Origin of the sequence: Bacillus sp. CH140a_4T, assembly GCF_008923725.1 — a bacterium.
Taxonomy (GTDB): domain Bacteria; phylum Bacillota; class Bacilli; order Bacillales; family Bacillaceae_G; genus Bacillus_A.
Genome location: NZ_WBPF01000005.1, coordinates 336058 through 446410, shown reverse-complemented (window position 1 = coordinate 446410; position 110353 = coordinate 336058). Strand labels below are relative to the sequence as shown.

113 protein-coding genes, 3 pseudogenes, 1 riboswitch and 1 other annotated feature are annotated in these 110353 nt (G+C 34.8%); of the genes and pseudogenes, 81 read left to right on the top strand and 35 right to left on the bottom strand.

From position 1 onward, the window contains the following. Window positions 1-260 precede the first annotated feature (260 nt). From F8162_RS03340 to F8162_RS03325, 4 genes are all read left to right on the top strand, one after another. Complete coding sequence (locus F8162_RS03340; protein ID WP_151634920.1) at window positions 261-1589, top strand: YjiH family protein; 1329 nt, start codon at window positions 261-263, stop codon at window positions 1587-1589. 465 nt (window positions 1590-2054) lie between these two features. Continuing rightward, a complete protein-coding gene (locus F8162_RS03335) occupies window positions 2055-2642 on the top strand; it encodes a GNAT family N-acetyltransferase (protein ID WP_151634922.1) in 588 nt (195 codons plus the stop codon). A gap of 330 nt (window positions 2643-2972) precedes the next feature. After that, window positions 2973-3605 carry a YdcF family protein gene (locus F8162_RS03330; RefSeq protein ID WP_000662231.1) on the top strand — a complete coding sequence of 211 codons (633 nt, stop codon included), beginning with the start codon at window positions 2973-2975 and terminating at the stop codon, window positions 3603-3605. 153 nt (window positions 3606-3758) lie between these two features. Continuing rightward, entirely contained in the window at window positions 3759-4907 is a 1149-nt protein-coding gene (locus tag F8162_RS03325) for an acyl-CoA dehydrogenase family protein (protein ID WP_151634924.1), read from the top strand. Between the two features lie 198 nt (window positions 4908-5105). Here the strand turns inward: F8162_RS03325 and F8162_RS03320 are convergent, their stop codons facing one another. Then, window positions 5106-5576 (bottom strand): DinB family protein, encoded by a 471-nt coding sequence (locus F8162_RS03320; RefSeq protein WP_151634926.1) that lies wholly within the window; start codon window positions 5574-5576, stop codon window positions 5106-5108. 69 nt (window positions 5577-5645) lie between these two features. Here F8162_RS03320 and F8162_RS03315 point away from each other — a divergent pair, with 69 nt between their 5' ends. Together F8162_RS03315 and F8162_RS03310 are read left to right on the top strand one after the other, a co-directional pair. Continuing rightward, window positions 5646-6350 carry an ArsR/SmtB family transcription factor gene (locus tag F8162_RS03315; protein WP_151634928.1) on the top strand — a complete coding sequence of 235 codons (705 nt, stop codon included), beginning with the start codon at window positions 5646-5648 and terminating at the stop codon, window positions 6348-6350. A 242-nt stretch (window positions 6351-6592) separates the two neighbouring features. Beyond that, window positions 6593-7732, top strand: a complete 1140-nt coding sequence (locus F8162_RS03310; protein ID WP_151634930.1) for a stage II sporulation protein P — start codon at window positions 6593-6595, stop codon at window positions 7730-7732. 59 nt (window positions 7733-7791) lie between these two features. Here the strand turns inward: F8162_RS03310 and F8162_RS03305 are convergent, their stop codons facing one another. Next, entirely contained in the window at window positions 7792-8268 is a 477-nt protein-coding gene (locus F8162_RS03305) for a hypothetical protein (protein WP_151634933.1), read from the bottom strand. A 174-nt stretch (window positions 8269-8442) separates the two neighbouring features. Between F8162_RS03305 and F8162_RS03300 the strand changes: the two genes are divergently transcribed. The 3 genes from F8162_RS03300 to F8162_RS03290 all read left to right on the top strand — a co-directional run bounded on the left by F8162_RS03300 (window position 8443) and on the right by F8162_RS03290 (window position 10578). Beyond that, on the top strand, window positions 8443-9120 hold the full coding sequence (locus F8162_RS03300; protein ID WP_151634935.1) for a copper homeostasis protein CutC: 678 nt from the start codon (window positions 8443-8445) through the stop codon (window positions 9118-9120). A gap of 23 nt (window positions 9121-9143) precedes the next feature. Further along, window positions 9144-9695, top strand: a complete 552-nt coding sequence (lepB, locus tag F8162_RS03295; protein ID WP_000662492.1) for a signal peptidase I — start codon at window positions 9144-9146, stop codon at window positions 9693-9695. Window positions 9696-9852: 157 nt separating this feature from the next. Then, window positions 9853-10578, top strand: coding sequence for an alpha/beta fold hydrolase (locus F8162_RS03290; protein WP_151634937.1), 726 nt, complete (start codon window positions 9853-9855; stop codon window positions 10576-10578). Window positions 10579-10798: 220 nt separating this feature from the next. Here F8162_RS03290 and F8162_RS03285 read toward each other — a convergent pair whose 3' ends face one another. Then, on the bottom strand, window positions 10799-11212 hold the full coding sequence (locus F8162_RS03285; RefSeq protein ID WP_151634939.1) for a hypothetical protein: 414 nt from the start codon (window positions 11210-11212) through the stop codon (window positions 10799-10801). Between the two features lie 251 nt (window positions 11213-11463). Between F8162_RS03285 and F8162_RS03280 the strand changes: the two genes are divergently transcribed. From F8162_RS03280 to F8162_RS03230, 12 genes are all read left to right on the top strand, one after another. Further along, window positions 11464-12216 (top strand): IclR family transcriptional regulator, encoded by a 753-nt coding sequence (locus F8162_RS03280; protein ID WP_151634941.1) that lies wholly within the window; start codon window positions 11464-11466, stop codon window positions 12214-12216. Between the two features lie 14 nt (window positions 12217-12230). Next, window positions 12231-12944 (top strand): 5-oxoprolinase subunit PxpB, encoded by a 714-nt coding sequence (gene pxpB / locus F8162_RS03275; RefSeq protein ID WP_151634943.1) that lies wholly within the window; start codon window positions 12231-12233, stop codon window positions 12942-12944. After that, a complete protein-coding gene (locus F8162_RS03270; RefSeq protein WP_151634945.1) occupies window positions 12935-13924 on the top strand; it encodes a biotin-dependent carboxyltransferase family protein in 990 nt (329 codons plus the stop codon). Before pxpB ends, F8162_RS03270 begins: the two co-directional genes overlap by 10 nt. An 18-nt stretch (window positions 13925-13942) precedes the next feature. After that, the gene (gene pxpA / locus F8162_RS03265) at window positions 13943-14704 is read left to right on the top strand and encodes a 5-oxoprolinase subunit PxpA (RefSeq protein ID WP_151634947.1); all 762 of its coding nucleotides are present in this window, start codon (window positions 13943-13945) and stop codon (window positions 14702-14704) included. Between the two features lie 20 nt (window positions 14705-14724). After that, complete coding sequence (locus F8162_RS03260) at window positions 14725-15420, top strand: DUF969 domain-containing protein (protein WP_151634949.1); 696 nt, start codon at window positions 14725-14727, stop codon at window positions 15418-15420. A 1-nt stretch (window position 15421) separates the two neighbouring features. Further along, complete coding sequence (locus F8162_RS03255; RefSeq protein ID WP_151634951.1) at window positions 15422-16384, top strand: DUF979 domain-containing protein; 963 nt, start codon at window positions 15422-15424, stop codon at window positions 16382-16384. 16 nt (window positions 16385-16400) lie between these two features. Next, window positions 16401-17048, top strand: coding sequence for a pyroglutamyl-peptidase I (gene pcp / locus F8162_RS03250; RefSeq protein WP_151634953.1), 648 nt, complete (start codon window positions 16401-16403; stop codon window positions 17046-17048). 75 nt (window positions 17049-17123) lie between these two features. After that, complete coding sequence (locus F8162_RS03245) at window positions 17124-17852, top strand: NAD-dependent protein deacylase (RefSeq protein WP_151634955.1); 729 nt, start codon at window positions 17124-17126, stop codon at window positions 17850-17852. Between the two features lie 241 nt (window positions 17853-18093). Further along, window positions 18094-20247 carry a peptidoglycan D,D-transpeptidase FtsI family protein gene (locus tag F8162_RS03240; protein ID WP_151634957.1) on the top strand — a complete coding sequence of 718 codons (2154 nt, stop codon included), beginning with the start codon at window positions 18094-18096 and terminating at the stop codon, window positions 20245-20247. 82 nt (window positions 20248-20329) lie between these two features. Beyond that, complete coding sequence (lepB, locus tag F8162_RS03235) at window positions 20330-20851, top strand: signal peptidase I (RefSeq protein ID WP_151634959.1); 522 nt, start codon at window positions 20330-20332, stop codon at window positions 20849-20851. 73 nt (window positions 20852-20924) lie between these two features. Continuing rightward, entirely contained in the window at window positions 20925-21068 is a 144-nt protein-coding gene (locus F8162_RS28640) for a hypothetical protein (protein ID WP_192797598.1), read from the top strand. A gap of 17 nt (window positions 21069-21085) precedes the next feature. After that, window positions 21086-21271 carry a hypothetical protein gene (locus tag F8162_RS03230; RefSeq protein ID WP_151634961.1) on the top strand — a complete coding sequence of 62 codons (186 nt, stop codon included), beginning with the start codon at window positions 21086-21088 and terminating at the stop codon, window positions 21269-21271. 89 nt (window positions 21272-21360) lie between these two features. Here F8162_RS03230 and F8162_RS03225 read toward each other — a convergent pair whose 3' ends face one another. Continuing rightward, window positions 21361-22122: a class I SAM-dependent methyltransferase gene (locus F8162_RS03225; protein ID WP_151634963.1), complete on the bottom strand. Its 762-nt coding sequence runs from the start codon at window positions 22120-22122 to the stop codon at window positions 21361-21363. 197 nt (window positions 22123-22319) lie between these two features. Here F8162_RS03225 and F8162_RS03220 point away from each other — a divergent pair, with 197 nt between their 5' ends. After that, window positions 22320-22811 (top strand): DUF2716 domain-containing protein, encoded by a 492-nt coding sequence (locus F8162_RS03220; protein ID WP_151634965.1) that lies wholly within the window; start codon window positions 22320-22322, stop codon window positions 22809-22811. A gap of 64 nt (window positions 22812-22875) precedes the next feature. Here F8162_RS03220 and F8162_RS03215 read toward each other — a convergent pair whose 3' ends face one another. The 3 genes from F8162_RS03215 to F8162_RS03205 all read right to left on the bottom strand — a co-directional run bounded on the left by F8162_RS03215 (window position 22876) and on the right by F8162_RS03205 (window position 25564). Continuing rightward, on the bottom strand, window positions 22876-23646 hold the full coding sequence (locus F8162_RS03215; protein ID WP_151634967.1) for a DNA alkylation repair protein: 771 nt from the start codon (window positions 23644-23646) through the stop codon (window positions 22876-22878). A gap of 32 nt (window positions 23647-23678) precedes the next feature. Next, window positions 23679-23984: an iron-sulfur cluster biosynthesis family protein gene (locus F8162_RS03210; protein WP_151634969.1), complete on the bottom strand. Its 306-nt coding sequence runs from the start codon at window positions 23982-23984 to the stop codon at window positions 23679-23681. 113 nt (window positions 23985-24097) lie between these two features. Further along, the gene (locus F8162_RS03205; RefSeq protein WP_151634971.1) at window positions 24098-25564 is read right to left on the bottom strand and encodes an amino acid permease; all 1467 of its coding nucleotides are present in this window, start codon (window positions 25562-25564) and stop codon (window positions 24098-24100) included. A gap of 111 nt (window positions 25565-25675) precedes the next feature. After that, window positions 25676-25868: riboswitch (Lysine riboswitch) on the bottom strand. Between the two features lie 325 nt (window positions 25869-26193). Between F8162_RS03205 and F8162_RS03200 the strand changes: the two genes are divergently transcribed. Continuing rightward, on the top strand, window positions 26194-26643 hold the full coding sequence (locus F8162_RS03200; RefSeq protein WP_151634973.1) for a GNAT family N-acetyltransferase: 450 nt from the start codon (window positions 26194-26196) through the stop codon (window positions 26641-26643). A gap of 39 nt (window positions 26644-26682) precedes the next feature. Here the strand turns inward: F8162_RS03200 and F8162_RS03195 are convergent, their stop codons facing one another. Continuing rightward, window positions 26683-27693 carry a sulfite exporter TauE/SafE family protein gene (locus F8162_RS03195; protein WP_151634975.1) on the bottom strand — a complete coding sequence of 337 codons (1011 nt, stop codon included), beginning with the start codon at window positions 27691-27693 and terminating at the stop codon, window positions 26683-26685. Window positions 27694-27791: 98 nt separating this feature from the next. On the opposite strand from F8162_RS03195, the gene F8162_RS03190 reads away from it, so the two are divergent. The 6 genes from F8162_RS03190 to F8162_RS03165 all read left to right on the top strand — a co-directional run bounded on the left by F8162_RS03190 (window position 27792) and on the right by F8162_RS03165 (window position 32764). Next, window positions 27792-28589 carry a VOC family protein gene (locus F8162_RS03190; protein ID WP_151634977.1) on the top strand — a complete coding sequence of 266 codons (798 nt, stop codon included), beginning with the start codon at window positions 27792-27794 and terminating at the stop codon, window positions 28587-28589. Between the two features lie 14 nt (window positions 28590-28603). Next, window positions 28604-29542 carry an aminoglycoside phosphotransferase family protein gene (locus F8162_RS03185; protein ID WP_151634979.1) on the top strand — a complete coding sequence of 313 codons (939 nt, stop codon included), beginning with the start codon at window positions 28604-28606 and terminating at the stop codon, window positions 29540-29542. 13 nt (window positions 29543-29555) lie between these two features. Next, window positions 29556-30299: a metallophosphoesterase family protein gene (locus tag F8162_RS03180; RefSeq protein WP_151634981.1), complete on the top strand. Its 744-nt coding sequence runs from the start codon at window positions 29556-29558 to the stop codon at window positions 30297-30299. A gap of 111 nt (window positions 30300-30410) precedes the next feature. Next, window positions 30411-31079 (top strand): AAA family ATPase, encoded by a 669-nt coding sequence (locus tag F8162_RS03175; RefSeq protein WP_151634983.1) that lies wholly within the window; start codon window positions 30411-30413, stop codon window positions 31077-31079. 42 nt (window positions 31080-31121) lie between these two features. Then, window positions 31122-31664 (top strand): GrpB family protein, encoded by a 543-nt coding sequence (locus F8162_RS03170; RefSeq protein ID WP_151634985.1) that lies wholly within the window; start codon window positions 31122-31124, stop codon window positions 31662-31664. A 275-nt stretch (window positions 31665-31939) separates the two neighbouring features. Continuing rightward, a complete protein-coding gene (locus tag F8162_RS03165; protein ID WP_098721187.1) occupies window positions 31940-32764 on the top strand; it encodes a DUF2785 domain-containing protein in 825 nt (274 codons plus the stop codon). A 119-nt stretch (window positions 32765-32883) separates the two neighbouring features. On the opposite strand, the gene F8162_RS03160 is transcribed toward F8162_RS03165, so the two are convergent. Beyond that, window positions 32884-33756, bottom strand: a complete 873-nt coding sequence (locus F8162_RS03160; protein WP_151634987.1) for a hypothetical protein — start codon at window positions 33754-33756, stop codon at window positions 32884-32886. A gap of 243 nt (window positions 33757-33999) precedes the next feature. On the opposite strand from F8162_RS03160, the gene F8162_RS03155 reads away from it, so the two are divergent. Beyond that, window positions 34000-34314 (top strand): DUF3892 domain-containing protein, encoded by a 315-nt coding sequence (locus tag F8162_RS03155; RefSeq protein ID WP_151634989.1) that lies wholly within the window; start codon window positions 34000-34002, stop codon window positions 34312-34314. 85 nt (window positions 34315-34399) lie between these two features. Here F8162_RS03155 and F8162_RS03150 read toward each other — a convergent pair whose 3' ends face one another. Together F8162_RS03150 and F8162_RS03145 are read right to left on the bottom strand one after the other, a co-directional pair. Beyond that, window positions 34400-34840: a YaiI/YqxD family protein gene (locus F8162_RS03150; RefSeq protein WP_151634991.1), complete on the bottom strand. Its 441-nt coding sequence runs from the start codon at window positions 34838-34840 to the stop codon at window positions 34400-34402. An 81-nt stretch (window positions 34841-34921) separates the two neighbouring features. Further along, a complete protein-coding gene (locus F8162_RS03145) occupies window positions 34922-36364 on the bottom strand; it encodes a PLP-dependent aminotransferase family protein (protein WP_088068858.1) in 1443 nt (480 codons plus the stop codon). A 125-nt stretch (window positions 36365-36489) separates the two neighbouring features. Between F8162_RS03145 and F8162_RS03140 the strand changes: the two genes are divergently transcribed. Beyond that, on the top strand, window positions 36490-37401 hold the full coding sequence (locus tag F8162_RS03140; RefSeq protein ID WP_151634993.1) for a DMT family transporter: 912 nt from the start codon (window positions 36490-36492) through the stop codon (window positions 37399-37401). A 33-nt stretch (window positions 37402-37434) separates the two neighbouring features. Here the strand turns inward: F8162_RS03140 and F8162_RS03135 are convergent. Beyond that, a pseudogene (locus F8162_RS03135) lies at window positions 37435-37888 on the bottom strand (NUDIX hydrolase). A gap of 96 nt (window positions 37889-37984) precedes the next feature. On the opposite strand from F8162_RS03135, the gene F8162_RS03130 reads away from it, so the two are divergent. From F8162_RS03130 to F8162_RS03110, 5 genes are all read left to right on the top strand, one after another. Next, complete coding sequence (locus tag F8162_RS03130) at window positions 37985-38386, top strand: DUF3980 domain-containing protein (protein ID WP_151634995.1); 402 nt, start codon at window positions 37985-37987, stop codon at window positions 38384-38386. A gap of 17 nt (window positions 38387-38403) precedes the next feature. Next, window positions 38404-38874 (top strand): GNAT family N-acetyltransferase, encoded by a 471-nt coding sequence (locus tag F8162_RS03125; RefSeq protein WP_151634997.1) that lies wholly within the window; start codon window positions 38404-38406, stop codon window positions 38872-38874. 58 nt (window positions 38875-38932) lie between these two features. Then, window positions 38933-39442, top strand: a complete 510-nt coding sequence (locus tag F8162_RS03120) for a nucleoside deaminase (protein WP_151634999.1) — start codon at window positions 38933-38935, stop codon at window positions 39440-39442. Between the two features lie 106 nt (window positions 39443-39548). Next, window positions 39549-40439 carry an AraC family transcriptional regulator gene (locus F8162_RS03115; protein ID WP_151635001.1) on the top strand — a complete coding sequence of 297 codons (891 nt, stop codon included), beginning with the start codon at window positions 39549-39551 and terminating at the stop codon, window positions 40437-40439. Window positions 40440-40462: 23 nt separating this feature from the next. After that, the gene (locus F8162_RS03110; RefSeq protein WP_151635003.1) at window positions 40463-41404 is read left to right on the top strand and encodes a serine hydrolase domain-containing protein; all 942 of its coding nucleotides are present in this window, start codon (window positions 40463-40465) and stop codon (window positions 41402-41404) included. A 149-nt stretch (window positions 41405-41553) separates the two neighbouring features. On the opposite strand, the gene F8162_RS03105 is transcribed toward F8162_RS03110, so the two are convergent. Then, the gene (locus F8162_RS03105) at window positions 41554-42192 is read right to left on the bottom strand and encodes a CPBP family intramembrane glutamic endopeptidase (protein WP_413226542.1); all 639 of its coding nucleotides are present in this window, start codon (window positions 42190-42192) and stop codon (window positions 41554-41556) included. 291 nt (window positions 42193-42483) lie between these two features. On the opposite strand from F8162_RS03105, the gene F8162_RS03100 reads away from it, so the two are divergent. After that, entirely contained in the window at window positions 42484-43503 is a 1020-nt protein-coding gene (locus tag F8162_RS03100) for an SDR family oxidoreductase (RefSeq protein ID WP_151635007.1), read from the top strand. Window positions 43504-43645: 142 nt separating this feature from the next. Here F8162_RS03100 and F8162_RS03095 read toward each other — a convergent pair whose 3' ends face one another. After that, on the bottom strand, window positions 43646-45034 hold the full coding sequence (locus F8162_RS03095) for an erythromycin esterase family protein (RefSeq protein WP_151635009.1): 1389 nt from the start codon (window positions 45032-45034) through the stop codon (window positions 43646-43648). Window positions 45035-45419: 385 nt separating this feature from the next. Here F8162_RS03095 and F8162_RS03090 point away from each other — a divergent pair, with 385 nt between their 5' ends. Next, window positions 45420-45887, top strand: coding sequence for an NUDIX hydrolase (locus F8162_RS03090; RefSeq protein WP_151635011.1), 468 nt, complete (start codon window positions 45420-45422; stop codon window positions 45885-45887). Between the two features lie 20 nt (window positions 45888-45907). Further along, on the top strand, window positions 45908-46552 hold the full coding sequence (locus F8162_RS03085) for an alpha/beta hydrolase (RefSeq protein ID WP_151635013.1): 645 nt from the start codon (window positions 45908-45910) through the stop codon (window positions 46550-46552). Between the two features lie 48 nt (window positions 46553-46600). Here the strand turns inward: F8162_RS03085 and F8162_RS03080 are convergent, their stop codons facing one another. Next, on the bottom strand, window positions 46601-48544 hold the full coding sequence (locus F8162_RS03080; RefSeq protein WP_151635015.1) for an elongation factor G: 1944 nt from the start codon (window positions 48542-48544) through the stop codon (window positions 46601-46603). A 264-nt stretch (window positions 48545-48808) separates the two neighbouring features. On the opposite strand from F8162_RS03080, the gene F8162_RS03070 reads away from it, so the two are divergent. The 6 genes from F8162_RS03070 to F8162_RS03045 all read left to right on the top strand — a co-directional run bounded on the left by F8162_RS03070 (window position 48809) and on the right by F8162_RS03045 (window position 54279). Continuing rightward, the gene (locus F8162_RS03070) at window positions 48809-49237 is read left to right on the top strand and encodes a MarR family winged helix-turn-helix transcriptional regulator (RefSeq protein WP_100910167.1); all 429 of its coding nucleotides are present in this window, start codon (window positions 48809-48811) and stop codon (window positions 49235-49237) included. Between the two features lie 17 nt (window positions 49238-49254). Further along, on the top strand, window positions 49255-49893 hold the full coding sequence (locus F8162_RS03065; RefSeq protein ID WP_087955849.1) for a nitroreductase family protein: 639 nt from the start codon (window positions 49255-49257) through the stop codon (window positions 49891-49893). A 44-nt stretch (window positions 49894-49937) separates the two neighbouring features. Next, window positions 49938-50231: a putative quinol monooxygenase gene (locus F8162_RS03060; protein WP_151635019.1), complete on the top strand. Its 294-nt coding sequence runs from the start codon at window positions 49938-49940 to the stop codon at window positions 50229-50231. Window positions 50232-50426: 195 nt separating this feature from the next. After that, window positions 50427-51593 (top strand): serine hydrolase domain-containing protein, encoded by a 1167-nt coding sequence (locus tag F8162_RS03055; protein ID WP_151635021.1) that lies wholly within the window; start codon window positions 50427-50429, stop codon window positions 51591-51593. Window positions 51594-51884: 291 nt separating this feature from the next. Further along, complete coding sequence (locus tag F8162_RS03050; RefSeq protein WP_151635023.1) at window positions 51885-53639, top strand: adenine deaminase C-terminal domain-containing protein; 1755 nt, start codon at window positions 51885-51887, stop codon at window positions 53637-53639. A 112-nt stretch (window positions 53640-53751) separates the two neighbouring features. Beyond that, window positions 53752-54279 carry a hypothetical protein gene (locus F8162_RS03045; protein WP_151635025.1) on the top strand — a complete coding sequence of 176 codons (528 nt, stop codon included), beginning with the start codon at window positions 53752-53754 and terminating at the stop codon, window positions 54277-54279. Between the two features lie 124 nt (window positions 54280-54403). Here the strand turns inward: F8162_RS03045 and F8162_RS03040 are convergent. Beyond that, window positions 54404-55784: pseudogene (locus F8162_RS03040) on the bottom strand (catalase). A 260-nt stretch (window positions 55785-56044) separates the two neighbouring features. Here F8162_RS03040 and F8162_RS03035 point away from each other — a divergent pair. After that, window positions 56045-57259, top strand: a complete 1215-nt coding sequence (locus tag F8162_RS03035; RefSeq protein ID WP_151635027.1) for an aspartate aminotransferase family protein — start codon at window positions 56045-56047, stop codon at window positions 57257-57259. A 290-nt stretch (window positions 57260-57549) separates the two neighbouring features. Further along, entirely contained in the window at window positions 57550-59007 is a 1458-nt protein-coding gene (locus F8162_RS03030) for an MFS transporter (protein WP_078183357.1), read from the top strand. A gap of 56 nt (window positions 59008-59063) precedes the next feature. Here F8162_RS03030 and F8162_RS03025 read toward each other — a convergent pair whose 3' ends face one another. From F8162_RS03025 to F8162_RS03015, 3 genes are read right to left on the bottom strand one after another with little or no spacing between them, the layout of a single operon-like run. Then, a complete protein-coding gene (locus F8162_RS03025) occupies window positions 59064-60173 on the bottom strand; it encodes a DUF4018 domain-containing protein (RefSeq protein ID WP_151635029.1) in 1110 nt (369 codons plus the stop codon). After that, window positions 60148-61311, bottom strand: coding sequence for a DUF58 domain-containing protein (locus F8162_RS03020; RefSeq protein ID WP_151635031.1), 1164 nt, complete (start codon window positions 61309-61311; stop codon window positions 60148-60150). The genes F8162_RS03025 and F8162_RS03020 overlap by 26 nt, the downstream gene beginning before the upstream one ends. After that, window positions 61308-62237 (bottom strand): AAA family ATPase, encoded by a 930-nt coding sequence (locus F8162_RS03015; RefSeq protein ID WP_151635033.1) that lies wholly within the window; start codon window positions 62235-62237, stop codon window positions 61308-61310. Before F8162_RS03015 ends, F8162_RS03020 begins: the two co-directional genes overlap by 4 nt. 205 nt (window positions 62238-62442) lie before the next feature. Between F8162_RS03015 and F8162_RS03010 the strand changes: the two genes are divergently transcribed. Next, window positions 62443-62760: a PadR family transcriptional regulator gene (locus tag F8162_RS03010; protein ID WP_000991838.1), complete on the top strand. Its 318-nt coding sequence runs from the start codon at window positions 62443-62445 to the stop codon at window positions 62758-62760. 7 nt (window positions 62761-62767) lie between these two features. After that, window positions 62768-63304, top strand: a complete 537-nt coding sequence (locus F8162_RS03005) for a DUF2812 domain-containing protein (protein WP_151635035.1) — start codon at window positions 62768-62770, stop codon at window positions 63302-63304. Between the two features lie 324 nt (window positions 63305-63628). Here the strand turns inward: F8162_RS03005 and F8162_RS03000 are convergent, their stop codons facing one another. After that, window positions 63629-63877 carry a hypothetical protein gene (locus F8162_RS03000; protein ID WP_048547666.1) on the bottom strand — a complete coding sequence of 83 codons (249 nt, stop codon included), beginning with the start codon at window positions 63875-63877 and terminating at the stop codon, window positions 63629-63631. Between the two features lie 283 nt (window positions 63878-64160). On the opposite strand from F8162_RS03000, the gene F8162_RS02995 reads away from it, so the two are divergent. The 9 genes from F8162_RS02995 (at window position 64161) to F8162_RS02955 (ending at window position 70076) form a co-directional block, all read left to right on the top strand. Beyond that, the gene (locus F8162_RS02995) at window positions 64161-64544 is read left to right on the top strand and encodes a VOC family protein (RefSeq protein ID WP_151635037.1); all 384 of its coding nucleotides are present in this window, start codon (window positions 64161-64163) and stop codon (window positions 64542-64544) included. 14 nt (window positions 64545-64558) lie between these two features. After that, window positions 64559-65104: a GNAT family N-acetyltransferase gene (locus F8162_RS02990; RefSeq protein ID WP_151635039.1), complete on the top strand. Its 546-nt coding sequence runs from the start codon at window positions 64559-64561 to the stop codon at window positions 65102-65104. After that, the gene (locus tag F8162_RS02985) at window positions 65101-65682 is read left to right on the top strand and encodes a kinase (protein ID WP_151635041.1); all 582 of its coding nucleotides are present in this window, start codon (window positions 65101-65103) and stop codon (window positions 65680-65682) included. Before F8162_RS02990 ends, F8162_RS02985 begins: the two co-directional genes overlap by 4 nt. Window positions 65683-65705: 23 nt before the next feature. Next, the gene (locus tag F8162_RS02980; RefSeq protein WP_151635043.1) at window positions 65706-66284 is read left to right on the top strand and encodes an HAD-IA family hydrolase; all 579 of its coding nucleotides are present in this window, start codon (window positions 65706-65708) and stop codon (window positions 66282-66284) included. A 177-nt stretch (window positions 66285-66461) separates the two neighbouring features. Next, window positions 66462-67196, top strand: a complete 735-nt coding sequence (locus tag F8162_RS02975; RefSeq protein WP_151635045.1) for a LytR/AlgR family response regulator transcription factor — start codon at window positions 66462-66464, stop codon at window positions 67194-67196. After that, on the top strand, window positions 67196-68512 hold the full coding sequence (locus F8162_RS02970; RefSeq protein ID WP_151635047.1) for a GHKL domain-containing protein: 1317 nt from the start codon (window positions 67196-67198) through the stop codon (window positions 68510-68512). Before F8162_RS02975 ends, F8162_RS02970 begins: the two co-directional genes overlap by 1 nt. A gap of 79 nt (window positions 68513-68591) precedes the next feature. Next, complete coding sequence (locus F8162_RS02965; protein ID WP_151635049.1) at window positions 68592-69269, top strand: YhfC family intramembrane metalloprotease; 678 nt, start codon at window positions 68592-68594, stop codon at window positions 69267-69269. 2 nt (window positions 69270-69271) lie between these two features. Beyond that, complete coding sequence (locus F8162_RS02960) at window positions 69272-69658, top strand: DUF3887 domain-containing protein (protein ID WP_151635051.1); 387 nt, start codon at window positions 69272-69274, stop codon at window positions 69656-69658. Between the two features lie 106 nt (window positions 69659-69764). Further along, window positions 69765-70076: a hypothetical protein gene (locus F8162_RS02955; RefSeq protein WP_151635404.1), complete on the top strand. Its 312-nt coding sequence runs from the start codon at window positions 69765-69767 to the stop codon at window positions 70074-70076. 39 nt (window positions 70077-70115) lie between these two features. Here F8162_RS02955 and F8162_RS02950 read toward each other — a convergent pair whose 3' ends face one another. Both F8162_RS02950 and F8162_RS02945 read right to left on the bottom strand, forming a co-directional pair. Further along, complete coding sequence (locus tag F8162_RS02950; protein ID WP_087981020.1) at window positions 70116-70331, bottom strand: helix-turn-helix domain-containing protein; 216 nt, start codon at window positions 70329-70331, stop codon at window positions 70116-70118. Window positions 70332-70341: 10 nt separating this feature from the next. Continuing rightward, window positions 70342-70824 (bottom strand): DUF2975 domain-containing protein, encoded by a 483-nt coding sequence (locus tag F8162_RS02945; RefSeq protein ID WP_151635053.1) that lies wholly within the window; start codon window positions 70822-70824, stop codon window positions 70342-70344. Between the two features lie 266 nt (window positions 70825-71090). On the opposite strand from F8162_RS02945, the gene F8162_RS02940 reads away from it, so the two are divergent. The 3 genes from F8162_RS02940 (at window position 71091) to F8162_RS02930 (ending at window position 76772) form a co-directional block, all read left to right on the top strand. Next, window positions 71091-72752, top strand: coding sequence for an alkaline phosphatase (locus F8162_RS02940; RefSeq protein ID WP_151635055.1), 1662 nt, complete (start codon window positions 71091-71093; stop codon window positions 72750-72752). A 299-nt stretch (window positions 72753-73051) separates the two neighbouring features. Next, window positions 73052-75436: an immune inhibitor A domain-containing protein gene (locus tag F8162_RS02935; RefSeq protein ID WP_151635057.1), complete on the top strand. Its 2385-nt coding sequence runs from the start codon at window positions 73052-73054 to the stop codon at window positions 75434-75436. 304 nt (window positions 75437-75740) lie between these two features. Next, window positions 75741-76772, top strand: coding sequence for a fatty acid desaturase (locus F8162_RS02930; protein WP_151635059.1), 1032 nt, complete (start codon window positions 75741-75743; stop codon window positions 76770-76772). 385 nt (window positions 76773-77157) lie between these two features. Here the strand turns inward: F8162_RS02930 and F8162_RS02925 are convergent, their stop codons facing one another. Together F8162_RS02925 and F8162_RS02920 are read right to left on the bottom strand one after the other, a co-directional pair. After that, complete coding sequence (locus F8162_RS02925) at window positions 77158-77505, bottom strand: VOC family protein (protein WP_151635061.1); 348 nt, start codon at window positions 77503-77505, stop codon at window positions 77158-77160. 301 nt (window positions 77506-77806) lie between these two features. Next, the gene (locus F8162_RS02920) at window positions 77807-79231 is read right to left on the bottom strand and encodes an amino acid permease (protein WP_151635063.1); all 1425 of its coding nucleotides are present in this window, start codon (window positions 79229-79231) and stop codon (window positions 77807-77809) included. Between the two features lie 267 nt (window positions 79232-79498). Between F8162_RS02920 and F8162_RS02910 the strand changes: the two genes are divergently transcribed. Both F8162_RS02910 and F8162_RS02905 read left to right on the top strand, forming a co-directional pair. After that, the gene (locus tag F8162_RS02910; RefSeq protein ID WP_151635065.1) at window positions 79499-80248 is read left to right on the top strand and encodes an IclR family transcriptional regulator; all 750 of its coding nucleotides are present in this window, start codon (window positions 79499-79501) and stop codon (window positions 80246-80248) included. A 51-nt stretch (window positions 80249-80299) separates the two neighbouring features. After that, on the top strand, window positions 80300-81964 hold the full coding sequence (locus F8162_RS02905) for a M20/M25/M40 family metallo-hydrolase (protein WP_151635067.1): 1665 nt from the start codon (window positions 80300-80302) through the stop codon (window positions 81962-81964). A 165-nt stretch (window positions 81965-82129) separates the two neighbouring features. On the opposite strand, the gene proC is transcribed toward F8162_RS02905, so the two are convergent. Continuing rightward, complete coding sequence (gene proC / locus F8162_RS02900) at window positions 82130-82948, bottom strand: pyrroline-5-carboxylate reductase (protein ID WP_151635069.1); 819 nt, start codon at window positions 82946-82948, stop codon at window positions 82130-82132. A 339-nt stretch (window positions 82949-83287) separates the two neighbouring features. Then, window positions 83288-83498: a binding site (T-box leader), on the top strand. 145 nt (window positions 83499-83643) lie between these two features. On the opposite strand from proC, the gene proB reads away from it, so the two are divergent. Then, window positions 83644-84747: a glutamate 5-kinase gene (proB, locus tag F8162_RS02895; protein ID WP_151635071.1), complete on the top strand. Its 1104-nt coding sequence runs from the start codon at window positions 83644-83646 to the stop codon at window positions 84745-84747. 30 nt (window positions 84748-84777) lie between these two features. Next, window positions 84778-86025: a glutamate-5-semialdehyde dehydrogenase gene (locus tag F8162_RS02890; RefSeq protein WP_151869319.1), complete on the top strand. Its 1248-nt coding sequence runs from the start codon at window positions 84778-84780 to the stop codon at window positions 86023-86025. Between the two features lie 49 nt (window positions 86026-86074). Here F8162_RS02890 and F8162_RS02885 read toward each other — a convergent pair whose 3' ends face one another. Further along, entirely contained in the window at window positions 86075-87268 is a 1194-nt protein-coding gene (locus F8162_RS02885; protein WP_151635074.1) for a NupC/NupG family nucleoside CNT transporter, read from the bottom strand. A gap of 164 nt (window positions 87269-87432) precedes the next feature. Here F8162_RS02885 and F8162_RS02880 point away from each other — a divergent pair, with 164 nt between their 5' ends. The 5 genes from F8162_RS02880 to F8162_RS02860 all read left to right on the top strand — a co-directional run bounded on the left by F8162_RS02880 (window position 87433) and on the right by F8162_RS02860 (window position 91635). Next, window positions 87433-88476: an ArsR/SmtB family transcription factor gene (locus tag F8162_RS02880; protein ID WP_151635077.1), complete on the top strand. Its 1044-nt coding sequence runs from the start codon at window positions 87433-87435 to the stop codon at window positions 88474-88476. A gap of 57 nt (window positions 88477-88533) precedes the next feature. Next, window positions 88534-89748: an MFS transporter gene (locus F8162_RS02875; RefSeq protein WP_151635079.1), complete on the top strand. Its 1215-nt coding sequence runs from the start codon at window positions 88534-88536 to the stop codon at window positions 89746-89748. Window positions 89749-89845: 97 nt separating this feature from the next. After that, window positions 89846-90172 (top strand): heme-degrading monooxygenase HmoA, encoded by a 327-nt coding sequence (gene hmoA / locus F8162_RS02870; protein WP_000469503.1) that lies wholly within the window; start codon window positions 89846-89848, stop codon window positions 90170-90172. 107 nt (window positions 90173-90279) lie between these two features. Next, window positions 90280-90867, top strand: coding sequence for a hypothetical protein (locus F8162_RS02865; protein ID WP_151524759.1), 588 nt, complete (start codon window positions 90280-90282; stop codon window positions 90865-90867). A gap of 75 nt (window positions 90868-90942) precedes the next feature. Beyond that, the gene (locus F8162_RS02860; RefSeq protein WP_151635081.1) at window positions 90943-91635 is read left to right on the top strand and encodes a nucleotidyltransferase domain-containing protein; all 693 of its coding nucleotides are present in this window, start codon (window positions 90943-90945) and stop codon (window positions 91633-91635) included. A 145-nt stretch (window positions 91636-91780) separates the two neighbouring features. Here the strand turns inward: F8162_RS02860 and F8162_RS02855 are convergent, their stop codons facing one another. Then, a complete protein-coding gene (locus tag F8162_RS02855; protein ID WP_151635083.1) occupies window positions 91781-92383 on the bottom strand; it encodes a hypothetical protein in 603 nt (200 codons plus the stop codon). A 250-nt stretch (window positions 92384-92633) separates the two neighbouring features. Here F8162_RS02855 and F8162_RS02850 point away from each other — a divergent pair, with 250 nt between their 5' ends. Further along, the gene (locus F8162_RS02850) at window positions 92634-93137 is read left to right on the top strand and encodes a GNAT family N-acetyltransferase (protein ID WP_151635085.1); all 504 of its coding nucleotides are present in this window, start codon (window positions 92634-92636) and stop codon (window positions 93135-93137) included. A gap of 114 nt (window positions 93138-93251) precedes the next feature. Here the strand turns inward: F8162_RS02850 and lsrF are convergent, their stop codons facing one another. The 4 genes from lsrF to F8162_RS02830 are packed head-to-tail and all read right to left on the bottom strand — an operon-like array spanning window position 93252 to window position 96923. Beyond that, window positions 93252-94034, bottom strand: a complete 783-nt coding sequence (gene lsrF / locus F8162_RS02845) for a 3-hydroxy-5-phosphonooxypentane-2,4-dione thiolase (RefSeq protein WP_000219778.1) — start codon at window positions 94032-94034, stop codon at window positions 93252-93254. A 6-nt stretch (window positions 94035-94040) separates the two neighbouring features. Further along, complete coding sequence (locus F8162_RS02840) at window positions 94041-94403, bottom strand: cupin domain-containing protein (RefSeq protein ID WP_098777916.1); 363 nt, start codon at window positions 94401-94403, stop codon at window positions 94041-94043. Window positions 94404-94428: 25 nt separating this feature from the next. Further along, window positions 94429-95991 (bottom strand): autoinducer-2 kinase, encoded by a 1563-nt coding sequence (lsrK, locus tag F8162_RS02835; protein ID WP_151635087.1) that lies wholly within the window; start codon window positions 95989-95991, stop codon window positions 94429-94431. Beyond that, a complete protein-coding gene (locus tag F8162_RS02830; RefSeq protein WP_151635089.1) occupies window positions 95991-96923 on the bottom strand; it encodes a sugar-binding transcriptional regulator in 933 nt (310 codons plus the stop codon). The genes lsrK and F8162_RS02830 overlap by 1 nt, the downstream gene beginning before the upstream one ends. A gap of 196 nt (window positions 96924-97119) precedes the next feature. On the opposite strand from F8162_RS02830, the gene F8162_RS02825 reads away from it, so the two are divergent. From F8162_RS02825 to lsrB, 4 genes are read left to right on the top strand one after another with little or no spacing between them, the layout of a single operon-like run. Next, window positions 97120-98601, top strand: coding sequence for a sugar ABC transporter ATP-binding protein (locus F8162_RS02825; RefSeq protein WP_151635091.1), 1482 nt, complete (start codon window positions 97120-97122; stop codon window positions 98599-98601). Further along, complete coding sequence (locus F8162_RS02820) at window positions 98598-99551, top strand: ABC transporter permease subunit (protein WP_151635093.1); 954 nt, start codon at window positions 98598-98600, stop codon at window positions 99549-99551. The genes F8162_RS02825 and F8162_RS02820 overlap by 4 nt, the downstream gene beginning before the upstream one ends. Continuing rightward, window positions 99548-100537: an ABC transporter permease gene (locus F8162_RS02815; protein WP_151635095.1), complete on the top strand. Its 990-nt coding sequence runs from the start codon at window positions 99548-99550 to the stop codon at window positions 100535-100537. Before F8162_RS02820 ends, F8162_RS02815 begins: the two co-directional genes overlap by 4 nt. Beyond that, window positions 100534-101577 (top strand): autoinducer 2 ABC transporter substrate-binding protein LsrB, encoded by a 1044-nt coding sequence (lsrB, locus tag F8162_RS02810; RefSeq protein ID WP_151635097.1) that lies wholly within the window; start codon window positions 100534-100536, stop codon window positions 101575-101577. Before F8162_RS02815 ends, lsrB begins: the two co-directional genes overlap by 4 nt. A 46-nt stretch (window positions 101578-101623) precedes the next feature. Here the strand turns inward: lsrB and F8162_RS02805 are convergent, their stop codons facing one another. Continuing rightward, window positions 101624-103126 carry a malate:quinone oxidoreductase gene (locus tag F8162_RS02805; protein WP_151635099.1) on the bottom strand — a complete coding sequence of 501 codons (1503 nt, stop codon included), beginning with the start codon at window positions 103124-103126 and terminating at the stop codon, window positions 101624-101626. A gap of 379 nt (window positions 103127-103505) precedes the next feature. Between F8162_RS02805 and F8162_RS02800 the strand changes: the two genes are divergently transcribed. Then, on the top strand, window positions 103506-104576 hold the full coding sequence (locus F8162_RS02800) for a DUF2332 domain-containing protein (protein ID WP_151635101.1): 1071 nt from the start codon (window positions 103506-103508) through the stop codon (window positions 104574-104576). Here the strand turns inward: F8162_RS02800 and F8162_RS02795 are convergent. After that, complete coding sequence (locus F8162_RS02795; protein WP_192797605.1) at window positions 104518-104835, bottom strand: short-chain dehydrogenase; 318 nt, start codon at window positions 104833-104835, stop codon at window positions 104518-104520. The genes F8162_RS02800 and F8162_RS02795 overlap by 59 nt on opposite strands. Window positions 104836-104975: 140 nt before the next feature. Further along, the gene (locus F8162_RS02790) at window positions 104976-105458 is read right to left on the bottom strand and encodes a hypothetical protein (protein ID WP_151635105.1); all 483 of its coding nucleotides are present in this window, start codon (window positions 105456-105458) and stop codon (window positions 104976-104978) included. A gap of 131 nt (window positions 105459-105589) precedes the next feature. Between F8162_RS02790 and F8162_RS02785 the strand changes: the two genes are divergently transcribed. Together F8162_RS02785 and F8162_RS02780 are read left to right on the top strand one after the other, a co-directional pair. After that, on the top strand, window positions 105590-106168 hold the full coding sequence (locus F8162_RS02785) for a sigma-70 family RNA polymerase sigma factor (protein WP_151635405.1): 579 nt from the start codon (window positions 105590-105592) through the stop codon (window positions 106166-106168). After that, window positions 106158-107156 carry a hypothetical protein gene (locus F8162_RS02780; RefSeq protein ID WP_151635107.1) on the top strand — a complete coding sequence of 333 codons (999 nt, stop codon included), beginning with the start codon at window positions 106158-106160 and terminating at the stop codon, window positions 107154-107156. The genes F8162_RS02785 and F8162_RS02780 overlap by 11 nt, the downstream gene beginning before the upstream one ends. Window positions 107157-107214: 58 nt before the next feature. Here F8162_RS02780 and F8162_RS02775 read toward each other — a convergent pair. After that, a pseudogene (locus F8162_RS02775) lies at window positions 107215-107730 on the bottom strand (GNAT family N-acetyltransferase). Window positions 107731-107850: 120 nt separating this feature from the next. Here F8162_RS02775 and F8162_RS02770 point away from each other — a divergent pair. The 3 genes from F8162_RS02770 to F8162_RS29000 all read left to right on the top strand — a co-directional run. Then, window positions 107851-108342: a nitroreductase gene (locus tag F8162_RS02770; protein ID WP_151635109.1), complete on the top strand. Its 492-nt coding sequence runs from the start codon at window positions 107851-107853 to the stop codon at window positions 108340-108342. Between the two features lie 143 nt (window positions 108343-108485). Continuing rightward, entirely contained in the window at window positions 108486-109247 is a 762-nt protein-coding gene (locus F8162_RS02765; protein ID WP_151635111.1) for a glycosyltransferase, read from the top strand. A gap of 242 nt (window positions 109248-109489) precedes the next feature. Beyond that, the coding region (locus F8162_RS29000; RefSeq protein WP_225990137.1) for an SH3 domain-containing protein at window positions 109490-110353 on the top strand (864 nt) is incomplete at its 3' end.

The window sequence follows — 110353 nt, the reverse complement described above, 5'->3', positions numbered from 1 at the left end:
AGAGAAAAAGCAAGAAGAGAAAAAGCAAGAAGAAGAGAAAAAGCAAGAAGAAGGGAAAAAGCAAGAAGAAGAGAAAAAGCAAGAAGAAGAGCAAAAACCAACAGAAGAGAAAAAATAAAAAGAAGAACAAATCATAAAAAAAGCCTATTTTGAATTTAACATTTCAAAATAGGCTTTTTTTATATGATTAAATATAGTAATGGAAAGCAGGAATGTAACATAAATATACATAATATTTAGATAATAGGAGGTGTCGAATTTTGATTGAATTTGAATTAAAAAGGAATGTAATTAAGACAGGGAGTGAGAAGAGGATCATTCTTCGCTTTATACTCGCTAGTCTAGTTGGGGTGTTTATGTTTTTCGTACCAGTTATGATAAATGGTGCTTCATCTATTATGATTGATCATATCGTATCATGGATTCGGTCTTCGGTTCCAAGCGTCGTACCTTATTATGCACTACTCGTTATGATAATGGGTGCGATTTATCCGTTTTATACGAAAAAATGGAATGCGTCTATCGTAGACATTTGTTTTTCGATTTTAAAAGTAGTTGGCGTCGTTTTTGGTGTATTATATTGCTTGAAAGTAGGGCCAGCTTGGTTCTTTGCACCAGATGTAGGGCCGTTTTTGTATGAAAAACTAGTAATATCGGTAAGTTTACTCGTTCCAATTGGCTCGGCTTTTTTAGCGTTATTAGTCGGGTACGGATTACTTGAATTTATCGGTACGTTTTGCCGTCCGATTATGAGACCGTTATGGAAAACACCTGGACGATCAGCAATCGATGCGGTCGCTTCCTTTGTGGGGAGTTATTCGCTTGCACTTCTTATTACGAATCGCGTGTATAAAGAAGGAAAGTATACGACAAAAGAAGCTGCCATTATCGCTACAGGTTTTTCTACAGTATCCGCAACCTTTATGATCATCATCGCAAAAACATTAGACATTATGCATTTATGGAATGTTTATTTTTGGACTACTCTCGTTGTAACATTCATCGTAACTGCTATCACCGTAAGAATCCCACCACTTAGTAGAAAACCAGATACATATGTAACAGAAGAAGGGTTCCCAGAGCCTGTTTATAAAGAAAAAATGCTAGAACGCGCTTGGGAAGATGCGTTAGAAGTATCGAAATCTGCACCGAGTATTATGAAAAATATCGCAGTGAATTTAAAAGATGGATTTATTATGACGATGGGAATTTTGCCATCTATTATGTCAGTAGGATTAATTGGTATCGTCTTAGCGAAATTTACGCCAATATTTGATTGGATCAGTTATATTTTCTATCCATTTACGTGGGCTTTACAATTACCAGAAGCAGAACTAGCTGCTAAAGCGGCATCTGTTGGTATTGCGGAAATGTTTTTACCTTCTCTTTTAGTTGTAAGTGCACCACTTGTGACAAAGTTTGTCATTGCAGTTGTTTCGGTATCATCTATATTGTTTTTCTCAGCTTCCATTCCTTGTATTTTATCGACGGACATCCCGTTAAAAGTATCAGAACTTATTATTCTCTATGTACAAAGAACGATATTAACGTTACTTATTATTACGCCGATTGCTTATTTGTTGCTTTAAAGTTTTAATAAGATAAATCTATAACAAAAGAAGCCTTCTGTAAAAGAAAGGCTTCTTTTGTTTAAAAGCGAGGTATTCCCATATTACTATCAAGCTAAGAAAATCAAATATCCAAAAACATGAAAATGTACTATTTTCTGTTTTTGGGATGCTTTTATTTATTTTTTGAATATGACGTCATGCTTCTTAAGAAGATTCCTAGTCCTGCAAAAAAGAATCCTAAGCATAATAAGCTGCCAGGTGTTCCCCAAGTAATTTGATCTAGCATTTTTATCCCCTCCCGTTTATCATTATATAGAATTTATTAGAAATTATCAAAATTTTCCTTTTTAAAGGTTATTGATGAGCCTTCCTACCTTATACGAGAAGATTATATTTGAAAAGGAATTCTTTTAAAAATATTCTATTATTCTTATAAAGCGTTTTTATTTCATGTGATATAGTAACAACAAAGGGGGCTTACAAATGGAAATGATTCACGAAAGAGCAAAGTTACGGTTAATAGATAGTGATGATGTCGAAACTTTGTTTTCGATTGTAGAAGGAAATCGGGATATTTGGGCGTATTTAATCTCTAAAATGGATACTGCGCAAGATATGCAGCAATATGTACAAAAAGCGATACAGGGTTATGGGAAGGGTACTCAAATTCCTTTCGTTGTAGTGGATCAACAGACGAATACAATTGTAGGAAGTACGCGTTTATATCATATTTCAGTAGAAGATAAAACAGTCGAGTTAGGACAAACGTGGTATCATCCAAGTGTACAACGAACGAGTATCAATACAGAGTGTAAGTATATGCTTCTCCAGTATGCTTTTGAAAAACTGCATATGCTCAGGGTGCAAATTAAGACGGATGCAAGAAATGAAAAAGCACAACGAGCAATTGAAAGGTTAGGTGCAGTTAAAGAGGGCGTGCTTAGAAATGAAAGAAAATTGCCAAACGGTCATGTGAGAGATGCAGTTGTGTATAGTATTATCGCAAGTGAATGGCCAGTTGTGAAAACACGTCTGTTAGAAAAATTAGAATTGTATAAAGAAAAGTTATAATTCGTGTTTTGAAAGGTATATTGTTCGTGATGTAAGAAAAATATACCTTTTTTCTTACAAAATGCTACTTTATTTTAATTCTTTTTGTTTCATCGTTCCCTTCTGAGAAAAAATTCGTTACAATGTAGTTGTATGGTAATAAACTTATGAATTTAAAACATGTAATGAAAACCGCAAATAAAAATGAATTGATAATCCTCAATTTTAAATGAAAACCCTTTTATACATAAATAACAAGTAAAGTTCCTTCTTTTTAATAAACTCAAACAAAACGATTTGATATAAATGTTTTTTTATAGAAGTATGGATGATGTACGGAGGCAATTACAAATGAAAGAAAATAAGAAGAGTAAGAAAAGACGAATCTTTCAAGTATTTTTACTAATGATTTGTTCTGCTATTTTATATGTAAGTTATGCAGCTTACGATATTTGGAGTTATCGTTTTAAAACAAATGATGGCGTGAAAACGGATGCTGGTATCGTACTAGGAGCAGCTTCATGGAACGGAAAACCATCTCCTGTATTTAAAGAAAGAATTAATCATGCGATTTCTTTATATAAGAACGGAAATATTAAAAAGATTATTTTTACAGGTGGTACAAAGTTCGAGGCAGAACTTGAGGAAGCGCGTACTGCAAGAGTATATGCAATGAAACAAGGTGTAAAAGAGGAAGATATTTTAATAGAAACTAAATCCCTTTTCACTGAAGAAAATTTAAAGAATGCGAAGGAAGTTGGAATAGAGAACGGAATACGCACATACACGATTGTAAGTGATCCACTTCATATGAAACGCGCAATGAGAATCGCAAAACATATTAATATTGAAGCATATGCTTCACCAACACCGACATCAGCATATAAAACGCTAGATACAGAAATTCCATTCTTCTTTAAAGAATTATTCTCGTATATTGGATATGTAACCTCTTTGCCATTAAAGGCATTGAAGGGAGACTAATATAAGAAAAGAACCTATCTAAAATAGGAGCTTTTCTTATTTGTCAAAAACATTGTATTTTTATCGGAATAGTGAAACAATAGAGAGGTAGCTTCATATAATCATAATGAAAAAGTGAGCGGTTGATGAATCGAACATAAAGGAGATTATAGTATGGCACTCTCATTTGTTGAAACAGAAGAACAATCTTTCATTATTGAACAAATAAATAAATTGATTCCGAAGTTCATGGAAAGGGAGCATCAACTAAGTGAATTAGGATCATTTCCGTATGAAAATATGAGTGATTTGAAAGATATCGGATATACGAAATTAACGTTACCGAAGGAATTTGGTGGTAGTGCGATTTCTTTATATGACTTCGTTTTATTTCAAGAGAAAATCGCAGAAGGCTGCGGGGCTACAGCATTATCGATTGGCTGGCATCTTGGCATTGTGAAAGAGCTAGCGGAAAATCGCTCTTGGAATGATGAGATGTTCAAATGGTTTTGTGAAGAAGTGCGTAATGGTGCGCTATTTAATCGGGCAGCAACAGAACCAAAAACAGGAAGTCCGACGCGTGGCGGAAAACCAGAAACAATAGCGGTTCAACAAGGCGAGAAGTGGGTTATAAATGGAAGAAAAACTTTTACAACGATGGCGCCAATACTTGATTATTTTATTATTTCAGCAAGTATGGAAGGCCGAGAAGAAGTTGGTGAGTTTGTCATTCCAAGAAATACACTCGGTGTATCCATTGAAGAAACGTGGGATAGCGTTGCGTTGCGAGGGACTGCTAGTCACGACCTTATCTTACAAAATGTAGAGATAGACAATCGCTTTTTTACAGATGTATTAGGCGGGAAAGTGAAACAAAAGGGTATCGGCTGGTTGCTACATATACCAGCATGTTATTTAGGGATTGCACAAGCAGCAAGAAATTATGCAGTTCAGTTTGCGGGATCATACAAGCCAAATAGTTTAAATCATTCTATTAGTTTATTGCCGAATGTTAGAAGATTAGTTGGAGAATTAGAACTTGAGCTTATGCAAGCCCGCGTCTTTTTATATCAAATTGCGAAAAAGTACGATGAAGCAGAGGATAAACTATCACTGCAGGCAGAATTAGCGGCAGTGAAATATGCGGTAACGAATGCGTCAATATCTATTGTAGATAAAGCAATGCGCATCGTAGGAGCAAAAAGTTTATCAGAAAAAAATCCGCTTCATCGTTACTATTTAAACGTCAGAGCAGGATTACACAATCCGCCGATGGATGATGCAACACTATCTATATTGGCGGATGTGGCGTTTCGGTCGTAGTTTTTTTAAACTTATATTTTATTGTTTATGGACAATATAGTTGTTTTGAAAGCACGTGTTTGATTAGTAATCAAACACGTGCTTTTTATGTGTAAGACGTACCAAGTTGAGATGTAGGTTTTTAATATAAATGGTTATCATGATTTTGGATTGTTACTGGTTGAAAGAATATTTATTGCAGTGACAGTTTGAAAACTTTTAATCCCAAATTAAAGGTCTTTCCAAGTTTATCATTCGTAAATATTGTAAAAATTGACCTGCATGGACCGCATCATGATAGGCAATTCGTAATAGCATATCGCCTAAATATCTTTGATAGCCAACATCACTTCGATCAATAAGTCTTGAATCTAGCTCGGTTAAGTTTATTGATTGAATATATGCTATGAAGTCAGTAAAGTATGATTGAGCCAACTCAATTTCTTTTTTTACACAAGTAATTGGCTCGTCATCATACGGCATATGTATGTCATGTATTGAGCCGTTGTTTTTTAAAATCATATGATAGTAAAAAGTTGAGGTCCAAACATGACGAATCATCTCACCAAAGGACATGGCCTCATCATCAGGCTTCCAATTAAGAAAATTATCGGGAAGAGAATTCCATAATTTTTCTGAGCGCCTTCTCGTTTCTTTCAAATTTAAGATACTAAGATCAATTGCATTCATAATACATTCTCCTTTACTATTAAACTTAAAATAATTGTATCAATTTAACAGTTAGGGTATCATCGAAATATGAATGTATATCCGAATATCTCATATATAGCTAAACTAATTGCTGAACCTACAAGAGCAATTATCTTAGATTGTTTAATGAATAATCAGGCACTACCTGCTAGCGAATTGGCTTATATGGCAAAGGTGTCACATCCAACGATTAGTTCTCATCTTTCTAAATTAGTAGAGGGGAATCTACTTGTAGTTGAACAACATGGTAGACATCGGTATTATCGACTTGCTAATCAAGAGGTAGCAGAAGTTCTTGAGAAGTTAGGAACAATCGCACCAACAGTCCAAATTCGTTCTTTAAAACAATCGGCTCAACTCAAACAAGTTCGTTATGCTCGAACTTGCTATGATCATCTTGCAGGCAAACTCGGTGTAGAGATAACCGAAAAATTACTAGATAAGGAATTTCTAATTTTAGAGGAAGGAGAATATGTTGTAACGGAACAAGGTAAGCAGTGGTTTCTGAATTTTGGGATAAATATTGAAACGGCAGATATAAAGAGGAGAATATTTGCAAAACCTTGTCTCGATTGGAGTGAACGACGCTACCATATTTCTGGTTGGTTAGGATCTGCAATAGCAAAACTATTTTTTGAACAGGAATGGATTACAAAAACGGATAAGAGTCGGGCTGTCCATCTTACACAAAAAGGTATGAAGTTATTGAAAGATCAATTGGGCATTGACATGGATAATAAAAAAATCCATTAAAATACAGTGCCTCCTGTCGAGTAAACAGTATTAAATAACCTGAGTTCTATATTTATATAGACTCAGGTTATTTAATTTCTTTTAAAATCTTTGATGATATTTGCGCAAGGTAGCTTTAACGACATTCGCTTTACGGAAAGAGGTTAAATAAAAATATAGTAGTTGAGGAAGTTCTATTAAATTAGTAATCATATTACTTAAAAATTATGCGTAAGAATATAGTAAATGAAGGGAGATATAAAATGAATAAAGTAAAGCTGAAAGTATTAAATTTTAATTATATAGTGATAGGTATTTTATTCACTATTATATGTATCCTCACTTCATTCTTCATTTCTAGTAATTCTAGCGTATTTAAATCATTTTATATGAATCAATTATTAGGAACGAATTCTACTAAAGGCCTTATGTATATGATAGGAAGTGAAAATCGTTATTTTGCAGAAGAATTCAATAAAGAAAAAGGAAGAGCGTCTTTGGAATCTTTTTTACTGTCACTTTCTACAAACATTAATGTAAATGATCTTCGAAGTTTATTAACCCGGGAACTTCCTAATATGAATCAATTTTATTCGGAAATATTAATTGCTGGGGAAGGAACAGATTATACGAATATTCCTGAAGAATCCAGTATTCCTTTAGAGAATATTAAAGATAAAGGTACTGCTATTGAACACCCAAAGCGTGAGAAAGAAAACAATTCTACTGGTGAGAATTCAAATACACGAAATAACGGTGAAAATAAAGTTTTTATTTATCATACACATAGTTGGGAATCGTTTATTCCTCTTATTCCAGGTGCTACTATACCCGACGATGCTTCCAGTACAAATAATGAAGTCAATATTACATTTGTTGGAAACTATTTAAAACAAAAGTTAGAAGAAAAAGGAATAGGTGTTTCACATGATACGACAAATATGAGGGATTTTCTGCGAAATAAAAATTTAAATTGGGCCCAATCTTACAAAGGATCTCGTCAAATATTACAAGATAAATTAGCACAAGATAAAAATATTATGTTTCCAATGGACCTTCATAGAGACGATGCTCGAAAAAATATTACAACAAAAAATATTAACGGAAAGAATTATGCTCGGCTTTATTTTATTTTAGGGCGAGAGAATCCTAACTTTGAAAAAAATAAAAAAATAGTAACGGCAATCAATTCATATTTAGATGAGAAATATTACGGTTTAAGCCGAGGGATTTTTATTAAAGATCGTAAAAGCGGAAACGGAGTATATAATCAAGATCTTTCTCCCAACGCATTACTTATTGAAATGGGAGGGGTAGATAATACACCAGAAGAATTGTATGCGTCAGTTGACGTATTAGTAGAAGCGTTTAGCCACTATTATAATGAGGTAACAAAAAAATAACTAAAATAAAAAGGAGTGACACCTAGTCAGAAGAGCTAGGGGTTACTCCTTTTTCATTGTTATTCAGGCTGTACCTCAAGTCCTAAACTGCTCTCAGATCCATCTTCATTATAAGCGGACAAATAATATGTTCCTGGCCGAGGAGAGGAAATGATTGAACGCAAAGTAAGTGTTTTGCTTTCATTTTGTTGTATCGTATGTTTTACTAGTGGCTTTTCATCTGGTGATTTGATTGAATATGTAAATGTATTTGTACCGATATTTTTAACTGTGACTTTTAAATCACTAAGACCACTAAAGTCAAATCCAGTACCGACTGACCCGCGGAATGTATGTGTATCATTAACTGATAACGAACGAAATGTTGGGATTTCATTTGTTTCATTTGATGAGAGAGTAATCGTTTCTTTTGCTTCTACTTTAGAAGGAGTGGAATCTAGTTGTGTATTTTGCTTTGGTAATAGAGTAATTGTGCAAAGCGATGCGATGAGAATAAATGAACTAGAAATAATGAAATGTTTTTTTGTAAGAAGCATAACTTGTTCCCCTTTTTGTTGTATAATATATGAAAAATATACCATTACCAATAATTGTTATCAATTAAAAAATCTTTCTTTTCATTCTTCTTTTTACAGTTTTATAGGAGAAAGCTAGGTTTCTTATTTTTACTAATGTTATAATAAGAAAAAAGTACGAAAAGAGGTCATCTCATGCTAGAGGTTATTGCAACATGTTTAGAAGATGTGAAAAGAATTGAACGAGCTGGCGGGAAGCGAATTGAATTAATTTCATCTTATACAGAAGGCGGTTTAACACCGAGTTATGCATTTATTAAAAAAGCGGTAGAAGCAGTACATATACCGATTCACGTTATGATTCGTCCGCATGCGAAGTCTTTTACATATACGGAAGAAGAAATTGAAATGATGAAGGAAGATATTATCGTTGCGCAGAAGTTAGGTGCAAATGGTGTTGTATTAGGTGTATTAAACGAACAAAATGAAGTGGATGAAGAGAAATTAGCCGATCTACTATCTGTTGTAGAAGGAATAAATGTAACGTACCATCGTGCGATAGATGACATAGAAAATCCAGTAGAAGCGATGAAAACTTTAAAGAAGTTTCATAAAGTGACTCACGTTTTAACTTCAGGTGGACAAGGAAATATAGTAGAGAATATTCCGGTGCTTGCAGAAATGCAAAAAGTAAGCGATGGTCAAATTCAACTTGTTGCTGGAGCTGGCGTGACGAAAGAAAATATAAAGCAATTGCTAGATGAAACTGGAATTACGCAAGCACATGTCGGCACAGCGGTAAGAGAAGGAAAATCATGTTTTTCTGAAATTGATCTTAATTTAGTACAAGAATTAGTTCAAATCATACAATAAACACTTAAGAAAGAGGAGAAACGATGAAGGAAAATACGAAGAAAGAATTATTCTCATGGGCTAAAACGATAGGATTTACCCTTGTATTAATCGCTATTATTCGCGGTGTTTTATTTACACCTTCACTAGTACAAGGTGAATCGATGATGCCTACTTTAGAAAATAACGAGCGAGTTCTTGTGAATAAGATTGGCTATAGTATAAGTGGATTAGATCGCTTTGATATTATCGTCTTCCATGGTAAAGAAGGGTACGATTTAGTAAAACGAGTAATTGGTGTACCAGGCGATACAGTTGAGTATAAAAACGATGTATTATATGTAAACGGAAAAGCGATGGAAGAACCATATTTAAAAGAGTTTAAAGAAAAAGCAGCAGGCCGTGTATTAACCCCAGACTTTACGTTAGAACAAATCACAGGAAAAACGAAAGTGCCAGAAGGCCAAGTGTTTGTTTTAGGAGATAATCGTGAAGTTTCGAAAGATGGTCGTATGTTCGGATTCATTTCAGAAGATGAGATTGTCGGAAAAGGACAAGCTGTTTTCTGGCCGTTGAAACAAGTGAGAGCGTTATAAAGAAGTATGAAATATAACACCTTATAGAATAGACACTCGAAAAAAGTCTATTTTATAAGGTGTTTTTTGTATAATAAATTAATTAAAAATAAAAGACTATTAAGAAGCAAGAGAAGGTTTGTCTCCTTGATAATATATATTACGAGTAGGTGATTTTGTGGGAAAAGAAAGAAAATATGCTATTATGGCAGATGGCAGTCAAATTTATTACGAGAAAAGCGGACGAGGTTTTCCGCTATTTTTGTTACATGGGAATAGTGGTAGCGGGAAATATTTCTCTAAGCAGGTGCCTGAATTGGAAAAGTATTTTCAAATATTCTTAGTCGACAGCCGTGGGCATGGGCGTTCGACTAATGTCTCCAAAAACTTAAACTTCCCACTAATGGTCGATGATTTGAAAGCCATTATGCTTTTAGAAAACATTCGGAAAGCAGACTTTCTCGGGTTTAGCGATGGAGCCAACTTAGCAATGATGTTTACTACTTCGTATCCAGAATACGTTCATCGACTTGTTTTGAATGCAGGAAACACAAAAACGAGCGGAGTTCACTTTTTAGTGTTAGCAGCTATTTATGCATTGTATGGTTTTGCTTTCATTCCTTCCTTATTTAGTAAGAAAATTCAGCAGAAACTATCCATTCTCAGTTTGTTACTCCATGATATTGGTGTCTCAGAATTAGATTTAAAACAAATAAGTTGCCCTACTTTAATATTGGTTGGGGAAAATGATATTATAAAATGCAAGCATTCCATGTACTTAGCAAAGACAATTCCAAATGCTTCATTTGTCTCAGTTTCTGGACAGGGACATACGTTTGCACGAAAAAATCCCCAACAATTCAACCAAGAAATTTTAAAATTTTTGAAAGAAAAGTCAAGTTAAAGACGGAAAGATTTACTCAGACGTTAATTATACATAAAGTTGAAAAGATGTTTAAAGATAGTCAGTATAAGCCTAGATTTATTATGGAATATTTGTAAATAAACTAGAGGTAACAGATCTTGTCATGAAAGAAGCAAAAAAGTATACTGACAAATTAAATGGAATTTAAAAAAGATGACTTCTGGGGATACAGAAATCATCTTTTTTGTGTCCTATTTATTTATATGTTAGGTTTTGCTATAACTTGAACTTTTGAAAGAGAACCATCATTATTTCTAAATTTTATTTTGTATTCACCTTCAGGAAGCCAATCACTCCAACTTATACTAAATTCACTGATCGCTTGTTCTCCAGGTTTTAAAGTTCCGTCAATCATCCAAGAACCTTTAGCGTTATATAAAGTATAGCTAAAAGAAGAATTCCCTATATTTTTTACAAGAAGGCTTAATGCATCCCCGTGAGAATAGTTAAAACTAGACATACTTGATCCGAAAAAATGAATTTCTTCGTTCGCTATTTTATGATATTGGGCAACTTTAGCGGTTGAATGAGTATCTTCACTTGTCGCAAATGTCACATTATAACCTATACAAAAAGATAGCATAATAGCGGGAATCACTAGCAGCTTTTTCAAAAGAAACACTCCTTACATTTTGTTTTACATATATTGTAATAATCGAAATATAGTGGAGATGTAATAGTTTGATGTAAAAATTTACAAAGTCCTTTAATTGTTTACGTTTTTTTAATTACTGACAAATATATCGAGTCATAGGCTTAAAAAAATATTGATAGAATTGAAAGAATATTTTATAATTTTAAATTATATATTTGTTTCGAAAAACGGAATTTAAGTTCCGTAATTCGGAACAAGAGGGAGATAGAATGAGTATAAATAAAACAGCAGTTAAGACAATGGATATTTTAGAGTTGTTTTATGAGCATGAAGAGTTAAGTTTAACAGAGATGGTTCAGCTTACGAGTATGCCAAAAACATCTGTTTATCGTTTAATTGGCTCGTTAGAAGAAATGGAGTTTTTACAAAAAAACGAGAAGGGGAAATATCGTCTCGGAGTCGTTTTTTTACGGTTCGGTCAACTTGTTTCACAAAGATTATCCGTAAGAAATATTGCGATTCCCTATATGAAAGAGCTTAGAGATAGTTTAGGGCAGGCAGTTAATTTAATTATTCAAGATGGTAATGATGCGATTTATGCGGAAAAGATGGAAGGTGCTCAGCCTGTACGCGTGTATACGGCGGTTGGGAGAAGAGCACCGCTTTATGCGGGTGCATGTCCGAGAATTTTACTATCGTATTTCTCTGAGGAAGAGCAATGGAAATACGTAGAGAAAACGGATTTAAAACAGTTTGCAGATGGAACAATCGTGGATAAGGAACAATTGCTAGAAGTGTTACAAATGGCGAGAAAGGAAGGACACACAATTAGCTACTCTGAGTTAGAAAATCATACAGCCGCTATAGCAGCGCCCATTTTCGCAAGCGATGGAACGGTTATAGCAGGTATTAGTATTTCGGGGTTAGCTATTGAGTATAACGAAAGTAATATTGCATATTTTATTGCGAAAGTGAAAGAAACGGCACATCGCATTTCGAAAGAACTCGGCTTTTTGGCATAGAAAGAGGGAGTGGGATGAAATTTTCTGCGTTAGGGGATCAAGCAATTATTGTTACATTTGGTGAAGAAATGGGAATGAAGACATACGAAAAAGTGCAGCGATTGTTTCAAGCGTTGAGGCGGCATCCATTTACAGGAATGGTTGAATGTGTGCCGTCTTTCACTTCATTAGCGGTCTACTACAATGTTTACGAAGTATGGAAGCGGCATGAGAAAAGTGAAGGGCCATATCATTACGTTTGCCAATATATAAAAGAGTTGTGTGATTCGTATAAAGAAGAGGTGAATCAAGATGTGAAACATATTTCTATACCTGTTTGCTACGGGGGAGAATATGGACCTGATTTGGAAGAGGTCGCGCATGATAGAGGAATAAGAGCGGAAGATGTGATTCGCATCCATAGTGAAACAACATATTTTGTGTATATGTTAGGTTTTACACCGGGGTTTCCGTATTTAGGAGGATTATCAAAAGAACTAGAAACACCTAGAAAAGAAACACCACGGTTACAAATACCGCCTGGTTCAGTAGGTATTGGCGGGAATCAAACAGGTATATATCCGCTTGAAACACCAGGAGGATGGAATATTATCGGCCGAACACCAATCTCTTTATTTAATCCAGAAGAAGAAACACCAACATATATTCAAAGCGGTATGTATTTACGATTTATCCCAATAACGAAGGAAGAGTACGTATCACTTGAGGGGGCTAAAGAATGGATGTAGAGGTTTTACATGCAGGGATGTTTACAACAGTCCAAGATTTAGGGCGATTTCACTATCAACAATACGGTGTACCTGTTGGCGGGGCAATGGATCAAAGTGCACTTCGGATGATCAATATGTTAGTCGGTAATGATGAGAATGAAGCGGGACTTGAAATGACGATTATGGGGCCTAAATTGTTAATAAAGAAAACGACTTTACTTGCGATTGGCGGAGCAGATACGGAACCGTTACTGAATGGGGAGCGTGTTCCATTATGGCGTCCTATTTTAGCGAAAGAAGGTAGCATGCTTTGCTTTGGAAAAGTGAAAAGCGGTTGCAGAGCGTATGTGACCTTTGCGGGTGGTATACATATTGATCGTACAATGGGAAGTAAAAGTACTTACATACGTGCTGCGATTGGTGGTATTGAAGGAAGGATGCTGAAAAAAGGAGATTATTTTCAAATTGGTACGCACACTGAAATAGCGAGTCGTTTCATTCAAGACTTACAAAAGAGAGAGCAAATCAAAACAAACTGGGCAATTAGCAGCAGTGTACTACCAAAGTATAAGAAATATCCTAAGCTGCGTGTCATAACTAATTTTGAATATGATCAATTTACAGAAGAAAGTAGAAAGGCATTTTTTACGAAAGAGTATAAAGTATCTAATTACGCTGACCGTATGGGTTATAGGGTTGAGGGAGAAGTTTTAAATAGAGTGGAAGAAAAAGAGATTTTATCGAGTCCCGTTACATTTGGAACGATTCAAGTGCCAAACGGTGGACAGCCGATTATATTAATGGCAGATAGGCAAACGACAGGTGGCTATCCGAGAATGGGAAATATCATTTCAGTAGATTTACCTCTTCTTGCCCAGCTAAAACCAGGGGACTATGTTTCATTTGAGAAAATTACGCTGGAAGAAGCGGAACAATTGTACATAGAACAAGAAGTAAATATGAATCTATTAAAGAAATTCATCGCTTTACGAAGCTGACAATAGGAGGGGAAAATCGTGACGACAATCGATTTAAACTGTGATTTAGGAGAAAGTTTTGGAGCTTATAAAATGGGGAATGATGATGAAATTCTTCCGTTCGTTTCCTCTATAAACGTTGCTTGCGGTTTTCATGCGGGTGATCCAGTTGTAATGAGGAAAACGGTTGAAAAGGCACTGCAGCAAAACGTAGCAATAGGAGCACATCCTGGTTTTCCTGATTTAATTGGATTTGGAAGAAGAAACATGAACGTTTCGGCAAGTGAAGTATACGATTATGTATTGTATCAAATCGGTGCATTAGACGCTTTTGTGAAAGCAGCTGGCGGGAAGATGCATCATGTGAAACCACACGGTGCCCTATATAATATGGCGGCGACTAATCCGGAAATTGCAGATGCAATTGCAAAAGCAATTTATCATAGTAATTCAAATCTATTACTTTACGGATTAGCAAATAGCGAGTCGTTTATACAGGCTGTAGAAAAATACAATATAACTCTCGTACAAGAAGCTTTTGCAGATCGTACGTATAAGCAAGATGGTACATTAACGAGCCGTACAGAAGAAAATGCGCTTATAAAAGATGAAGACGAAGCGATAAAGCAAGTACTTCAAATGGTGAAAGAAGGCCAAGTATATGCGGTCAATGGAGAGAAAGTAGCAGTTCAGGCGCAAACGATTTGTTTACACGGTGATGGGGAAAAAGCAGTTCAATTTGCAGAAAGAATATACAGAACATTCAAACTTAATGATATTTCTATTTGTGCACCGAAATAAAAAATAGGGGAAGTGCTGAAATGATTAAATTAATCGGGATACTACTTGTTGCAGTGGGCTTTTTATTTAGATTAAATACACTATTAGTAGTAATGGTTGCAGGTATTGTTACTGGTATGGTTTCAGGATTAAGCTTTTATGATGTCATCAGCATGTTCGGTAAATTTTTCATAGAAAATAGATATATGTCTATGCCGATTATACTAACTTTACCGGTAATCGGAATTTTAGAGCGTTACGGTTTAAAAGAAAGAGCAGAAGCACTTATAACGAAATCGAAAGGCGCAACAACTGGAAGAGTATTAATGTCATATTTTACGATAAGAGAATCATCAGCAGCACTTGGACTGAATATTGGTGGTCATGCACAAACAGTAAGACCGCTCGTTGCACCGATGGCAGAGGGAGCTGCGCAAGGAAGATATGGTAAGTTACCTGAAAAGTTAAGAGAAAAGATTAAAGCAAACGCAGCAGCTGCGGAAAATACAGCATGGTTTTTCGGAGAGGATATATTTATCGCAACTGGTGCCATTTTATTAATGAAAGGATTCTTCGATTCAGTAGGTATGCATGTCGGTGTATGGGATATGGCACTTTGGGGTATTCCAACGGCGATAGCGGCGCTTATTGTAAGTTGGATCAGATTTAGAAGATTTGATAAATATATAGCAAAAACGATGACATCAAAAGAAAAAGAAGAGAAGGAGGCAATATAAAATGAACATCATCACAATGGATACAATTTATTACGTATTAGGTATAATCGTTGCCTTTATCGCTGTTCGTATTGCGTTTGATCGTGAACATCCAAATCGACTTGGTTCTAGCTTGTTTTGGGCGTTATTTGCAATTACGTTTTTATTCGGAAATGTAATTCCTTCGTTTTACGTTGGCTGTATCGTGCTCGCAATGGTCGTGTTAGCTTCATTAAACAAAGTAACAAAATCAGAGGAGAAAGAAGTACCAGTACAAGAACGTGTGAAACATGCGGAGAAATTAAAAAATAAAATTTTTATGCCGGCACTATTAATTCCAATTTTTACAATTATCGGTACGTTAACGTTAGGGAAAATCAAATGGGGAAATGTATCCCTTGTTGATCCAGATAAAGTAACGCTAGTTGCATTAGCGCTTGGTGCATTACTTGCATTTGTTGCGGCGATGCGTATTACAAAATCGAAAATAACAACGCCTGTTCAAGAAGGTAGCAGACTATTACAAGCTGTCGGCTGGGCTGTTATTTTACCACAGATGTTAGCAGCACTTGGTGGTATTTTCGCAAAATCTGGCGTTGGACAAGTCGTTTCTGATTTAGTCGGCCAAGTATTACCGACAGAGTATCCGTTCGTTGCTGTTATGGCGTATTGTTTAGGTATGATGCTCTTCACAGTCGTAATGGGAAATGCATTCGCAGCATTTGCCGTAATTACTGGCGGAATTGGCTTACCTTTAATTGTTCAAATGCACGGCGGGAATCCAGCGATTATGGCAGCGCTCGGTATGTTTGCTGGATATTGCGGAACGCTCATTACGCCAATGGCAGCAAACTTTAATATCGTTCCGGCAATGCTTTTAGAGCTAAAAGATAAAAATGCAGTCATTAAAGCACAAGTACCAATTGCTCTTTCAATCTTTATCATAAATATGTTTATTATGTACGGCCTTGTATATCGTTTCTAATTAGGAGGGGAAAACTATGAAAACAGTATTACTAACAGGATTTGATCCGTTTGGCGGAGAAAGCATCAACCCAGCTTGGGAAGTCGCAAAAAGTTTGCATGAAAAAACAATCGGAGAATACAAGATTATTAGTAAACAAGTCCCAACGGTATTTCATAAATCAATAAAAGTATTAAAAGAGTATATAGAAGAACTAAACCCTGAAATGATTATATGTATTGGACAAGCTGGGGGCAGACCAGATATTACGATAGAGCGTGTCGCAATTAATATCGATGATGCAAGAATTGCTGACAATGAAGAGAATCAGCCGGTAGATGTACCGGTTGTGGAAGAAGGGCCGGCTGCCTATTGGTCTACACTTCCGATGAAAGCAATTGTAAAAAAACTACAAGAAGAAGGCATACCAGCTTCCGTTTCACAATCAGCAGGTACATTCGTTTGTAATCATTTATTCTACGGTCTCATGCATGAACTAGAGAAACAGGATAAGAAAATAAAAGGCGGATTTGTTCATATTCCGTTTTTACCAGAACAAGCGAGTAACTATCCAGGTCAACCAAGTATGTCACTTTCTACTATTAGTAAAGGGATAGAATTGGCGATTGAGGTAACGACGACAGTTGAGGTCGATATTGTGGAAATTGGGGGCACGACGCATTAAATAAAACGAATCGTACGACACCTCCTGTAAACAACTGGTATAATAAGTATAGGGAAATACATAGAGGTGATTTTTGTGCAGCAATTTGAAGAAGTACGTTCAATTTTAGAAAAAGCGAAGAAAATTACAGTGTTAACAGGCGCAGGAGCAAGTACGGAAAGTGGTATTCCAGACTTTCGTTCAGCAAATGGATTGTATGCTGATGCGAATGTGGAGATGTATTTATCAAGAGGATATTATAATAGAAGTCCGAAAGAATTTTGGAAGCATTATAAGGAAATCTTTCAAATTAATACGTTTCATCAATATAAACCAAATCGTGGGCATCGCTTTTTAGCTGAACTAGAAGAACAAGGGAAAGATATTACGATTTTAACGCAAAATATTGACGGCTTACATCAATTAGGTGGTAGTAAACATGTCATTGATTTACATGGAACACTTCAAACAGCACATTGTCCGAAGTGTAAAAAGGGATATGATTTGCAGTATATGATTGATCATGAAGTACCTCGCTGCGAGAAGTGTAATTTCATTTTAAATCCAGACGTTGTTTTATACGGAGATACATTGCCGCAATATCAAAATGCGATAAAACGTTTATATGAAACAGATGTACTTATCGTTATGGGAACGTCATTAAAAGTACAACCTGTCGCTTCATTCCCGGAAATCGCCAAGAGGGAAATAGGGGCAACGACAATTTTAGTAAATGAAGAACGAACAGGACAAGAATATAACTTTGATTTTGTTTTTCAAAATAAGATTGGAGAGTTTGTTGAAGGATTATCATCGGTGAAATAAGTTATTATTTTTATGAAAAACTGAGGTGTATAGAGAACACCTCAGTTTTTTGTTTGAATAAAATTCATGTTATGACGTATGAAGGGGAATGGTAATAAATAGGTTATAAAATTAAAATACTGAAAATTAAATCTTTTATTTCTTTAGTAATTAATATAAAATTCTATATATATCATATAAATAAATTTGATACATAATGGTTCTTTGTAGAAATGTTAATAGAATGAAGCGAGGGAGCGAAATGAGACAGAAAAAGGAGCAGAAGAAACAATCGAAAAAGAAAAAGACTCATATTCCATTTCGATTAAATGTACTATTTTTTATCGTCTTTCTTTTATTTTCAGCTATTATAATTCAATTAGGTAAAGTACAAATCATTGATGGAGAAACGTATAGAAATGAAGTGAACAAAAAGGAAGATGTAACGGTAAGCACGCCTGTTCCTAGAGGGAAAATGTTTGATCGGCAAGGTCAAGTGATTGTAAATAACAAACCACTACGAACCGTTACATATACGAAAATGAAAGGAGTAGATTCGAAAGAAGTTTTACAAGTAGCAAGACAGTTAGCCCAGCTAATTGAAATGTCGCCAGAAGATATAGCTAAGTTGACAGAAACAGATAAGAAAGATTTTTGGATGCAGTTAAATGAAAAGCGTGCCGCAGCAAAAGTGACAAAAGAAGATGAGAATACATTTAGGAAGCAAGAGATGGAAGGGAAAGAATTAGATAAAAAAGTAGAAGAGTTACGTAGGGAAAGAATTACGCAAGAAGAATTAAGTGAACTTTCAAAAGAGGATTTAGAAGTACTAGCAATTAAAAGTAGGATGAATGCGGGATATAAAATGACGCCGCAAATCGTTAAAAAAGATGTAAGTCAAAATGAATACGCAGTCGTAAGTGAAAGATTGGCAAGTTTGCCAGGAGTGGATACGACAGTGGATTGGGAACGTGAATACCCAAATGATAAAATACTTCGTTCTATCCTTGGTAGCGTTTCTACTGAAAATGAGGGATTACCAAGAGAACAGTTAGATTATTATTTAGTGCGTGATTATAACCGAAATGATCGCATTGGTAAGAGTTACATCGAAAAACAATACGAAGATGCCTTACATGGAACGAAAGAACAGTCGAAAAATATTACGGATAAAGCCGGAAATATTATTCGGACGGAAAAAGTGACTGAAGGAAAAAGTGGAAATAATTTAATGTTAACAGTGGATATGGAGTTACAGAAAAAAGTAGAGGAAAGTCTTGAAAAGAATTTACGAGCGTTTCATTCTGCAGAGCCGATGATGGATCGCGCGTTCGTTGTAATGATGAACCCGAAAAACGGGCAAATTTTATCAATGGCTGGGAAGAAAATTGTAAATAAAGATGGTGGCATGCAAATAGAAGACTTTGCTTTAGGAACGATGACAAGTTCTTATGAGTTAGGATCAACTGTGAAAGGGGCTACGTTACTAGCCGGATATCAAACTGAAACAATTAAGCCGTATACGCATTTCTTCGATGCACCAATGTATTTTAAAGGAAGTACTAAGCCAAAGAAATCGTGGAAAGATTTTGGAGATATTGATGATTTAAGAGCTTTACAAGTTTCATCAAACGTCTATATGTTTAATACAGCATTAAAAATGGCAGGTATAAATTATGTGCCAAACAATCCACTAGATATTAAAAAAGAGACATTTAATAAAATGCGCTACTACTTTAGACAGTTCGGATTAGGTGTACCGACTGGTATTGATTTGCCGAATGAATCGATTGGTCAAATGGGTAGAACGGATGACATACCTGGTTTTTTACTTGATTACGCGATTGGACAGTATGATACATATACGCCGCTTCAACTTGCTCAATATATGTCAACAATTGCAAACGGCGGTTACCGAATGAAACCACAAATTGTACAAGAAGTGAGAGAGCAACCACATAAACCAGAGGATATTGGAGAAGTTGTTAGGTCTATTGAACCAGTTATATTAAATCGAGTGGATATGGACACTTCATACATAAATCATGTAAAAGAAGGGTTTAGAAGAGTTTTTCAAGAGACTGACGGGACAGGTACTGGAACGTTTAAAGGATTACCGTATAAACCAGCTGGAAAAACAGGAACAGCTGAAACTGTATATGGTGGAGAAAGTGATATTGGAAGAGATGAAAACTACAACCGAAAAAAATGTTATAATTTAACTCTTGCCGGTTATGCACCATATGATGCTGATCCGGAAGTTGCTTTTTCAGTTGTTGTACCTTGGGTGAATGATGACAAATCAGGAATTAATTCCGCGATTGGTAAAGAGATTTTGGATGCGTATTTTGAATTGAAAGCGAAAAGAGCCGGTGGAAATCCAGTCCCAGTAGAACAACCGAACAAGGCCCAGTAAAAATAGTATCACTGCATGGAGACATATTGTGCAGTGATATATTTTTTGAGTTAAAAAGCGTTTAAATAAGGTGGGAATGGATATGAAAGAGGAGATTAAAAGAGGATGGGGAAAATACATACTCTTTGTTTTTGTTTTGGTAGTAGCCTATCATTCTTTTACTTTATGTAAAGTGGAAGGGAAATCGATGCAACCGACTTTATATGAAGAAGACTACGTATTTGTAAATAAAGCAGCAGTATATTTTTCTAATTTAGAGCACGGAGAAATTGTCATAATAAAGGAAGAGGATGAGTCGAAATATTATGTGAAACGAGTAATAGGACTTCCTGGTGACGTAATTAACATAACGAATGGATTAGTATATGTGAATGATAAAAAGCAAGAAGAACCGTATACAAATAAAGATTTATTCAATAATACGCAAGTGTTTTATAATTTTCAAAAGACAAAAATCCCGCCAAATAAGTTATTTGTAATGGGAGACAATCGTGAACTTAGTAGAGATAGTCGAAATGGCTTAGGGTATATTGCAGAAGATAATATAATAGGCAAAGTGGAATTTGTATATTATCCTTTTTCAAAAATGAAGATCATAGAATAAGTGGGGTTATACAAAACCCCACTTATTCAAGTTTCAATTTATCTTCTTTAAATAACCTTTTGGATTAAATGCAATGAAAGACGGTAGTTACATATATGCATATGATAAGAAAGGAAATGAGATTAGTAAAATAGATGGCCAAAGTATGATGAGTAACGCAAAGGATGAAAAGGGGTATTACTTTTCTCATATTGAAAGAGTAAATAAAACGATGTGAAGGAGATAACTTAAATCATGGCATTCAAAAGTGAGGAAGAACTAAATGAAGCTATCGAAGAAGCTAAAGCAAGTCTAGCGATAGAGGGTAGGATTATTACAAAAGAAATGGAAAAGGTTATTAAAGCGAAGGTAACAGGAAAGATAACGTATGAGCAATTTATCGCATTAGCTGATGCGATTGCAAGACGTGAACGTACGTAACAATCTAGAAGCCACCACAAAATTTTTAAAAATAAACGGGGGAAAAGAGATGGTAGATCCATCTCTTTTTATTTCCATATGCTCCATGATTAACTGCGAATCGCCTTAATCATAAAACGATGTTGCTTCACATCAAAATAACCTTTTTGTAAGATGATTTCATGTATACGATATAATTCCTCATAGTAACCTTCGACAGTAAAATCAGGGATTTGCCACGGAATCGCTTTTAAATAATAGACGATAGCGCCAATGTCATAAAAGCGTTGAAAAGGGAACTCTTCTTTTTCTTCTAAAATAGTAACTCCATTTTGCTTTAATTCAATGCATGCTGCTTCGAGCGACCAACTTGCAAATTCGCTATTTAGCGGTGCGTTAAACTGCTCATTAAGTTCCGCGCAATCAAGGCCGCCAACTTGTTGGGTAAGAAATGTTCCATTTGTAGAAAGTATTCTTTTTACTTCAGAAGCAGCATATGATTCATGTTGATTTATGATTAAAGCAAACTGACCATCTTGAAATGGTAAAGCAGTATCATCGATCACTTCTACAACTGTAACCCCTAGAGGCTCTAATTTCTTCCGAGCAATTGATACATTCGGAGCATAGCCCTCAGTAGCATAAATAGTTGACGGGAACGGTTGTAACATAGATAAAAACTCTCCGCCGCCAGTACCCATATCTACCATTGATTCTGCACGCTGCATAAGCTGGAAAGCGGTGCTACTGTACGACCACGATAAAGGCTCGCTCTTCATTCGACCCGTTTCTGAAATGAAAGAGAAATCCCAACCGCTAAAATTTGTATTAGCACCTTTTAATAAAGTTAAAAATAATGGATCACGTTTCATAATTATATCCTCCTATTTTGTAAGTAAATGATATGATGAGAAAAGAAAAAAGGAGGACCTCTTATTAAAGTGGAACGGTTTTACGTTTCATGTTCAAATAAATTCAAATAAATTCGCTCCTTGTGAGAATGGTTATTTATATATTCGGGATAATCGAGTAGAAATCCTTCGAAATGATAAGGAAAGGCAGTTGTTTAATGAAAAATTGGATGGAGTTTACAGACAAAGAGTACGACCAAATATGGGATAGGGTATATAGTGATTTTGAGTTTTCACCAAGTGGTTCTATATTCCCATCATTTAAGGTGCCAAGTCCTTTTGTGACATATGATATTTCTCATTACTTTGGAGAGTCGGTACAGTTAAATGTATATGATAATCTGGAAAGTAAAGCGCTACAAGCTTTTCAAGAAATTACAGCATCGAATGAATATATCATGGCATTGGATTGGCAACATGAGTGTTATTGGGTGAATCCACATTTAGAGTTTGAAAAAAATGAATTTGATGAGTGGATTATACCAGTATTTCCGAATGGAGATTACTACTTCTTTATTCAGAAGGACTTTAAGTGGGGGTATTTAGGCCACCCTTGGGAGAAGAGTATAACGATATTTGGAAAAGAATTAATAGAGAGTTTTGAACAAAGTAAGCCAGAAATGTTTCAAAATATATTAAGGCAGGGATAGTGTTTTAAAGAGAAAAAACGCTTATACTTCATTTTTGAAGCATAAGCGTTTTTGTTTAAAATACTTAAAAACAAAAATCTTTTGGTAAAGTGCCATTTTTTATCATCGTTCTTAACCCATGTTTCATAATCCAAGGGTTAACAGGATGGTTATTATTGAGCAATTCTCGTAACCATTTAAAAACGAGTTCATTATCTTCTTTCGTAATATCATTAATGTGATTGGCTACAGATTTTTGAACATACTTAGAAGGGTCATTCATTAATGGCTCCAGAAGCTTTAAATTATTTCTGAAGTCACCTTTCAGAGCTCCCATTTTTTTAGCCCAAGGAAGTCTTGGTCTTGTACCTTCGGAAACTAATCTCCTAATGTGGCTGTTTTCGTCACGTAACCACTGTTGCAATATGTCCAAGGTTTCTTCATGGTATTTTTCAAGGTAAGGACGAATGGCATATTCAGCAGTATTCCTTTTTGTTATTTCATACATTGCGTTGAATGAGGTTTCAAAATCATTAAGTCCATATTTTTCAACGTATTTTGCGATAGGCATATACATATAACCCTTTGTAAATATACCTATTTCTGTTGTATTTTCAGGTCCCAATGTTTTCAGTAATATATGGATTGCTTCATTAAAATCTCTTTGTAATGCAGTATGTAATTCATCTGCTATTACTTCAATCCGCTGCTTTAACTCTAAATTTTCAACTTTACATGTTACGGAATCTACAAAGAGCCTTTTAGAGAAATTAGGATCATGTTTACATATAGAATCAGCCATTTTTTCTGCCAATTCTTCATTAAATAAAAATTTTAACGGAACATATTTACCCATTTTTTCACCTCATTGGTCAGCTAAAACAATTTTTATTTTTTAATCGACAACCCATAAACCAACGTCTCACTCGGAGTCGTAATACTAAAACCAGTCGTTTTATAATCAAGTTTCACCGTATTACCAGTGTAGTCTTTCGTAAATGAATCCATTTGTACAATAAAATCAGCATCTTCATATACAACGTCATCTGTATTATTTGTATCCCAAATTAAATCGACATCAACGAAAATACTACAAGAGTTTGTCATTGTCCCTCTAATGCGAATGACTTTTTTGTCTTCACGTTCTAATCTATGTATAGCAGCTTTTGCTTCATCAGTAATGCGAATGTTCATGGTATCACAACCTTTATGTATATTTCCTTTATTATTGCAAAAACAGGAGCAATAGGGAAGTAAAGAGGTTTATAACAAAAAACGAGCAAACAAATTTGTTTGCTCGTTTCACTTTATTTTAATTCACATTTATCAAGTGGAATCACTTTCGTTTTCTTCGTAAATTTATATCCTAACCATAGTACTAAGAAGAGTGGTAAACCGATGTAAGAAACGAGTACACCGTTCCAATCGATTGCTTCGCCCATAAATGCGCCGTAGTTTTGACCTAAAATTACGATAACACAAAGTGCAAATGCAAAGATTGGACCGAATGGGAACCATTTTGCTCTATATGGTAAGTCTTTTAAATCTTTTCCTTGTGCGATATATGCTTTACGGAAACGGTAATGACTAATTGCAATTCCGACCCATGCGATAAAGCCAGACATTCCAGATGCGTTTAATAACCAAATGTATACAACGCCGTCACCGAATAAAGAAGCAATGAAAGCGATACTACCGACAATTGACGTTACGATTAATGCGTTAACAGGTACACCGCGGCTATCTAATTTACCAAGAAACTTCGGTGCTTTTCCTTGGCGAGCTAAATCCCAAAGCATACGAGTTGATGCATACATACCAGAGTTACCAGCAGACAGTACTGCCGTTAAAATAACAGCGTTCATAACGGAAGCAGCAAAGGCAACGCCCGCTTTTTCAAAAATAAGTGTAAATGGACTTACTGTTACATCACTTGCAGCAAGGCTTTCAGTCGTATAAGGAATTAATAAACCGATAACGAGAATCGCAAGGATGTAGAATAAAAGAATACGCCAAAATATAGAACGAATTGCTTTCGGAATATTACGCTCTGGATCAGCTGTTTCACCAGCAGCAACTCCTAACAATTCAGTTCCTTGGAAGGAGAACCCAGCAGCCATAAATACACCGATAATTGCCATAATGCCGCCGTTAAATGGTGCATCTGCAACAGTGAAGTTTTTAAAGCCAACAGATTCGCCGCCCATAATTCCAAAAATCATCATAAAGCCAACAATTAAAAAGATAATAATAGTAACTACTTTAATAAGTGCGAACCAATATTCAGATTCACCAAACCCTTTAACAGATAAATAGTTTAAAAGGAAAATAATAGCTAAACATAATCCGCTCCAAATGAGAGAAGGGGTATCTGGGAACCAAAATTTCATAATTAATGTTACAGCTGCGAGTTCAGCAGCAATTGTAATGGCCCAGTTATACCAATAGTTCCATCCAAGTGCAAAGCCAAGGGATGGATCAACAAATTTTGTTGCATATGTGCTAAAAGATCCGGTAACAGGCATGTAAGCAGCGAGTTCAGCTAAGCTTGTCATTAAAAAGTAAACCATAATTCCAATTGCGGCGTATGCGACTAGTGCACCGCCAGGACCAGCTGAATGGATGACACCACCGCTGGCAAGAAATAGTCCGGTACCAATTGTACCACCGAGAGAAATCATCGTAAGGTGCCTTGATTTTAAACTACGTTTTAATTCACCTTTTCCATTTGTAGTTTGCGTTTCAGAGGTAGTTTGATTCGTTGCGCTATTCATGTTCAACACTCCTTTTCTTGTAAGATAGGAAGGAACGGGGGAGAAAAATACAAAAACCGCCAAAGGAATTTGGCGGAACGTTTCACAAATAACCACCCCATCATACCCTTCCGTTAAGATAGCACCCCACGTTTACACGGTAATTTTGTAAACGTGACAGTTCTGTTCCTTTCGGAGACAGCCCCAGCTCATATTTCCAGAGATGAAATATAAACTTCGGCAACTTTTCCTTTCAAACGGAGTCGGTGACATTCTCTGTGTCTCGTCCGTATTACTTTTAAAAGTCGCAACCTCTACCTCATCGGATAGATGAGGATTTGATATATTGCTAAGATTTTTAATATATGGCAATTGTAATGACTTTCTGAATATATTGCAAGATATTTTGTTAGGAAAAGTCAAAAAATATCGGTTATTGTATAGGAAACGCTTGCGAAACTCCACCCGAACCTACTGTTATGTAACAAAAAAAACAAAGAAACAAATTGTTATACAAATGTTTCGCAAAAAATAATAAAAAACCCTTTAAAAATAAAAGAAAATTCAGAAGATATAATTCGACATTCATGATAAGGTCATATTTTTTGTTATAATTAGAGTAACGTTTAAGCAAAAAAGGGGAAATTAACTTGAAATTAGAAACAGAAAGGCTCTATATAGTGCCGTGTACAGAAGAGCGTATGCAAGTTGTTAACGAGCAAGGATATAATAGTGGTCCACATATTGTAGGGCATGTAGAAAATGTAAAAAAAGATAAGGATGTATTACCTTGGGGGGCGTGGTATGTCATTCGAAAAGAAGATGACATCGCTCTAGGTGATATAGGGTTTAAAGGGAAACCAAATGAGGAACATACAGTAGAAATTGGTTACGGATTTATTGAGAAATATTGGAATAAAGGATATGCGACAGAAGCTGTAAGAGAATTAATAAATTGGGCTTTTCAAACAGGAGAGGTAGAAACGATTATTGCAGAGACACTTCTTGAAAATAATAGCTCGATTCGCGTATTAGAGAAATTACATATGAAGAGAATGGGCACTACAGAAACAATGATGAATTGGAAAATAGAAAAATAAACAATACCGCTTGGAGTATATCCGGCGGTATTGTTATCGTTATGGTAGCATTTGTTTTTGATCATTTGGATATCCGGCTGTTGATGCGTTAGAACGATTGGAATGATTACGAACAGCAATGAAAATAGAAATAATAATGATAAGACCAACTGCCACGTAAGAAAGGGAAATAATAGTTGGATCCACTTTAAATGTAGTTAGCAGTGTACGAATGTTTGTAAAGATAATAAGGCCACCAACTAATACGCCAAGTAAATGTGCTGGAACGATGCGTACTAGCCATGCAGCGATTGGTGCCGCAACGATACCACCGAGCATGAGAGAAAATACCCAAACCCAACTTACTTGTTCCCAGCCAAGTGAAATGAAAAATCCAATTGTTGCAGCGAGTGAAACAGGAAACTCACTCGTATCTACAGATCCGATAACTTTTCTAGCTTCATTTCCTCGTGCCAAAAGCACAGGTGTTGTAATCGGGCCCCAGCCGCCGCCACCAGTTGAATCAACGAATCCAGCGAATAAGCCAAGCGGAACAAGCTGTTTAGCAGACATACGTTTTTTTGAAGTGACAATTTGTTTTTGAATAAGGAATCGTAATAAAATATAAACCCCTAAAGTAAATAAAAATACGGAAATGTACGGTTTAATTACATCACCAGGTAAATTGCTTAAAAAACATGCCCCAATAAATGCGCCAATTGCACCTGGTAATGTAAGCCTGGAAACGGTATATTTATCAACATTTCCAAATTTGATGTGAGATGCACCAGAAGCGGCGGTTGTAACGACTTCAGCTAAATGAACAGATGCGGAAGCTACAGCCGGTGCGATACCAAACATTAGTAAAAGCGAGGTAGATGTTACCCCATACGCCATTCCAAGTGCCCCATCAATCAATTGAGCGAAAAATCCAATAATAGCAAAGACAATTAATTTCTGCATAAATAATCCCCCTGTAATAATAAATGAAAAAGGCACTTTTCCCATATGAGAAAAGTGCCTTTGGTTTTTCCAATCAGCAATAATTAAATTTGTTTCATTATAATACATATTAATCGTATAAATCAACTAGGTTTTAAAGTTTTTTAAATTGAATGAAAGAAAAATAAAATATACAATAAAAGGATGGAGAGAAAGGGGAGAAAGACATGTTACGATTTGATCATCTCGTACACGCAGTACATGGTACACCGGAGGAAGCGGCAAAACAAATGCAAGAGCGTGGATTTCATACTGCAATAGGCGGAGAACATACGACTTGGGGTACTTGGAATAGTTTATGTTATTTTGATTTATCATATATCGAATTTTTAGCAGTGCAGCATGAAGAAAAAGCGAAAGAAGCAGACAATCCATTAGTACAAGAAACAGTGGTGAAGTTACAAGACGGAGAAGGAATGCTACAAATCGCAATTCGAACAGATGCAATTGAAGAACTAGCAGTTAAGTTTAGTAAACACGGATTACATACGATAGGGCCATTTGAAGGGAAACGAATGAGGAAAGATGGCCGCCTTTTAGAATGGAAAATGTTATTTGTAAAGCAAGAAGAGAACAGACCGAAATTACCCTTCTTTATACAGTGGAATGAAACGGACGAAGCAAGAAGAAACGATTTACGTAACATAGGAACAATCACTGAACATAAAAACAAAGTACAACAAATTGAAACGATTCATTACGCAGTGAAAAATGTTCGAGAAACAGTGAGGAAATGGAAAGAAGTAATGGAGCTAACTGCAAGCTCAGTTGTGAAAAATGAAGAATGGAATGCGGAGTGTCAAAGCGTATCGTTTGGTGACATTCATGTACAGTTTTGTGAACCAATTGGAGAAGGGCTAGTACTAGAACATTTGAATCATCATGGCGAATATCCTTTTGCGGCGGAGTTTAAAGGGGAAAATAAACGAGAGCATGAAGTGTTAGGTAGTTTGTACATATATTGATAGAGGTGAACGTTGTGAAGGAAATTCTTAGAGAGATAGAGAGAAAACTAGAATGGCCTCGTATTGTAAAGTGTACAGCTATTTCAAAAGGTTTTTCACATGAAGAGAAATATAAAATAGAATTAGAAAACAGAGTAACATATTTTGTGAAAGTATGTGATGCTGTTCATTTTGAACGTAAACAAGAAGAATATACGTATATGAAACAATTGGAGTCATTACATATTCCAACGCCTAGATTAATTCATTTCATAAAGCTTGAGGAATTAAATAAATGTATTCAAGTATTTGAATGGATCCAAGGTGTAAATGGTGAAGAAGGTTTAGAGAAGCTATCCGTGGAAGAACAGTATCATGCAGGAAGAAAAGCAGGAGAAGTATTAAAGAGAATCCACTCAATAGAAAGAGAAAGTGCAAGTAATAAATGGGAAACGTTTCGATGGAATAAATACGAAAGATACGTTGAAGCGTTAGCAGATTATGAGGTGAACTTTCTGGATTTGAAGCCTGTATTAACCTTTGTAGGGGAACATAAACAATTATTGGAAAATCGCCCTATTACCTTTTTACACGATGACTTCCATCCAGCAAATAGTATGATCCATAATAAGGAATTTATCGTTATCGATTTTGGTGGATATGATTTTGGCGATCCAATACACGATTTCTATAACGTAGCGATTTTTACTACAAGAATAAGCAAACCATTTGCGGTGGGACAAGTTCACGGTTATTGCGGAGGCGAACCATCGCTTCATTTTTGGAAACTGTATTCATTATATGCAGCAATGACATTCCCAGCGGATATCGTATGGACAAACCGAAGCACGCCACATTTAGTGGATGATATGAAGGAAAGATTGAACGGCATTTTAGAAGATCATAATCATTTTTCATCCTATATTCCAAAATGGTATCAATCACAACATGCGGATATAATAAATAATAAGTAATGGAGGGATTCATTTGGATAAAATAGCTGTAATTTCAGATATACATGGTAATATTCCGGCATTAGAATCTGTACTGCAAGATATTAAAGTAAGAGGAATCAAGCGCATCATTTGTCTTGGAGATCTAGTCGGAAAAGGTCCGCATTCTAGCGAAGTGATTGAAATCATTCGTAAGGAATGTGAAGGAGTTGTAATGGGGAACTGGGATGATTTCATTACAAAACCGACTGAATTTGAGGCGTTAAAATGGCATCAAAAACAATTGTTGGAAGAACAAAATGACTATTTAAGAAGCTTACCATTTTCAATCGAATTTTTTATGAGCGGCAAACTAATTCGTATGTTCCACGCTTCACCGAGAAGTTTATATGAAAGAATTCAACCACACGCTTCAAGAGAAGAGCGTATTAGTATGTTCGAAAACAGTGAGCTCACAGAGAATATAGAAGGAGAAAGAAAACCAGATGTCGTTTGCTACGGTGACGTTCACCAAGCATTCGTTCAAAATTTCAGAGGAAAAACGTTATGTAATGCTGGTAGCGTTGGAAACCCGCTTGAAATTACACAAGCTTCCTATTTAATATTCGAAGGAACATACAATGAAAAAGAAGCCGCGAGCTTTTCCATTCAACTCGTACGTGTACCATATGATATTGAATTAGCTATCAGGCTAGCAGAAGAACTCGATATGCCAGAAATTGAAGCATACAAACAAGAATTACGGACTGCATTGTATCGAGGGTTTAAGGGAAAGTAAGCCAATCATCATATATCAACGATTTTTTCGATATATCGACTTACCGACAAATAGTGACATGTAATGTTAATTGTAATAATATTATGTAAACTAATTGTAGGAGGAAATATCATGAACCGAAAACAACGAATCAAAGAAATTGCAGATCATATTTTAAAATTAAATGTAACTCATCCAACAAGAGTTGGAGTAAGTGGTATTACAGCTTCAGGAAAAACAACATTTGCAAACGAGCTAGCGGAAGAAATAAAAGAACGAGGAGTACGAGTAACACGCGCCAGCATTGACGATTTTCATAATCCGAGAGCAATTCGATACGCGCAAGGAAAAGAGTCTGCAAGAGGGTATTACGAAGATGCACACGATTATACAGCTTTCAAAGAAAGATTATTAAAGCCTTTAGGACCTAATGGGAATTTACAATATGAAACGATTTCTCATAACTTAATAACGGATATGCCTGTACATAATGAGCCGTTAATGGCTCAATCCAATATGGTACTAATAGTAGATGGGACGTTTCTATTGAAAAAAGACGTAGAGCATTTATTTGACTATAAAATTTTCTTAGATACAGATTTTGAGATTGCGAGAAAACGTGGTGCAAAGCGGGAAACAGAAGCTTTTGGAAGTTATGAAGAAGCAGAAAAGATGTTTTTGAACAGGTATCATGCGGCTTGTAAAATGTATCTAGACGAGCATAATCCGAAAGAGTATGCGGATGTTGTCTTTCAGAATAGTAATTTTCATGATCCCGTAGTTGTATTTAAAGGAATTTAAAATCGTTTATATAACAAAAAATCGTGAAAGGAGATACTTTGGATGGATAAAAAAGATAACCCGAACGATTGGCCTGTATGGGCGAATGAGTCAGTAAAGATAGTTAATGCAAATCCTGATTGGCAAAATAAAGGCCGATGTGAAGAGCAGAAACTATATGAACTGCTTGCTCCTCTCGGTATAAGCAAAGTAATACATATAGGAAGTACATCCATACCTGATTTACCTGCAAAACCTATCATTGATTTAATGGCTGAAATAGACTCATTTGATAGAGTACTACATATTTCAGCGAAATTGGCCATGTATAATTGGCATTATGTAAGCCCAGAATTAGATGAAAGACCTTGGAGAAGGTTCTTTGTGAAAGTTAAGAATAATAGGCGTGTAGCGCACCTGCATTTGATGGTTAAAGGAAGTGAGCGATGGGAGCAACAACTTTTATTTCGTAACCGCTTACGAGAAAATCCACAATTAGTTTATGAGTATTCAAATCTTAAACAAGATTTAGCTAAAAGATTTAACCAAGATAGAGAAGCCTATACAAAAGCTAAAACAGAGTTTATTAAACAAGTTCTAAAATGATTTAATTTTTGATTGTAAATACGTTTGAATATAAAAGAAAAAACATACTTTGTTTTATAACTTAAACTGATATGAAATGTATGTAAAAAAAGTGAGAGACTGCGATGTTCTAATGTATTTCCTTTTATTTATCAGGATAAATTATATATAATTGAATCAAGTTCATAGGAAGATAGGTACTAAAACGATTTTAAAAATTGACTTGATTTTATGAAAAAATTAAAGGGAATAAGGCGAAAATATGTTAATAAAGTACAAAGGGGACAAGAAATATAATGAATGAAGTACTAGAACTAAAAGAAGAACTACTACAAATTAAAAATAATAATTATGCTGTACCAGAAGACGTAGATGCATATCCATATGCGCAGTGGATGCTAGATTATATCGGTTCACCTGATGCTGAATTACGTGATGATTTAATTTATAGTACGCTTCACACATGGATTACAAATGATGTATTTAGACAAAAAGAATTACGAGGGTTAATGTTACAAGCAATTAGTCCTGATTATTTATTTTATAAAATTGGTGAAAAGGGAACAGACTCTGTATTTAAACGTGCATTCTCCGTATTAATTCCGCCACTTATTTTATCTGTCCATGAAAGAGAACCACTGTTATCTGAAGAACAACTGTACAGTGTGGCAGAACAAGTACTGGAATATGTATATTTAGAAGAAGATGTAAGAGGTTACGTAGAAGGAAAAGGATGGGCACATTCTACAGCACACGCTGCTGATGCACTCGATGCTTTAGCACGTACTATACAAAATCGTGAGTTTTCATATGCAATATTAGCTGCTGTTCGCCAGAAGGTTCGCTTACATGACTACGTATATATCCACTTTGAAGATGAGAGATTAGTAGCGCCAATTATGTCGTTACGTAACCAAAATCTTTTAACTGAAGAAGAGTGGAGCAACTGGCTACATAGCATAGCAACGGTTGAAGATATCCGACATCCGCAGCATGCTATTTTAGTACAAAATATTAGAACTTTCCTAAGAAGTTTTTATTTCAGAGTTTTAGAGACAGAAGGTAGTACAGCCTTTACAGATGATATATTGGAGACTTTGAAGGGTTTGCGTAGGTATTAAAAAAGAGGAATATAAGAAAAGAATAAGAGTAAAAAACCGATTATAATTGTAGGCCCTCTACAAAAATAATCGGTTTTTTAGTTGAATTTAAATTTTAGACTTAACTATACATGAGTGTATTAAATATGTAATTGTGGATGCTCTTCATATAAACTATTCACATACTGTTTTAAATTCTTGATGAACAATAAAATATCTTGACTAGGCATTCTAGCATGTTGAAGATGAAACGTGTTTCCTTTCCCAATTTCGAATTCATCTGAAGTCAAAGTAATAGGGAGATTTCTAAAGACATGCCATGGGAAATATAAGTGTACAAAGGTTTCTCTAAAATATATACCTGATTGACAAATTAATACTCCATCAGATCCTTTCCCCATATTCCCAAGGACAGATGTATCTAAAAAAGCAATGATTTGTTCTTCTTTTGGAACGATAAATCGTGCCTCAATTGCTTTTAACTTTTTGTCTGAAATATGAGTGTCTACAAATAATCCGTTATCAGGTTCTAATAATTCATTGTACGTTTCAAATAATGAGCAAATTGATTTTATCTTATCCATTTTTATAATTGGATGTATATCATGTTGTTTTGAATTTCGGAATGAATTCGTAAGAGTTATAAGTAATTCTTTAAATAACAGTGGGGGGTAATCACTCCCGTTAATATTGAAGCTTTTTTGTGCATCAAAAGATAAGAAAGCATCTTTATCAATTTCAATTTGTTGCACTTCATTTAATTGTTCCCATTTCAAATTTTCTTTACCTAATAACCAATTTTTACAGTATAAACCCGAACTCGTAAAGTAAACACCATACTTGCCTGATCCAAATAAATTACAACTTAAAAAAGCAATAATTCGATCATCCGTTGGTATAGAAAAACGTTTTTGGGCAATTGATAAGAAATCTTTAGGGATTCTAGTAACATAAAACCTAGATTGCTGATACTCTAAACAAATATCAGTTAAACGATTAATATCTATATTCATCTTAACCATTCTCCATTTCAAATTTCGTTTCGATATAATAAATTATAAAGTTGTTAGGAAAATATTAACACTTAAATTTAGCTTAAAATAAAAAGGGAAGGAACTATAAATAGATTTGTATTAGGTTACAAAGAATGATCTGTATTCTTTAATTGGAGTAGTGAAGTCTTATTAAGTTAGTAAAAAATACATAAAACCAACACCTCCCAACCATACTAATAAAATGTGTTGGAGGTGAATGTTATGGACGAAAAAGACTTTGAAAAAGTTTATAATGAGTACTTACATCAAGGAGAAGAGCAAGCTCAATTGGAAGTAGACCATGAAGTCAATTCAGGAGCAGAACAAATTGTTGCTGTTCGTAAAAATGATGATGGGGATTTAATAGCTTTTAAAACAAGTAGCGGGAGAGAGTTAGATTATATGACTGCTCTTAGTGAAGCGAAATCAGGGAAGTTAGCTCATGTGGACGTATTTCATAAGTATGGTAGAGATATTATACGTAGTGAACCGGATGGAATAAAAGAAAATAACTTAGATAATTTACCTTCATTTTAAACGGGTAAACCTCAAGAAGAGAATGTTCATTTGGATATTCTCTTCTTTTTTTGCGAAGTTTTCCTTGCAAATAGAATGTTCATTTTTAAAGTGCAATCATACTTTTAAAGAGCGCTCGAAACTTCTCTTTATCTTCTGCTGTAAATGGTTTCGGTCCCTTTGTACGCTTGCCGCTTTTTCGAACCATTGCACTTAAATATCGTGTTTGTAATAGTTGGTCAATGTTTTCATTCGTATACTTATAGCCTTTATGGTGCAGTACGATACAACCTTTTGCTAAAGCGAGCGAAGCAAGACCGTAATCTTGCGTTACGATTAAATCTTCTTTTTTTGCTAACTGCATTATGCGGTAATCCGCAGCATCTGCTCCAGAATCAACATAAATTGTTTCCACGCCTTTTGGTTGCTGAGCATTAGAATAATGAGAAAAGCTAGTAACGAGGGTTACAGGGATTTCTACATTTGTAGCTTCTAAAATAATCACATCTTTTACAGGACAAGCATCTGCATCAACGTAAATTTTCATTTTTATCACTCCTATAACTAGGTTCGTGTTGATAATAATGGTAGATTTTTCTTTTGTCAAACGAAAAAGCTTTATGTAAAGTCATTTTCCACAAACTAAAATAGCCTCACGCAAACGAGAAATACCTTCCTCAATTTGATCAATATTTACTTTTCCATAGGATAAACGAATATAACCATCTTTCGCACCGAAAATACTACCTGGCATAAAGGCGATTTCTTGTTTTAAACTTTGCATAATGAGTTGTTTTTCGTTTATCGGTTCTTTTAGTTTTCCCCATATGTATATACCGCCGGTCGGGTTTGAAAAAGAGATTTTATCGTGAAGTTGCTCATTTAGGGCGCGAACGATAACGTCTCTTTTTTCTGCTAGTTGTTTTCGTAACGGTACGATATGAGACTGAAATGGTACAGTTTCGAAAAATTGTTGCATAAGCCACTGCGGGAAAATACTCATACCTAATTCCATTTGGTGTCTTGCGTCGGATAATCTTTCTACGACAGACTGCGGGGCGACAAGCCAGCCGACTCGTAAGCCTGGTGCAATCATTTTTGATAAGGAATGTACATAAATGACAGTTCCGTTTTCATCAATCGATTTTAAAGTAGGGCAAGGTTGTTTCTTTTCTAGCGTAAGTAAACTAGACGGATCATCTTCCACAATCGCAATTCGTAAATCTGCGCAAAGTGATAACAGTTTTTTCCTACGGTTTGGATGAAGCATCGTTCCCGTAGGATTTTGGAAGTTTGGATTTAAAAAGATCATTTTAATACGATGCTTTCTATATAATTCTTGCACATCGTCTGGATTAATACCGTGTTCATCGACAGGTAACGGGAAAATACGAATACCTGCTGATTGGAATAACGGTAAGGAATAACAGTGTGAAGGACTTTCAAAAGCGACTGCATCACCGGGATTTAATAAACATTGTACGATAAGGTGAAGTGCTTGCTGTGCGCCAGATGTAATCATAATGGATTGCTCAGTCGCTTCAACTTTTAAATATTCCTTCATATATTTTACGACCGCTTGTCTTAGCGGGAGATAGCCTTGCGGATGATCGTAACTTAATGAATGTGTTAACGGCTGTTCTCGTAAAATCGTTTGTAGTTGATCGTGAGGATAGAGGTTACAACCGAGCTCGCCGTTTGCGAAATCAATGATGTTTTCATTTTGTTGTACTTCCGCACGAATATGGCGAAGTAACGGTAAGTTTGGTAAAAAAGTACCACCTTCTACGAAATTTCTCCAGTTCGGCGTTAATGTTGGAGAGACGCCCCACATATGTGTACTTACACGTGTCCCTTTACCGGTCGTACTTTCTACAATCCCCATAGCGCGTAGTTCATTATAAGCAGTCGTTACCGTACTTCGGTTTACATTTAACTGCGTAGCTAATTTCCGTTCGGAAGGTAGGAAGCTACCAGGTGGAAGTTCTCCGTATGTAATACGTTTCTCAATAAAGTCAACAACTTGCTGATAAATAGGAATTTTACTGTCGTTATCTAGCTTCCATTCCATACAAACACCTCCGCATCTCTTATATACAATTAAGTATAACAAATTGGCTGGGTAAAAAAACAGCCAATTGGACGGTGTTATATCCAGCCAATTTTACTATGCTAAATATGGAAGGGGAGATTCGGATGAAAAGATGGCAAATGGAATGGCTCCTAGTATCAGTAGCGTTAGTATGGGGAGCAAATTATACAATAGGAAAGTATGGCGTGGCATATATGTCATCCATTCAATTTAATAGTTTACGATTTTTAGTAGCATCACCGGTATTATTACTTATTACATTTTTAATGGAACGCTCATTACGTATTGAAAGAAAAGATTGGTTACGATTAGTAGCAGTTGGTATCGTTGGAACGGCAATGTATCAAACGATGTTTATGCTATCTGTAAAATATACTTCAGCAACGAACGCCTCATTATTAATTGCAATGTCACCTATTTTTACAGGGATATTAGCAGTATTGCACAAACAAGAACGTTTTTCGATGAAAGTACAAATTGGTTCAATAGTAGCGTTTATTGGTGCAGCATTCGTTTTATTAACAGGACATTCAGGAGGAGCTACTTATGAGTATGCGTGGCTCGGAAATGTAATTGGATTAGTCGCAGCAATTGCGTGGGGATGGTATCCAATTTTAGCGCAACCTCTTATTACAAAATACTCCGCAATGAGAGTCACATCATGGTCTACTTTAATTGGAATTGTACCGCTAGTTATATACTGTTTATTCAACGTAAATTCTTTAACGTGGCCAGTAGATACGCCAAGCTGGGGATCACTAGCATATTCAATCATCTTTGCGACCATCTTCGGACTAGCAATGTGGTATGTCGGTATTAGTAAAATAGGCTCAACGAAAGTAATGGTTTATATGTATCTCGTACCATTATTCGCAGTAATCTTTGCGGCAGTAACAATTGGAGAGCAAATTAATATGATGCAACTCGTTGGAGGGCTTATAATCTTCATCGGCTTATATGTTGTAAAAAAAGGCGGAATCAAAAAGCCTGCTCTCAATTTGAAAAAAGTCAGTTAACAGTAAAAATGATCTCTTTCATATAGAAGGAGATCATTTTTGTTTTCGTAATAAAAGCGCTTGTTCAACGGCCCATTTTTGATGATCGTGAAGGAGAAAATCTACAGCAAGTAATGGAGACATCCACCGTAAAACATGATCATCCTCACAGTTTTCAGTTTGTTTCTGCACCATGTTCGCAATATAAAAGAACCCATCGTTTAAATAATATGTTTCTTCCTTTTCCGCATAAAAATATCGTGCTGTATTACCGATATATTGATCAATTTCAATTACCCATCCTAATTCCTCTAGTAGTTCACGGTGCAAACATGCATCTTTTGTTTCATCACCTTCCATACCGCCACCAGGTAAAAAGTAACGGTCTCCTTTTTGGATAACAGCAACCTTTGAAGAAGATGAATGGAAAATAATCGCATAACAACTAGGTCTTAATACATAATGAACAGTAGATTTTTTTTGAGCCAAACGTGAGTTTTGAAATCATAAAACACGACCTTTCTCTATAAAATACATAAAAGGAATATTAAGGTAAACGAAGAATGATATAAGTATAATCTTAATAGATTGGAGTGGTAACAACATGATAAATCGAAAATGTTCAAGATGTAAAGAAATAACAGGTGCATTGCATGGGGGTAAAAAAATAAAGGAAGAATTTTTGTGTGAAGATTGTCTGCAAAAAGGAATTGCGAACAGGGAAATCGAATTATCAGAAGTGGAGAAAGAACAAACTTCGTATCTTTCTATAAAAATATTAAAAATAATGAGTGTGATTTATTTAATAGGATCAATTTTAATGGCTTTTTCTGCTGGATCGCTTATACATAATCCAGGATTTGGGGAAGTATCAATTTCAGGATCAGGTGCAGTTGGTGTTATTATTATTGGATCCATATTCCAGTCTGTTCTTGTATTTTGCGGGATTTGGGTATTCATTCTATTAGTAGAAACCGTAATTAAAATATATGAAAAAATGAAGTGAGTGAGAGGGAGAAACATATGCAAGTAAGAAACATCCAAGGGGAAGATTATGTAAAGATTCATTCTGTTTTAAATGATTGGTGGGGCGGGAGAGATATGGCTGCTATGTTGCCAAAACTGTTCTTCGTTCATTTTCAAGAAACGAGTTTTATCATTGAAGAAGATGGCGAAACGTTAGGTTTCTTATGCGGATTCTTTTCACAAACATATAAAGATGAAGCATACGTTCATTTTATCGGTGTAAATCCGAAGTATAGAAGAAGAGGAATCGCATCGACATTGTATTCTTATTTCTTTGATGTTGCTCGTGCAAATAATCGTAAAGTTGTAAAAGCAATTACGTCACCAATTAACAAAAAGTCGATACAGTTTCATAAAGAAATCGGTTTTCGAATTGAGGCCGGGGATGATGAGATAGAGGGTGTATCGGTACATACAAATTATGATGGGAACGGCGGTAGTAGAGTTTTATTTTTGAAAAATGTGTAAAAGTAGGGGGTGTTGAACAGAATTTTCGTAAAATCATCTTATCAAAAAGGGGATCTATATGAATTTTGAAAGAGATAGATATTTTTTAGAGATGGCATTAGAAGAAGCTGAAAAGGCATTAAAAGAAAATACGTATCCAGTAGGAGCAGTAATTGTTGATGAAAATAATAAGGTCATTGCAAGAGGAAGAAATAGAGTACATTCTCAAAAAGATATAACAGCTCATGCAGAGATAGATGCTATTCGTAATGCAGGACAAGCGATGTTTAATGCAAAAATAAAAAATGAGAGGTTTACTATTTATAGCACGTTGGAACCATGCCCAATGTGTACAGGTGGTATTTTATTTGCAAAAATACAGAGAGTGGTCTGGTTGCTAAATGATGACTTAGGATTTGGTGGATATAAAAAAATAAAAAACGCTTCAGTTTTCGAAGGGAAATTTAATAGAATCGAAATGGTGGAAGAACCGTTTGTAGATTTAAAAATGAGACAAATAGAACTTATGAGACAATGGGAGTTAAACCCAAACAATATTATTAACTTGCGTAGGGCTATAAAAAGATAGTGAAATTATATCAATTTAACAATAAAAAATGGAAGAATTTATTACTAATAGAAAGCCGTCCTACAAGTATTCTAGGATGGTTCTTTTTGTGTGAGGAGATAGAAATATGGAGAGTAAACAAAGCAGAAATGAATACTTACAACGCATCTATAAAGTGCAGGATTATATAGAATTACATATAAATAATTCACTTTCAATTGAAGAGTTAGCGAATGTAGCAGGATTTTCAAAGTTTCATTTTCATCGTATTTTTAAAGGTATAGTAGAGGAGCCATTATCACGGTATGTAAACCGATTAAAATTAGAAAGAGCAACATATCTACTTACATATCGCACAGATATGACGATTACGGATATCGCTTACCATTTTGGTTTTACAGATTCAGCAGTTTTCTCCCGAACATTTAAAAATTATTACGGTGTAAGTCCGTCTCAATATCGAAACGACAATAGCAAGAATTGCAAAGACGTAAGCGGAACTTCTCAATACAATGAGTGTAAGAAGGTTCGAGGAAATGTTGAGATTGTATCAGCAGACGATATACACGTCGCGTACATAAGGCATATCGGTACATATGAAGAGTTAACGATTGCTTTTCCAAAAATGATAGAGAAACTATTTCATTACGCATTGAAGCAAAACTACCATGTATTCGAGGATACGAAAGTATTAACCATTTACCACGATCATCATGAATTTACTGAGGACGATCATTTAAGAACGAGTCTTTGTATAACAATTCCGAATGAGTCTGCAGTAGAAACGAACGACATTGGAATAATGGTAATACCTTCTGGAAAGTATGCGGTAGGTCATTTTGAAATATTCCAAGATGAATATAAAGGAGCATGGGATTTCTTATACGGTGAGTGGCTTCCAAATAGCGGATATAAACCGAGAGATTCGTATCCTTTTGAAATGTATAAAAATGACCCAAGGAAACACCCGGAAAATAAACATATAGTTGATATATATGTACCTATCGAACCTTTTTAATCATTGATAAAGGGGGAAGAACAATGCAAACTGCTGAAAAGCTAGATTATATTATAAAAGAAGAATACAAAAATATTAATGGTATGTTAGTAGTGCAGAGAGGTAATGTTGTTTTTGAAAATTATTATAATGGTTACGGTCCAGATGATGCATTTCATATAGCGTCAGTTACAAAAACAATTATTTCTGCGTTAATTGGACTATGTGTAGATAAAGGGTATATAAAAAGTGTTGATCAAAGAGTAATAGAATTTTTCCCGGAATATAACGTTAAGTCATCTGAAATAACAGTACGACATCTTCTTACGATGACAGCTCCACATCCTTTCGTAGACTGGCAGGAACCGTTAGAAGAACTATGTACGCAACAAGATTGGGTACAGTATACGATAAATAGGATAGGAAAAGGCGGAGAAATTGGGACTTTTAAATATTCATCTGCAGGAGCTCATTTATTATCAGCAATCATAACGAGCGCAACAGGAAAAAATGCGCGTAAATTTGCGAATAAACACTTATTTCAGCCACTAGGCATGAGAGCAATTCCAAACTACAATATGAAAGCCTTTGGATTCGATGACTTATTCGGAAAAGATGTGAAAGGATGGGTTCACGATCCAAATGGTATTTCGACAGGTGGCTGGGGACTTACGTTAACAGCTAGAGATATGGCTAAGTTTGGACAGCTGTATTTGAATGAAGGTATTCATAATGGAAAACAAATACTATCAAAATCATGGATAAAAGAATCGATAACAATGAACGAAAATCAATATGGTTACTTATGGTGGTTACGAGAAGAGGATGGAATCTTTTCATACTGTGCAATGGGCGATGGTGGGAATATGATTTGCTGCGTACCAGAGAAGGAACTGGTGGTAGTGATTGCTTCTGAAGTCATACCGAATGCAGAGGATAGATGGAAGTTAATTAAAGAGTGCATACTTCCTTATTTAAAAGATTAATATAGTTATTTTTATAAAAACAAGAATGAAAGGTTTAGTTAAACTTGTTTTGTTCTTCATGATAGAAAAAAGTGTTGTATTAACTAAGATTAGAAAACTTCAACACCTATACGATTATTGAATAGGTGTTGAAGTACTTTATAATTTGTTTAGGTACTTTTAACTTTTCGATGTATTAGATACATCATGCCAAACACAATTACCAGCAAGATAAATTTAATTAATTTCATTAGGCTAATATCCCATTTTGTTTCTACTCCATCTGTTAAATAAAATACATTAAACATACCATGTAAAATTGCAGGTGTTATCACAGAATGGCTATACTCTCTCGTATACGTCAAAATTATAGATAATATAAATAATAACGAGATATAGCTTAATATACCTACAAACCATAATTCATAGTTTTTATAAAAGATTGATACTGGTAAATGCCATAAAGACCAAAGCGATGCAGTAATGATTGCTGTTTGTTTTAATGAATATTTTTTTCGTAAATGGTAATGAAAATTTCCACGCCATATGATTTCTTCTAAAAATGCAGAAAAAGCAGCAATTGTAAGACCAATGAGTAGGAGAAATCTCAATTCATTATAATGATTAAATAAGAATTTTATATTATAAATATAAAAATAGAAATGCAGACATAGACCTAGAAGTATTGGGAATAAAATGGAGAAAATCAAAGTTCTTATTTTTGGACGTGAAATTCCAAATCTATGAACTATTTTTTGTTTTTTATATAATTTCTGATATAAAATAGCAGCTAAAAGTGGAATAACCATCGTAAACCCTAAATAATTACGACCATTTTCTATGTTCAGTAAGATGATATAAATAAGTGATGTGAGAAGATAAATACATAATGTTGAATGATAAATTATGTTTCTATTCATATTGTTCACCTACCTAAGTATGTATAAGTGATTAATCAAATATCGGATATTTTAATTATATATGAAATGGAAATTACATATGTTGAACTTGTAGAAAAAGTTAGACTAACCCCGTAACTTTTCACAGCAAAAAATCGTTTAACACAAGAAAGGATTTTCAATCACGAATGGGGGAGAACTATGAAGATTCTAATTCTAGGTGGTACAAGATTTTTAGGAAGAGCTTTTGTAGAAGAAGCTATAAAAAGAGGGCATGAAGCTACATTATTTAATCGCGGAACGAATAAAGAAATTTTTCCTGAAGTAGAGCAGTTAATCGGTGACAGAAATGATGATGTTTCAAGTTTAGAAAATCGAAAATGGGACGTTGTCGTAGATACGTGTGGATTTTCTCCGCATCATATTAGAAATGTTAGAGAAGCATTACATGATAATATAAAGCATTATATATTCATCTCAAGTCTTTCTGTATACAAAGATTGGATTCCGCCTCATATAAAAGAAGATTATTTATTACAACCGGAACCAACGGGTGATCAAATAAGGGCTGTGGAGAATGGTGAAGTTTCTCCTTATGAGTATTACGGTGCGCTGAAAGTATTATGTGAAAAAGAGGCAGAGAAGTATTGGCCAGGGCGTGTTTTACACGTAAGAGCAGGACTTCTTTCAGGAATTTTTGATTATACAGATCGGCTTCCATACTGGATTGGGCGTGTAGCAAAGGGAGGAGAAGTGTTAGTTCCAGGAAGAAAAGACCGTCCAGTGCAGATAGTTGATATAAAAGACGTTGCAAACTGGGGACTAAACATGGCAGAAAACAATAAAGCAGGTACATTCAATGTTACAGGTCCGAACTATGAATTGACAATGGAAGAGCTATTAAATACGTGTAAAAAGGTTACGAATAGTGATGCTGCATTCATTTGGGTAGATGAATCGTTTATGAATGAACATAAAGTGCAGCCTTGGACCGAGATGCCACTATGGCTTCCTGAAACTTTTTCATTAGAAGGTGAAACAAAGCCGTGGAAAGGTGGTTTTTCTATTTGTATTGAGAGTGCTGTTAAAGAAGGACTTACTTTTAGAAGCTTAGAACATACAGTTACAGATGTGTATGAGTGGATGAAGAGTGTGGACGAATGGGAATTAAAAGCAGGTATTTCAGTTGAAAGAGAGAGAGTATTATTAGAGAAGTGGTAAAAAGAAGAGTAAACTAGTAGGGTACTTTTAGAATGATTTGATTTTAAGGGATGGTATCATATATTATATTAATTTCTAAATTTAGTAGTTATTATGACTAGAAAAGCGTACACTTATCCATAGTGAAAGTGTACGCTTTTCCTTATTTATATTGCGATGGTGAAATACAGTCTAGCCATAATATGCCATCGTATTGTTCAATCGGCAGCAAAATTTCTTCGAATTCTTTAAGACCCCAGTGTCTTGCGGTAGTAGGAGTAAACATCCAAGATGTTTCAGGACGATTGCTTTCCCCTTTTAAATCAACAAATACATTAGGAGTTTGAGATTTTCTTAATATATTCTCGATACTTTGTTCAGCATGGTCTGTATCTATAGGGACTATTTTATTAAGATCACTGCTATCCCAACTCTTTCCGCTATATGCATACACGCCAATTGTGTACATTTGATTTTTTATCCGTTGAGGTAAATAATCAATCATATTCGGCGCTTTAAAATTATATTGTTGGGATTTGGTCCAATCAAGTATCATTTTTGAATTTTGTTTTCGGATATGATAGTTATGTCCCCATACAATGATTTTTTTATTTTTGTATTGAATATCACTTAACCAAGCTAAAGTTTGTCCCATCTTTTGATCTCGAATATAAAATGATAGATCTGTAGGTTTAAAGTTTGTTGGATAAATAAAGTTTTTTTCTTTTACAGCAGCATCTTGGAGTGTTTTAATTGTATCAATGCGTATACTAATAGACTTTTCTAATAGATTTACATCGTATGTATTTGATGGAGCTATCCTATTTAATTCGGCTTTATGTTGTTGAACAAACGTTTTAATTTTTTCATATTTCGCTATTACTTGCTGAACTTCTGCTTTATATTGTTCGTATGGGTACTCATTATCTTTAGATTCAATTTTTTCTTCTATATTAAGTAATTCTGTATGAGCATTTTCTATATCATTAGCAATTTCAGGATTAATTTTTTCTAACCATTCTTTTGCAAACTCAGGGAAATAAGAATACCACCTGAATTGAGCATCAAACCCTGTTAATATAAGAGGTGTTCCTTTTTCTTTTTGATCTTTTAAATATTGAAATAGCTCTAAAATTTCTTCAGTATGCCAAACACCGTATAAAGATTTTTTCATGGCTTGCAAAGCAGTTAATTGATCGAGGTTTTGATTTACAGCATTTGCTTCCGCAAATCCTGTTTCAAATGCAATAACATCATATCCCATTTCTTCATGTAAATACTTAATCATACGTACCTTTGATTGATTTATTTCCTTAGCCCCATGTGTACTTTCACCAAGTAGAACAATGCGATTATCCTTTACTTTTTCTTTTAAAAAGGATAAATCTTCATTTGTCTGTGCATTTGGTTCGTTTAATTTTTTTGCATTTTCCTTTATCCACTCTTCCCATTTTGGCTGATCTTTTGGTTTCTCTTCAGCAGAAATCACAGATGTAAATGCTGTAAAAGCAAGAAAAGAAGTAATCATTCCTATTTTCCATTTAGTAAACACATATTTCCCTCCCATGAAACAATATTGTTTTTACTGCGGTAGATATATCCAAATATCTACTATTCTTCCATATATATATTAATTGATAATTATAAAAGAAACAATATGAAAAATTAAGAATATTCAACTTGTTATTGTATGATGTAGATTATTATTTTTATTTATTACAACAAGTTAGTTAACAAAAAGTAATGGGTCAATAGTTAGAATAGTGGTTTTTATCTAAAAATATTGAAAGGCATGAGTGGATTTAGTAATCTTAATTTATTAATGATAGTGTGTAATTAGGTAAAGTGCTTGTGAAAATAGTTTTTTATTGTACTTACTTGCAATTACAATTGTTTTATCTCTTAATCCAATACTATGTAAAGGTGGTAAAAAGATAGTGGATCTAACATTTAAAGTAGAGGAAACATGTTTTAATTACCGAGTCGGAGCAATTTGTAAACACGATAATAAAATACTCATTCTGCAAGGTGAAGGTGAAGATTTTTGGTATGTACCAGGCGGAAGAGTGAAAATGCTAGAAAATAGTGAAGAAGCGTTAAAACGAGAGCTTGCTGAAGAGTTAGCGGTTCCTATTGAGATAAGGAGATTAATATGGTCAGTAGAAAATTTCTTCACACTTTCTGAACGAAAGTTTCATGAAATTAGTTTTTACTATGAAGTAGAGCTGAAACAATTACCTGCAAATGGAGCAGACAAGTATATTCTTGAAGAAGAAGGTAGAACATATTTCTTTAAGTGGGTGCCTGTAGAAGAATTACATATATATAACGTACAGCCAGCGTTTATAAAAGAGAAAGTAAAGCATGTATTAGTTCATACAGAACATATCGTTTTACAAAAGTAAATGTATGCGGAGGGGATAAGGTGAAGGGAACTAAAAAAGAAATTCTTATAGAAGGAAAAGTAATTCCATATACATATATTGAAAAAGGCTCTCATACAGTTTGTTTTATGTTCTCAGGTTCAGGATACAATTATGATAAACCTTTATTTTATTATGCGACGATGCTTATGCTCGAAAATAAAATAGATGTAGTACATATTCATTATTCTTATGACGAACAAGTAATGAATAAACCGATGGAAGAAGTAACAAAAATAATGATGGATGATGTTAATCCTTTAATAAAGGAAGTATTAAAAGGTGAGCAATACAACCAAACAATGTTTTTAGGGAAGTCACTCGGAACCATTCCGATTGCAAATGATTTAATGAAGAGAGAAGAGTTTTTACAGTCAAAAATGATTCTACTTACACCTTTGCTTACTTTTGATTCGATTTTTAATTCTATCTTACAGAGTCATCACGAAGGGCTGTTAGTAATTGGAGATAAAGATCACCAATACAATTCAGGTCAAATTGATCAGTTACATAAAACGAATTTACAGATTGAAGTTGTCAAAAACGCTAACCATTCTGTAAACATTGGCGAATTTAAAACAGAGAATTCAATTGAAGCAATAGCAAATATAATGAGAAAGCTGAAAGAAGTTGTTAGGACAAACTAACCTATCAATACATGCAGAAAGAGGTGCAATTTGCACCTCTTTTTTTATTTAATAAGCCTTCAGCACATGAAGTAAATAATCTTTACGATTCAGCGGATTATAATCAACACGTTTTCGAATAGGGAAGGGAGCCTTCAGTTCTTTGTAACCAGATGGCTTCGTTGTAAATATACCTTCTCCTTCTGTAAATGAATGAAGCATTCGCTTAAAATGCTCTGTTTTCGCAACAGGTAATGACCCTGATAACTGGTAAGAAAAATTGTGTAATATAGGCTCGCTAAAAGTTGCTGGAATAGCAGCTAATTTATACATTGCGGTACTAATTGCATGTTCCGGTACAGTTAATTCAAATTCATTAATTGGTTCATATACACATGTTTCGGTTTGCTTTAAAGCATCCATTAAAACGAGTGGTGTTAAGTTTCTAAAGTCACTCGCTGTTGTAACAGGACTAGCATAACCTGTATGGGTTAACGTGACGATAATGTCCGTAACTTCCCATCCGTACAAACCTTGTTTTAACGTTTGAAATACAGTATCTTCAATTGCTTTATGAAATGCTAAAGGCAGTGATCCAAGTTCAACACCTAACTTATATGTTATGCCAGAATTAAGTTCACCACGTTCGATTTTAAAACCAATTGTTGCGTAAAATGGATTCGCTTTTTCGCCCATTACTTCAACGCTATTCCCTATGCCAATCGGTTTCTCAATACATACAACCCGCGTATTTGAGAAAGTAACTTGCAAATTATATTTCTCCAAAAGAGTTGTTTCAATTACTTCTTTTTGTACTTCACCGAAAAGGCGAATATATAGTTCATGATGAATATCATCTTTCCACACTTTTATGAGCGGATCTTCTTCACATAGCTCCATAAGTGCAGCGTATAGATCATGAATTCGTTCTTTTGGTAATGCTTCAATAGCAGCTTCCATTTGTGGTTCCGCAAAGTGAATATCTTTTATATAATGAGTTCGTTCACCGATAATATCACCAATTTTAATATCATTCAGTCCCCACACTTTGCAAAATTCTCCGCTAGGAACGGTAGAAGTTTGTAAAGTATCTCCAATATGAAACATGCACATTTTTTTTGTTTTTTCCTTATGTGGTAGAGACTCTCCACGCTGTATATCAACATATTTTCTAACTTGTAAGTTACCAGAAAAAACTCTTACATATGCAATCTTTTCCCCAGAAGATTCACGTTCAATTTTAAACACAACACCGGATAATACTTCATTTTCTGCCGACTTATTAGCGGGAATTAAGTCTGAAATATTTTCGAGCAGTTCAGTTACACCCATACCTGTCATGGCTGATCCAAAAAAGATAGGGAACACATTTGCTTGTGCTATTTGTGTAATGAGTTTTTCTCTTAATAATGTGTCCGGTACGATTTCGTCATTTACATATGACGCAAGTAATGATTCATTATATGGTGCTAACAGTTCCATACAAGCGTCATATGATTTGTATTCAATAATTCGTGCTTCCTTTGTTCCTTCGTTTTCTACAGAGTAGAAAGGGAACGCTTCATTTGAAAGAACCTCTTTTATTTGCTTCATAACCTTTTCAGTATTTGCACCGCTACGATCAATTTTATTTACGAATAATATTGTTGGTATGTTTAGTTTCTGTAATGTTCGCATTAAAATTTTTGTTTGTGCTTGCACACCTTCAACGGCAGAAATAACTAAAATTGCACCGTCTAGAACCCGGAATGATCGCTCCACTTCAGCGATAAAATCAGCGTGTCCAGGTGTATCTATAACATTTACTTTTAAGTCATTGATACAGAAAGAAACGACAGATGCTTTAATCGTAATTCCGCGCTGCCTTTCTAATTCCATTGAGTCAGTTTGCGTATTACCACTATCAACTCGGCCAATTTCTTTAATCACATTCGTTTCATAAAGAATACGCTCAGTCAAACTCGTCTTGCCAGCGTCTACGTGCGCGACAATTCCTATATTTATTGTTGTCATATGTGAATATCCTCATTTCATTTTCCATTTTTGTTTCCTCATTTCTATTTGTGTATTGCCGCATTCCAATCACTCTCCAGTCATTTAAATTAGTACTATTATAGTGCAATTAACCTTTTTTGTAACGCGACAAAGCGCCTTAATTTGGAAAAAATATAAATAAAACAAAATGCTTGCATTCTAAATCGATATAGATTATATTAATTGACATATCAACTATTGATACATCAAACGTTTTATTTTTGTATGTAAAGGAGGGATAGTTTGACAAGTTCATGCTCAAAAGAAGCGATTATTTTATATAAATTACACTTTCTAAATAAAGAAGTAAGTTCGAAGTTTGAAGGGTGTACGGGTATGAGCCAGTCTCGATTAGAGCTTATACTTCAGTTATATGAAGTAGGTGAAATTAGTCAAAAAGCACTTCAGCAAGAAGTGAATATTGATAATGCTGCGATTACAAGACATTTAAAGCAGCTTGAGGCAAATGAAATGATTGTAAGACGTAAAAATCCAGACGATAACAGAATTACGCTAGTTTCTCTTACTGAAGAGGGACGAAATAAAATTCAGGCATTTCAAGAGGAAAAGGAACGTTTTGCAGCGTCAGCGTTTAAAGGGTTAAGCGAAGAACAGCGCGATAATCTTTTAACTATGTTAAATCACATTCAAGAAAATATAAAAGAACTATAAAAAGGGAGAATACAACTATGACTAACTCAGTAAAAACAAATGATTTTAACGAAATTTTAACAGGACGTCGTTCAATCCGTAAATACGACACATCAGTGAAAATTAGCAAAGAAGAAATGACAGAAATTCTTACAGAAGCAACACTTGCCCCATCATCTGTGAACATGCAACCATGGAGATTTTTAGTAATTGAAAGTGACGAAGCGAAAGCAACACTTGCGCCACTTGCGAAATTTAATCAATCTCAAGTAGAAACATCTTCAGCGATGATTGCTGTATTTGGTGATTTGAACAACTTTGATAACGCAGAAGAAATTTACGGTACAGCAGTAGAGCGCGGTTTAATGCCAGCCGAAGTAAAAGAAGATCAAATGAAAAAACTTTCAGGTTACTTCTCAATGGTTACACCAGACGTAATGAAAGATACAGTACTAATTGACGGTGGTCTTGTAGCAATGCAATTTATGCTAGCAGCTCGTGCTCACGGTTATGACACTTGTCCAATTGGTGGTTTTGAAAAAGACCAAATCGCAGAAGCATTCGGATTAGATAAAGAACGTCACGTACCAGTAATGTTAATTTCAATCGGAAAAGCTGCTGACAGTGGATACCAATCAGTTCGTCTTCCAATTGAAAAAGTTGCTGAGTGGAAGTAATTTTATCAATACGGAAATAAGTGAGATATGAGAGGGGAAACACCATGATTATTATTCACGCAATATTTCAAGTAGATCCAGCAAAACAACAATCATTTTTAGAAGAAATTCAGCCACTACTTCATGGTTCAAGAGAAGAAAGTGGAAATGTATCTTACGACTTATATAAAGATACCGAAAAAGAAAATGTATATACGATGGTAGAAGTATGGAAAGATGAAGAGGCAGTTGCGAGTCATAATACGAGTGAACACTTCACAACTTTCGTTAGTAAAGTAAAACAGTTTTTAACTGCTCCTCTTGATATAAAAGCTTATAATGGAGAGTTAGTAAAATAATTTGGTGAAAAAGATACCCTAAGCGTTTGCTATGGGTATCTTTTTTTATTTTCATACATTACTTTTTCCCATCTGGTCGTCTAATTTTGAAAGTAAGTATTTCGTAAGGAATGGATAAGAAAAAAGAGAGTTTTATCATTTAGGATGAAAGTATAACTTGAATCAATACGATATGAATAAAGGAGAGAAAGCCTTATGAAAAAATGTTATTCCATTAAGTTAGCAAGTTTGGCAGTTTTATTAGCGGGTACTACTTTATTCACACCAGGTTTTACTGTGAAAGCAGAGTCTACTCAAAATATTTCTAGTTCGTCACAAGCACATGATCAAAAGAATCGGAATGGTTGGAAACGAGTCATGCAGGAAACAATCCAAGTTGGAGCACCAGGGGTATTAGCTAAGACGTATAATAGCGGAAAAATTAGTAGTTATACTGCTGGTGTCGCGGATTTAAATAGTAAGCAACCAATGAAATCGGATTATCGCTTTCGGATTGGTAGCGTGACAAAGACTTTTACTGCTACGACTGTTCTTCAATTAGTAGGAGAAAATCGTGTGCAGCTTGACGATTCAATTGAAAAGTGGCTGCCAGGCCTCATTCAAGGAAATGGGTATGATGGCAATCTAATTACGATACGTCAACTTTTGAATCATACGAGTGGTATAGCTGAATACTTAAAGTCAAAAGATGCTGATATTATGAATTCGAAAAAAACGTATACAGCAGAAGAAATAGTAAAGATAGGACTTGCTCTACCTCCAGATTTTTCGCCAGGTAAAGGTTGGTCGTATTCAAACACAGGATACGTAATACTAGGAATGCTTATTGAAAAAATAACGGGTAATAGTTACGCAGAAGAAATCGAAAAGCGCATTATTGAACCTTTGGATCTATCAAATACGTTTTTACCAGGGAATTCACCTGTTATTCCAGGTAAGAATCATGCTCGTGGATATATGAAAATTGATGAAAAAAGTGAATTGAAAGATATGACGTATTATAATCCGAGTTTAGCTAATGCAGCTGGAGATATGATTTCTAATGCGGACGATTTAAATAAGTTCTTTTCATCCTTACTAGGTGGTAAGTTACTGAAGGAACGTGAGCTAAAAGAAATGCTTACTACAGTTCCTGTAGAAGGAAAAGGGGTTGGTGATGGATATGGTCTTGGAATCTACGAGACTAAACTTCCAAATGGTGTCTCAGTATGGGGTCACGGAGGATCAATTCCTGGGTTTATGACTTTTGCAGGCGGAGTAATGGGAGGCAAGCATACATTTGCTGTCAATGTGAACGCTTTAGGTCCGGTTGATATTCCTACACAGTTTAATAAAATGATGCAAATTGAATTTAAGAAATAGATGAATAGAATGCGAATAGGCTCCTGCTTTTAAGGACAGTATTAGCATTCATAGTATGACATCAAGTGTAATTTAATCGTATAGTTTAGTATAAAAAGGATGTCGGTTATACGACATCCTTTTTTATTGAGAATCATTTGTTTTGAATTCTGAAAATTGTTATTTTTGTAATCGTTTCATATAATGAAGGGTATAGGGATTATACAGGGGAGTTATAGATGAAGAATACTTTAGTTTGTTAATTATTTTTATTTTAATAAAAAATAGTAACTAGATGTGGAGTGAAATTCATTGGGAGAAAATCAGTTTAGATGGAGTAACAAGCAATTAAGAGAACATGTTGAAGTAATAGACGGTACAAGAAGTCCACACATTTTATTGAAAAATGCAACTTATTTAAATTCCTATATGCGCGAGTGGATGACAGCGCACATTTGGATATATAATGATCGAATTGTATACGTAGGGGAGCAGCTGCCGGGGCAATTAACGGAGTGTGAAGTTGTTGATTGCGAAGGAAAGTATGTCGTACCCGGTTACATAGAACCGCATGCACATCCATATCAATTATATAATCCTGAAACTTTAGCGAAGTATGCGATGCAGTTTGGGACGACGACTTTTATTAATGATAATTTAACTTTATTTTTCACATTACAACGTGAAGAAGCATTTCGTTTATTAGATGAATTTGAAAAGATTCCAGCGAGTATGTATTGGTGGTGTCGTTTTGATGGACAAACTGAATTGCAAAACGGGGAATCTTTATTTAATCGTGAAGAAATAATAGAGTGGCTTAAGCATAAAGCAGTTCTTCAAGGTGGCGAGCTAACAGCGTGGCCAAAGTTATTACATGGCGATGATGAAATGTTACATTGGGTGCAGGAAACGAAACGATTACATAAAAAAGTGGAAGGACATTTTCCAGGAGCATCTGAAACGACATTGGCGAAGTTAAAACTGTTAGGTACAGATTGTGATCATGAGGCAATGACAGGGCAAGAAGCTTTCGCTCGTCTTATGCAAGGTTACACGGTTTCCTTAAGAAATTCTTCAATCCGCCCAGATTTAGAAGTGTTACTGAAAGAATTGTTGGAACTAGGAGTAAAACAGTTTGATAGATTCATTCTTACTACAGACGGCTCACATCCTTCATTCTATGAAGGTGGAATGACAAACGTAATGATATCTACCGCGATAAAACAAGGAGTGCCAATAATTGATGCTTATCATATGGCAAGCTATAATATCGCTCGTTATTACAATATGGAACATGTACATGGCTCAATTGCGACAGGTAGAATAGCTAATATTAATATTTTGGAAAGTAAAGAAAATCCGGTTCCAATAAGTGTAATTGCAAAGGGGAAATGGGTGAAGCGTGACGGAATAAATAAAAATGAATCAGTACAAATAGACTGGAGTAAATTCAAAGTAACTCCATTATTATTAGACTGGTCTATAGAAAAAGAGGATATGATTTTTACTAATAAAATGGGCATACAATTATTAAATAACGTTATAACAAAACCATACACGACTGATATTGATTTAAACAGTGATGAACTTTCACTAGATCATGATGAGTGTTTTCTTATGATGATTGCTCGTGACGGTACGTGGCGAGTGAATACAGTTGTAAAGGGGTTTGCGAAAGAACTAGGTGGTCTTGCTAGCTCATATTCTGGTACCGGCGACATCATTCTTATTGGAAAGAATAAAGAAGATATGCTTACAGCTTTTCATAGAGTAAAAGAGCTTGGCGGGGGAATGGTAATAGCTGAAAAGAATGAAGTATTACACGAAATCGCATTACCATTGCTCGGGATTATGTCTAAGTTAAAAATGACTGAATTAATACAGGAAGAGAAACAGTTGGTGAAATTATTGCAAGAGCGTGGCTACGCGTATGACGATCCGGCATTTACCATTTTGTTCTTTTCTGCAACGCACTTGCCTTTTATACGGGTAACGCCTATAGGACTATATGACGTAAAAAGTAGTAAAGTACTAGACTCACCAGTGAATTTGATAAAGCAATATTAATATGAAAGGTCCTATAAAAGTCTAATTTATAGGGCTTTTCACATTGTTAGCATAAGAATATTATAAGCCTCAAATAATATAGTATCTAAATTATTTGAGGTGAAACGTAAGTATGAAAAAAATATTATACATTTTAAGCGTATTTGTATTATGTGTATCTATTCAACAAGTTGTACATTCTCAAACGGATGCACCAGAGTTAACTTCGGATTGTCTTGAAAAAAGGAAAATTCGAGATGACAAGCATGTGAAGAATATAATAAGTGATATTAAATCCACATTTAATTTAAATATTGATGAACATAGTTTTTGGGAAGTAAGTAAAAGAGACCTGGATGCGGCCCATTTGATGTATGGTGGAAAGGAAAATGATTCTTATTATAATTCGCTAACTAAAGTTTATGATAGTGGTGGATTTAGCGAGCAGCCCAGCTTATTTGTGAGGGCTCAAGAAGCATTTTTACTTTATAAAGAAAAAGATAATATCAATGTAATGAAACGCCTAAAACTAGATGTTGAAAAAGGGGAATGGCTCGTTGTAAAGACGAAAAAGAAGAAAGGGAAAAAAGTGAAATTCAAGCCGTTGCAATGTGAAAAAGATTATATGAAAAAGAGAAATGAATATCATAATCTAAAATGAAATAAAGGAATTTTAAGTGAGGAAAAATTCGTTAATAATTGCAAATGAAGTGGTAAAAATTCCTAGTAATTTCGCCATAAAAAAACGTCATTTTTTATTTTTGAAATGACGTTTTTTTATATACTTAAAGCTTTTGCATCGCACTTTCAATCCTCTTCACCAAATCAGCAGACACTTTATGAAAATACCCTAAAACAACCTTTCTAATATCAGCAGAGATAACTTTTAAATCACTAGCTAAGTTTTCAGCAAGATGTTCTTTTTCTATCGGTTTTAACTTCGCATAAAATTCACCAGGCTGCGTAAAGTCATCCTGTTTCGTAATAGAAGTTCTTTCAAGTTTACCTTCAACGTATCTTCCATCGCCGCTCGTTATTTGATTAGCAGGTGTCCAATTTCGTTGTTGGTTAATCGCTAATTTGCGGAATTCAGGTCCAATTCTTCTTCTTTGAGAATCGCTATAAATGTTAGCGCGCCCTTGCAGCATTTTATCATCTGATAGTTCTGCACCGTCTAGCAAATTAGAGGGGGAGAAGGCGACTTTTTCTACTTCTTCCATATAATTTTCAGGATTTTCGTTTAATACCAATTTGCCTACTGGTATAAGAGGATATGTTTTTTCATCCCATAATTTTGTATCATCTAAAGGGTCATAAGGAAGATGTTCTTCATCTTTCGGATCCATGAGCTGGACATATAATCCGTATTCCACTGGTTTACCATTTGCAATTGCATCATATAAATCTTTCCCACTATAATCAGGGTTTTCGGCAGCCAATTTATTCGCTTCCTCACTAGTAATGTATTGTACACCTTCGAATGGGTACCAATGATACTTTACATATTTGCGGTTGCCTTCTGTATTTCTCCAAACATATGTATTAACACTATGTCCTGGGATGTGGCGCAGACTTTTGGCCGTACCAGCATCAGAATATAAATGGACAACGAAATGAATGGATTCAGGTGCTTTAGCGACGAAGCTCCAAAATCTATTAGGGTCAAGTAAGTTATTTTTAGGTGAAGGTAACAATGCTTGAATCGTTTCAGGAAATCGCATTGGATCACGAACGGAAAAGACAGGGATGTGATTACATAAAAGATCGAAAATGCCTTCCTTTGTATAAAACTTTGTAGAAAAACCGCGTACATTTCTAGAAGTGTCAGGAGTGCCTTTCGTACTAACAGCTAATGAAAATCGCACCATAACAGGAACTTTCTCATTAGAATGTTGTAAAAAACTTAGTTTCGTATGTTCAGACATAGGATAGATCGTTTGAAAATAACCGAACGCACCAAATCCTTTTACATGAACAGGTCTTTCTAAAATTTTTTCGTGAATAAATTCTTGTAACGTCTCGTGAAGTACACTATCTTGCTTCTAGAACAGGTCCACGTGAACCAACTGTTTGAGAGTGAAGTGTAGCTTGTTCATTACGTTCTTCATTTGCATTAAGGCCTTTCCCTTGTAAAGATTTCCTCTGTTTATCATAGTTTTCATCCATTGATATAGCCTCCAAATCTTTTTTGTCCATTGTTACTAAATATGATTTCACAGCCTTGATTATGTATGACATGCAAAGTAGTAACAGACCGCTAGGTGAAAAAAACGTGCATGTAGTGGACCTGTTGAAATAGAAGAAATTATGAAAAAATGGATATCGAGAAGAAAGTTACTATTAAAATTACAATCTTAAAAATGAATTTATACATGACTTTATAGAGAACATAAATAAACAGGGAAAATAACTAGGAGGAATTTAAAATGTCGGATTGGTTTCAATTAGATAAAGAATATATGATGCCTACGTATTGTCGTACGAAGGTTGCAATAGAAAGAGGAGAAGGATGCAAGCTTTATGATGTGGATGGTAAAGAGTATGTAGATTTATTCTCTGGTGTGGGAGTGAACGTATTAGGATACAATCATCCGAAAATCGTGCAAACGACAATGGAGCAAGTTACAAAATCGTTGCATCTTCCATTTCATTTTTTAAATCCAGTTGCGATTGAATATGCAAAGAAATTAGTTGACTGCTCATTAAAAAAAGGAAAAGTCTTTTTTACAAACTCTGGTACGGAAGCGACAGAAACAACGTTAAAATTAATTGATAAATATAGATTTAATACGCATGAAGAACGTGAAGGAATTGTAGTGCTGAAAAATAGTTTCCACGGGCGAACATTAGGAGCACTACATTTTACGAGACAAGAAAGTGTATATCAAAATTTCCCTAAAACATCGATTCCGGTATATGAAGTAGACCGCGAGAATATAGAGCAATTAGAAGAAACAATAATTCATGAAAATCCGATTGCGATTATGCTAGAGCCGGTTTTAGGTAGCGGGGGGATATACCCTTTATCAAGTGAATATTTACATGGTGTTCAAAACTTATGTGAGAAATATAATGTACTACTTATCGTTGATGAAGTACAAAGTGGTATGGGGAGAACTGGTAAACTATTTGCTTATCAAAATTTCAATATTACACCGGATATTATTCAAATTGGTAAAGGAGCAGGAGGCGGGATACCGCTTGGCGGAATTATTGTTGGTGAAAAGTTATGTGATGTATTTGCACCGGGAGATCACGGCACAACGTTTGCTCATTCATCAATGGGAACGGCTTTAGGATTAACGGTATTAAACACATTAATTGACGATGGTTTAATGCAAAAGGCTTATGAAATGTCACACTATTTAAATGATAAATTGCAAGAAATTCAGAAAGAAAATACTTATTATATTGGGGAAGTACGTCATGCTGGCATGATGTTTGGAATTAGTTTGAATGATACAAATGAAAATGTGAAGAAATTACAGGTAGAGCTAATGGAGAATGGGATATTAGTTGATGTTACACAAGGGAACATCATTCGTTTACTTCCTCCATATATAATTACAAAAGAAGAAATTGATACATTTGTTAATGAATTTATCTCTTGTATACATAGTTTAGCAGCTACAAGTATTTAAAAAAGAAACTTATTTTTAATTCAAATAAGAAGAAAATAGGGGTAAAAAAATAAATTTTTATATTAAAATAAAAAGGTGAAAAAGGTACTCGTATAGCGCCTTCTTCAGCTTTTTTATTTTAATAAATTACTTAACCTTGGAAGCATCTCATTGGACAAATAATTAATTATGTGAAACAATAATAACAGATAAGGAGACGCTGATTTTCCTTAAGTGCTTCGAATTTATTTTATTCAATAAGAGAAGGTGTGCTTAAAGAAGTTAAATTAAATAAGGAGCTGTTTTATTATATGCAACAAAATAATGATTTAAATTTTGAACCTCAAGACGTTAATATTGTCAATCCTAAACAAGCCAGGAAAGCAGTAGTTGCTACTGGTATCGGGAATGCAATGGAGTGGTTTGACTTTGGATTATACGCGTATTTAGCGGTAATTTTAAGTCAATTATTCTTCTCAGGTGTTGATAATAGTGGATTGCAACTTGTACTTACATTTGGTACATTTGCAGCAGCCTTTCTCGTTCGACCAATCGGAGGTGTATTCTTTGGTAGAATAGGAGATAAGTACGGCCGAAAAATCGTGTTAAGTACTACTATTATTTTAATGGCACTTTCTACATTATTCATCGCATTACTACCAACCTATGAACAAATTGGTGTATGGGCACCAATACTACTTTTAGTTGCCCGAATGATTCAAGGCTTCTCTACAGGCGGCGAATATTCAGGAGCAATGGTTTATATCGCAGAATCTTCTCCAGATAAAAAGCGTGGTATACTCGGTAGTGGTCTTGAAATTGGAACACTCTCAGGTTACATTGCTGCATCGGTAATTGTTACCATTTTGACGTTATTGTTAACAGATGAACAAATGCTCAGCTGGGGCTGGCGTATTCCTTTCTTAATAGCTGCACCAATTGGTTTGGTCGGTTTATATTTACGCCGTCATTTAGATGAATCTCCCATCTTTGAAGAGATGGAAAAAGCACAAGAGGAATCTGAAGACAACGAACAATTTTCATTTATGGATATATTAAAATATCACAAAAAAGACTTCTTATTAAGCACAGTTATTGTCGCCTTCTTTAACATTACGAATTATATGATTCTTTCGTATATTCCTTCTTATCTAACTCAAGTACTTAAAGTCAAAGAAACAACTGGCTTATTAATTATTTCTATTACGATGGCACTTATGATTCCACTGGCACTTTATTTCGGTAAATTAAGTGATAAAATTGGTAATAAACGTGTCGTGCAAATTGGTTTACTTGGTTTAACAGTATTTGCAATTCCAGCATTTTTACTAATAGGTAATGGACATATTGCAGCTATATTTGCAGGTATTTTCATTTTAGGATTCTTCCTAAGTGTATATGAAGGAACGCTACCTTCATTATTACCATCACTCTTTTTCACCGATGTACGTTATCGAGCACTTTCGATCTCATTTAATATTTCTGTATCGATATTCGGTGGAACAACACCGCTCGTATGTTCATACTTAGTTCATGCAACCGGTAACCCGCTTGCACCGGCATTTTATTTAGCAGGAGTAAGTATTATTGGATTAGTCGTATTTAGTGTATTATTCGTTACAACTTCAGGACGTGCGCTTAAAGGTTCATATCCTACAGTTGAAACGAAAAAGGAAGCACACCTAATCGCTAAAGAAGACCCTGAAGAAACACTTTGGTGGCATGAAGAATCATTAGAGATTGAAGCAGGGAAGAATGCTTCAATTTAAAAATTAACGTAGAAGTATAGAAAGACTCCTATGAAAATAGGAGTCTTTCTGTTGTATTATTTCTTTCTTTTCTTCATACTCTTCTGATATGCATAGAGTTTATGGATTTCTTCCTTAAATTCATGCAAAAGTACGGTGTTTTCCTCATTTGAATAACGCACTGTATTATAAGCATTTATAATAATATGACTCTGAATATTTATATGCTCTTCACTATTTATTCTTCCTAACCATGCTTCAACAGTTTCTCCTCGTTTTCTATTTAAAGGAGGAGTTAACTTACTCTCAAGTTTGAAAATTTCTTTTCGAATTTCATTATGAGGCGGTTTGTTTCGTTTCAAACGTTTTTGGCTTATGCCTTCTTTATCAGTAATGATAGTAGATTCAAAGACAGGCATATTTGGTAAACTGAATTGTTTTCGTTTTTTTATTATTTTCCAAACGACGTAAATAGCGATGACTGTACAAACTAATATGGTAATGCTATTTATGAGAGTTGGATCAAAATCACGTTGTCCAAACTCATCCTTAATTTGAGGGTCTTTTAGATTGCCTTTATTCGACCAAAAATCGTCTGTTTCTTTTGATTCGGCTGCGGAAAATAACGGATTAATGGCGTATCCAAATCCTAAAGCAACTACTTGTACGGCGTAAGAAAAAAGAAGCCGAATGTATGGGAAAATAGGAATGAGAAAAGCACTAATTATTCCAATCGTAATAAGAGAAGCGAAACGTAATAACTGTTGATTACGATTTGCCCCAGTTAACCAAAATGTAATCATAATGTGTAAGACTAATAGTAATAGTTTCCACAAAGGTGGAAAGGGCGCATAAAATATAGTTGAAACACCAAACCATATAATACCGCCTAACGATTTTTGAACTGGATACCCAGGTCCAACTACATGTACGATAAAGAAGAAAAGCGGTAACATAATTGTGCCAAATAGAGAGAAAGGGAGAAAGATAGAACAACTGATTATTTGAGTAATTAACAGTATAACAAATCCTGTCGTTCTTTTTTTCATGAATTTATGGATTAGAAATACACCAATATAGCCTGTTGCTAAAAATATAGCAATACCGATGAATTCATCTCTTTCCGTTAATAACGAAAGGAGGAGCAGCAGAAAAAAGTCATTAACGTGATAGAGCCAAGTTTTCAAGCTTTTCCACCATCCCTTCGTTATTAATGAGAAACGTAGGCTGAGAGAGAAGAGGGAGTTCATTTCTCTGTAAACCAATGTATATCATTGTAGATGATCGTTCTCTTTTTCTCGTTACATAATGAATAAATCCTTGTTTAGGAAGTAACGTACTATCATCTGAAATACGCGCTAATTCCTCTAAAGATATTCCGTAATGTGTTTGCCCTTCGTTTAATGGTAAGTGCAGAGGACCACCTTCAGCTAATACACTAATAAATAATTCAAACGGTATTTGATGCTTCGTTGCGTATTGACAAATGTATGTTGCAAATGAAATAAGATCTTCTATATTATCTTTCCAACCAAACCCGCGATCAGCAGCTAATGAAAGACAAATCGTCCAACTATAATTTTTTACAGGTTCATATTGCTTCGCCTGTAATTCCTGCATTTTAGCAGATGCTTTCCAATGAATAGAACGGAAAGACTCACGTTCATAGCGTTTTACACCAATAATAGATGTTTCATCATTGTAAAAAGAAAAATTTGTTCGATAAGATCCTGTTAAAAGTTGCTGAAGTTCTTGCAAACCTGCTACTTCTTTAGGTGATGGATACACAATAATTTCAGTTCTTAATTTATCAAATACAGGTAAATGTACAGATAATAAATGAAAAGGATCTTTCAAAACACATTCGAATTGTTCAATTTGAAATACGCCACGCTTCGTTGCCGTCAATGTTAAATCCCATTTTTGTGCCGAATGAGCAGGTTGTGAAAACGGAAAAGAGAATAACGTTTTCGATATTTGTTCAATTCCTTGATCTTTTTGTGGTAGTAGTGACGGGTCTAAATGAAAATAACAAGTACCATTAACGAGTGGTATGTTTGCTCCATTTTTTAAATGAATAAAAAACTGTCCAGATTCATCAGGGAAAAGCCGAGTCGTTTGTTTCTCGTTAATCACTTGAAACCTTTTCTCTATGTATGCGACATATTTATAAATGAAAATTGCAAATAAATAGTAGAAGAAAAAGAAAAACATAATGATTCGTTGTGGCATAAAAAATGTAAATAGTATAGCGCCTGGGACGGTTAGTTGAATAATATGGAGTTGGAAAAATAACGGTACAGTTACAACTCGCTGTCCATTCATGCTTGCTCAATCTCCACTGGTACGTCAACTTCTTTTAAAATTCTTTGCATAATTTCATTTTTTGTCGTACGTAATGCGCCTTCCATCGATAAGACGATACGATGATTCCAAACAGAAGGAACTAAAAATTGTATATCTTCAGGCGTACAATATTCTCTCCCGCGTAAAAAGGCTAACGCTTGAACTGCGCGCACTAAAGCAAGTGTGGCACGTGGACTTACACCGTTAGCGATGTAATCATGATTTCTTGTAGCGTGAGCAAGTTTAATAATGTAATGTTCTAACGGTTCTGATACGAAAATTTCTTTTACTCGTTTCTGTGCTTTTAAAATGTCTTCTAAAGAAATAACAGATTTGACGCTTTCTAACGGTGTATCGTTACGGAAACGACGCATCATTTGTAGTTCATCTTTGGAATCAGGATAACCAATTGAAATTGTCATTAAAAAACGATCAAGTTGTGCATCTGGAAGAGGAAATGTTCCTTGTGATTCAATTGGATTTTGCGTCGCAATAACAAAGAACGGTTTCGGAAGAGGAGTAGATTGCTTTTCAAGCGTTACTTGTCGTTCTTCCATCGATTCTAATAAACTAGACTGCGTTCTAGGCATAGCGCGATTAATTTCATCCGCAAGCAAAATATTAGTCATAACTGGTCCAAGTCTTAACTCGAATTCACTCGTTTTCGGATTAAAATATTCAATACCTGTTATATCACTCGGAAGTACATCCGGTGTAAATTGGACACGAGAAAAATTACCACCAATACTTTTAGAAAGTGTTTTCGCTAGCAACGTTTTCCCAGTACCAGGCACATCCTCGAGTAATACATGTCCATCAGCAAGCAATGAAACGAGTAATAAATCTATAACATTTTCTTTACCGACAAAAACTGATCCTATGTTTTCTTTCAATTTATTTATCATATGTATCATTCCTTTCAAAAATATAAACGGATATTTCTATATTTTAACAAATTATTCAGAAAATTGATATGATTTTTTAATTCAAAGAAATAAATATCCAATTATTAAATTATACTTGCATATTTTGGAATGTAGTTATACAATATCGATATACGATGTATCGTTAGTCGATATATCAGGAAGCGATGTATCGGAGGTGGTTATAATGAATGCGAAAGCGAAAAAATATATTCCGTTAACAGAGGCGACATATTACATATTGTTATCACTAGTGAAACCAATGCATGGTTACGGAATTATGCAAATGGTAGAAGAGATGACAAATGGAGAAGTAAAGCTCGGTCCAGGTACTTTATACGGGAATACGACAAAGTTACTAAAAGAGAAGTTAATAGTTGAAGTGGCTTCTACAGATAGAAAGAAGTGCTATGAGTTAACGCCACTTGGTAGAGAAGTGTTAGAGCTAGAGTATAACAGGTTGCAGAGATCTGTAAGGAACGGGAATAGTATTTTAGGGGAGTGAATGGAAGATGGAGACTAAAAGGGTATTTAAGTTTTTTACGGCATGGAATTTAGAAAAAGAAGAAGCTTTTTTACGAAAGATGCACCAGCAAGGTTGGGCATTACAAAAATACAATTTAATGTATCAGTTTAAGAAAACTAAGCCGAAAGATGTAATATATAAAGCTGATTTTAGATTGGTTTATAGAGATTCGAAAGAACAACAACAAGAGTATTTCGAAATATACGAAATGTCTGGTTGGAAACGCGTAACAAGTTTCACAAGATGGAATTATTTTTGTAAAGAGGTAGAAGAGGTAAATGAATTACCTGATATATACTCAGAAAAGGAGACGAGGGTACAAAAGCTAAATGAGTTATTGCTATTCCTTGTTATTATATCAGCAAGTATATTACCATCAATGTATAACTTATTTTTAAGCCCGATGGAATCAAGAGTGCCAATTTGGGCGAAAGTTATGACAGGTCTTACAGGTTGTATGTGGATATACTTCTTTATAAGACTCTCTTGGAAAATTAAGAAATTAAAAAGTGAAATATTATAATAAAAAGTAGAGTTAAAAAGAAGTTGATGTTTTAGGGAAATACAAATACCGGGGGCAACTTCTTTCGTTTCTATATAATTGTATTTTTGTTCACTCTTTTTTATATAATAAAAATCTATATAAAGGCACAAAATTAACAGTTACGAAGAACCCAACCCGAAAATAATAAATGAAGAAAAAATGATTCATATCGAAGGTCAAAAAAATAAAAGATGACTAAAGAGGTGTGGGGTGTAACTTATAATAAGGAAGAAAAACATTTTTGATTAACATATTAAATCGAAAAACCCCCTACAAAAAATTGGTAGGGGGTAATAAAATTATTTAAGAAAAAGATTGATTTTGCGCAGGTTTAATAAATTGTTCTGGATTTTCAACGAGTCCGCATACAGCGCATTGGACTCTGTATGTTGGTCCTTGATAGGACATATGAAAAGCATTCATCGTTTCATTTGTGTATTCCTCTTCTACTTGACCAGTTTGTGGATTTAACTTGACTGGTTTTACTTGTTGTTCAAGAATATTAAAGCGAGTACGGTTTGTTTTACAGCTTGGACATAGCATTGGTTCCATATGTATACACCTCCATTTGTAGCATTTCTTAAACTCTTTAATTTTATGCAACCGAAAAAACTTTCTCAATATAAATAGGTGTTTAATGCATTTAAAATTCAGAAAAAATAAAATATAATAAAGGTACGAACTGGTTATGTCCAAACCAAATCTCCTGTTTTATGCCAATAAGCTGAGGGGCCGAGAAATCGGCCTCATTTTTTTGTGCTCGTTACTATAGGAAACAAGGTTTTTATGAGACATTTGTCGAAATTTTAGGGATGGATATAAAGGGGGATGTAAAATGAATTTAAAAATGAAGTATATCATTTTATATGTAGAAAAGTTTGAAGAATGTTTAAAGTTTTATAAAGATATTTTACAGTTATCTATAAAAGCAGAGCATGGTACATATATTGAATTTAATACGGGAACTACCATATTAGCGATGAATACCCGGCAAGACGTAAAAGAATTAACAGGATTACCACTTACAGAAGGCGAGTTACAATTTTCTCATTTTGAATTGGGATTCGTTGTCGAAAATGTACAAGAAACAATTGAGCAATTTAGAGGGCAAGGAATTAGGATTTTAGTTGAACCAATTGTGAAGCCGTGGGGACAAACAATTGCATACATTGCCGATCCAGATGGGAATTATATTGAAATTTGCAGTTCATTAGAATAGAAGGAGAAAAAGATATGGGGTTTCCGAAACTAGAAACAGAACGTTTACAATTAAGAGAACTAACACTGTTAGATGCAGAAACGATGTTCCGTTATTTTTCAAAAGAATCTGTTATACGTTATTTCGGAATGGATTCTTTCGAAAATATTGAGCAAGCGAAAACGACTATTCAAACGTTTAAAAATCGTTATGAAGAGGGAAGTGTATTTCGCTGGGGAATAGAGAAAAAAGGGACGGGCCAATTAATCGGAACGTGCGGATTTCATTTCATAAACAATCATCATAAGCGAGCTGAAATTGGTTATGAATTAGATGATACATATTGGAGACAAGGGTATGCAACGGAAGCGTTACAGGCGATTTTAGGTTACGGGTTTGAAACGCTGCAACTGATAAGAATTGCTGCTGTTGTATACGTAGAGAATAAAACTTCTCAAAAATTATTAAGTAAAGCAGGATTTCAAGAAGAGGGATTACTTCGAAAACATATGATTCAAAATGGATTTGCTCATGATACGATTTTATACTCGTTATTAAAAGAAGAATGGAAGAAACAATGAGTACAAATGAGCTTATAAATATAATGAAGAAACATAAACAAAATAGGTTCATTTTAGGTATAGATGGCTTAAGTCGATCAGGAAAAACAACATTTGTAACAAACTTAAAGGAAAATATGAAACAAGAAAGTATTCCGTTTCATATTTTTCATATTGATGATCACATAGTAGAGCGTAATAAACGATATCATACGGGCTATGAAGAATGGTATGAGTATTATTATTTACAATGGGATATTGAGTGGCTTCGGCAGAAGTTTTTTCAGAAGTTACAAAATGAAACAAAACTGAATTTGCCGTTCTATTATGATGAGAAAGACTCAAGTGAAATGAAAAAAGTACAGATCCCCATAGTAGGTGTAATTGTAATTGAAGGTGTTTTTCTACAGCGAAAAGAATGGAGAGATTTCTTTCATTATATGGTGTATTTAGATTGTCCAAGAGAGACACGTTTTCTTCGGGAGAGTGAGGAAACGCAGAAAAACCTTTCAAAGTTTGAGGATAGGTATTGGAAAGCGGAAGATTATTACTTAGCAACGGAATTACCGAAGGATCGTGCGGATTTAGTCATACAATGATTTAAAAATAGAAGGTGAACAGAATGAATATTTTATGGGATTTTGATGGGACATTATTTGATACGTATCCAGTCTATACAAAGATTCTTTCTCAAGTTTTAGGGAAGGAAATAAGTGAAGAAGAAATCTATACAAATTTAAAGATTTCATTTTCTCACACAATTGATTATTATAAAATATCTAAAAAACAATTAAGTGAAATTGAAGTATTAGAGAATCGTATTATGATAGAAGATATAAAACCATTTGAAAAAGTGGAAGAGGTTTTAAAGTTTGCCAATAAAAATGTAATTATGACTCATAAAGATAGAGCGGGGGTATTATCTATATTAAATCATTACGGCTGGGACAAATACTTCGTAGACATGGTTACAATTGACGATGGTTTCCCCCGAAAACCGAACGCTTTATCTTATGATCATTTGCATAAAAAGCACAATATTGATCTAGCTATTGGAGACAGGGAGTTAGATTTAATACCTGCAAAAGAATTAGGTATTTCAACATGTATGTTTCAAGGGAATTGTGATGTAGCGGACTATTCTTTATCACATTACTCGGAATTTTTTAAGATAGTGATGGATAGAGAGGTTATTTTATAAAAAATTAAATAAAACCTCTACTTTCAAGCAAAAAGTAGAGGTTGTTTTCTATGCTTTATAAAAACAATAGAAAATTAATACTTTCAAGAATTTAGAAGGGGATTGGTATAACGATTTGAATTATATATTTATAGATAAATCTATAAATAAAAAGATTTCTATAAAGCGAGTGATTACATGAGTATTTTCATTTTAGAAGATGATGTCATACAAGCACAGCAAATGAAGCGGTTAGTTGAAGAGATTTGCGAGAAATATATGTTGCCTTTTGATTTTATTGAGGTAACTAGTAAAAGCGAAAAGATCATTACTAATATTCCTAAGGCGACTTATGTCCCAATCTACTTTTTAGATATAGAGATTAAAAGGGAAGAACGGAAAGGTTTACAAGTGGCGCAAGAAATAAGAAAGTATGATACGCAAGGGATTATTGTGTTTGTAACGACACATTCTGAATTTGCACCTATTTCATATCAATACATGGTATCAGCTTTAACTTTTATTGATAAAGGGTTGCCACACGAGGAGAGGCGTAACGTTTTTGAACAATGTTTACTTCAATATGAAGCGCGTAATAAGCATATTATTCCGTCCGATGATTTTATCGTTGAAAATAGTAATGCGACTGTGCGGGTTCCGTTTCATGAAGTTGAATACGTTATGACCGATGAACCACACCGTTTAGCGTTAGTGACGTTAGATAGAATCGTTTATTTTTACGGGACTTTAAAAGAAATTGAATTAATAGATGAACGTTTATTTCGTTGTCACCAATCATATATCGTGAATATGAAGCAAATGTCTTCTTATGATGCGAAGCAGAAAATGATAGTTTTAAAAAGTGGGAAACGCATTCCAGTATCACGGCGTTTAGTGAGTAAAATACGTAATATGTTAAAGGGTGAGATGTAATGTATATTTATGATTTATTTGCAATACTGCTTACTAGTATGAGCCATACGTTTTTATACATTCAATTAATCCGGTACAATAGGTTGTCATATAGAATGTTAATAGCTTTAAGTTCGGTATTTATTATTTTACTTGCTATTGTCGTAACAGTAACGAGATACCCAGAATTGAATAGTACCATTGTGTTGTTTCTAATAAGTTTAGGACTAATGCAAAATGAATTGAAATTGAAGCATAATGTATATTTTGCACTAGTGAGCATGGTTATAATAACATTAGTGAAAATGTTGCTTTTCGATTTAGGAATGAAAATCTTTATGTTAACGCCATTCAATTTATATTTATGGACAGGTAGCATGATTCATCTTATCGTATCGACACTTACTTTTATCGGTATTCTATTAGCTCGCAAAAGAATCCGAAAAATTGCTCAATATATAGTAGGTAGTCCGCTATACTATGTAACTTATATTTTATTAATTGCTGGATTTATTATTGAACTAATCTTAACTCAGCCATCTTCTGCATTATTAGCACAATTAAATCAACAATACAGTGAAGTAAGTTATATTTCAGCGATTATTGTATTTTTATTATTACTAATCATTGTGCTAATAAGCTCACACTTATCGAAAGAAAAGTTACGAGAAGAGCACGAAAAACGTTTAGATAAAGAGTTATTAGATTATGTAGAGAAATTAGAGGATATGCACGATGAGCTTGCTAGTTTCCGTCATGATTATATGAATGTATTACTATCGTTAGAAGAGGGCATACGTACAAAAAATGTGAAGGAAATTGAGCAAGTGTATTATGAAGTTATAGCCCCTACGTTAAAAACAATAAATGATCATGAACTTGATATTGCGAAATTATCTCGCATACATATTCCTGAAGTGAGAAGTGTATTAAGGGCGAAAGTTGGCACTGCCCAGCAGCAACAAATAAAAGCAATGCTTGATATACCTGAGAACATTGAAAGTGTTTCGATGCCGATTATTTCATTTATTCGCATCATTTCAGTTTTAGTAGACAATGCAATTGAAGAAGCGGTGCATAGTGAGGAAAAGATATTGCAAATCGCATTCTTTGAAATGGATTCACGACAATATTTTATCGTCCGTAATAGTTCAAAGAGTGAAGCGATTGATTTGCAAAAAATTTATGAGAAAAACCATTCAAGTAAAGAAGGAGCTCGAGGATACGGGCTATTCTCGTTAAAACGGATTATGAATAAAACAAATAACGCGACCTTAGAAACAACTTATATACGTCCGTATTTCACCCAAACCTTCATCATAAATGACCATTTATGATGAAAATAAAACCGAATAAGAAATAACTACATACTTTCTTCACTCGTTTTTATACACTTCAAGTAAGAGGTGAAGCGAGATGAATGGTCTTATTTTTACAACGATGATTAGCTTTGGTTTACCGCTTATAGCACTTTTCTATGCTTTTTTGAAGAAACGCTATATTCCATATATGTTAGGTGTATTGGCTTTTGTTGTATCACAAATATTGATCCGCATACCAATACTGAATTATTTAAATGGAAATAGCACAGAATTTCAAATGTTTTCTGTTATGCAGCCTGTGTTATTTGTAATTTTACTTAGCTTATCAGCTGGAATTTTTGAAGAGATAGCACGTTTTATTGCAATGCGTTATTTTATGAAACAACGAGATTGGCAGTCTGGTTTTTTATTTGGAGCAGGGCATGGTGGTATTGAGGCTGTGTTGCTAGTTGGTATTCCGGTAACATCCCTATTATTGTCACAAACAGTCATTCAAAATGGTGACAGTTATTATTTCGGCGGCATTGAGCGCATCTTCGCGATGGTATTGCATATTGGGCTTTCCTTCATTGTATTGCAAGCTGTCGTCCAAAAGAAATTCCGTTATGTTGTATATGCAATTCTCATCCATGGGACTGCAAATACATTAGCGGGCATTATATCGCTATATGTACAAGGGAAAAGCGGAATCATTATGTCAGAAGTTTCAATAGCAATCTGTGCTTTACTCGTTTTTAGTTATAGTTTCATTTTAAAAAGAAAGGGTGTATGAAAATGAGAAGAATATTACTTATTATTATAAGTGCTATCGCGGCGTTCGCGCTTGCAGCATGTACCGGTAATAAAGTAGATGAAAGTACGGAGAAAAAATTTATTCCGAAGGCGGAAGAAATTGTATCATTATTAAATGAGGCGAAGTATAAAGACGTGCATGACAAATTTGATAGTAAAATGAAAGCTGGATTACCAGAAGAAAAAATGAAAGATCTTACACCTGTAATTGAAAAAGCCGGTACGTTCAAAAAAATTGAGAAAAAATCGATTGAAGAAAAAGATGGTTTATATACTGTTATTCTTGTAGCGAAGTATAGTAAAGAACAACGGACATTTATTATAACTTATAATGACAAAGAGGAAATAGCAGGTTTATTTATTAAATAAAAACAGGTGCAGTGGAAGTTACCGCTGTACCTGTTTTTTAAAAAAAACAAATTATGGTTATTTGTGCTATTATGACCTCATAGCTATAGAGAAGGGGTGGGTTAGTATAAAAACTGAAATAGTTCTTAAAAAGAAGTACAGTATAATAAGCTACATATCTTTACTCATCGGAATTTTATGTTTTCTGTTCGTTTTTATAACGCCAACAAGGATAGCCAATGCAGGTAATATAGTGGGAGATTATATTACAGTTGCTCTCACAGTTGCGGGTATCATACTTTCTGTCATTACGATGACGAAAAAAAACGAGAAGAAGGGAATTGCTATTCTTTCATTAATACTGTCCTTATCATTCTTTATATTTTGGATTATTGCGATTATTTTAGTTTTGACTGGTCGAGTTAGTTTTGCACCATAATAGCGAAAAAAAGAGTCCTTCATACGAGAAGGACTCTTTTTATTCGCTTTCTTCTGGTTGATATTCTAAAATATCCCCTGGTTGGCATTCTAACGCTTTACAAATAGCATCCAAAGTTGTAATTCTAATTGCTTTTGCTTTTCCATTTTTTAAAATAGAAAGGTTAGCCATTGTAATTCCAACCTTCTCTGAAAGTTCAGTTACACTCATTTTTCGTTTCGCTAACATTACATCAATATTAATTATTATTGCCATGTTATTCACCTCAGACCGTTAAATCATTTTCTGATTTTATATCTATCGCATCTTTTAAAAGTCTTTGGAGAACGGCAGCAAAGACTGCGATTACCATTGAAGCAAAGATTAGGATCATACCTATTATAATAATACCTGGTGCATCATCTCTCTCCGCTACGAGATAGAAGAGTGGCATACCTAATACGTATAATACACTAATTGTAACAGCACATTGTTTTATCTTTTTTAAAGCTCTAACAGATAATTTGGAGAAGGCGCTACCCTTGTCAATGTAGCTTACAAGTTTAAAGGCTTGATATAGAGCAAAATAGAAAGGTATCACTGTTGCATATAGATTGATTAAAATAAGATATTTTATATATGCAATACCCGGGTACAATTCTGCTGCATAATTCCCGATATTAGGAATTAAAAATATGCACAAAGCAAAAACAGGAATCCCCATAAGGATAATAGCTGTCTTTAAAAAGAGTGTTGATCCTTGTTTCATATAAAGCACCTCATTTTTAAATTATCTTTTTAATTTAACATGAAATTTATCGTTTAACAATAAATTATTATTTATTCTAATCGGATTTTTATTGAGAAATAAAATTTTGGGAAGAGAATGATAAGACGTTTTTATAAAAAGGTATGATATGTAATGTCCGTTGTTTTACTAATAATAGAAAGGGAAAGTAATGATTGTTAGCTTCATGAAAATTGGGGACTAATAAAACATATATAAATGAATGTAAAACATACGGAGGAACAACAATGTCGAATTTGAGTTTACTGATGAAGAAGTTACTATTAGTAGGAACAATCACACTAAGTATGTTATGTACGGAAAGCATGATGAATTATTATTCGGTGGAAGCGAAAGTGAAAAAAGTAGAACGGCAACCGAAAAATGTAATCATAATGGTTATGGACGGAACGAGTTCTTCAGCAACGACATTAGCTCGCTTGTATAAAGGGAAACCACTGGCGTTAGATGAAATGGTAACAGGAGGAGTTCGTACATATTCAGCGGAATCAGCTATAACAGACTCAGCCCCAGCAGCTACAGCACTAGCGACGGGGAATAAATCGAATTCAGGATATGTAGGTGTATTACCTTCTATTGTAAGTTCCCCCGGCTTAAAACCAATAAAAGAAGAGGACAAGTTACGGCCAGTTGCCAATGTTTTAGAAGGTGCCAAACGTACTGGTCGCGCAACTGGAATTGTTGCTACAGCTGAAATTCAGCATGCTACTCCGGCCGGATTCTCTGCTCACCATGTAAACCGCAAGCGTTTTGACGTAATTGCGGAGCAACAAGTGTATCAAAATATAGATGTCGTATTAGGCGGAGGAAAAGCGGCACTGCTACCTATAAAAAGAAATGACGGTGAAGATTTAGTAAAGGTGATTCAAAACAAAGGATACGACTTTGTTGAAACGAAAAAAGAATTAATGAACTCTAAATCTAAGAAAATTTGGGGCTCTTTTTCACATAATGCTTTAGCATTTGATATGGATCGTGAAGCAACAAATCCGGAGCAACCGACACTTTCTCAAATGACGGAAAAAGCAATTCAAACGTTATCAAAAGATAAAGATGGATTCTTTTTATTTGTGGAAGGAAGTAAGCCCGACTGGGCAGCTCATGTGAATGATCCAATTGGGATGATTAGCGATGTATTGGCATTTGATGAAGCGGTAGCAAAAGCGTTGCAATTTGCAAAAAAAGATGGTAATACGATGTTAATAGCTGTAGCTGACCATGGTAATAGCGGGATTTCTATTGGGAATATGAATACGACAAAAGGATATAATACTACGCCGGTCTCTACATACATTGATCCATTGAAAAAATCGAAAATGACACTTGAAGGGACTACAAATAAACTCAAATCTGATTTATCAAATGTAGAAGATGTAGCTAAATTATACGGGTTGGACAATTTAACTTATGATGAAAAAGAAAGAGTAAAAGCAGCAAAAAAGAAATCGGATGTAGGTCCGATATTTACTACATTATTGGCCAATCGTGCGAACATAGGCTTTACAACAGGCGGCCATACAGGTGAGGATGTATTTTTATATTCTTACGGTCCTAAAAAGCCATACGGTTTGATTCAAAACACAGATATTGCGAAAACGATGGCGAAAGCAATGGGCTTTAATTTAGAAGAAGTAACAAATAAATTATTTGTAGAGAGTGATTCAGCCTTTAAACAAAATGGTGCAACTGTAATAATAGACAAAATTGATGCAGCAAACCCGTTGCTCATAGTAAAACGTAATAATGTAAAAGCTCAATTATTTGTAAATAAAAATATAATTCGTATTAAGAATAAAGATTATGAATTAGGTAGCATAGTTGTAGAAAGCAATGGTAAGTTCTATGTACCAGAAGAAGCAATCCATTTATTCATAAAACATTCTCGTTAAAAAAATGTCAATTCCTTAGCTAGTACTTAGGAATTGACATTTTTTGTGTAAATGAGATTTCACTCAAAAAAGAGTATAGAGTATTGTAGTTTCTACAAAAAACTTTCTGTAAGTTTTATAAGTTATTTTGAATGGGGATTTTGCAATAGTAGGCGTATTCTTATTTTATATTTTCACCCTATATAAAAATATTTCTCAACAATTGTACGTTGATAAAATATTGAATATTCACATTATAACGAATAATATGTTGTTATCGATAAAAAACGATGATTCTCAACAATCGGGGAGGAAATACATTGAAAAAGAATAAGAAGCTAAAACCTTTATCAGTATTAGCAACAGCGGCAGTGCTAAGTAGTACGTTTACTTTTGGAAGTCATGCAGCGTATGCTGATACGCCACCATCTCTACCAATAGATGAGCATTTAATACCAGATGAGCGTTTGGCAGAAGCGCTGAAACAACGGGGAGTAATTTATCAATCTGCATCACAAGCTGAGACATCAAAGGCTGTCGAAAAATATGTTGAGAAAAAGAAAGGGGAAAACCCTGGGAAAGAAATCTTGACAGGAGATAGTCTTACGCAAGAAGCTTCTGATTTTATGAAAAAAGTAAAAGATACAAAAATGAAGGAAAATGAGCAGGCGCAGCAACCTGAAGTAGGACCAGTTGCTGGACAAGATGCAGGGTTGAATTCTAGAAAATTAAATGGAAAAGTACCTACTACACCAGCGAAGCAAGAAGAGTACAATGGAGCTGTCCGAAAAGATAAAGTACTTGTTTTACTCGTAGAATTTAGCGATTTTAAGCATAATAATATTGATCAAGAGCCGGGTTACATGTATTCTAAGGACTTTAATCGTGAACATTATCAAAAAATGTTATTTGGTGATGAGCAATTTACGTTATTTGATGGATCGAAGATTAACACTTTTAAACAATATTATGAAGAGCAATCTGGCGGAAGCTACACAGTTGATGGCACTGTAACCGAATGGCTTACTGTTCCAGGAAAAGCTTCAGATTATGGTGCGGATGCGGGGACTGGTCATGATAACAAAGGTCCTTTAGGCCCACGTGATTTTGTGAAAGAAGCATTAAAAGCAGCGGTAGCAAAAGGTATCAATTTAGCAGACTATGACCAATTTGATCAATACGATCAAGATGGTGATGGGAATAAAAACGAGCCAGATGGAATTATTGACCACTTAATGGTTGTACATGCTGGCGTGGGTCAAGAAGCTGGCGGCGGTAAATTGAAAGATGATGCGATTTGGTCACATCGTTCAAAACTAGGATCGAAGCCATATGCGATTGATGGTACAAAATCTACTGTATCAAACTGGGGCGGAAAGATGGCTGCATATGATTATACAATTGAGCCTGAAGACGGAGCAGTTGGTGTATTTGCACATGAGTACGGTCATGATTTAGGCTTACCAGATGAATATGATACAAAGTACTCAGGACAAGGCGAACCAGTTGAATCATGGTCTCTTATGAGTGGTGGTAGCTGGGCTGGAAAAATTGCAGGAACAGAGCCAACAAGTTTCTCACCGCAAAATAAAGAGTTTTTCCAAAAGAATATGAAGGGGAACTGGGCGAATATCGTCGAGGTAGATTATGATAAACTTCGTACGGGAATTGGTACTGCAACATATTTAGATCAAAGTGTTACAAAATCAAAACGACCAGGAATCGTTCGTGTTAACTTGCCAGACAAAGATATAAAAAATATCGAATCGGCATTTGGTAAGAAGTTTTATTACAGCACAAAAGGAAATGACATTCATACAACACTTGAGACACCAGTATTTGACTTAACGACTGCAACGGATGCTAAGTTTGATTATAAGGCATTTTATGAACTGGAAGCGAAGTATGATTTCCTTGACGTAAATGCGGTTGCAGAAGATGGAACGAAGACGCGAATTGATAGAATGGGCGAAAAAGATGTAAAAGCCGGAATAGATACAACGGATGGTAAGTGGGTTGATAAATCATATGATTTAAGCCAATTCAAAGGAAAGAAAGTAAAATTACAATTTGAGTATGTAACAGATATTGCAGTAGCATATAAAGGATTTGCGTTAGACAATGCAGCATTAACTGTAGATGGAAAAGTTGTTTTCTCTGATGATGCAGAAGGCCAGCCAGCAATGACACTAAAAGGATTTACTGTGTCTAACGGATTTGAACAGAAAAAACATAACTACTATATCGAGTGGCGAAATTACGCTGGGTCTGACACGGCGCTACAACATGCACGTGGTCCAGTATTTAATACAGGAATGGTTGTATGGTATGCGGATCAAAGCTTTACAGATAACTGGGTAGGCGTTCATCCAGGCGAAGGATTCCTTGGGGTAGTAGATTCTCATCCAGAGGCAATCGTAGGAACATTAAATGGACAACCAACTGTGAAGAGCAGTACGCGTTATCAAATTGCCGATGCGGCATTCTCATTTGATCAAACGCCAGCATGGAAAGTAAATTCGCCAACCCGCGGTATCTTTGATTATAAAGGATTGCCAGGCGTTGCGAAATTTGATGATTCTAAGCAATACATCAACAGTGTTATTCCAGATGCCGGACGTAAGTTGCCGAAACTTGGATTGAAGTTTGAAGTAGTAGGTCAAGCTGAAGACAAGTCTGCAGGTGCAGTTTGGATCCATCGCTAAAATAAAATGAAGAGGAGCTGTCATAAGTCGGTGAAACCTGACTTGTGGCAGCTCTTTTCTTCTTGTGAAAAAGTTCTTTGTTTTTTTTATATATTTATTGGAAAAAATAGATGTCTTTATTATAAATGAAATGATCCATCAGTCCAATTATAGAAGCCTTTTTGGCCGTAAGTAATTTGTAAGTAATGAGTAAGAAAAAAGAGATTTTTATAATATATAATATTTATTACATCTACTTTTAACACCTGATACTAATAGTATGCTATAATGTGAATTAGCAACAAAAAGGAAAGGAATTAGAACAATGACATTAGAAAATACTAAAAATTTAAAAAAACAAGTTGCTCCATATGAAAAATCAACGATTAAAAAAAGTGTGTGGCAACTTATTAACACAGTCGTGCCATTTATTATTTTATGGTATCTTGCTTATAAAAGTTTGTCTGTTTCTTATCTGTTAGCTTTAGTTCCATCGCTATTAGCTGCTGGTTTTATGACGCGAATTTTCATAATTTTTCATGATTGTACCCATTATTCATTCTTTAAAAGTCGACCTACCAATAGAATAGTAGGGACATGTATGGGTGTGTTAACGTTATTCCCATTTGATCAATGGGGACATGAGCATGCTATCCATCACGCTACAAGTGGTAATTTGGATAAGCGAGGTACAGGAGATATTTGGACGCTTACAGTGGATGAATATGTAGCTGCGCCATTTAGACTTCGTTTAGCATATCGCTTATATCGTAATCCATTCGTTATGTTTGGATTAGGACCAATTTATGTTTTCTTGCTTAAAAATAGATTTAACCGAAAAGGTGCTAGACAGAAAGAACGTATGAATACTTATTTGACGAATATTATAATCGTTGCTGTAGTAGCAATACTTTGCTGGGCAATTGGGTGGCAATCGTTTCTGTTAGTACATGGTACGATATTCTTAATAGCAGGTTCAGTAGGGATTTGGCTGTTTTACGTACAACATACATTCGAGGATTCTTATTTTGAAGAAGATAAAGAATGGGAATATGTGAAAGCGGCAGTGGAAGGAAGTTCATTTTATAAACTTCCAAAAATCTTGCAATTTCTAACTGGTAATATTGGATTCCATCATGTTCACCATTTAAGTCCAAGAGTACCTAACTATAAACTAGAAGAGGCACACAATAATACGCTTCCGTTAAAAAATGTACCAACGATTACTCTTGCTACAAGCTTACGATCACTCCGCTTCCGTCTTTGGGATGAGGAAAGTAACAATTTTGTTAGTTTTAAAGAGTTCAAAAAAATAATTAAAAACAATGTTTCTGTTCGAGTGAAATCTGAACTATAATTTTATCGTATATAAAACTCCCCTTAATCAATTTCGATGTAAGGGGAGTTTTTGTTTAAATAATACATGTCTGATAAGAAGAAAACTTAAAAATTTAAAGTGTAATCGCAGAGGATTAGGAAATGCTCGTACTCAAGTATAAATATAAGATAACCATAAATATATTATGTTAACAATTTGAGGCGTTATGAATTTTCTATATATTATTATGACTGTTCATAAATCTACCGAAAATTAATAGCAAAGGGGATTATAGTACAAAATTAATTGCAGAATAATATTTGAAAATAAGAAAAAAGCTATTTTTTCGTAAGAATAGCTTTTTGTAAATATTCTAAAGTTGATGGGCAGGGGATAGAATCTAAAAAACAAGGATTACAATCCATTATTTCTCCCAAAGCTCAATTAGACGACCTTCAGGATCTTTAATCCAAATAAACTTTCCGAACTCACTAGTTTCTTCTTTCTTTTCAAGAGGTACACCAATATGTTCAAGATGCTGAATAGTCTCATTTAAATTATGTACTTCAAAATTTAACATCACTTGCTGTTCTATTGGAAAATAATTATCATTTTCGGTAAAGAAAGAAAAAATAGTCTCATTTCCTAATTGGGGTTTAATCACAGTCCCATTCCAATCTGCTATTTCAATTTTCAACACTGCACTGTACCATTTTTTTATAACATCAAGATTGTTAGTTCTCCAAAATATTCCCCCGAAACCTTTTATCATCGTAGATAACTCCTGTCTATTTTAATATTTTTAAGCGTTATATATTCAATATATCAAAACAGTAATAGTAAGGAAAATTAATAACGTATAAAAAGTAAAAAATTCCAATTATTAGTATTGTGGTATTTACTACATTATGGAAATTGATATCACTCTTCAAAGAACTTGCAATCCAAGTAAGGGTGTATAGTAATACTGACTCGTATGAGGTAATGAATGAAAAGGGAATAGAACAAGTTACAATGATAAAAGACCGCACATGAATTGAAAGCCATGTGCGGTCTTAAATATAAGTATAGTATTACATAGTCTCGCTAATTTTAGTTTCACTACGAGTGTTAGTAGCAATTCTTTTCTTAACTTTAAAGTGATAGTAGGTGTAGCAAAAGATGATAAATGGTACAGTGCAATAGATTCCAAGTCGTTGTTCAGGAATAAAGATAAGACTGATTAATATAATGCCATACAATCCAAAACCAAGAATAGGTACAAGTGGATAAAGTGGAGTTTTAAATTTTAAGTCTTCTAATCTTCCACCTTCGGCTAAATAATGTTTACGGAAAAAGAATTGAGAGACACAAATTGACATCCAAACAATGATTGTTATGACGCCAGAAATGGAAATTAGCCATAAGTAAACTGTTTCAGCAGCTACGACGCTTGTTAAAAGAGAAAAAGCAGAAATAGAAATTGTCAAAATTAAAGCGTTTAAAGGGATTCCTCGTGATGATAATTTCTTTAGAAAGGCAGGAGCCATTTCATTTTTTGATAATGACCAAAGCATGCGTGTTGCAGCGTACAGTCCTGAGTTTGCGACAGAAAGAACAGCAGTAAGAATAACAAAGTTCATAATATCAGCTGCATATGGAATACCGATATTATCAAAAACAGCAACGAATGGGCTCTTTGTTAATCCTGCTTCTTCCCAAGGAATTAAAGCAACAAGAACAAAGATTGCTAAGACGAAGAAAAACATTGTGCGCCATATAATATTTCTAATAGAACGAGGTAAAGTTTTTGCTGGATCTTCACTTTCACCTGCTGCGATTCCGACAAGTTCTGTGCCTTGGAAGGAATAATTGACTGTAACCATTGTTAATAGGATAGCTGCAAGTCCATTTGGGAATAAACCGCCATGATTTACGAAATTTGATAATAATGGGGCTGGTTCGTCGCCTTTTAAATCAATAAAACCGAACATAGCGGCGCCGCCAAGGATAATAAAAGCTATAATGGCAGATACTTTTATACTTGAAAACCAAAATTCTGTTTCTGCATAACTACGAGCAGATAATGCGTTAATAGTGAAGATTGTAACGCCAAATATTAAACACCAAACCCAGACGGGAATATCAGGAAACCAGCGCTGCATTGTAATGCCGGCAGTTGTAAATTCAAGACCGGTCGTATTCGCCCAACTTAACCAATACAACCACCCGATTGTAAAGCCAGTTGCAGGATTGATGAACTTAGTTGCATATTCCTGAAAAGAACCTGAAACAGGCATGGCTACAGCAAGTTCACCAAGACAAAGCATAACGAAATACATTAATAATCCACCAGCCATAAAGGCAAGTACGGATCCACCGGGTCCAGCTTGACTTATAATAAAACCAGATCCGTTAAATAACCCCGTTCCAATCACACCACCGAGTGCAATCATGAATAAGTGTCTACTTTTCATCGTTCGTTTTAATTCATTGTTTGTATTACTTACTTGCGTCATTGTTTTCCTCACTTTCGTAGTTGATAGAATGAAGTTCGATGTTTTTCCGTATTATGGAATGTATTCCGTGATGTGAAATCTTGTTATAATTTTCAGATAATTAAAAAGAAAAGTCAATATTTTTTTGTTCGCGCTTTCAATTTATTATTAGCGACATATTTTTATTTTTAGAAAATTTAATAAATAGATTGATTTCATTTTGAATTTTTGTTAAATTGATAGGTAATTGAGCGTACTAACATATTACAAGTCAAGTTGAGGTGAGTTATGGTACAGTCCATTGATCGAGCGATAAGTATAATAAAGTTGTTAAATTCTACTAATGAAAAAGAGTATTGGGCTATTTCTGATATAGCGGACAGGACACATCTCCCAGTTAGTACAGTACATAGATTACTTAATTCTCTAATCGAGCATGGGTTAGTTACGCAAATTTCAGAAACGAAGCAGTACAAAATTGGGCCAATGTGGATGGAAATAGGATTACGACAATTGGAGAAAGTAGACTACAGATCAGTTGCAAGAGAAGCGATGAAACGTTTGGCTGCTGAAGTAGAAGAAAGTGTGTATTTGAACATTCCAAATGGAACGCATTCTATTATCATTGAAAGAATTGATAGTCCTTTAACAATTCGAGTTATCGATAATCTAGGAGAACAGATTCCACTTTCAATTGGCGCTGCAAATAAAACGATGCTTGCCAATATGAAAACGAATGAAATGGAACATATTGTAGAACATTTACTTTCTTCTTTACCAGAACAAAAGCGCATTCTTTTAGAGCAAATAAAGCAAATAAGAAATGAAGGATATGCGGTAAGTTATGGTGAAAAAACAGAAGGGACGGCTTCAGTAGCTGCACCTATTATCGGATTTAATCATAAAGTAGTAGGAGCATTAAGTGTTGGGTTAATTAGTCATCGCATTAATGATGATCGACTATCTTTTCTTATTAGTAAGGTAAAACAAGCAGCTCATGAAATATCAATAAAAATCGGCAGTACATCAGAACTATAATTTTGATAACTGTCGTCATTTTTTATTCATATACTGGAATTCGTTTTCATAATGCGGAAAAATAGGGGGATTTATATGTCAAAGTGGCAATCAAAAGAACAATTGATTCAATTATTAAGCAGTCTTGTTGAAATTCCTAGTATTACAGGTACAGAAGCTGAAGTGATATTGCCAGACTTTGTTGTGGAACAATTATCTGATTTACAGTACTTCAAAGAAAACCCGCATCATTTGCAAAAAAATCCGACTGGGGACGGACGATATTTTGTTACAGCCCTTGTAAAGAAAAGCGATAGTACAAAAAACACCGTAATTCTAGTTAGTCACTTTGATGTTGTAGATGTACAAGATTATGGAGTGTGGAAAGAAGATGCATTTAATCCTAAAAAGTTAACGTCTATGTTTTATTCTCATAAAGATGAACTACCAGACCATGTACGTGAAGATATAGAACAAGGAGATTGGCTATTTGGTAGAGGAACAATGGATATGAAATGCGGCCTCGCATTACAAATGGCAATGATTGAGCAAGCTTGTGATGGAAGATTTGATGGGAATGTTCTTTTATTGGCGGTTCCAGATGAAGAAGTGAATTCGGTGGGGATGAGGGCGGCTGTTCCGAGATTATTAGATTTAGCAAGAGAACACGATTTAAATTATAAAACAGTCTTAAATTCAGAACCTATGTTTTCACGACATCCTGGTGACCAAAATAAGTATATTTACACTGGTTCTATTGGTAAAGTGTTACCTGGTTTTCTTTGCTACGGAAAAGAGACACATGTAGGTGAACCATTTGCAGGCTTAAATGGGAGTTATATGGCTTCATTAATAACAGCAGAATTAGAGTTGAATACAGACCTTTGTGATATTGTAGAAGGGGAAGCGAGCCCTCCGCCAACTAACTTACTTCAAAGGGACTTAAAGGAGGATTATTCTGTCCAAATTCCGCATCGTGCCGTTACATTATTTAATTTGTTTTTACTAGAAAAATCAATGACAGATGTCGTTTCATTGTTACGTCAAAAAGTAACGAAAGTAGCAGAGAAAATAGAAGAATCATATGAAAAGCAAGCATATCGTTTTTCTAAATATAATCCGTTTATACCGCCTAATCTGAAAGTAAATGTATTAACCTATGAAGAGCTTATCGCTTATGCAATTGAACAACATGGGCAAGCGAAAATAGACGATATTCAATCTAGTATAATAAAAAATAGAGAAGAGAAAGATGATCGTGCGGTAACGATTGATTTAGTAGATAAACTAGCTATTTTATGTAAAGAAAAGGCGCCGATGATTGTACTTTTCTTTGCTCCACCATATTATCCAGCTGTAAGTTCACGCAACAACCCGTTAATTAAAGAAGTAGTTGCAGAAATGGAAAAGTATGCACACTACAATCATAACATTACATTTGAAAACCAAAATTATTTTGGAGGAATTTCAGATTTGAGCTATGTCGGCTTACAGAATCCACTAGATTCAATGAGTTCACTCGTAGACAATATGCCATTATGGGATAAAGGTTACTCGATTCCGCTTCAGGAACTAGAAGAGTTTGACGTTCCAGTATTAAATATGGGGCCGGTAGGAAAAGATGCCCATCAATGGACAGAACGTCTAGATGTAAATTACGCATTTGAAACATTATTAGATATGTTGCCGAAATGCATTGAAAAATTACTTGTTTCTAATAAGATTACACAATCATAGTAGGAAATAAAGAAGATATAAATAAAATTATTTCAGTATAACCAAAAGAACGGACAAACTCAAGCGTTTATGAGTTTGTCCGTTTATTATTTTGTGAAAGCGGGAGAGTATGTAATCCACAATCTTCTAGTTAAATTCATAGCTAACGTGATCTCTTTTATAGTTTTACTTTTTCGTTTGACCAGACAGTTCAATAGATTTTTGCGTACAGCGTTGCATAGCTGAAATGATGGCTGTGCGTAAGCCTTTTTCCTCTAATGTTGCTACAGCTTCTATCGTTGTTCCACCAGGAGAACAAACCATATCTTTCAATGCACCTGGATGTATTCCTGTTTCCAGTACCATTTTGGCAGAGCCTAACACAGCTTGAGCAGCGAATTTATATGCTTGATTGCGTGGCATACCATCAAGTACAGCGGCGTCTGCCATCGCTTCTATAATCATATATACGTATGCTGGTGACGAACCACTTACAGATGTTACAACATCCATTAATTTTTCACTTACAATCTCTGTTTGACCAAAGCTATTGAAAATGTTTAGCACATCTTCTAAATCTTGTTCTGTCACCATTTCATTTGGGCATAACGCAGACATTCCTTCTCCAACGAGAGCAGGGGTATTAGGCATTACTCGTACAACTTTTAATTTCTTATCAAAGGCCTCTTCAGTACTTTTAATGCTTTTTCCAGCAGCAATCGTAACGACGATAACATCGTTTTTGATCACTTCTTTTATTTCATTAATTACTGATGGGTATAAGTCTGGTTTAATTGATAAAATTAAAATATCAGCATTTTTAGCTACTTCATTGTTGTCAATAGTTGTAGTTAGCCCATATTTTTCGTTAGCATGTTTTAAATTCGTAGTGTTTAAATCCGAACAAATAACATTATTTGCAGACACTACCTTTTTGTTTAGCATCCCGCCAATGATAGCCATTCCCATATTTCCGCAACCGATGAATCCAATTTGTTTATCCATAATAACTCAATCTTGCTCCTTTTATAATAAATTATATCATTTCGAAATTGTTATCTTAAAATAACAATAACATCAACATGCAATATAAAGAAACATTCTAAGAGAATATATTCCTTTTTGCAACACCAAAAGTTAAAAAACAATTATATTCGACATTCTGTAAATATATACACTTTAATTTAAGGTTTTATGTTGATGAATATGAGTTGAATTTATATCGATTTGTATTTTCATTCATTAGGGAAATATTCTCATACAAGTAACTTGCCGCTCTATTTATTTTTAAAAATACCTCTTGACACCAAATGGAACTATATCGCATAATATAAAAAATTAAACCGAAAATCGTTGAAGGGAAATAGTACATATGTCTTCTTGCGAAAGAGAGTGGAATTCACCGGCTGAAAGATTCCTCGTATAGAATATATCGAACCTATCCCTGAGTCTTAAATGAAAGTTTAGGCGTTCGCCTGCGTTATAGGCGCCAAGTGGATATCTATGTATATCAATTAAGGTGGTACCGCGGAACAATGACCGTTTCGTCCTTTTTATTTTATTAAGGGCGAAGCGGTCATTTTTATTTTGCTCTTTAATAGGCTAGGTGCAGCACTGATAAGAATAGAAGGCGCTGTAAGCCGAATGAATAAAAGTGTAATTTATAAAAAACTTTGATTTTAGACTTGGGGGATACAAAAGTGAAAAAACACCGAATTGTTGTAAAGATTGGGAGCAGCTCTCTAGCAGATAGTCACGGAGGCATTTCTAAAGAACAACTTTCAGATCACGTTGCCGCATTGGCTCGATTGAAAGAGGAAGGGCATGAAGTTTTGTTAATTACATCTGGGGCCGTCGCTGCAGGTTTTTCTGCTCTAGGGTATCCTAGCAGACCTGTGACAATTAAAGGAAAACAGGCTGCTGCGGCTGTCGGACAAAGTTTGTTAATGCAGGCGTACACGGAGGAATTCCGTAAGTATGGTATCGTTACTGCGCAATTATTGCTGACTAGAAGTGATTTTTCTAGAAAAGAACAATATAGTAACGCCTACGCTACTTTAGGAGAGTTACTAAACCGTTCTGCTCTACCAATCATTAATGAAAATGATTCCATCTCTTTAGAGGAGCTAACGTTCGGTGACAATGATATGCTGTCAGCTTTAGTAAGCGGGCTTGTTTCGGCGGATATGCTTATGATTTTTACGGATGTGAACGGTCTATATGACAAAAATCCTCAGAAAAATGCGGATGCGAAAAAGTATTATTTCCTTCCTGAAGTTACAGAAGAAATTGCTTCTCTTGCAGGAGATGCTGGGTCCAAACTTGGGACTGGCGGTATGAAATCAAAAATTGATGCTGCGAAGACAGCACTTTCTCTTGGCGTGAGTGTATTTATCGGAACAGGACGTGGACAAGAGAAATTTGTAGATGTTTTGAAGGGCAAAGGTGATGGAACATATGTCGGAAATGCTCCTCAAAAAGAAATAAAGATGAACAAGCAATGGATTGCCTTGCATTCACTTGTTAGTGGACAAATTGAAATAGACGCCGGAGCAGCTACAGCTATCATTCAGCATGGTAAGAGTCTTCTTCCTGCTGGCGTTACAAATGTTTCAGGATTTTTCAAAGTTGACGATGTCGTAGAAGTAATGACGCAACAAGGGCGCGTAATTGGAAAAGGACAATGCACATATAGCGCAGAGGAATTAAGAGAAATAAAAGGTATGCAAAGCCAAGATATTCAAGCAAGAGGCGAAAGACATAATTATGAAGTCATTCATAGAGATTATTGGGTTTCACTGTAAGAGTAGTGATGTTAAAAAGGAGGAAAAAAAATGAATGAAGGGTTGGCAAAGGGAAAAAAAGCGAAAGAAATTGCTAGGGATCTTGTGCTTAAATCTACAAATCAAAAAAACGAAGCACTTGCTGTAATTGCTGAGAGGCTAATAGTAGAAACAGCTTATATTTTAGAGGAAAACAAACGTGATATCGAAGAAGGTAAGGCAAAAGGATTTTCTGATTCACTCCTTGATCGACTTATGCTAACTGAACAACGAATTGTTGATATGGCAGAGGGAATTAAGCAGTTAATCGAATTACGTGATCCTGTTGGAGAATGTATAAGTGAATGGGAGCGACCAAATGGACTAGCTATTCAGGAAATGCGTGTACCACTTGGTGTTGTTGGGATGATTTATGAGGCAAGGCCGAATGTAACAGTAGATGCTGCTACAATTTGTTTGAAAACAGGAAACGCAGTTATATTACGTGGTAGTTCTTCTGCTATTCATTCTAACAAAGCGATCGTTTCTGTTATTCACCGAGCTCTCAAACAAACAAGCTTGCCAGAAGAAAGTGTACAGCTTATAGAAGATACAACGCGAGATAGTGCAAAGCAGTTGTTTACATTAAATGATTACCTAGACGTTCTTATCCCAAGAGGTGGCAAACAATTAATTGATACTGTAGTGAGAGAAGCGTCTGTTCCAGTACTTGAAACGGGTGCAGGAAATTGTCATATTTTCATTGATGAAACAGCGAATAAACAAATGGCAATTGATATTATTATAAATGCAAAAACGCAGCGTCCATCTGTATGTAATGCAATTGAAACGATTGTACTTCATGAGAAGTGGGCGCAGAAATATGGTAGCGAGTTGTTTTCGTCTTTGAAGGAAAAAGGCGTGGAGTTATGTGGTGATCAGAAAGTACTGGAACTTGATTCTTCAATTGTACTTGCTTCAGAAGAAGACTGGGAAACAGAATTTTTATCACTCACGCTAGCAGTGAAAGTAGTTTCTTCTATAGAAGAAGCGATTCATCATATAAATACGTATGGATCTATGCATTCCGAAGCGATTATTACAGAGGACGAGGAAAACGTCAGCAAATTTTTCACAGCTGTAGATGCGGCTGCACTGTATCATAATGCATCAACTCGTTTTACTGATGGATCTGAATTCGGATTTGGAGCAGAAATTGGTATAAGTACACAAAAGCTACATGTAAGGGGACCGATGGGACTTCCTGCATTAACTTCTACAAAATATGTGATTCGTGGGAATGGACAGATTCGAAAATAATAATAAAAGACACTCAATTCGATTGGGTGTCTTTTATTTTAAAGATTATTTACCATACAAATAGCCCAACAAGCATAGCACTTAATAAGGAAACAGCCATTCCGCTAACAAGAAGCTTCCACACATTTTTACCAATTATAGCTGATTTTTCTCCGCCAAATAATGAATTGTAAGTTCCGTAAATCATACCTACTGTACTAAAGTTAGCAAAAGATGCTAGAAATGTTGTTGCTACCGCAATCGTATGAGGTTGTAACGACTTTAGGTTCGATTTTAAATCCATCATTGCGACAAATTCATTCGTCGTTATTTTGATCCCCATTAATTCAGCTACATACATAGCATCACTGCCCGATAAGCCGAGTAAAAAAGCAAAAGGACTAAAGATAATGGAGAAGATTTTTTCAATTGTTAAACCTGTTACGAAAAAGCTTAATATCCCGTTTAAACATGCAGTTAATGCTACATAACCAATTACCATAGCTAAAATAACGATTACCATATTCATACCGACTAACATACTGTTTGAAATAGTAGAAAAGAAATCCTTTTTTTCATGTTTTGAAGGAGAATAAACAACATCTTCTTCTTTCGGGACTTCAACAGGGTTTAAGACATTGGCTAAAATTAATGCGTTAATACAGTTTAAAGGGATTGCGCTGAAAATATATGTAGCTGGAACCATCGATAAATAAGCGCCAAGAATGGATCCGCTAACGCTACTCATACTCATAATTCCAAAAGTTAATAAACGATTTTCTTTTAAAACAGATAATTGATCACGAACAACCGCAAGTGCTTCAGTGTTTCCTAAAAACATCATTTGAATCGAAAAGAAGCTTTCTAACTTTGGTAAACGAGAAATCTTTGAAATAACTGCACCTACTTTATCAATAATCCAAGTTAAGATTCCAAAGTAAGAAAGAATATCAAAGAAGGTGATAACAAAAATGATAGGAAGTAATGCGCTAAAGAAGAAATCAACGGTTTGATTTTCCATAGCGGAAGGAAAGGCAAACCGAATACCTTCATTCGCGCACGCTAGTAGCCAACTGAAAAATGATGCAATTTTATTAATGATAATACTGCCGAGCTTCGTACCTAACATAAACCATGTAATAAAGAGCTCCAATATGATTAGAATAACGATTGGTCTCCATTTTATTTGTTTTTTATTAGGCGAACATAGGAAAACGATTAATATTACAACGAAAATTCCTAACATATTTAATATAAAATGCATATCAACAACTCCTTGAGGCTTATTATTTGTATATAAAAAAGCTCCTATTCTTCTTAATTTAGAATGAATGTGTTTCAACTAAAATTTTGTTAATTCTAAAAATATAGAAGGTTAAATTCGATAAAAATAGAATTTAATATATAGCAAACAAGGAGGGGATATAAATGGAGGTCTATCACATAACGAGTAGAAAGAGGGAAACTTATAACATTCAAGTGAAATATTCGATACTTTTCGAATGTGCACTTGGCATTGCAGCAATTACTCATAAAAGGTTAATCGATACTCTTGAAAAGTCACAAAGTGAATGGGAAGAAATTAGACAATCATTAACAGAAGAAATGAGAGAACACTTACGGTTTGTAGAAGAACATAATACGTGGAAAGCGTTGCTTCAGTTGTTGTATAAGGAAGAGTTTCAGGACTTATCACAGTTTCATGCTAAAATCGATTCGCTTTCAGAAGTAGGTTTGAAGTATATATGTTTACCGTTTTTAGGTGAGAAGTATGAAGGGCAAAGACATTTAGCAGCAAGTGGAGACGTAACTGCAATACATGAACTAAAAGAACTGACACAAGATCATCCGTTTTTCTCTACGTATATTCCTTTTATATGTGAAGTTGATGTACAAGTGCTGAAATCTCATTTAATCGCTGTTATGACAGGTTGGTATGAGAGTGTTATTCAGAAAGAGGAAGAGCAAATACTATCTATATTAAAACGAGATTATGAAGCGAAAAATGAAATGAATAAAAAGATGAAATCAGAAGAGTTTGTCGAGTGGGCGACTGGCGGTGTGAACTATATGCCAGAACCAAGTGTTCATAATGTACTTCTTATCCCGCAAATGACGTACAGACCGTGGAATATTGAGGCGGATATTGAAGATACGAAAGTATTTCATTACCCAGTCGCAAACGAAAGCATCCATCCTGAAGATCTATATGAACCGAATTATTTTTTAGTTCAAAAACATAAAGCGCTTGGAGATGAAGCGAGATTACGCATTGTAAAAATGTTGTTTGAAAAAGAACGGACATTGCAAGAAATTACAGAGAGACTGCAACTCGGTAAATCGACTGTACACCATCATTTGAAATTGTTACGTGCAGCGAAGTTAGTAGATATACATGATGGGAAATATGTATTAAGAAAAAAAGCAGTGCAGTCGCTAGCGAAAGAATTAGATGCGTTTTTAAATAGATAATATGCAACTAGAATGCACATAAAGGGAGGAATTTAATAGAAAAGTTGGTGGGCTATAGTGAAGAGTGTATTGAAAAATCGTTCATTCTTTTTTATGTGGATTGGTAGCGCGATTTCAGAATTGGGCGGGGCTTTCGGAACGTTATGTAATTCGATTCTTGTTTACGAATTAACAGGGTCAAAAACTGCTTTAAGTAGTATGTGGTTACTATACTTTATCCTATCTCTTATACTACAATTAATAAGTGGCCCATTTATTGATAAATGGAGCCGGAAGTGGATTATGATATTTTCGCAATGGGTGCGAGCTTCGGTTTTCTTATTGCCGTTAGTCATGTTACTTACTAGTAGTATAGAAGTTTGGCATGTGTATGTCGTACAAATTATAATCGGGCTTATTACGCCGTTGTATACACCTGCAAGTCAAGCAATTACACCGAGCATTGTAAGTGAAGAACAACTTCAAGACGCAAATGCATATATTGATGGAATGACTCGTCTTATGATGTTTCTTGCACCTGTATTGGGCGGAGTAGTCATTCATTTAATTGGAACAGAACTTACATTATCTTTCGTATGTATGTGTCTATTTGTTAGTGGCGCTCTCTTACTTTATATAAAAGAAAAGAGAACAAAACAATCCATCGGGAAAACGTGGCTAGAACAATTTATTCATGGCTTTACATACTTTTTCACACAACCAGTTATCGTTTGGCTCGGTCTATTTCTTACTTTCGTACAATTTGGAGTTGGAGTAACGCTGGTTACAAATCTTCCTTATATAAAAGACGAATTGTCCGCAGGCTATGCGGAGTTTGGTTATTTTATGGCCGGTTTCCCGTTTGGCTATGTAATTGGATCTATACTAGTCGGAAAAATAACATATAAAAGCCGGCGTATACTTATGCTTGGTGGATTGTTTATAGGAGGACTAACTTACATTTCTCTAGGGTTTAATCATAGTATCGTAATTGCGGTGTTCATTGAAGTAGTTGCAGGCATTTGTATTTCATTTTTCAATATACATAACACAACAATATGCCAACAAACAGTACCAAACAATATGATAGGGCAAGTATTTTCAGTGCGATTATTTTTCATACGATCCGCTATCCCGTTAGGTGTGTTATTAGGAGGTATACTAAGTGAAATGTGGGGAATAAGAGCACTATACTTTATTATTGGTGCGATTATATGTATTACTTCTTTAATAGGATTATTACTTCCATATTTCAAATTTTTAGATGAAGCGGTTGAAGAGAAAACAGCATAATTCAAATAATTATAACTTTTTAATTGAAAATAATTATCATAATCAACTATAATAGAAGAATACTAGTATTCGTATTACAAAGAGGGAGTGGGATTATATGTTTATCGAAACGAAAACATTTACAGTAAAAGAAGGTACATCAAATATAGTTGTAGAACGTTTCACTGGAGAAGGCATTATTGAAAAATTTGAAGGCTTCATCGACTTAAGTGTTCTTGTGAAGAAAGTAAGACGCGGCGATGAAGAAGTTGTTGTTATGATTCGCTGGGAATCTGAAGAAGCATGGAAAAACTGGGAAACAAGTGAAGAACATTTAGCTGGGCATAGAGCGAGTCGTGGTAAACCAAAACCAGATCATATCATTAACGTTGATCACGCAGTTTATTATGTAAAATCATCGAAAGCGGCTTATCAACAGTCGTAATATATATGTAAAGGTAGAGGATATTTGTTTAGTAATAAACAAATATCCTCTTTTTTTGATATATGGTAAAATGTGGATGTGATATATGTTTTATTGTTTCGTTATAAATGGAGGTAAATGAAGTGAAAAAAATGTTACGAATGGCAGCTTTAGCGACGACATTATTATCAGCGTGTAGTAATAATAATGTGAAAGAAGAAGTATCTAACAACGAGGAAGTAAAACGTGAAAGTAGTGCAAAAATAGTAGAGAGGAAGGAGTATATCATTATTGATAAGAAGTATAATGATATATTTCTAAAAGATGCTAATTCAAATAAAGAAGATAGTGTGAAAGTAAGTTTAAATGATTTAAATCCAACAAAATGGGAAGCACCTGTAAGAAACGGTATCCCAGATATAGGTGATCATATTTCTTTAGAAAAAGAAGAGGGTAAATATACACCTACATTAGTAAAAGATCTTGTTGGTGAAATAAAGTATGATGGTACAATTAAATATAAAATTTTAGAAGCAACTAATAAATCAGTAAAGTGGCTTCCACTAAATAAAGAGAACGATGGTGGGGGTGTTCTACCAGAGATGGTAAAAGTAGTGAATGCTTCAAAAATAAAAGCTGGAGATATTGTTACGATTCAAGATAAAACAAAAAGTAGTAAAGACGCAATTGTATATGAACTGACAATCGTTGAATAAGTATAGAAGATTGTAAGAGAAGTACAATATATTTAGGTAAGGAATAACTCCATAAAAAATGTTTGGAGGTTACAAATGTTAGAAATACAAACATCTATTAAACATGAACAACATAAAAAATTAGTGCAAACAATAGTAGCTGAAAGCTTATCTATAGATAAGGTAACTGGATGTATGCTTATCGGATCTGTCGCAAGAGGTGATGCATATCCTGATTCTGATTTAGACTTATATATTCTGTTAGAAGACGGACAAAAGAAGAAATTTCATTCTGAAACGAGAGAAGATATTTTAGTTGAATATAAGTATGCAGACGTTAATCAAATACTAGTAAACTTTAAAAACAATCCGATGGAACTATACTCATTTTTAGAAGGGGAAATTTTATTTGATAAAAGCGGCGAGTTGAAAAGGTTAAAGGAAATAGCTACCTACGAATTTGAAAACTATCGTGTTTCTAGCGACAAAGTGAAAGGTATTGCTCATTGGTTACATAGTTCGCTCATTAAAATTCAGTCTGCTTTGAAAGCACATGATGAGCTAAAGGCTTCATACATAGTTCATACGTCAACTTGGACATTGATAGAAGGGATATGGGCTATTAATAACAAACCTACACCGCCAGCTGGATCTGTTTTAAGGTATATTCAAGTGTTGCCTAATAAACCAATTCATTTGGAGGCATTACTTCATAAATTATTTTTAGGGAATACGAAAGAACGTATTGAATCGGCAATTGTGTTAATAGAGTGGGTGTTATATAAATGATAATGTCTAATTTTGTCGGTAAATCGATATCCTGTGTCGAATAGTCGATAAATTGAAAAAATCGTTGATATAAATTTCATATACTGCATAACTAGCAACTAAAAGAGCGTAATCTAGTCTAATTTCTAGCTAGATTACGCTCTTTTTAATCCAATTGAATTTCAAACTCAAGTACAGATTGATCTTTTCTAAACGGCATATTGAGTTCTTTAAATCGTAAGCTTATTCCAGACAAATTATCAGGAAGGGCAGGAGATATAACGAAATGATGACTAAAATGTCCATCAGTGCCGCCACCACCTTCTGGCCAGCAGTCATATGTATCATCTATTGATAATTGGAAGAAACTATGAGGCTTATTTTCATTAAAAACTTCATCAGTGGAATCCCAATCGCTATATAAATACACTACACTAGCATTTGCATACTGCCGAATAAAAGTTACCGTATACATGATACCATTTTGTTCATGCGTTTTAAAAACAGGTATATGTTTTTTGAATGTAGTTGGTTCGACGCGAGGTTTAAATTCACCTTCGTCCATCATAGAAGAGAATAGTGAATTTAAATAGTCTGGATAAAATCCATATTGCTTTGCCCATTTATAAATTGCTTCATCATGTGGAAAGCCCGGATCACCACCTGAAAGTTCTTTCCGTTCTTTTAATAGTACACAAATTTTTTCATCGATAGTATATAATCCTTCATCATAATAATCAGTAGGGCGTTCAAAACCCATTCGTTTCATAATAATTCCTCCTTTTCTTTATTTTAACAAAAAAGAAAGGGCGATACATTTTTTAATGTGATTATTAAGTGTAAATCTACAGTCATTCATAAATCGAATATTATAGATTTAAAATGAAGTTTGATAACAAGGTCTATTTAGTAGAGGAATTGCTTATGCAATAAAATTTAGAGAATCAAGCAGGTTTCCCATATGGTACAGTACGAAACTAATATAAGTAGTACAGTGATATAAATAGGAGGTTACCGCTATGACAACTGTTTTTAAAGATATGGCGTTCCAGCTAAAAACGGAACGACTCGACCTGAATATGTGGGAGGAAAATGATGCAGTCTGGCTGAGAAAATTAATTGGTGAACGTGGTGTGGAAATGCCAACTGTTGACTCTGTTCGTAGTAATCTTATCGAGATGCGCAGGAAAGCAACTGAAAATGGTATTTCTCTTCTTACTATACGTAGGCGAGAAGAAGGGGATTTCATCGGATACTGTGGCTTAATCATCGGTCGTTCCACGCTTGAAGAGCCGGAAATTGCATACGAATTGTTCCAAAATGCTCATCGTAAGGGATATGCGACAGAGGCAGCAGCAGCTGTGCTTGAGGCTGCGATTGCTACAGGTCGCCAAAGACTCTGGTCAACTGTAGGTGCTTGGAATACGGCGTCTTTCCGGGTATTAGAAAAGATAGGCTTTAAGCGGCATCACAGTACGTTTGGCGATCGGGGTGAGATTGTTTGGAACGTACGCGATCTGTAGAAATCTGATCGAATACGGAATGATAAAAAATATACAAGAAAGCCCATATGTTAGACTACTTAGTAATCTAACATATGGGCTTTTCCTTTAAATGCAATAGTTTGTTCGTTTGTTTTAATTTTTTACATCTTCATATAATTGGAGAGCCTCTTTCACATTCAATCCATTCTTTACAATACCATGTATCGCTTGAATCATCGCAGCAGGATGTTCAGATTGCCATATGTTTCGGCCCATATCTACGCCAATTGCGCCTTCTTGCAGTGCATTGTACGTAATGTTTAATGCGTCTTCAATCGAATCTAATTTTGGTCCACCAGCAATTACAACTGGGGCAGGGCAAGTACTTGTAATTTTTTCGAATCCTTCGCAGTAATACGTTTTAATAATGTCAGCCCCCATTTCAACGCATACGCGGGAAGCAAGTGCTAGAAAGCGTGCTTCACGTTTTTGTAATTCTTTCGCAACAGCGGTAATACCGAGTACTGGCAGACCGTAATCATGAGCTTCTGAAACTACATTTGCGAGATTGGAAACTGTTTGTGTTTCATAATCGGATCCGACGAATACAGAAACACCGACGCCAATTGCGTTTTGTTTTACTGCTTCTTTTACTGGTGTAACAATTGTTTCATTCGCTAAATCTTTACCGACGACAGTAGCTCCACCTGAAACACGCATAACCATCGGTGTGCTGCAGTTTTCAGGAATACAGGAGCTAAGTACACCGCGCGTTAAAAAGAGAGAGTCTGTATAAGGAAGTAAGTTTTTAACTGTCTCAAGTGGCTGTTCTAGCCCATGAATAGGCCCTAAAAAGTAGCCGTGATCTATCGCTAACATAACCGCTCTGCCATCAGGTAAAATTGTATTTAATCGATTTTTAAATCCCCAAGTCATGTGAAATCACTCCTTCGTTAATATTGGATTTTCCGTTTGTACCGTATCTTTATTTGGTAAATGTGGTGACTTAATAAAAACTGCTTTAAAAGGTTTGTCAGAATGGTTAATAAGATAGTGAGATTCATGAGGACGAACTTGCAATACATCGCCTTGTTTAATCGGAACTCTTTCGTTATTCACATAGAAATCAATTTCACCTTCTAATGCATAAAAGACTTCCTCACACGTCGTATGATAGTGATTTTGAAACTCCTGCCCGGGCTGAATGACAACAAGGCCAAGATCAATATTCGGACCTTGTATTAAATATTTCGGCCCGTTATCACCGAAGCGATAGGAGAAATCATTTTCATTCGCTTTTAACATATATTTCACTCCTTTATGTAATGTGTTACAGTGCACCAGGCGCAATCCACATATGTGAGGTGAGCCCTTTATCAGCTAAAGAGAGTTGACTGTCATACACAGTTTTCCATGTTTCATAGAATTCTTGATATAGTTCATGATTTTCAGTAACTGGTTCGAATTTGTGCTCCCACTGTACAAACTGTTCAGCAGTTTCTTCCATAGATGAATATTTGCCAGCGCCAACTCCAGCAGCAATCGCAGTTCCTAAAGCAGCTGCTTCTTTCACAACTGGTACTTTTACAGGGATACCGAGTACGTCTGATAAAATTTGTGGCCATAGCTTTCCTTTAGCAGCACCGCCAGCAAAAATGACTTCAGAAGGAAATGTTCCTGTGAGATTTTCTATTAATTTTAAGTTACCAAGTGTAACGAAGGCAGCATTTTCTTCAATAGCACGGAACAGTTCTTTTTTTCCGCATTTGTCAGCATCTAAGCTTAAATTTAAAAAAGAAGGAGCAGCATGACGCCAAGAAATGTAGTTCATTACGTTTGAAAAAGTAGGGATAATACCATGTGATCCGACAGGTACGTCTTTTGCTTGTTCTTCTAATAATGCATAAGCATCTACACCGAGTTTGTCAGCAAGTTTCTTTTCCTCATAGCAAAAAGCATCTCGAAACCAGCGCATAACAAGGCCTGGGAAAAAGGCAATCGTTTCATATTGCCATAGGTTAGGTACGACGTGACAATTTACTCGAATGGAAGCATGTGGATCCGTTATTGGCTCAGTAACATTCACTTCTTGCTGCCAAAAACTACCGCCGCATATTAATGTTTGATTAGGTCTAACTACTCCTGTTCCAAGTGATGCCATTTGAGCATCTCCGCCCCCGGCAACGACAGGAATCCCTTCACGTAATCCAGTTAATGCCGCACACTCTTTTGTAACGCTACCAATTACTGTACCAGCTTCATTTACTGTTGGTGAAAATGGTAAAGTTAGACCGCATTCTTTAGCGACATCGTTATCCCACACTCTATTTTGTAAGTCAAAAATACCGGACGTACATCCGTTTGAGGCATCGATTTGCAGCACGCCGCTTAATTTATATAAAATCCAATCGTTTAACATCGTAAAAGAATGAATGTTGCTATAGACGTCTGGTTCATGTTTTTTAATCCAAAGTAGGCGAGGTAAAGCACCTAATGAAAAAGTTTGACCAGATCTTGTATATAAATCTTTTTCAAGATGTGACCTGATTTCTTTTAGTTCACTAACTTCAGCTGATGCGCGACCATCAACATTTGCACATGCCCAAATTTCTTGCCCACCTTTATCATATAAAACAAAACCTTCTCGCATACTAGTAGCGCTAATAGCTAGAATAGAAGAGGGAGAGACATTACTTCTTTGTAAAACTTCTTTCGTGCACTGTTGTACTAGCTCCCAGTTCTCTATTACATCAAAATTCATAGAACCTGGGTAACGAGGATCCGTGTTATGAACCCATTCTTTTTGACTAACCGCAATTTGATTACCTAATAAATCAAAAAGAACAGCCCGAATGCTTCCTGTACCAGCATCAAAAGCTAATAAATGAGACATTAACAATCACCATCCTTTCGTAATAAGGAGAGGGCCGTTTCCTCATCGGTAATTAATGTATGAATAAATCTCCCCTTTAAAGCACCAAAAATTGCATCTATCTTTTCTGTACCCCCAGCAACACCAACGACATGCTTCATTTTGCGTAGAATAGAGAGCGGCGTACCAATTAGTCGATTATGATGCGGGAGGTTTAATAAATGCCCATCTGTATTGTAAAACTGCCCTAAAATATCGCCAGTACCGTTTTGACTACGAATATACGTCATCTCACGTAGCGTTAATTTTTCTTCCTTTACAATCGTAGCGTCTTGAGATAATCCGCCAATACCGACAACAGCTGTATGAGCAAGTGAAGCGACATGAAGCATATCTTTTACACTCGGTTCTGATAGAATACTTTGTGCCATTTCGGTTGTAGATGCTAGAAACGGCGTAGGGATAATGTGAAGATCGCCTTGCATGTAGTGTAAATAGTTTTGTTTTCTCGGGAGATAGTGATTTACTCCGCCAGTTAGCGTTACGATTGAAAGATTAATAGAACTTTCAAAATGAATGTTTTCTAGCATTTTACTAATTGTTTCACCCCACCCAATGCCGAGTAAATCGCCTTGTTGGAGATGAGTTTCTAAATACTGTGCAGCAGCTTTTCCGAGAGAAGTGTGATAATTGTCTATTGGAGTAGGGATTATGAAAGCATCTTTTAAGTGGAATTTTTTCATTAGGTCACGCTCAATACTTAAACAGTGTAAACCAGTCCCTTTTACGTGAAATGTAACGATACCTTCACTGCGCGCCTTCTCTAATAACCGAACAACTTTATTTCTTGAAATGTGAAGAAGTGAAGCGATCTCCTGTTGTGTTAATTGGTCTTTATAATAGTACCAAGCTACTTTCGTTAATAAATTCTCTTCAAAGTTCAGCTGTGTCATACTCTTCATCCCTTTCAACAATTGACCACTGCTTAAACATATGTGCCACATATTTTGTTTATTCCAGTTGAAACGATTAATTGTCTGGTGAAAAAGTGTTCTAGATATGAAAAAAGGAATATACAATGCTACAAAACAAGTAGAACAAATAATCATTTTCTCAAAAAATGTTCTGGATGAAGGCAGGTGACATCATGTGGAGAACGTACCTTTATTACATGTAAAGAAAGTGAGTAAGGCGTTTTCAAATCAACTTGTGCTAAAAGGGGTGAACTTACAAGTAGAGCGTGGCGATATATACGCTTTAGTTGGAGGAAATGGTGCTGGAAAATCAACATTAATGAAAATATTAACGGGGTTATATTCGTATGATAGTGGAGAAATGTATGTAAAAGGAAAGAGGAAACAGTTTGTAAATCCGAAAGAAGCACACCGAGAAGGGATTTACTTAATACCACAAGAACCACTCATTTTTCCACATATGACCATTGAAGAAAATATATGTATCGGACTAAAAGAGAAGAAAAAGGAATTAAAAGTAAAGATTCAGCATTTGATTGACAGTTTAGGATGGGATATTGACCTTAAAGAACTAGGAGGATCACTATCCATTGCGCAGCAACAATTAGTAGAAATCGTTAGAGGATTAATACGAGAAGCCGAGATTCTTATTTTAGATGAGCCAACATCGACATTAACAACTCACGAAATGAAGAGTCTTTTTGTGCTGATGAAAAGTTTACAAGAAAAAGGAATTGGCATGATATATATTACGCATCGCTTTCCAGAAATCTTTAAAGTTGCCAACAAAGTAGCGATATTACGTGATGGAATGATTGTAAGCCAAGGGGATGTACGTAACTATACATATGACATGCTAATGGAGGGGTTATTACCGAAAGGGTATAAACGAGAAGAGAAAAGGGAAGTAGTGCAAGATACAAAAGAAACGAAAAAAATATTAGAAGTAAATGATATAACGAATCACGCATTCGAAAATATATCATTTACTGTACATGCTGGGGAGATTGTAGGTATTGCTGGCATTGTTGGGTCAGGCAGAACGGAATTAGCAGAAACAATATTTGGATTGAAGTCTATAAAATCAGGTTCTATTTTATTAGAAGGAAAATCAATTGATTCATGCTCTTTGCATAAAAGACTTAGAGAAGGATTAGTTTATGTGCCAGAGGATAGAGCAAGAAATGGTATATTCTCAATTGCATCAGTTAAAGAAAATATGACTGCAGCAAATTTACATCAGAATAGTCGCTTTTTCATTAATCAAGAAAAAGAAAGCGCTTTAGTAAGGTCGTATATAGAACAGTTTCGAATTGTGGTACCGCATTTGAATGAAGAACTCGCATCTTTATCGGGAGGTAATCAGCAAAAAGTCGTGCTTGCAAAATATCTTGCGTGTAATCCGAAAATTATTATTCTTGATGAACCGACTCGAGGAATTGATGCGAAAGCAAGGCTTGAAGTATATAAGACGATAGAAAAAATGAAAAGGGAAGGACTCGCAATATTATTAATCTCTTCCGATGTTGAAGAAATTGTTCAATTAGTAAACCGTGTATATGTAATGCGAAATGGACAATTTGTTTCACATCTGGAGAAAGAACAAATAAATGTAGAAGCAGTTACACGTCTTGCATACGGAGGTGTAACGGAATGAAACGTATGTATAAAATGCACGAAACATCTATCATACTATTATTACTCATTTACATTGCCATTGTCGGAATGATAAATCCAAGTTTCATTCAGCTTAACTCGTTATCTTTAATGATGAAATCAAGCGTTATTTTAGTCGTGTTAGCAATTGGCCAATCGTTCGTCTTATTTACGAAAAATATAGACGTATCAGTTGGTTCAATTATGGGATTAAGCGCAGCAGTTTGCGGGATATTGTTAACGGATGGATATCATGCATTTTGGTCCATACTTGCTGCTATTTTACTTGGCTCTATTCTTGGTTTTATAAATGGGATTGGCGTTGCGAAGTTTCGGGTACCAGCTATTATTATGACATTAGGTATGTTAGGGGTCATTAGAGGTGCGATGTTAATTTTCACAGGTGGAAAGTGGATTGAAGATATACCAAATGATTTTAAGCAACTGTCATCTATCGTCATACTTGGTTTGCCGATAATTGTATGGGTTGTTCTTATTATTTTACTACTACTATACTTCTTTTTAAGTAAAGTGCCACTCGGAAGATACTTTTATGCGGTAGGTGATAATGAAGATGGCGCGAGACTCATTGGTATACCTGTTAATAAAGTGAAAATATATGCATTTATGATTTCAGGCATAAGCGCTTCGCTCGCTGGTTGCATATTTGTCATGAATATCGGATTCGTTCCAAATCAAACAGGAACCGGGATAGAACTACAGGTTATCGCAGCTGCTGTACTAGGAGGAGTTCATTTAAAAGGCGGAACGGGTTCTATAGTTGGAGCTGCATTAGGAGCGATATTTTTAGAGGCGATAAGCAGTTCACTCGTCTTTTTAAAAATACCAGCATTTTGGAATAATGCTATTTCAGGTTTCTTATTATTACTAATCGTCATATTAGATAGTGTTATGAAAAAGTGGAAGGCAGAAAGGAGGATGAATCTATGAAGTATTTATACAGATGGGAAGGTGTTCTAATCGTATTACTTCTTTTAGAATTCATTCTCTTTAGTTTTATAAATAGTGATTTCTTAAATATTAGTAATCTCCTTTTTAGTACAAATGATTTTCTTTTTATCGCAATCGCGGCGATACCAATGACTTTCGTTATTGTAACAGGAGGAATTGATGTATCGGTCGGCTCAATAATGGGGCTCACTTCGATCTTGATCGGTGTACTTTGGATGAATGGAATACCTATTTTGCTAGCGGTCATAATAGCTCTTATAATCAGTTGTTTAGCAGGAGCTTTAAACGGAATCATTATAAAAATGACAGATGTAGAGCCACTTGTCGTTACACTTGGAACAATGTTTTTATACGGCGGAATTGCACTCGTCATTTCAGGAGGGGCAGGTGCTTTTGGATATGAAGGGATAAGTGGTTTACCTGAAGAATTTGTACAACTGGCAAATGGTAGTTTTATAGGGATACCGAATTTATTATGGATACTGATCGTATTAACAGTTTTATGTACTTTATTATTTCACCGAACTGTATATGGGCGCCACGTAAAATTAACAGGAGCGAACGAAAACGCAGCAAAATACACTGGGATCAAAACGAAAAAAGTAGTCATCATCGCTTACATACTCTCCGGGTTAGGAGGTGGATTAGGAGGCGCTTTCTTAACTGCATATTTCGGTTCCGCACGTGCTGATATGGGAAGTGAAACGATTTTACCAATCATTACAGCAGTCGTATTAGGTGGAACACTTATTACAGGGGGAAAAGGAAGTATTATCGGTACTGTACTGGCGAGTATTTTTATAGGACTCATGCAGTATGGCTTGCAAATGACGGGTTTAACAAATGAACAATCTAACGTAGTTATTGGTATTATTCTTATTCTTTCAGTTATTATGAGACATTTCAAATTACATCGATTCACACCGTGGAAAAGAAAGAACTTGCATAAGGGGGAAATGTCATGAAGAGAAAACTGGGGATTCTATTAATAGTGTGCATTTGTTTAATTGGTTTAATAGCTTGCTCTAGTCAAACGGCAGATAAGAAGAAGGCAGATGATGTGAAATTTGCATTTATCCCGAAACTAACTGGAGTTGGCTTCTTTACATCGGGTGGTGAAGGAGCAAAAGAGATGGGAGATAAACTAGGCGTACAAGTGAAATATGATGGACCATCTGAAGCAAGTGTATCAGGTCAAGTGAAATATATAAACAACTTTATTAATCAAAACTATGATGCAATTATGGTCTCTTCTACATCGGTAGATGGTCTATCGCAATCATTGCAACGTGCTAAGAAAAAAGGGATGACGGTGTTAACATGGGACTCTGATGTCAATCCGAAAGACCGTTCATTTTATATAAGCCAAGGAACACCAGATCAACTTGCTAATTTATTAATTGAAATGACTTCTAAACAAATTGGAGATAAAGGAAAAGTAGCCTTCTTTTATTCTAGTCCAACAGTAACGGATCAAAACCAATGGGTAACGAAAGCGAAAGAAATTATTAAAAAGAAATATCCGAACTGGGAAATTGTAACGACGCAATACGGTGAAAATAATGCGCAAAAGTCTTTATCAGTAGGGGAGAACATATTAAAAACGTACCCAGATATTAATGCAGTCATTTGCCCGGATGCAACGGCACTACCAGCGATGGCACAAGCAGCTGAAAACTTAAAAATGGATAAAAAAGTTGTTGTAACTGGGTTCTCCACACCAAACGTTATGCGTGATTACGTAAAACGAGGAACAGTACAACAATTTGGTTTATGGGATGTAAAACAACAAGGTGCACTTGCAACGTATGTAGCAAATGAAATTGTTGTAAAAGGGAAGAAGTTAAAAGTAGGGGATAGCTTTGAAGTAAAAGGAATTGGAAAAGTGAAAGTAGAGCCAAACGCTATCCAAGGTTATGATTATGAGGCAGAAGGAAACGGAATTATCGTATTGCCAGAGCGGGTTGTATTTACGAAAGAGATTATTGATAAATATAATTTCTAGTAATTAAAAAACGTCCGAATATATCGGACGTTTTTTAATTTCTTCATTAGTTATGAACTGTTTCTTTTTCATTTAATCCAAGTGTACGACCAGTCGAAGTGTGAAGGTCTTGGAACAATCTTGGATTTTCAGTTAGTGAAATGCCGTAAGAAGGGATCATTTCTTTTATTTTTCCTTCCCATTCTACCATACGGCTTGGGAAACATTTTTCTAATACTTCAAGCATGACGTGAACAGCAGTAGAAGCCCCCGGTGATGCACCTAGTAATGCAGCGATTGAACCGTCAGCTGCACTTACAACTTCTGTACCGAATTGAAGTGTACCTTTACCACCGGCATCAGTATCTTTAATTACTTGTACACGTTGCCCAGCAACTACAATATCCCAATCTTCACTTTTTGCGTTCGGAATGAATTCGCGTAATTCTTCCATACGTTTTTCATGTGATAACATAACTTGTTGAATTAAGTATTTTGTTAATCCCATTTCTTTTACACCAGCAGCTAACATTGTTAAGACGTTATTCGGTTTTACAGAACCAATTAAGTCAAGGTTTGAGCCAGTTTTTAAGAACTTAGGAGAGAATCCTGCGAACGGTCCAAATAGTAAAGCTTTTTTATTGTCTATATATCTTGTATCAAGATGAGGTACAGACATTGGCGGAGCGCCGACTTTAGCTTTACCGTATACTTTTGCATGATGTTGCTCTACAACTTTTTGGTTTTTACATACCATAAATAGTCCACTTACAGGGAATCCACCGATATGTTTTGATTCAGGGATCCCAGTCTTTTGAAGTAGAGGTAGACTACCGCCACCGCCGCCGATAAAGACGAATTTTGCAGTATGATGCTCAATCTTACCACTATTCATATCGTGTACTTTCACTTCCCACAAACCATTCTTCGTGCGTTTAATATTTTCGACACTATGTTTGTAGTTTAGCTCGACATTTTTCGTTTGTAAGTAATCAAACAACATACGTGTTAATGCACCGAAGTTAACATCTGTTCCAGAATCAATTTTCGTTGCAGCCATAGGCTCATTAGATGTACGACCTTCCATAATGAGTGGAAGCCATTTTTTTAATGTTTCAGGAGCATTGGAAAATTCCATTCCTTGAAACAGTGGATTTTTTGAAAGCGCTTCAAAACGGTTTTTTAGAAACTCAACATTTTTTTCTCCTTGTACTAAACTCATATGAGGTAGAGGCATAATAAAATCTTGTGGATTACGAATTAATTTGCTTTTTACAAGATATGCCCAAAATTGTCTTGAAAGCTGGAATTGCTCATTCACTTTTACAGCCTTACTAATATCTATAGATCCGTCAGATTTTTCGGAAGTATAGTTCAGTTCGCATAGCGCAGAATGCCCTGTACCTGCATTATTCCATTCGTTAGAGCTTTCTTCCCCGGCACTTGCGAGTTTTTCAAAAACTTTAATTTCCCATTCAGGTGCTAATTCTTTTAGTAATGAGCCTAATGTTGCACTCATAATTCCTGCACCAATTAAGATAACGTCTGTTTTTTGCTGCATGTTGCTCATGATAATCTCTCCATCCCCTATATTGGCAAAAAAGAGTAGGTGTTCACTATATCTAAGCCGTAAATTGAAAACACCGCCTAGGCCCCACCTAGGTGTATACCTTTTTTGTCTCAATTATATAACCATCTCATACTCTATTATAATAATTAATAGACTAAAATATCTAGTGTTATCTGATAATTTTAAACTATTTAACGTTTTATTTGCCAAAATTCTTATTTAACAAGCACTTTTCAGTTTATGAATAGAAAAAAATCACAGTTTGAAATTATCCCGAAAAAGCTTACGCATTAATAATTGGGTAGGGAGGATACCTTTTTATGGAATTTTTCCCCTTGTAATAGTATGATTATTCTGTGAAATTAAAGGAGGGATATCAATGCGTAAACAAGAAAAAATCGCAAACTTATTTCGAAATTTCTCAATAAAGGAATGTAAAGGGTCAAGTGACTTATATGAATACTTATCAATAAAAATTGCGGAAGATGAGGAAGTACTTACATTAGCTTCCCATGCTCAAACAGGCCAACCAGTCCCGAACTTATTATTAGGCGCCGTACATTATTTATTACTAGCAGGCAAAGAACATCATGTAAAAACGTATTATAGTAGCTTAGTTGAAAAGGCTAATACAGATTTAGATCAAGCTTTTGATCATTTTAAAGATTTCTGTAAAACGTACCGAGAGGAAATCATTACTTTGTTACAAACGAAACTCGTTCAAACGAATGAAGTAAGACGATGTGCATACTTATACCCAGGTTTCTGTTACATATTTAATAAAGTGAAAAAACCGTTAGCATTAATTGAAATTGGTACAAGTTCTGGATTACAACTGTTCTGGGACCAATATAGCTATTCGTACGGAACGGATGAAACATACGGAAATATAAATTCAAATGTACATATAACTTCTGAAATAAGAGGGGAAAATGTACCTCATTTTCTAAAAGAAAGTCCAACTGTCGTAGAAAGAATCGGAATAGATTTGCATGTAAATGATTTACATAGTGATGAAGATTATTTATGGCTACGTGCACTCATTTGGCCAGAACATAAAGAAAGACTTGAAATGTTTGACCAAGCAGCATCTTTAGTAAAAAATGAATCTGTCCAATTAATAGAAGGAGACGGTGTAGAGCTATTACCATCTATTATTGAACAATTAAGTGAAGATGTTGTAATCTGTATTTTCCATACACACGTCGCAAATCAAATACCTGAACAAGTAAAACGTAAGTTGGAAAAACAAGTGCAAGAAATCGGTGCAAAACGTGATGTATTCCACCTGTATAACAACATGTGGGACCGGGACCTTCATATTGATTATTATATTAACGGAAACGAATATCGTGAAACGGTTGGGGAAACAGAAGGGCATGGGAGATGGTTTAGTTGGAAGCTTGTACAATTTTTGAAGCTAATTCATTCAGCTCATCAGATTTTTTGAAGAATTTTGAAGATGTAACTGTTTCATAGAATATTGCTAATGATTCAGGAGGGATAATTGTAATACCCCAATATGCTAAACCATATTCCTGATTTTTGACTGTATGAAAGTAGGTTTTCATAATTGATAAATTTTGACTTAAACTATTGATAATATCATCATTAACAGAAATACAATGATATTTCTCTGGTGTATAATCATTGTAACTTTTTTGAGAATCAAAATCGTCAATTATTCCAAAATCATGGACACATGCCATCATAATCATCCTCTCAAATTTAATAAAGTATTTCTATTTAAATAAAATGATTATTCGTTTAAGTGTAATAGAAATGGTTATGTAGTTAATTAGTATCATACTTCATAAAATATCTTCGGTTCTTCTTCGTGAAAAAAAGTTTATTTATTGATAAACTCATCGGGAGCCCAAGTGGCGATTTCATTCCCAGGTGCAGCGACTACAAGCCATTGCTCACATAGGACACCAGCTTGCCAACATTCATAATAATCATGAAAACCATTTACAAAAATAATTTGTCCACTATCTAATATAATAATTAAATGAGGGCTTTCTAAGCCGAGTTGTATATCGGTAACTTTTTGTCTTCTTATCTTAAATATTCTTTCATATTCTTCTTCCTCAGAATAATCTTCAAATTCATCTTCATTTAATGGGTATCTTTTTTGAGGTTTATTAAATAAACACCATTTTGATTCGATATTGATATATAATTGTCCGTCATAATCAACTGAGTCGTGAAAGTTTGTGAAATGAATCTTTATAGCGCCTGGAGAAATACCAAATTGTAATCCATCAACTTGTAATCCGATGAATAGATTTTTCAACACTTTTTCAGCGTGAATTTTATCCTCTTTATTCATTCTTGAAATCCTCCTTTTCTTAAAAATATACCTTATATTTTTATTGTAATAAATAAATTTCCATGTAAAATGAACCTTTTGTGAGAAACGAGCGAATATAGTGTGAAAGATCATGAGAGGGGAACGTAATGTTGGATGAAGTACAATTAAAAGAATGGCTGTATAAAATGGAGTCTGGGGATCAAGAAGCCTTTCAAGTTATTTATGAGTACACATGTAAAGATATTTATAAAACAGTAGTATTTTTAGTAGGAAGTCAAAACGAAGATGTAGACGATATAGTGAATGAAGTGTACATACAAATGTGGAAGTCCGTAACAAACTATGATATGAATCGTTCATTTCGTTTTTGGTTACATGGACTAGTTGTGAAGCAAGTACAGGATTGGCGTCGTAAATCGTGGCGAAGGTTCCGGATTTTTGAAAAGAAAAAAATGTATGAACAAGATCGTTCTTACGTAATGCATGAAGATATTTTACATAAGGAAACGCATAATGAATTAGTGGAGATTGTACAAAAATTATCTTATAAACATCGTGAAGTAATAATTATGCGTTACTTCCATGAGTATAGTATGGAGGAAATTGCTGTACTTCTTCAAATCCCTATTGGTACAGTGAAATCCCGATTACATACTGCGCTAAAACGATTAAGGGCTGAAATGGAGCACAAGCCAAACATAAGAGAGGGAGAAGTAAATGGATTTTGAAAAATATGTAACGAATGAATTGAAAAGAAAGGCAGCGAATATAGAGCCTTCTCCTAATCTGGAAGATAAAGTACAAGATTCTTTTTATAAATACGAAAAGATGAAAAAGAAAGAGAAAACTTCTATGAAGAAAAAGTTATTATTTGGCTTTGTAGCCGCGGTTATTTTAATACCGACGGGTACTTTTGCAGGTACAACATTAATGGATAAAATTGTAGGGACACCAGAAAAAGCAAGACAAGATATCGGAATGACTGAAGATGGTTATAATTCAGTAATGGAACGTATAGAAATTGCTAAAAGTATATTTACAGAAGAGGACTTTGAAAAGTATGTAGCTTTATTACAGGAAACATACCATTTCTATAAGAAAGTAAGTGTTGTAGAGAATGGTGAGAGACAATATACTGCTACAAATCGCCTAAATGCTGATGAAGAAATGAGAGATAGAGAGGTAATGGAACAATTAAATACATATGAAGAAAGAATAGATCAACAATTTACCTATACATTTGAACAAGCTGAAAAAATAACTGGTTTTCCAATCAAGCATCCATCATATATTCCGGTTGGACATCAATTAGTATTTGAAGAAGTCAAAGCTGAAGCGACATTAGACAAGCCTATGCCGTTGATTACGATGAGATATGAAAAGCGTAATGTAAAAAAAGAGCCACATACTTCAGATGTAGAATTAGGTTTTACAATCCATCAGTTAGAAATTGTTGAGGGAGAATATAAAGATTTCTTTCTTGATAGACCATTTGATAAACCCTCTAAAACAGGACATAATTTTACTGGAGATATAAAAAAATATAAATTAAATGGCTATGACGTAACATTCGGTGAGTATAAAGAATCGAATGTACGGGCTATGAAAATAGTGGTTCCTGCAAAAGAAGGGAAAAATGCATATCAAATCTATATAAATGGTAGTATGCTTTCTAAAAAAGATCTTGAGAAAGTTTTACTTTCGATGGTTGAATAGGACGTTATATGTAAAGAAATGCTACTTTTAGTTCAAATGTAGCATTTCTTTTTTGTAGTTAAATATATGTACTCAAAATCTCCCCAGGCAACCCATCAATCTCATAAACTTTCTCGCATGTAAAACCTATATGTATTAAAATTTTGCGAGAGGGGATATTAATTGGATTGATAATTGCTTTTAGTACGTTTATATCGGTCTACTTCTTAATTCTACTACCATATCTTTTTCCCCAGTGCTTTGGCAAAATCATATAACCAATTTCAGCTTCTTTAACATTATCCTCGTATACTGCAACATGTCCAAGAACAATATACTCATTTGTAATAGAATCATATACTTTATAAGAGACGAATATTTGATGTTTTTCACTGTACTTAAACAGCCTTGTAAAGTCATTTTTCGCTTCATCTAACAGAATAGTACGTTCAGTAATTTGCGCTATTACTTCTTTATTTGATACGAGTTGGAAATATAAATTAAAACCTATTGCTTCAAATTTAGCTTTTGTATAATATTCCTCCAAACTAATTTTCGATTGTTCTTCAGAAAAGATATATGACACATAAATCATAATTTCAATTATAAAATCATTGATAAAGTGAATTGTTAATTTTTGATTGATGCCGTACATACAATATGTAATTAAGTGCGTGTACTATGGAGCGATTATAGAAAAGGGTGAATGGTGCTTATGAGTTCATTTGAGCAAATGATATATGTTGGTGTCATTATGTCTACTGTGTTATCCGTACTGATTTTAGGATCTTTATATTATAATCCTCGTCTTTCATTAACTGATTATCCGAAAGATATTCAAAAGGTAGTTTTTCCAAAATCGATTCAAGAAAAAAAGCAAACGATTTACTTTAATATTGCATACAATGCTATTCTTTTCGGTACTCCTTTCGTTTCTACATATATACTACATAAACATGGAAAATTATTGTATATAGATGCCTATTTACATACATTTGGTATTTTAATGATTTTTAATGTAGTAGATTTGTTTATAATAGATTGGCTAATCTTTTGCTGGATTACCCCAAGATTTGTTGTTATTCCTAGTACAGAAGGGATGAAGGGATATAAAGATTATAAGTTTCATTTAAGAGGGGCTATAGTCGGCACAAAATTCTTAGCAATCGTAAGTTTGTTTTTGGCAGGAATAGCGATAACTATGTAGTATAAAAAGTATTATTTCATTTTGTTTTGATTGAAGAATTCTAGGTGACTTTTAGCATATTCTTAGTTTTTATAATACAGCCTCATAAATATTAATATATGTTATATAGAGTGAAAATTCATTTTATAAAAAGGGGAAGTGTTATGAAGGAAACAAATGAATCTTTAGGCATTGATTTGAAAAAAAGTGTAAAGTTTTCTATTATAATCCCTGCACATAATGAAGAAAAGTACATTGGAAAATGTTTAGATTCAATTTCAAAGGCAGCGGAAGCATATAAGGATCAAACTGAAGTCATAGTGGTTTTAAATCGTTGTACAGATAAAACAGAGGAAATCGCAGAGGTGTATAACTGTATTACATTAAAAAATGATGATAAAAATTTATCTAAAATTCGAAATGCAGGAGCCGCGATAGCTACGGGAGAAATAATCATTACAATAGATGCTGATACCCAAATGACAGAGTCTTTTTTGTCTAACGTAGACAAAAATTTAGTTTCAGGTAAATATATTGGCGGTGGGGTAACTGGTAAGTTTGAAAGAATATCTTTAGGAATATTTGTTTCCGCGTTGTTAATTATAATTCCATTATTTTTTAAGTATGGGGCTATATCTGTCGGGATTTTTTGGTGCTATAGAAAAGATTTTATGGCGATTAATGGATTTAATGAAAATATGCTTATGGCAGAAGATGCAGATTTTGCAAAACGGTTAAAAGAATGGGGAAAACAACAAAATAAGAAGTTCGGTACAATAAAAAATGGAATGATAACTTCGTGCAGAAGATTTGATACATATGGAGATTGGACTTTAATTAAAAATCCAAAAATAATCTTAGCTTATTTAAAGGGTAATGATAAAAAATATGCAGATAAAACATATTATGATAATCAAGAAAGATAACTGTAGAAATTCTTAAACAAATAGCCTTTTGCTCACCTCATTTTATATATGATGAGGTGATTTTTTATTTATAGAATGCGAACGTATAAATTTGATATTCTTGAAGAAAAAGGATATTTCTAACAACAATATATTAAGTAATATTAATATATTGTTACAAAAGTTTTGATATTCTGTGAAAACACCTGATTTTATGGAAGCATTTGATATAATAGAAGTCAAAAAACGTAATGGAGGCTAATATGAAAAAAATAATTGGCGCAGCAACAGCAACAGTTTTTGGGATGGGAGCTTTTACCACAGTTGCTACTGCAGAAACAATCGTAACAGCAGATGTACTCAATGTACGTGAAAAGCCAACTACGGAATCAAAAGTTGTCAAAAAAGTAAAAGAAGGAGAAAAGTTAAAAGTTATACATACGGAAGAAGGATGGTCCAAAATTGATTTAAATGGTAAAGAAGTATTTGTAAGTGCGGAGTTTACAAAAGATGTGTATTATGTAACCGCGAATTTATTAAATGTCCGTTCGGGTGCAAGTACAGAATCAGAAATACTTGGCAGACTAAAAACAGATGATGTAATTGAATCAAAGCATCAAGTAAAAGACGGTTGGTTACAATTTGAGTATAAAGGAAAAACAGCTTATGTAAATGTTTCTTTCCTATCAAGTACAGCACCAGTTGAAAAAAAAGCTGAAGAGAAAACGAAGCAAGTAGCGAAAGTACAAAAAACGGTTAAAGCTAAGGATGAAGTTAAAGTACAAAAGATAGCAAAAGTAAAAGAAGAAGCGAAAGTACAAGAAGTAACAAAGCCTAAGGAAGAAGCGAAAGTACAAGAAGTAGCAAAGCCTAAGGAAGAAACGAAAGTACAAGAAGTAACAAAGCCTAAGGAAGAAACGAAAGTACAAGAAGTAGTTAAGCCTAAGGAAGAAACGAAAGTACAAGAAGTAGTTAAGCCAAAAGAAGAAGTGAAAGTACAAGAAGTAGTAAAGCCTAAAGAAGACGTGAAAGCCCAAGAAGAAGCAAAAGCTAAAGAAGAAGAGAAAGCAAGAGAAATAGCAAAAGCTAAAGAAGAAGAGAAAGCAAGAGAAATAGCAAAAGCTAAA

Bases quoted from the DNA above. Each gene is read 5' to 3' on its own strand.
- F8162_RS03335 (WP_151634922.1), top strand. From the start codon at position 2,055: ATGGAAATGATTCACGAAAGAGCAAAGTTACGGTTAATAGATAGTGAT.
- F8162_RS03330 (WP_000662231.1), top strand. From the start codon at position 2,973: ATGAAAGAAAATAAGAAGAGTAAGAAAAGACGAATCTTTCAAGTATTT.
- F8162_RS03325 (WP_151634924.1), top strand. From the start codon at position 3,759: ATGGCACTCTCATTTGTTGAAACAGAAGAACAATCTTTCATTATTGAA.
- F8162_RS03320 (WP_151634926.1), bottom strand. From the start codon at position 5,576: ATGAATGCAATTGATCTTAGTATCTTAAATTTGAAAGAAACGAGAAGG.
- F8162_RS03315 (WP_151634928.1), top strand. From the start codon at position 5,646: ATGAATGTATATCCGAATATCTCATATATAGCTAAACTAATTGCTGAA.
- F8162_RS03310 (WP_151634930.1), top strand. From the start codon at position 6,593: ATGAATAAAGTAAAGCTGAAAGTATTAAATTTTAATTATATAGTGATA.
- F8162_RS03305 (WP_151634933.1), bottom strand. From the start codon at position 8,268: ATGCTTCTTACAAAAAAACATTTCATTATTTCTAGTTCATTTATTCTC.
- F8162_RS03300 (WP_151634935.1), top strand. From the start codon at position 8,443: ATGCTAGAGGTTATTGCAACATGTTTAGAAGATGTGAAAAGAATTGAA.
- lepB (WP_000662492.1), top strand. From the start codon at position 9,144: ATGAAGGAAAATACGAAGAAAGAATTATTCTCATGGGCTAAAACGATA.
- F8162_RS03280 (WP_151634941.1), top strand. From the start codon at position 11,464: ATGAGTATAAATAAAACAGCAGTTAAGACAATGGATATTTTAGAGTTG.
- pxpB (WP_151634943.1), top strand. From the start codon at position 12,231: ATGAAATTTTCTGCGTTAGGGGATCAAGCAATTATTGTTACATTTGGT.
- F8162_RS03270 (WP_151634945.1), top strand. From the start codon at position 12,935: ATGGATGTAGAGGTTTTACATGCAGGGATGTTTACAACAGTCCAAGAT.
- F8162_RS03260 (WP_151634949.1), top strand. From the start codon at position 14,725: ATGATTAAATTAATCGGGATACTACTTGTTGCAGTGGGCTTTTTATTT.
- F8162_RS03255 (WP_151634951.1), top strand. From the start codon at position 15,422: ATGAACATCATCACAATGGATACAATTTATTACGTATTAGGTATAATC.
- pcp (WP_151634953.1), top strand. From the start codon at position 16,401: ATGAAAACAGTATTACTAACAGGATTTGATCCGTTTGGCGGAGAAAGC.
- F8162_RS03240 (WP_151634957.1), top strand. From the start codon at position 18,094: ATGAGACAGAAAAAGGAGCAGAAGAAACAATCGAAAAAGAAAAAGACT.
- lepB (WP_151634959.1), top strand. From the start codon at position 20,330: ATGAAAGAGGAGATTAAAAGAGGATGGGGAAAATACATACTCTTTGTT.
- F8162_RS28640 (WP_192797598.1), top strand. From the start codon at position 20,925: ATGAAAGACGGTAGTTACATATATGCATATGATAAGAAAGGAAATGAG.
- F8162_RS03230 (WP_151634961.1), top strand. From the start codon at position 21,086: ATGGCATTCAAAAGTGAGGAAGAACTAAATGAAGCTATCGAAGAAGCT.
- F8162_RS03225 (WP_151634963.1), bottom strand. From the start codon at position 22,122: ATGAAACGTGATCCATTATTTTTAACTTTATTAAAAGGTGCTAATACA.
- F8162_RS03220 (WP_151634965.1), top strand. From the start codon at position 22,320: ATGAAAAATTGGATGGAGTTTACAGACAAAGAGTACGACCAAATATGG.
- F8162_RS03215 (WP_151634967.1), bottom strand. From the start codon at position 23,646: ATGGGTAAATATGTTCCGTTAAAATTTTTATTTAATGAAGAATTGGCA.
- F8162_RS03210 (WP_151634969.1), bottom strand. From the start codon at position 23,984: ATGAACATTCGCATTACTGATGAAGCAAAAGCTGCTATACATAGATTA.
- F8162_RS03205 (WP_151634971.1), bottom strand. From the start codon at position 25,564: ATGAATAGCGCAACGAATCAAACTACCTCTGAAACGCAAACTACAAAT.
- F8162_RS03195 (WP_151634975.1), bottom strand. From the start codon at position 27,693: ATGTATTATAATGAAACAAATTTAATTATTGCTGATTGGAAAAACCAA.
- F8162_RS03190 (WP_151634977.1), top strand. From the start codon at position 27,792: ATGTTACGATTTGATCATCTCGTACACGCAGTACATGGTACACCGGAG.
- F8162_RS03175 (WP_151634983.1), top strand. From the start codon at position 30,411: ATGAACCGAAAACAACGAATCAAAGAAATTGCAGATCATATTTTAAAA.
- F8162_RS03170 (WP_151634985.1), top strand. From the start codon at position 31,122: ATGGATAAAAAAGATAACCCGAACGATTGGCCTGTATGGGCGAATGAG.
- F8162_RS03165 (WP_098721187.1), top strand. From the start codon at position 31,940: ATGAATGAAGTACTAGAACTAAAAGAAGAACTACTACAAATTAAAAAT.
- F8162_RS03160 (WP_151634987.1), bottom strand. From the start codon at position 33,756: ATGAATATAGATATTAATCGTTTAACTGATATTTGTTTAGAGTATCAG.
- F8162_RS03155 (WP_151634989.1), top strand. From the start codon at position 34,000: ATGGACGAAAAAGACTTTGAAAAAGTTTATAATGAGTACTTACATCAA.
- F8162_RS03150 (WP_151634991.1), bottom strand. From the start codon at position 34,840: ATGAAAATTTACGTTGATGCAGATGCTTGTCCTGTAAAAGATGTGATT.
- F8162_RS03145 (WP_088068858.1), bottom strand. From the start codon at position 36,364: ATGGAATGGAAGCTAGATAACGACAGTAAAATTCCTATTTATCAGCAA.
- F8162_RS03140 (WP_151634993.1), top strand. From the start codon at position 36,490: ATGAAAAGATGGCAAATGGAATGGCTCCTAGTATCAGTAGCGTTAGTA.
- F8162_RS03130 (WP_151634995.1), top strand. From the start codon at position 37,985: ATGATAAATCGAAAATGTTCAAGATGTAAAGAAATAACAGGTGCATTG.
- F8162_RS03125 (WP_151634997.1), top strand. From the start codon at position 38,404: ATGCAAGTAAGAAACATCCAAGGGGAAGATTATGTAAAGATTCATTCT.
- F8162_RS03120 (WP_151634999.1), top strand. From the start codon at position 38,933: ATGAATTTTGAAAGAGATAGATATTTTTTAGAGATGGCATTAGAAGAA.
- F8162_RS03115 (WP_151635001.1), top strand. From the start codon at position 39,549: ATGGAGAGTAAACAAAGCAGAAATGAATACTTACAACGCATCTATAAA.
- F8162_RS03110 (WP_151635003.1), top strand. From the start codon at position 40,463: ATGCAAACTGCTGAAAAGCTAGATTATATTATAAAAGAAGAATACAAA.
- F8162_RS03105 (WP_413226542.1), bottom strand. From the start codon at position 42,192: ATGGTTATTCCACTTTTAGCTGCTATTTTATATCAGAAATTATATAAA.
- F8162_RS03100 (WP_151635007.1), top strand. From the start codon at position 42,484: ATGAAGATTCTAATTCTAGGTGGTACAAGATTTTTAGGAAGAGCTTTT.
- F8162_RS03080 (WP_151635015.1), bottom strand. From the start codon at position 48,544: ATGACAACAATAAATATAGGAATTGTCGCGCACGTAGACGCTGGCAAG.
- F8162_RS03065 (WP_087955849.1), top strand. From the start codon at position 49,255: ATGACTAACTCAGTAAAAACAAATGATTTTAACGAAATTTTAACAGGA.
- F8162_RS03060 (WP_151635019.1), top strand. From the start codon at position 49,938: ATGATTATTATTCACGCAATATTTCAAGTAGATCCAGCAAAACAACAA.
- F8162_RS03055 (WP_151635021.1), top strand. From the start codon at position 50,427: ATGAAAAAATGTTATTCCATTAAGTTAGCAAGTTTGGCAGTTTTATTA.
- F8162_RS03045 (WP_151635025.1), top strand. From the start codon at position 53,752: ATGAAAAAAATATTATACATTTTAAGCGTATTTGTATTATGTGTATCT.
- F8162_RS03035 (WP_151635027.1), top strand. From the start codon at position 56,045: ATGTCGGATTGGTTTCAATTAGATAAAGAATATATGATGCCTACGTAT.
- F8162_RS03030 (WP_078183357.1), top strand. From the start codon at position 57,550: ATGCAACAAAATAATGATTTAAATTTTGAACCTCAAGACGTTAATATT.
- F8162_RS03020 (WP_151635031.1), bottom strand. From the start codon at position 61,311: ATGAATGGACAGCGAGTTGTAACTGTACCGTTATTTTTCCAACTCCAT.
- F8162_RS03015 (WP_151635033.1), bottom strand. From the start codon at position 62,237: ATGATAAATAAATTGAAAGAAAACATAGGATCAGTTTTTGTCGGTAAA.
- F8162_RS03010 (WP_000991838.1), top strand. From the start codon at position 62,443: ATGAATGCGAAAGCGAAAAAATATATTCCGTTAACAGAGGCGACATAT.
- F8162_RS03005 (WP_151635035.1), top strand. From the start codon at position 62,768: ATGGAGACTAAAAGGGTATTTAAGTTTTTTACGGCATGGAATTTAGAA.
- F8162_RS03000 (WP_048547666.1), bottom strand. From the start codon at position 63,877: ATGGAACCAATGCTATGTCCAAGCTGTAAAACAAACCGTACTCGCTTT.
- F8162_RS02995 (WP_151635037.1), top strand. From the start codon at position 64,161: ATGAATTTAAAAATGAAGTATATCATTTTATATGTAGAAAAGTTTGAA.
- F8162_RS02990 (WP_151635039.1), top strand. From the start codon at position 64,559: ATGGGGTTTCCGAAACTAGAAACAGAACGTTTACAATTAAGAGAACTA.
- F8162_RS02985 (WP_151635041.1), top strand. From the start codon at position 65,101: ATGAGTACAAATGAGCTTATAAATATAATGAAGAAACATAAACAAAAT.
- F8162_RS02980 (WP_151635043.1), top strand. From the start codon at position 65,706: ATGAATATTTTATGGGATTTTGATGGGACATTATTTGATACGTATCCA.
- F8162_RS02975 (WP_151635045.1), top strand. From the start codon at position 66,462: ATGAGTATTTTCATTTTAGAAGATGATGTCATACAAGCACAGCAAATG.
- F8162_RS02970 (WP_151635047.1), top strand. From the start codon at position 67,196: ATGTATATTTATGATTTATTTGCAATACTGCTTACTAGTATGAGCCAT.
- F8162_RS02965 (WP_151635049.1), top strand. From the start codon at position 68,592: ATGAATGGTCTTATTTTTACAACGATGATTAGCTTTGGTTTACCGCTT.
- F8162_RS02960 (WP_151635051.1), top strand. From the start codon at position 69,272: ATGAGAAGAATATTACTTATTATTATAAGTGCTATCGCGGCGTTCGCG.
- F8162_RS02950 (WP_087981020.1), bottom strand. From the start codon at position 70,331: ATGGCAATAATAATTAATATTGATGTAATGTTAGCGAAACGAAAAATG.
- F8162_RS02945 (WP_151635053.1), bottom strand. From the start codon at position 70,824: ATGAAACAAGGATCAACACTCTTTTTAAAGACAGCTATTATCCTTATG.
- F8162_RS02940 (WP_151635055.1), top strand. From the start codon at position 71,091: ATGTCGAATTTGAGTTTACTGATGAAGAAGTTACTATTAGTAGGAACA.
- F8162_RS02930 (WP_151635059.1), top strand. From the start codon at position 75,741: ATGACATTAGAAAATACTAAAAATTTAAAAAAACAAGTTGCTCCATAT.
- F8162_RS02925 (WP_151635061.1), bottom strand. From the start codon at position 77,505: ATGATAAAAGGTTTCGGGGGAATATTTTGGAGAACTAACAATCTTGAT.
- F8162_RS02920 (WP_151635063.1), bottom strand. From the start codon at position 79,231: ATGACGCAAGTAAGTAATACAAACAATGAATTAAAACGAACGATGAAA.
- F8162_RS02910 (WP_151635065.1), top strand. From the start codon at position 79,499: ATGGTACAGTCCATTGATCGAGCGATAAGTATAATAAAGTTGTTAAAT.
- F8162_RS02905 (WP_151635067.1), top strand. From the start codon at position 80,300: ATGCGGAAAAATAGGGGGATTTATATGTCAAAGTGGCAATCAAAAGAA.
- proC (WP_151635069.1), bottom strand. From the start codon at position 82,948: ATGGATAAACAAATTGGATTCATCGGTTGCGGAAATATGGGAATGGCT.
- F8162_RS02890 (WP_151869319.1), top strand. From the start codon at position 84,778: ATGAATGAAGGGTTGGCAAAGGGAAAAAAAGCGAAAGAAATTGCTAGG.
- F8162_RS02885 (WP_151635074.1), bottom strand. From the start codon at position 87,268: ATGCATTTTATATTAAATATGTTAGGAATTTTCGTTGTAATATTAATC.
- F8162_RS02880 (WP_151635077.1), top strand. From the start codon at position 87,433: ATGGAGGTCTATCACATAACGAGTAGAAAGAGGGAAACTTATAACATT.
- hmoA (WP_000469503.1), top strand. From the start codon at position 89,846: ATGTTTATCGAAACGAAAACATTTACAGTAAAAGAAGGTACATCAAAT.
- F8162_RS02865 (WP_151524759.1), top strand. From the start codon at position 90,280: ATGGAGGTAAATGAAGTGAAAAAAATGTTACGAATGGCAGCTTTAGCG.
- F8162_RS02860 (WP_151635081.1), top strand. From the start codon at position 90,943: ATGTTAGAAATACAAACATCTATTAAACATGAACAACATAAAAAATTA.
- F8162_RS02855 (WP_151635083.1), bottom strand. From the start codon at position 92,383: ATGAAACGAATGGGTTTTGAACGCCCTACTGATTATTATGATGAAGGA.
- F8162_RS02850 (WP_151635085.1), top strand. From the start codon at position 92,634: ATGACAACTGTTTTTAAAGATATGGCGTTCCAGCTAAAAACGGAACGA.
- lsrF (WP_000219778.1), bottom strand. From the start codon at position 94,034: ATGACTTGGGGATTTAAAAATCGATTAAATACAATTTTACCTGATGGC.
- F8162_RS02840 (WP_098777916.1), bottom strand. From the start codon at position 94,403: ATGTTAAAAGCGAATGAAAATGATTTCTCCTATCGCTTCGGTGATAAC.
- lsrK (WP_151635087.1), bottom strand. From the start codon at position 95,991: ATGTCTCATTTATTAGCTTTTGATGCTGGTACAGGAAGCATTCGGGCT.
- F8162_RS02830 (WP_151635089.1), bottom strand. From the start codon at position 96,923: ATGACACAGCTGAACTTTGAAGAGAATTTATTAACGAAAGTAGCTTGG.
- F8162_RS02820 (WP_151635093.1), top strand. From the start codon at position 98,598: ATGAAACGTATGTATAAAATGCACGAAACATCTATCATACTATTATTA.
- F8162_RS02815 (WP_151635095.1), top strand. From the start codon at position 99,548: ATGAAGTATTTATACAGATGGGAAGGTGTTCTAATCGTATTACTTCTT.
- lsrB (WP_151635097.1), top strand. From the start codon at position 100,534: ATGAAGAGAAAACTGGGGATTCTATTAATAGTGTGCATTTGTTTAATT.
- F8162_RS02805 (WP_151635099.1), bottom strand. From the start codon at position 103,126: ATGAGCAACATGCAGCAAAAAACAGACGTTATCTTAATTGGTGCAGGA.
- F8162_RS02800 (WP_151635101.1), top strand. From the start codon at position 103,506: ATGCGTAAACAAGAAAAAATCGCAAACTTATTTCGAAATTTCTCAATA.
- F8162_RS02795 (WP_192797605.1), bottom strand. From the start codon at position 104,835: ATGGCATGTGTCCATGATTTTGGAATAATTGACGATTTTGATTCTCAA.
- F8162_RS02790 (WP_151635105.1), bottom strand. From the start codon at position 105,458: ATGAATAAAGAGGATAAAATTCACGCTGAAAAAGTGTTGAAAAATCTA.
- F8162_RS02780 (WP_151635107.1), top strand. From the start codon at position 106,158: ATGGATTTTGAAAAATATGTAACGAATGAATTGAAAAGAAAGGCAGCG.
- F8162_RS02770 (WP_151635109.1), top strand. From the start codon at position 107,851: ATGAGTTCATTTGAGCAAATGATATATGTTGGTGTCATTATGTCTACT.
- F8162_RS02765 (WP_151635111.1), top strand. From the start codon at position 108,486: ATGAAGGAAACAAATGAATCTTTAGGCATTGATTTGAAAAAAAGTGTA.